Annotated in this window: 95 protein-coding genes and 2 pseudogenes (1 of these 97 only partly in view); 55 read left to right on the forward strand and 42 right to left on the reverse strand. The window is 39.3% G+C overall.

Going from position 1 to position 115,343, the window contains the following annotated elements; translation table 11 throughout:
• From IAR63_RS07680 to IAR63_RS07690, 3 genes are all read left to right on the forward strand, one after another.
• On the forward strand, window positions 1–72 hold the 3' end of the coding sequence (locus IAR63_RS07680; protein ID WP_187707165.1) for an acylphosphatase. 240 nt of this gene lie to the left of the window's left edge; the window shows 72 of its 312 coding nt (coding positions 241–312); its start codon lies off the left edge, out of view; it ends in the stop codon at window positions 70–72.
• Window positions 73–430: 358 nt separating this feature from the next.
• Window positions 431–2,536: a M3 family metallopeptidase gene (locus tag IAR63_RS07685; protein ID WP_187707166.1), complete on the forward strand. Its 2,106-nt coding sequence runs from the start codon at window positions 431–433 to the stop codon at window positions 2,534–2,536.
• Window positions 2,537–2,712: 176 nt separating this feature from the next.
• Window positions 2,713–3,564, forward strand: a complete 852-nt coding sequence (locus IAR63_RS07690) for a universal stress protein (protein WP_187707167.1) — start codon at window positions 2,713–2,715, stop codon at window positions 3,562–3,564.
• Between the two features lie 117 nt (window positions 3,565–3,681).
• Here the strand turns inward: IAR63_RS07690 and psbM are convergent, their stop codons facing one another.
• The 3 genes from psbM to IAR63_RS07705 form a co-directional block, all read right to left on the reverse strand.
• Window positions 3,682–3,795, reverse strand: coding sequence for a photosystem II reaction center protein PsbM (gene psbM / locus IAR63_RS07695; protein ID WP_071985120.1), 114 nt, complete (start codon window positions 3,793–3,795; stop codon window positions 3,682–3,684).
• 606 nt (window positions 3,796–4,401) lie between these two features.
• Window positions 4,402–4,698, reverse strand: coding sequence for a 2Fe-2S iron-sulfur cluster-binding protein (locus tag IAR63_RS07700; RefSeq protein ID WP_187707168.1), 297 nt, complete (start codon window positions 4,696–4,698; stop codon window positions 4,402–4,404).
• Window positions 4,699–4,804: 106 nt separating this feature from the next.
• The gene (locus IAR63_RS07705) at window positions 4,805–4,942 is read right to left on the reverse strand and encodes a photosystem II reaction center protein K (RefSeq protein ID WP_187707169.1); all 138 of its coding nucleotides are present in this window, start codon (window positions 4,940–4,942) and stop codon (window positions 4,805–4,807) included.
• Window positions 4,943–5,145: 203 nt separating this feature from the next.
• Here IAR63_RS07705 and moeB point away from each other — a divergent pair, with 203 nt between their 5' ends.
• A complete protein-coding gene (moeB, locus tag IAR63_RS07710; protein WP_187707170.1) occupies window positions 5,146–6,318 on the forward strand; it encodes a molybdopterin-synthase adenylyltransferase MoeB in 1,173 nt (390 codons plus the stop codon).
• A gap of 312 nt (window positions 6,319–6,630) precedes the next feature.
• The gene (gene recA / locus IAR63_RS07715; RefSeq protein WP_187707171.1) at window positions 6,631–7,704 is read left to right on the forward strand and encodes a recombinase RecA; all 1,074 of its coding nucleotides are present in this window, start codon (window positions 6,631–6,633) and stop codon (window positions 7,702–7,704) included.
• Between the two features lie 25 nt (window positions 7,705–7,729).
• On the opposite strand, the gene IAR63_RS07720 is transcribed toward recA, so the two are convergent.
• A complete protein-coding gene (locus IAR63_RS07720; RefSeq protein ID WP_187707172.1) occupies window positions 7,730–8,269 on the reverse strand; it encodes a hypothetical protein in 540 nt (179 codons plus the stop codon).
• Window positions 8,270–8,416: 147 nt separating this feature from the next.
• On the opposite strand from IAR63_RS07720, the gene IAR63_RS07725 reads away from it, so the two are divergent.
• Window positions 8,417–9,355, forward strand: coding sequence for a serine hydrolase (locus IAR63_RS07725; protein ID WP_187707173.1), 939 nt, complete (start codon window positions 8,417–8,419; stop codon window positions 9,353–9,355).
• 50 nt (window positions 9,356–9,405) lie between these two features.
• Here the strand turns inward: IAR63_RS07725 and IAR63_RS07730 are convergent, their stop codons facing one another.
• The 3 genes from IAR63_RS07730 to IAR63_RS07740 all read right to left on the reverse strand — a co-directional run bounded on the left by IAR63_RS07730 (window position 9,406) and on the right by IAR63_RS07740 (window position 13,770).
• Entirely contained in the window at window positions 9,406–9,558 is a 153-nt protein-coding gene (locus tag IAR63_RS07730; RefSeq protein WP_187707174.1) for a hypothetical protein, read from the reverse strand.
• Window positions 9,559–9,567: 9 nt separating this feature from the next.
• A complete protein-coding gene (gene dmeF / locus IAR63_RS07735) occupies window positions 9,568–10,497 on the reverse strand; it encodes a CDF family Co(II)/Ni(II) efflux transporter DmeF (protein ID WP_187707175.1) in 930 nt (309 codons plus the stop codon).
• Window positions 10,498–10,560: 63 nt separating this feature from the next.
• Window positions 10,561–13,770, reverse strand: a complete 3,210-nt coding sequence (locus tag IAR63_RS07740) for a glycoside hydrolase family 15 protein (protein ID WP_187707176.1) — start codon at window positions 13,768–13,770, stop codon at window positions 10,561–10,563.
• A 154-nt stretch (window positions 13,771–13,924) separates the two neighbouring features.
• Between IAR63_RS07740 and IAR63_RS07745 the strand changes: the two genes are divergently transcribed.
• The 6 genes from IAR63_RS07745 (at window position 13,925) to IAR63_RS07770 (ending at window position 19,927) form a co-directional block, all read left to right on the forward strand.
• A complete protein-coding gene (locus tag IAR63_RS07745) occupies window positions 13,925–14,200 on the forward strand; it encodes a ribbon-helix-helix domain-containing protein (protein ID WP_057178316.1) in 276 nt (91 codons plus the stop codon).
• Window positions 14,197–14,553, forward strand: a complete 357-nt coding sequence (locus IAR63_RS07750; RefSeq protein ID WP_006277017.1) for a type II toxin-antitoxin system PemK/MazF family toxin — start codon at window positions 14,197–14,199, stop codon at window positions 14,551–14,553. Before IAR63_RS07745 ends, IAR63_RS07750 begins: the two co-directional genes overlap by 4 nt.
• A 93-nt stretch (window positions 14,554–14,646) precedes the next feature.
• Window positions 14,647–15,960 (forward strand): DUF3326 domain-containing protein, encoded by a 1,314-nt coding sequence (locus IAR63_RS07755; RefSeq protein ID WP_141303048.1) that lies wholly within the window; start codon window positions 14,647–14,649, stop codon window positions 15,958–15,960.
• 8 nt (window positions 15,961–15,968) lie between these two features.
• Complete coding sequence (locus IAR63_RS07760) at window positions 15,969–17,291, forward strand: Orn/Lys/Arg family decarboxylase (protein WP_141303046.1); 1,323 nt, start codon at window positions 15,969–15,971, stop codon at window positions 17,289–17,291.
• Window positions 17,292–17,295: 4 nt separating this feature from the next.
• Window positions 17,296–18,291: a DMT family transporter gene (locus tag IAR63_RS07765; protein WP_141303044.1), complete on the forward strand. Its 996-nt coding sequence runs from the start codon at window positions 17,296–17,298 to the stop codon at window positions 18,289–18,291.
• A 52-nt stretch (window positions 18,292–18,343) separates the two neighbouring features.
• The gene (locus IAR63_RS07770) at window positions 18,344–19,927 is read left to right on the forward strand and encodes a phytoene desaturase family protein (RefSeq protein ID WP_057178320.1); all 1,584 of its coding nucleotides are present in this window, start codon (window positions 18,344–18,346) and stop codon (window positions 19,925–19,927) included.
• A gap of 141 nt (window positions 19,928–20,068) precedes the next feature.
• On the opposite strand, the gene IAR63_RS07775 is transcribed toward IAR63_RS07770, so the two are convergent.
• Window positions 20,069–20,230, reverse strand: a complete 162-nt coding sequence (locus IAR63_RS07775; RefSeq protein WP_096543396.1) for a hypothetical protein — start codon at window positions 20,228–20,230, stop codon at window positions 20,069–20,071.
• A 7-nt stretch (window positions 20,231–20,237) separates the two neighbouring features.
• Entirely contained in the window at window positions 20,238–20,324 is an 87-nt protein-coding gene (gene petN, locus IAR63_RS07780) for a cytochrome b6-f complex subunit PetN (RefSeq protein ID WP_071985122.1), read from the reverse strand.
• Window positions 20,325–20,471: 147 nt separating this feature from the next.
• On the opposite strand from petN, the gene IAR63_RS07785 reads away from it, so the two are divergent.
• The gene (locus tag IAR63_RS07785) at window positions 20,472–21,332 is read left to right on the forward strand and encodes a biotin--[acetyl-CoA-carboxylase] ligase (RefSeq protein ID WP_187707177.1); all 861 of its coding nucleotides are present in this window, start codon (window positions 20,472–20,474) and stop codon (window positions 21,330–21,332) included.
• 53 nt (window positions 21,333–21,385) lie between these two features.
• Entirely contained in the window at window positions 21,386–23,044 is a 1,659-nt protein-coding gene (locus IAR63_RS07790) for a M23 family metallopeptidase (RefSeq protein ID WP_187707178.1), read from the forward strand.
• Window positions 23,045–23,068: 24 nt separating this feature from the next.
• Here IAR63_RS07790 and IAR63_RS07795 read toward each other — a convergent pair whose 3' ends face one another.
• Window positions 23,069–23,743 carry a riboflavin synthase gene (locus IAR63_RS07795; protein WP_187707179.1) on the reverse strand — a complete coding sequence of 225 codons (675 nt, stop codon included), beginning with the start codon at window positions 23,741–23,743 and terminating at the stop codon, window positions 23,069–23,071.
• Between the two features lie 400 nt (window positions 23,744–24,143).
• On the opposite strand from IAR63_RS07795, the gene IAR63_RS07800 reads away from it, so the two are divergent.
• From IAR63_RS07800 to IAR63_RS07810, 3 genes are all read left to right on the forward strand, one after another.
• Complete coding sequence (locus tag IAR63_RS07800) at window positions 24,144–24,641, forward strand: bifunctional nuclease family protein (protein WP_006277027.1); 498 nt, start codon at window positions 24,144–24,146, stop codon at window positions 24,639–24,641.
• A 76-nt stretch (window positions 24,642–24,717) separates the two neighbouring features.
• Window positions 24,718–25,848: an aldo/keto reductase gene (locus tag IAR63_RS07805; protein WP_187707180.1), complete on the forward strand. Its 1,131-nt coding sequence runs from the start codon at window positions 24,718–24,720 to the stop codon at window positions 25,846–25,848.
• 210 nt (window positions 25,849–26,058) lie between these two features.
• Window positions 26,059–26,442 carry a hypothetical protein gene (locus IAR63_RS07810; protein WP_187707181.1) on the forward strand — a complete coding sequence of 128 codons (384 nt, stop codon included), beginning with the start codon at window positions 26,059–26,061 and terminating at the stop codon, window positions 26,440–26,442.
• A gap of 121 nt (window positions 26,443–26,563) precedes the next feature.
• On the opposite strand, the gene IAR63_RS07815 is transcribed toward IAR63_RS07810, so the two are convergent.
• The 5 genes from IAR63_RS07815 to psbA (IAR63_RS07835) all read right to left on the reverse strand — a co-directional run bounded on the left by IAR63_RS07815 (window position 26,564) and on the right by psbA (IAR63_RS07835) (window position 31,615).
• Window positions 26,564–26,995 carry a bile acid:sodium symporter family protein gene (locus IAR63_RS07815; RefSeq protein ID WP_187707182.1) on the reverse strand — a complete coding sequence of 144 codons (432 nt, stop codon included), beginning with the start codon at window positions 26,993–26,995 and terminating at the stop codon, window positions 26,564–26,566.
• A 12-nt stretch (window positions 26,996–27,007) separates the two neighbouring features.
• Window positions 27,008–27,211, reverse strand: a complete 204-nt coding sequence (locus IAR63_RS07820; protein ID WP_187707183.1) for a 3'-nucleotidase — start codon at window positions 27,209–27,211, stop codon at window positions 27,008–27,010.
• Between the two features lie 207 nt (window positions 27,212–27,418).
• Window positions 27,419–28,501: a photosystem II q(b) protein gene (gene psbA / locus IAR63_RS07825; protein WP_006277031.1), complete on the reverse strand. Its 1,083-nt coding sequence runs from the start codon at window positions 28,499–28,501 to the stop codon at window positions 27,419–27,421.
• Between the two features lie 290 nt (window positions 28,502–28,791).
• A complete protein-coding gene (locus tag IAR63_RS07830) occupies window positions 28,792–30,339 on the reverse strand; it encodes a P-loop NTPase family protein (RefSeq protein WP_187707184.1) in 1,548 nt (515 codons plus the stop codon).
• A 193-nt stretch (window positions 30,340–30,532) separates the two neighbouring features.
• The gene (gene psbA / locus IAR63_RS07835; protein ID WP_187707185.1) at window positions 30,533–31,615 is read right to left on the reverse strand and encodes a photosystem II q(b) protein; all 1,083 of its coding nucleotides are present in this window, start codon (window positions 31,613–31,615) and stop codon (window positions 30,533–30,535) included.
• A gap of 950 nt (window positions 31,616–32,565) precedes the next feature.
• On the opposite strand from psbA (IAR63_RS07835), the gene IAR63_RS07840 reads away from it, so the two are divergent.
• From IAR63_RS07840 to IAR63_RS07875, 9 genes are all read left to right on the forward strand, one after another.
• Complete coding sequence (locus IAR63_RS07840; RefSeq protein ID WP_187707186.1) at window positions 32,566–35,460, forward strand: helicase-related protein; 2,895 nt, start codon at window positions 32,566–32,568, stop codon at window positions 35,458–35,460.
• 155 nt (window positions 35,461–35,615) lie between these two features.
• The gene (locus IAR63_RS07845) at window positions 35,616–36,014 is read left to right on the forward strand and encodes a four helix bundle protein (protein WP_006277079.1); all 399 of its coding nucleotides are present in this window, start codon (window positions 35,616–35,618) and stop codon (window positions 36,012–36,014) included.
• An 85-nt stretch (window positions 36,015–36,099) separates the two neighbouring features.
• Window positions 36,100–36,609: a hypothetical protein gene (locus IAR63_RS18395; RefSeq protein WP_235678382.1), complete on the forward strand. Its 510-nt coding sequence runs from the start codon at window positions 36,100–36,102 to the stop codon at window positions 36,607–36,609.
• An 86-nt stretch (window positions 36,610–36,695) separates the two neighbouring features.
• Entirely contained in the window at window positions 36,696–40,223 is a 3,528-nt protein-coding gene (locus IAR63_RS07850) for an Eco57I restriction-modification methylase domain-containing protein (protein ID WP_235678383.1), read from the forward strand.
• A 315-nt stretch (window positions 40,224–40,538) separates the two neighbouring features.
• Window positions 40,539–40,763 carry a hypothetical protein gene (locus IAR63_RS07855; protein ID WP_071242329.1) on the forward strand — a complete coding sequence of 75 codons (225 nt, stop codon included), beginning with the start codon at window positions 40,539–40,541 and terminating at the stop codon, window positions 40,761–40,763.
• A 36-nt stretch (window positions 40,764–40,799) separates the two neighbouring features.
• Complete coding sequence (locus IAR63_RS07860; RefSeq protein WP_006278641.1) at window positions 40,800–41,090, forward strand: nucleotidyltransferase family protein; 291 nt, start codon at window positions 40,800–40,802, stop codon at window positions 41,088–41,090.
• A complete protein-coding gene (locus tag IAR63_RS07865) occupies window positions 41,080–41,421 on the forward strand; it encodes a HepT-like ribonuclease domain-containing protein (protein WP_071242330.1) in 342 nt (113 codons plus the stop codon). The genes IAR63_RS07860 and IAR63_RS07865 overlap by 11 nt, the downstream gene beginning before the upstream one ends.
• A 24-nt stretch (window positions 41,422–41,445) precedes the next feature.
• Window positions 41,446–46,806, forward strand: a complete 5,361-nt coding sequence (locus IAR63_RS07870) for a DEAD/DEAH box helicase (RefSeq protein WP_187707187.1) — start codon at window positions 41,446–41,448, stop codon at window positions 46,804–46,806.
• Between the two features lie 346 nt (window positions 46,807–47,152).
• Complete coding sequence (locus IAR63_RS07875) at window positions 47,153–47,887, forward strand: hypothetical protein (protein ID WP_057178074.1); 735 nt, start codon at window positions 47,153–47,155, stop codon at window positions 47,885–47,887.
• Here IAR63_RS07875 and IAR63_RS07880 read toward each other — a convergent pair.
• From IAR63_RS07880 to IAR63_RS07910, 7 genes are all read right to left on the reverse strand, one after another.
• On the reverse strand, window positions 47,867–48,736 hold the full coding sequence (locus tag IAR63_RS07880) for a DNA-methyltransferase (RefSeq protein WP_187707188.1): 870 nt from the start codon (window positions 48,734–48,736) through the stop codon (window positions 47,867–47,869). The two genes, IAR63_RS07875 and IAR63_RS07880, sit on opposite strands and share 21 nt — an antisense overlap.
• A gap of 287 nt (window positions 48,737–49,023) precedes the next feature.
• Window positions 49,024–49,188: a hypothetical protein gene (locus tag IAR63_RS07885; protein WP_177169549.1), complete on the reverse strand. Its 165-nt coding sequence runs from the start codon at window positions 49,186–49,188 to the stop codon at window positions 49,024–49,026.
• Between the two features lie 239 nt (window positions 49,189–49,427).
• The gene (locus IAR63_RS07890) at window positions 49,428–52,055 is read right to left on the reverse strand and encodes a hypothetical protein (RefSeq protein ID WP_187707189.1); all 2,628 of its coding nucleotides are present in this window, start codon (window positions 52,053–52,055) and stop codon (window positions 49,428–49,430) included.
• Window positions 52,056–52,254: 199 nt separating this feature from the next.
• Entirely contained in the window at window positions 52,255–54,687 is a 2,433-nt protein-coding gene (locus tag IAR63_RS07895) for a hypothetical protein (RefSeq protein ID WP_187707190.1), read from the reverse strand.
• 4 nt (window positions 54,688–54,691) lie between these two features.
• Entirely contained in the window at window positions 54,692–55,555 is an 864-nt protein-coding gene (locus tag IAR63_RS07900) for a TRAFAC clade GTPase domain-containing protein (protein WP_187707191.1), read from the reverse strand.
• Entirely contained in the window at window positions 55,548–56,378 is an 831-nt protein-coding gene (locus tag IAR63_RS07905) for a hypothetical protein (RefSeq protein ID WP_187707192.1), read from the reverse strand. The genes IAR63_RS07900 and IAR63_RS07905 overlap by 8 nt, the downstream gene beginning before the upstream one ends.
• A gap of 74 nt (window positions 56,379–56,452) precedes the next feature.
• On the reverse strand, window positions 56,453–57,199 hold the full coding sequence (locus tag IAR63_RS07910; protein WP_096543484.1) for a TRAFAC clade GTPase domain-containing protein: 747 nt from the start codon (window positions 57,197–57,199) through the stop codon (window positions 56,453–56,455).
• Window positions 57,200–57,735: 536 nt separating this feature from the next.
• Here IAR63_RS07910 and IAR63_RS07915 point away from each other — a divergent pair.
• From IAR63_RS07915 to rpsD, 12 genes are all read left to right on the forward strand, one after another.
• Window positions 57,736–59,322 carry a hypothetical protein gene (locus IAR63_RS07915; RefSeq protein ID WP_187707193.1) on the forward strand — a complete coding sequence of 529 codons (1,587 nt, stop codon included), beginning with the start codon at window positions 57,736–57,738 and terminating at the stop codon, window positions 59,320–59,322.
• Window positions 59,323–59,353: 31 nt separating this feature from the next.
• Entirely contained in the window at window positions 59,354–59,983 is a 630-nt protein-coding gene (locus tag IAR63_RS07920) for a precorrin-8X methylmutase (protein ID WP_115538548.1), read from the forward strand.
• Window positions 59,980–60,684, forward strand: coding sequence for a precorrin-2 C(20)-methyltransferase (locus IAR63_RS07925; RefSeq protein ID WP_187707194.1), 705 nt, complete (start codon window positions 59,980–59,982; stop codon window positions 60,682–60,684). Before IAR63_RS07920 ends, IAR63_RS07925 begins: the two co-directional genes overlap by 4 nt.
• Window positions 60,685–60,753: 69 nt before the next feature.
• Complete coding sequence (cobJ, locus tag IAR63_RS07930) at window positions 60,754–62,505, forward strand: precorrin-3B C(17)-methyltransferase (protein WP_187707195.1); 1,752 nt, start codon at window positions 60,754–60,756, stop codon at window positions 62,503–62,505.
• A 758-nt stretch (window positions 62,506–63,263) separates the two neighbouring features.
• Window positions 63,264–66,152, forward strand: a complete 2,889-nt coding sequence (locus tag IAR63_RS07935; RefSeq protein ID WP_187707196.1) for a glycerol-3-phosphate acyltransferase — start codon at window positions 63,264–63,266, stop codon at window positions 66,150–66,152.
• A gap of 161 nt (window positions 66,153–66,313) precedes the next feature.
• Entirely contained in the window at window positions 66,314–66,835 is a 522-nt protein-coding gene (gene labA, locus IAR63_RS07940) for a low amplitude/bright protein LabA (RefSeq protein WP_006278855.1), read from the forward strand.
• Between the two features lie 276 nt (window positions 66,836–67,111).
• Window positions 67,112–68,704 (forward strand): 2-isopropylmalate synthase, encoded by a 1,593-nt coding sequence (locus tag IAR63_RS07945; protein WP_187707197.1) that lies wholly within the window; start codon window positions 67,112–67,114, stop codon window positions 68,702–68,704.
• A gap of 74 nt (window positions 68,705–68,778) precedes the next feature.
• Window positions 68,779–69,825, forward strand: coding sequence for a zinc-dependent dehydrogenase (locus IAR63_RS07950; RefSeq protein WP_187707198.1), 1,047 nt, complete (start codon window positions 68,779–68,781; stop codon window positions 69,823–69,825).
• A gap of 10 nt (window positions 69,826–69,835) precedes the next feature.
• Complete coding sequence (locus IAR63_RS07955; RefSeq protein ID WP_187707406.1) at window positions 69,836–71,083, forward strand: inorganic phosphate transporter; 1,248 nt, start codon at window positions 69,836–69,838, stop codon at window positions 71,081–71,083.
• Window positions 71,084–71,248: 165 nt separating this feature from the next.
• Entirely contained in the window at window positions 71,249–73,345 is a 2,097-nt protein-coding gene (locus tag IAR63_RS07960) for a DMT family transporter (RefSeq protein WP_187707199.1), read from the forward strand.
• 250 nt (window positions 73,346–73,595) lie between these two features.
• Window positions 73,596–74,495, forward strand: a complete 900-nt coding sequence (gene hetR / locus IAR63_RS07965; RefSeq protein ID WP_187707200.1) for a heterocyst differentiation master regulator HetR — start codon at window positions 73,596–73,598, stop codon at window positions 74,493–74,495.
• Between the two features lie 217 nt (window positions 74,496–74,712).
• Window positions 74,713–75,321 (forward strand): 30S ribosomal protein S4, encoded by a 609-nt coding sequence (rpsD, locus tag IAR63_RS07970; protein ID WP_096543502.1) that lies wholly within the window; start codon window positions 74,713–74,715, stop codon window positions 75,319–75,321.
• A 62-nt stretch (window positions 75,322–75,383) separates the two neighbouring features.
• On the opposite strand, the gene moaA is transcribed toward rpsD, so the two are convergent.
• Window positions 75,384–76,370: a GTP 3',8-cyclase MoaA gene (gene moaA / locus IAR63_RS07975; protein ID WP_187707201.1), complete on the reverse strand. Its 987-nt coding sequence runs from the start codon at window positions 76,368–76,370 to the stop codon at window positions 75,384–75,386.
• Between the two features lie 130 nt (window positions 76,371–76,500).
• Between moaA and IAR63_RS07980 the strand changes: the two genes are divergently transcribed.
• Window positions 76,501–77,514 (forward strand): hypothetical protein, encoded by a 1,014-nt coding sequence (locus IAR63_RS07980; protein ID WP_187707202.1) that lies wholly within the window; start codon window positions 76,501–76,503, stop codon window positions 77,512–77,514.
• A 116-nt stretch (window positions 77,515–77,630) separates the two neighbouring features.
• Window positions 77,631–77,918, forward strand: coding sequence for a 4a-hydroxytetrahydrobiopterin dehydratase (locus IAR63_RS07985; protein WP_057178755.1), 288 nt, complete (start codon window positions 77,631–77,633; stop codon window positions 77,916–77,918).
• A 4-nt stretch (window positions 77,919–77,922) separates the two neighbouring features.
• Here the strand turns inward: IAR63_RS07985 and IAR63_RS07990 are convergent, their stop codons facing one another.
• Window positions 77,923–78,171 (reverse strand): transporter suffix domain-containing protein, encoded by a 249-nt coding sequence (locus tag IAR63_RS07990; RefSeq protein ID WP_141303014.1) that lies wholly within the window; start codon window positions 78,169–78,171, stop codon window positions 77,923–77,925.
• Window positions 78,172–78,321: 150 nt separating this feature from the next.
• Here IAR63_RS07990 and nadA point away from each other — a divergent pair, with 150 nt between their 5' ends.
• The 3 genes from nadA (at window position 78,322) to IAR63_RS08005 (ending at window position 82,166) form a co-directional block, all read left to right on the forward strand.
• Window positions 78,322–79,284: a quinolinate synthase NadA gene (nadA, locus tag IAR63_RS07995; protein ID WP_057178754.1), complete on the forward strand. Its 963-nt coding sequence runs from the start codon at window positions 78,322–78,324 to the stop codon at window positions 79,282–79,284.
• Between the two features lie 60 nt (window positions 79,285–79,344).
• Window positions 79,345–80,850 carry a phenylacetate--CoA ligase family protein gene (locus IAR63_RS08000; protein ID WP_187707203.1) on the forward strand — a complete coding sequence of 502 codons (1,506 nt, stop codon included), beginning with the start codon at window positions 79,345–79,347 and terminating at the stop codon, window positions 80,848–80,850.
• 89 nt (window positions 80,851–80,939) lie between these two features.
• Window positions 80,940–82,166 carry a M20 family metallopeptidase gene (locus tag IAR63_RS08005; RefSeq protein ID WP_141303010.1) on the forward strand — a complete coding sequence of 409 codons (1,227 nt, stop codon included), beginning with the start codon at window positions 80,940–80,942 and terminating at the stop codon, window positions 82,164–82,166.
• Here the strand turns inward: IAR63_RS08005 and IAR63_RS08010 are convergent.
• Window positions 82,163–83,881 (reverse strand): serine/threonine-protein kinase, encoded by a 1,719-nt coding sequence (locus IAR63_RS08010; protein ID WP_181407004.1) that lies wholly within the window; start codon window positions 83,879–83,881, stop codon window positions 82,163–82,165. The two genes, IAR63_RS08005 and IAR63_RS08010, sit on opposite strands and share 4 nt — an antisense overlap.
• 201 nt (window positions 83,882–84,082) lie before the next feature.
• On the opposite strand from IAR63_RS08010, the gene ychF reads away from it, so the two are divergent.
• Window positions 84,083–85,174, forward strand: coding sequence for a redox-regulated ATPase YchF (gene ychF / locus IAR63_RS08015; protein ID WP_096547749.1), 1,092 nt, complete (start codon window positions 84,083–84,085; stop codon window positions 85,172–85,174).
• A gap of 30 nt (window positions 85,175–85,204) precedes the next feature.
• Here ychF and IAR63_RS08020 read toward each other — a convergent pair whose 3' ends face one another.
• Together IAR63_RS08020 and IAR63_RS08025 are read right to left on the reverse strand one after the other, a co-directional pair.
• Complete coding sequence (locus IAR63_RS08020) at window positions 85,205–86,380, reverse strand: DNA double-strand break repair nuclease NurA (protein ID WP_187707204.1); 1,176 nt, start codon at window positions 86,378–86,380, stop codon at window positions 85,205–85,207.
• Between the two features lie 24 nt (window positions 86,381–86,404).
• Complete coding sequence (locus IAR63_RS08025) at window positions 86,405–87,202, reverse strand: HAD family hydrolase (protein ID WP_040010123.1); 798 nt, start codon at window positions 87,200–87,202, stop codon at window positions 86,405–86,407.
• Window positions 87,203–87,339: 137 nt separating this feature from the next.
• On the opposite strand from IAR63_RS08025, the gene lipA reads away from it, so the two are divergent.
• Complete coding sequence (gene lipA / locus IAR63_RS08030; protein ID WP_187707205.1) at window positions 87,340–88,239, forward strand: lipoyl synthase; 900 nt, start codon at window positions 87,340–87,342, stop codon at window positions 88,237–88,239.
• A 15-nt stretch (window positions 88,240–88,254) separates the two neighbouring features.
• Here the strand turns inward: lipA and IAR63_RS08035 are convergent, their stop codons facing one another.
• Entirely contained in the window at window positions 88,255–89,271 is a 1,017-nt protein-coding gene (locus IAR63_RS08035; protein WP_187707206.1) for a sulfate/molybdate ABC transporter ATP-binding protein, read from the reverse strand.
• A 221-nt stretch (window positions 89,272–89,492) separates the two neighbouring features.
• On the opposite strand from IAR63_RS08035, the gene chlP reads away from it, so the two are divergent.
• A complete protein-coding gene (gene chlP / locus IAR63_RS08040) occupies window positions 89,493–90,713 on the forward strand; it encodes a geranylgeranyl reductase (protein ID WP_187707207.1) in 1,221 nt (406 codons plus the stop codon).
• 47 nt (window positions 90,714–90,760) lie between these two features.
• Here the strand turns inward: chlP and cobS are convergent, their stop codons facing one another.
• Entirely contained in the window at window positions 90,761–91,546 is a 786-nt protein-coding gene (gene cobS, locus IAR63_RS08045) for an adenosylcobinamide-GDP ribazoletransferase (RefSeq protein WP_187707208.1), read from the reverse strand.
• Window positions 91,547–91,756: 210 nt separating this feature from the next.
• Here cobS and IAR63_RS08050 point away from each other — a divergent pair, with 210 nt between their 5' ends.
• Together IAR63_RS08050 and tgt are read left to right on the forward strand one after the other, a co-directional pair.
• A complete protein-coding gene (locus IAR63_RS08050; RefSeq protein ID WP_168729121.1) occupies window positions 91,757–92,209 on the forward strand; it encodes a hypothetical protein in 453 nt (150 codons plus the stop codon).
• 11 nt (window positions 92,210–92,220) lie between these two features.
• The gene (tgt, locus tag IAR63_RS08055; protein WP_187707209.1) at window positions 92,221–93,342 is read left to right on the forward strand and encodes a tRNA guanosine(34) transglycosylase Tgt; all 1,122 of its coding nucleotides are present in this window, start codon (window positions 92,221–92,223) and stop codon (window positions 93,340–93,342) included.
• A 21-nt stretch (window positions 93,343–93,363) separates the two neighbouring features.
• Here tgt and pgsA read toward each other — a convergent pair whose 3' ends face one another.
• Complete coding sequence (gene pgsA, locus IAR63_RS08060) at window positions 93,364–93,885, reverse strand: CDP-diacylglycerol--glycerol-3-phosphate 3-phosphatidyltransferase (RefSeq protein ID WP_187707407.1); 522 nt, start codon at window positions 93,883–93,885, stop codon at window positions 93,364–93,366.
• A 41-nt stretch (window positions 93,886–93,926) separates the two neighbouring features.
• Between pgsA and IAR63_RS08065 the strand changes: the two genes are divergently transcribed.
• The 7 genes and pseudogenes from IAR63_RS08065 (at window position 93,927) to IAR63_RS08095 (ending at window position 98,926) form a co-directional block, all read left to right on the forward strand.
• Window positions 93,927–94,313: a VOC family protein gene (locus IAR63_RS08065; RefSeq protein WP_006278830.1), complete on the forward strand. Its 387-nt coding sequence runs from the start codon at window positions 93,927–93,929 to the stop codon at window positions 94,311–94,313.
• Window positions 94,304–95,194, forward strand: coding sequence for a ribosome biogenesis GTPase YlqF (gene ylqF, locus IAR63_RS08070; protein ID WP_006278829.1), 891 nt, complete (start codon window positions 94,304–94,306; stop codon window positions 95,192–95,194). The genes IAR63_RS08065 and ylqF overlap by 10 nt, the downstream gene beginning before the upstream one ends.
• A gap of 15 nt (window positions 95,195–95,209) precedes the next feature.
• On the forward strand, window positions 95,210–96,103 hold the full coding sequence (locus IAR63_RS08075) for a M48 family metallopeptidase (RefSeq protein WP_057178744.1): 894 nt from the start codon (window positions 95,210–95,212) through the stop codon (window positions 96,101–96,103).
• Window positions 96,104–96,367: 264 nt separating this feature from the next.
• Window positions 96,368–96,808 (forward strand): annotated as a pseudogene (locus IAR63_RS08080) (RNA-guided endonuclease InsQ/TnpB family protein); the annotation flags it as partial.
• 40 nt (window positions 96,809–96,848) lie between these two features.
• Window positions 96,849–97,994, forward strand: a complete 1,146-nt coding sequence (locus IAR63_RS08085; RefSeq protein ID WP_057178743.1) for a DUF262 domain-containing protein — start codon at window positions 96,849–96,851, stop codon at window positions 97,992–97,994.
• A pseudogene (locus IAR63_RS08090) lies at window positions 97,988–98,128 on the forward strand (AAA family ATPase); the annotation flags it as partial. The gene IAR63_RS08085 and the pseudogene IAR63_RS08090, both read left to right, overlap by 7 nt.
• 165 nt (window positions 98,129–98,293) lie before the next feature.
• On the forward strand, window positions 98,294–98,926 hold the full coding sequence (locus tag IAR63_RS08095; RefSeq protein WP_057178741.1) for an alpha/beta hydrolase: 633 nt from the start codon (window positions 98,294–98,296) through the stop codon (window positions 98,924–98,926).
• Window positions 98,927–98,971: 45 nt separating this feature from the next.
• On the opposite strand, the gene IAR63_RS08100 is transcribed toward IAR63_RS08095, so the two are convergent.
• The 12 genes from IAR63_RS08100 to cas10 all read right to left on the reverse strand — a co-directional run bounded on the left by IAR63_RS08100 (window position 98,972) and on the right by cas10 (window position 115,110).
• Window positions 98,972–99,190, reverse strand: coding sequence for a hypothetical protein (locus tag IAR63_RS08100; protein ID WP_057178740.1), 219 nt, complete (start codon window positions 99,188–99,190; stop codon window positions 98,972–98,974).
• A gap of 681 nt (window positions 99,191–99,871) precedes the next feature.
• Complete coding sequence (locus IAR63_RS08105) at window positions 99,872–100,702, reverse strand: DUF3800 domain-containing protein (RefSeq protein WP_096543858.1); 831 nt, start codon at window positions 100,700–100,702, stop codon at window positions 99,872–99,874.
• Window positions 100,703–100,983: 281 nt separating this feature from the next.
• Entirely contained in the window at window positions 100,984–102,099 is a 1,116-nt protein-coding gene (locus tag IAR63_RS08110; protein ID WP_115539010.1) for a putative CRISPR-associated protein, read from the reverse strand.
• A gap of 158 nt (window positions 102,100–102,257) precedes the next feature.
• Window positions 102,258–102,380, reverse strand: a complete 123-nt coding sequence (locus IAR63_RS18640; RefSeq protein WP_258316306.1) for a hypothetical protein — start codon at window positions 102,378–102,380, stop codon at window positions 102,258–102,260.
• A gap of 257 nt (window positions 102,381–102,637) precedes the next feature.
• Window positions 102,638–103,333, reverse strand: a complete 696-nt coding sequence (fabG, locus tag IAR63_RS08115) for a 3-oxoacyl-ACP reductase FabG (RefSeq protein WP_187707210.1) — start codon at window positions 103,331–103,333, stop codon at window positions 102,638–102,640.
• Window positions 103,334–103,632: 299 nt separating this feature from the next.
• Window positions 103,633–103,800, reverse strand: coding sequence for a hypothetical protein (locus IAR63_RS08120; protein WP_187707517.1), 168 nt, complete (start codon window positions 103,798–103,800; stop codon window positions 103,633–103,635).
• Window positions 103,801–104,737: 937 nt separating this feature from the next.
• Window positions 104,738–106,825 (reverse strand): S1 RNA-binding domain-containing protein, encoded by a 2,088-nt coding sequence (locus IAR63_RS08125; RefSeq protein WP_187707211.1) that lies wholly within the window; start codon window positions 106,823–106,825, stop codon window positions 104,738–104,740.
• A gap of 234 nt (window positions 106,826–107,059) precedes the next feature.
• Window positions 107,060–108,970 (reverse strand): RAMP superfamily CRISPR-associated protein, encoded by a 1,911-nt coding sequence (locus IAR63_RS08130; RefSeq protein WP_187707212.1) that lies wholly within the window; start codon window positions 108,968–108,970, stop codon window positions 107,060–107,062.
• A gap of 15 nt (window positions 108,971–108,985) precedes the next feature.
• The gene (locus IAR63_RS08135) at window positions 108,986–109,369 is read right to left on the reverse strand and encodes a hypothetical protein (RefSeq protein ID WP_006278815.1); all 384 of its coding nucleotides are present in this window, start codon (window positions 109,367–109,369) and stop codon (window positions 108,986–108,988) included.
• A 168-nt stretch (window positions 109,370–109,537) separates the two neighbouring features.
• Window positions 109,538–110,461 carry a type III-B CRISPR module RAMP protein Cmr4 gene (gene cmr4, locus IAR63_RS08140; protein ID WP_141302978.1) on the reverse strand — a complete coding sequence of 308 codons (924 nt, stop codon included), beginning with the start codon at window positions 110,459–110,461 and terminating at the stop codon, window positions 109,538–109,540.
• Window positions 110,462–110,467: 6 nt separating this feature from the next.
• On the reverse strand, window positions 110,468–111,715 hold the full coding sequence (locus IAR63_RS08145) for a type III-B CRISPR module-associated Cmr3 family protein (protein ID WP_187707213.1): 1,248 nt from the start codon (window positions 111,713–111,715) through the stop codon (window positions 110,468–110,470).
• Between the two features lie 197 nt (window positions 111,716–111,912).
• Window positions 111,913–115,110 carry a type III-B CRISPR-associated protein Cas10/Cmr2 gene (cas10, locus tag IAR63_RS08150; RefSeq protein ID WP_187707214.1) on the reverse strand — a complete coding sequence of 1,066 codons (3,198 nt, stop codon included), beginning with the start codon at window positions 115,108–115,110 and terminating at the stop codon, window positions 111,913–111,915.
• Window positions 115,111–115,343 lie beyond the last annotated feature (233 nt).

The raw sequence follows: 115,343 nt of genomic DNA on the forward strand, positions 1-115,343 counted from the left end.
GTTGTTCTTAATTATGAACAAGCGGAGGGATTGAGAACTTTTGAACTGTGCCTTAGTCACAACGTCGGATAGGCGTTTTGTCTCCGACCGTTTGCACATCATGGCTAAAATAACCATACAGTAAGCCAAAACCAAATATGAAGAAAAATTTACGGCTTTTTGTATTTCGTGTTAGTATTTCCTAGGAGATAAATTCTAGATAACTCTTATTAAATACCAAAACCATTATGGAATAAACTGCCTGACCAAATAAATAAAGAATTCTAAAGATTTGTTAACTAATACTTAGTTGTTAAAGCCTGTTTACTTAATAACAAAACTCCCCAAAAAAAATTGAACTGACCAACCTTCTACTAGACCTATTGAGTAACATTAGTACACCATAGGCAAAACCCCTTTTTTATACATTGATTAGCTCCCAGACAAAACCATGCGTGCAACTGCCACTGTTTATCAAAATCCTCTTCTTCAAGGCTCTGGTCTACCTCCATTTACAGATATTACTCCAGATCAGGTAGAGCCTGCATTTACTCAGCTATTAACAGAACTATGGAAACAACTGACCATCTTAGAATCTAGTGTGGAACCAACTTGGAGTGCTTTAGTGGAGCCGCTAGAGCAGTTAACAGAAAGATTATCTTGGAGTTGGCGAGTATTAAACCACCTAATGGCTGTAAAGAACAGTCCTGATTTACGAATAGCTTATCAAAAGGTACAACCACAAGTGGTAGAGTTTACTAATGCACTTAGTCAAAGTAAACCTATTTATCAAGCATTCAAGGATCTGCGTCATGGGGATTTTTGGGAGAACCTCAAACCAGCTCAAAAACGCATTGTAGAGGCTGCTATTAGAGATGCTCAACTGTCTGGTGTCGCTTTAGCAGGGGAGTCAAGGGAGCGTTTTAATGAGATTCAAATGGAGTTGGCCAAACTAACCACACAGTTTGCTAACCATCTTTTGGATGCAACTACGGCGTACAGTCTAGTTTTAACTACTAAAGAAGAAATTGAGGGATTACCAAGCAGTTTACTTAGTTTAGCTGCTCAAGCTGCTCGCGGTGCGGGAGAGGAACAAGCTAACCCACAGACTGGTCCTTGGCACATTACCCTAGATTTTCCCAGCTATTTCCCCTTCATGCAGCATAGCACTCGTCGAGACCTGCGGGAAAAGTTATATAAAGCTTACATTAGTCGTGCTGCTAGTGGAGATTTGGACAATAATCCTCTAATTCAGGAGATTTTGGGATTAAGGCAAGAAATGGCAGGATTGCTGGGCTTTGAAAACTATGCCCAGTTAAGTGTAGCTAGTAAGATGGCCCAAAAGGTTAGTGCAGTAGAAAAACTACTAGAAGAGTTACGTCAAGTCAGTTATGATGCAGCTACCCAAGAAATAGCAGATCTGAAAACCTTTGCCAAAAACCATGGATTCCCCCAAACAGAGGATCTACAACATTGGGATGTCAGTTTTTGGGCTGAGCGTCAGCGAGAGGCGAAATTCACTTTCACCCAGGAGGAATTACGTCCCTATTTTCCCCTACCTCAAGTTCTCAATGGCCTATTTGAGCTAGTTAAACGTCTGTTTGGTGTAATCGTTAGTCCAGCAGATGGTCAAGCTCCCATTTGGCATGAAGATGTTCGCTATTTTAAAATTTCCGACTCCTCCGGTAAGACCATTGCTTACTTTTATCTAGACCTCTACAGTAGACCAGTAGAAAAACGTGGTGGAGCTTGGATGGATGCTTGTATTCACCGCCGTAGGGCTACCCAAAATGGTGTAGATGTGGTCTGCTTACCGGTGGCCTATCTCATTTGTAATCAAACTCCCCCTGTGGATGATAAGCCCAGTTTGATGACCTTTGATGAGGTAGAAACTCTCTTTCATGAGTTTGGTCATGGTCTCCACCACATGCTCACCCAGGTTGATTATGCTGGAGCAGCAGGTATTAATAATGTAGAATGGGATGCAGTGGAGTTGCCTAGTCAATTTATGGAAAATTGGTGTTATGACCGTCCCACCCTGTTTGGTATGGCTAAACACTATCAAACGGGTGAACCGCTGCCAGAGGAATACTATCACAAACTGTTAGATGCCCGCAACTACATGAGTGGTTCCGCAATGTTACGACAAATTCACCTGAGTATGGTAGATTTAGAATTACATCATCGCTATTTTCCTACAGGTCAAGAAACTCCAGTAGATATACGCAATCGTATTGCTAAAACTACTACTATTTTGTCTCCTCTACCGGAGGATCAATTTCTCTGTGCTTTCGGTCATATTTTTGAAGGTGGTTATGCGGCCGGATATTACAGTTACAAATGGGCAGAGGTTCTAAGTGCTGACGCTTTTGCTGCTTTTGAAGAAGCTGGACTAGATAACGAAGAAGCAGTCCAAATTATTGGTCGTCGCTATCGGGATACAATTCTATCTATGGGTGGTAGCAAACATCCCATGGAGATTTTTGAAGCCTTTCGAGGTCGAAAACCCAGCACTAAAGCTCTACTTAGGCATAACGGTCTTTTACCAGCTCGTTAGAGGATTCGGGGGGAAACCAGGTTTTCAGCTTTTGGCCCCCTTATTGTCCAATTATCAGATTCGTTAAAAATCATCAATAACATCAAATTTGCCTCAGTCTATTGGGCTAAATTGGGAGTGGGTTTGTCTGTAGTTTCGAGGGAAACCCTAATCAACCTTCAGAAAAATTGTCAGAAATGATCCAAAAAATTTTGCTGGCTGTGTCCGGACTGGGACACGCAGAGGAAATGATGAAAAACTTAAAGGAACTACCTTCAATCCAATCTGCTAAGGTTACAGTTCTGCACGTTGTACCTTCCCAAAGTACCGCAGCAGCTATGACGGAAAAATGGGAAGAGGGTGGTAAAATCCTTGCCAATGCCATTCAATCCCTCAATTTTGACCCTAGCCAAGTCTCTTCTATTTTGCGTCAGGGCGACCCTAAAGATGTAGTTTGTCAAGTAGCTGATGAAATCGGCGTAGACCTGATTGTCATGGGGTCTCGGGGACTTAAACGTCTAGAATCTATTCTGTCTAATTCTGTTAGTCAGTATGTATTCCAATTATCTTCCCGTCCTATGTTGCTGGTCAAGGATGATATCTATGTTAAACGCATCAAACGAGTGATGGTGGCCGTGGATGGATCCTCTTCCTCATCCCAGTGTTTACAACTAGCTTTGTTTTTGCTAGGTGGCGTTGATTCTGGACAGTTAATACTAGCCAACGTTAACACAGATTTGGGAGGAAAAGTATCAGGTATCACTGACATTAAACCGGAAAGAAACTCGGTTTTAGGCAATGCGGTAGCTACTGCTGAAAGTCGTGGTATTCCCGTACGTTGTGTCACCAGCAGTGGTAAACCGGGAGAGGAAATTTGCCGTCTAGCACAGGAACTAAACGCTGACCTTTTATTGCTTGGTTCCCCAGACCGTCGTCCATCCATAGCCAAGAGTTTTGTAGATCTTGACCGACTATTAGGTTCCTCCCTATCTGACTATGTACGGGTAAATGCTACTTGTCCCGTACTGTTGGCAAGAACTGTTTCTTAAATTCCCAGTTTCTTGTAACAACCTGAACAGGTGTTAGCTTGTTCAGAATGACACCGTATCAGCGTGATATTCATAATTGACACCTCCCCGCTTTCACAAGACGGGGAAGTATCAAAGTTAGTTTTTTCCACCTTCGCGACTGGCAGTTTGGATGTAAAGAATTATTAAAAACACGGCAGGGACAAGCACAAACAGGATGCTTGCTACAAACCCTAGGTCATTCACTTGCATGGCAAGATAGCCTCTCTCTAAATTGATTTTTGTTGACATACTCACTAACCTGGAAGGCTAGCGATTGTTGAGGGTTCACCGCAACTTGCCATCTAAGCAGTCTTGCGATCGCTCCCCATCCTTGACATTTCTGCTCTATAGGATCTATCCAAAGCTACCCAGACCTTTACAGTTCTGGACTTTAGAACCTACTTCCTGTTTCATCGTAGTCTCAAGATGATTCTCGAGAGGTTTGTCTACTCCACAAGCTATCTCGGTAGAGCTTACCGTTTGATCCGAACGAATTGGAATATGAATTCCTTCAAACCATCGTTCTAGATTTTTTGCCCTGCTTGAAAAAGCCGGGGACTTTAATCGATGAGAAAAGGCATGGTTTTAACCGCTCATTTTGTCGATTAGGATATACTTTAGAAAGTCTATCTAAACTTATATTGTTTTGGCACTGTCAAAGATGCCACACCACTCTCACCGGAGAAATTCCAGGTTTGTGTGGTCACGCCCTACAATAATAACAGAAACCATGAAAAAAATACATTGAAAATCAAATTAACACAAGTTAACACCATCCTTGCCATCCTTTTCCAAGGATGGCTAACGGCGAGAATTTTATGGTTTGGTAATCACACTCACCGGTCCATTAACTAGGGTTTGACAAGCAAGACGGTAAGTATCTGGGGAGTTCTTAAATTTTCGCTTTTCCACATCTGTGCGCGGTGAAAGATTATCCATTCCTTCAGTAACTTCTACAATGCAGGTGGCACATTGTCCGTAACCGCCACAATTAGTCACTTTTCCCCAAAACTTATAGATGTCAATTCCATTTTCCAGTGCTTTGAGTCGGAGGTTGGCTCCATTCGCTGCTATTACTTCCTTGTTTTCTTTGATAAATCTAATATTGCCCATGGCTTTTAGCTGTTAATTGTGACTCGTCCCTGGTTTTTGGTTGAGCTGATTACTCACGAAAAAATTTAGGACAGGCATTACCTGTCCATATTGAAACCCGATTAATTTACCTGAAGCCTACAGCAGCTTGCCAAACAAAAGCAAGCAGCAAGAAGAATACAGGAATAACCGGGAGTACATCTACCAAAGGTCCGAAGGTTTGGTAAGCTTCGGGCAGTTTTGCCAATAAAATTGCTGCTTCCATGTTTGTTTAAATCCAATTAGTCCGACACAGCTTTTATACTTGAAGAGTATCTTACCATGGTTTGGTTCTGGTTTAAAAATCTTCTGGTTGATCCTTAAGAAATTGAAGCTCCAGTTTAATCTTAAAGGTATGGGATACATTCAGGAGAAACTTCCTGCAATTTGAGTTATTATTGGTATTCTGAGATTCTGCATCTTCCTACTATGCTAAATCCTAATCTGGATGAAATCCAGTTAACGAAAGACGACTACGAAAGATACTCTCGCCATTTAATCTTGCCAGAAGTAGGCTTAGAAGGACAAAAACGCCTAAAAGCTGCCAGCGTATTATGTATTGGCACAGGTGGACTTGGTTCACCACTGCTATTATACTTGGCAGCAGCAGGGGTGGGACGTATCGGTATTGTTGATTTTGATGTGGTTGATTTCTCTAACTTACAACGTCAAGTCATCCACGGCACATCTTGGGTGGGTAAACCCAAAATTGCATCGGCAAAAGACCGCATTCATGAAATTAACCCCTATTGTCAAGTTGACCTATATGAAACTCGGTTAAGTTCAGAAAATGCTATTGACATACTCAGTCCCTACGACATCATTGTGGATGGCACTGATAACTTTCCCACCCGGTATCTAGTTAATGATGCCTGTGTATTGCTAAACAAACCCAATGTTTACGGATCAATTTTCCGTTTTGAAGGACAAGCAACAGTATTTAACTACCAGGGTGGTCCTAACTATCGGGATCTATATCCTGAACCCCCACCACCGGGTATGGTTCCTTCCTGTGCAGAAGGTGGTGTATTGGGGATTTTACCGGGAATTATCGGTGTAATTCAGGCTACGGAAACAGTAAAGATTATTATTGGTAAGGGGACTACCCTCAGTGGGCGTTTAGTGCTCTATAACGCTTTGGATATGAAGTTCCGAGAGTTGAAGTTGCGTCCTAACCCTGTCCGTCCAGTGATTGACAAACTCGTTGATTACGAAGAATTTTGTGGTATTCCCCAAGCTAGAGCAGCGGAAGCGCAACAGCAAATGGAAACCCAGGAAATGACTGTCAAGGAGTTGAAGACTCTCATAGATAGTGGTTCCCAGGATTTTATCCTATTAGATGTGCGTAATCCTCATGAATATGAAATTGCCAGGATTCCTGGTTCTGTGTTAATACCCCTACCAGAAATTGAAAATGGTGATGGTGTAGCAAGGGTCAAAGAATTACTTAATGGACACAGTTTAATCGCCCATTGTAAGATGGGTGGACGCTCTGCCAAAGCTCTGGCTATTCTCAAAGCAGCAGGTATATCAGGAACTAATGTCAAGGGTGGTATTAATGCTTGGAGTCAGGAGGTAGACCCTTCCGTACCACAGTATTAGTCTTACTGTATTTATTATCGAGGTGGCGATCGCTCGTTTACAAAAAGGGGAATTTATGTGCGGGCGATCGCCTCTTTGGAGATTTCTTAGGTCACTTTCCATTTTGGAATATCAAGACTTTATGAGTATATACAAATCAAGGTGAAAGTGCCAACATTGCCACCATGTTCAGATAGCGCTAAAATTTTCTCGAGGTTTTTTGTCAAAAATTACTAATCGCGTCTTTCCTGGTTATAATAGTATAACTGTTCTGATCAAAAAAACAAAGCGACCTTAACGCATCTTTGTTAAATCCTATATTTAGACACTCTAATGGCAACTAACACAGCGGATAATGGCAAACAAAAAGCACTGAGTATGGTGCTAAACCAAATTGAGCGCAGCTTTGGTAAAGGAGCAATTATGCGTTTGGGTGATGCTACCCGAATGCGAGTAGAAACCATTTCCACCGGAGCGCTAACCCTGGATTTAGCCTTAGGTGGTGGTTTACCCAAAGGAAGAGTCATAGAAATCTATGGACCAGAAAGTTCCGGTAAAACCACCGTGGCCCTCCATGCAATTGCGGAAGTACAAAGAAATGGCGGTATAGCAGCTTTCGTGGATGCAGAACACGCTCTCGATCCTACCTATGCAGGTGCATTGGGTGTGGATATTGAAAACCTGCTGGTTTCCCAACCGGATACTGGTGAAGCTGGTTTGGAAATAGTTGATCAGTTAGTACGCTCCGCTGCAGTTGATATAGTAGTAATTGACTCTGTAGCTGCCCTAGTACCCCGCGCTGAAATAGAAGGGGATATGGGTGATGCCCACGTGGGTTTACAAGCTCGATTGATGAGTCAGGCTTTACGTAAAATTACTGGTAACATTGGTAAATCCGGTTGCACAGTTATTTTTATTAACCAATTACGCCAAAAAATAGGAGTTACCTATGGTAGTCCGGAAACTACCACGGGTGGTAACGCCCTGAAATTTTATGCTTCTGTAAGGTTAGATATCCGCCGAATTCAAACACTCAAAAAAGGTTCCGATGAATTTGGTAATCGGGTTAAAGTTAAGGTAGCAAAAAATAAAGTTGCACCACCCTTTAGAGTAGCTGAATTTGACATTATCTTTGGTAAGGGGGTTTCAACCCTGGGTTGCTTGGTAGACCTAGCAGAAGAAACAGGTGTGCTAATTAGAAAAGGTGCATGGTATAGTCATAACGGAGAAAATATTTCCCAAGGTAGAGATAATGCCATCAAATACCTGGAAGAGAAATCTGATTTTGCCGAAAAAATTAAAGAGCAGGTACGTGCTAAACTAGATCAAGGGGCGGTAGTTTCCGCCAATTCTGTGGCTAAGTCCACTGAAGAGGAAGTAGAGGAGGAAATGGAAGAAGAGGAATAAACGTGGCCCGGGAGATGGCTCAATGTTAGAATTGTACTGTTTCAAATTCAAAGGTGGTAATCAGACTGTCGTCAACATAAACTTCTATCTTGTGTTGACCAAGAGGATCGCCAGGAGATATTTGCCAGTAGTTTTCAATCACACCATCTTTAGCCATTTGGGTGCGTCTTGTAATTGCTGTGGTACCATCCGCTCCCAAGGAGAAGTTATGTTTTTTATCCTGTGTAATCCATGTTTCCGGAGCTTTTGGTAAACGTAATACCTCCCGCCATTTTACCTGACCTCGATAATTTTCCAGTGTAATTCGCCAACCATAAACATCACCCCTCTTTAGGGGTACCCTGGTTGTAGGAAAAAAATTAACCTTACCCTGACCATCAACTATTCTCACTCCGAACTCTGATTTTAAGACGGGAATTGATTGGTTGTTAGGTAAGGGAAAAATTTCCGGAGGTTCTGGAGGTAATTGTGCCACAACTCTATTATTCAATTCCAAACCCCCTAAACCAACTCCTAGGGTGAACCACAGAAAAGCTAGGCAAAACTTGACTGGTGTAAACTTCATAAACTTTTCTTGCTAGATAATTGTATTTGTAGAACTAGCCAATAATTCTATAATTATCAGCCATAATCCGGTTTCTGTCTGTCAGCACATAACCCAAAACCCTAATTTTTAAACCAATAAAAACTTATTACCGGAAACCCATTAACAATGTCTTTTTTTCATGAAGATGAATTCCTGAACAATTTGGGCAATCAAGTTCTAACAGCTACCAGGTCGAAATTCCCTCAATTGTCTGATGACCAAATAGCTTTAACCTGGGTTGTTTACGACCCTCCTGTTATTGTCAACACGGGTGGCGCTTTGACCCCCGATGCTTTTTGGCATCATCCAGTCCGAGGTTTTAGTTATCGTGGTGGAGACCGGATCTATCCCGCTAGTGTAGTAAAATTGTTCTATATGGTGGCAGCCTATGAGTGGTTGGAAAGGGGAATGACTACCACCTCTAAGGAGTTGGAACGAGCCCTGAATGATATGATTGTGGATTCTAGTAATGATGCTACTAGCTTGATAGTTGACATTCTTACTGGAACCACCTCCGGTCCAGAATTGCCCACTGAGCCTTTTGCTACTTGGAAGTATCAAAGACAAATTATTAACCGTTATTATCAGTCCCTGGGTTGGCAAGAAATGATGAGTATTAACGTTTGCCAAAAAACCTGGGGTGATGGTCCCTATGGGAGAGAAAGAGCTTTTTACGGGGAAATGTTTGAAAATAGAAATATGTTAACCACTAATGCTACTGCTCAGTTGTTACACAGTATTGTGGGCGGTGTGGCGGTTTCTAGTCAGCGTTCTCAGCAAATGCTGACCCTACTCAAGCGAGAAATTAGTACTGATGAATTACTAAAAGATTTAGAAGAAGATCAAGTTACAGGTTTCTTAGGAGGTGGCTTGCCTCAAAATAGCCAAATCTGGTCAAAAGCGGGTTGGACTTCTTCTGTACGCCATGATGCTGCCTATATTGAGTTGCCCAATCACCATCCTTATCTGTTGGTAGTTTTTACGGAAGGGAAGGAAAACGCTAAAAATCGGGAAATTCTGCCTTTTATCTCCGCTGAAATTGTTCATACCATGACCAAGTTTTAAGCTTCTCCGGTCTAAAGACACGGAGATTTCTTTCATGGGAATTTCCACGTTTATACTGTGGAAGATAACTGACTGCTCAATTTGGTCATAAATTTCCAGTTGCCAAAGATTGTTTTTTTCTCCATGTTGTTTAAGGGAATTTCAACATCATTCCTAGGAATTGCGATCGCTCGATTATTAGGACTATCAGTGTAAATAACCATTAATCCACCTCAGCAACTTCTAGTTTCTTGACAAGACTCACCATGACAAGGATTTACCTCTATAGAAACATGAGAAATAGTAGGAATATCTCTGAGTAACATTTTATAGTATTCTGGCGTTTTTGGATCATGGGTAACTAGGGAAATCATAGCTGCTAAATGATGCTGTCCAACATACCAAATATGTATATCTGTCACACGATTGTCCGAATTTTCCTCAATGGCGTTGACAATGGCCAACCTTATTTGTTTATCACCAGACCCATCCAATAAAATCAAACCGGTATCTTGTAGCAAACCGTAAGACCATTGACTAATTACTCCTGCGCCCACCAGTCCCATTGCTGCATCCATCCATACCCAACCTAAAAATTTACCAGCAAATAAGGCAATAATAGCAAATATAGAGGTCAAAGCATCAGCTAAAACGTGAAAATAGGCAGCACGTAAATTATGATCCTGCTGATGTTCGTGATCATGTTCATGGTGATCTTGCAATAAAAAGGCGCTGACTATATTGACAAATAGGCCAATAACAGCTGTTGTTATAGCCTCATTGAACTGAATTCCCGTGGGTGTGAAAAATCGCTGCAACGATTCAATCCCCATGAAAAGGGCAATAATTCCCAACACCACAGCACTAGTAAATCCAGCTAGGACGCTAACCTTGCCAGTGCCAAAGGTGTATTTAGGATTTTTAGCGTTATTGCGTGCATATTGATAGGCAAAGACAGTAATACCAAAAGCTGCAACGTGGGTAGCCATGTGCCAACCATCAGCTAGCAAGGCCATGGAGCCAAAAATCGTCCCTGCTGCAATTTCCGCTATCATAGTTAATGCGGTTAGCACCATAACAATTTTGGTACTTTTCTCAGCTTGATGCTGGTTACCAGAAAAATCGTGGGAATGTTGCCATTCTTCTAAAGTATGAATATGCACAGGTTTTTGACACTCCTTTTATATTTAATTCCACCCACCCACTTAGGCTTTCTAAACTATAGTTTAAAAATCTCTAGCAAATTCTGTCAAGAACTTCACTGCTTTGACTATATAATTAGCACAATCCCTAGGGGAAGTGTTGTAAAATTGTGGCCATGCTAAACCCTTGTCTTCGTCATAGCGATCGCACCTTTGGGGATTTTTTTCTAACCAAGCTAATCTGACTGCATGACCAATTAAAACATCTAAGACTATATAGTCTTGAATTTGTAAGTTGGGATTATTAGATGCGATCGCGGCTAGTTCCATTAAAGCTTCCACATTTACTTGACGATATTCTGGAGCTTCAATTTTATTGAGTAAATGTTCAATTCTCAGGGCAAAATTGCGTTCACCAGCTGTCATTTCTGCAATAATTAACTCACTATCTAAACGATTTCTCCTTTCTAGTTTATCACCAATTACCAGACCTTTACAATGGTGCATTAACAACCAAACCTGTTTAAAGAATTCCTTGGGAACTCGATTTAGCCCTCCTTCCATTTGACGAAATCTTCGCCAATTTTCTGGAGAAACTTTAGCTTCTTCTTCGTTGATGATAGGTTGTACCACCCAAGCGATATCAGTTTCTTTTTGTTGAATATGCAGGGATTCTTGTTTGCGCAACAAACCAGTTACTCCACTATAGCTGGTTAACACTTTTTGTAAGCGTGTTTTCACCTCAAAGGGTGGAAGTTGCATCAAGCGATCATAGGACTCATCCTGGGTCACACCCTGTTCTTGTGCTAATTCGCTAGTAATTAACAAGATTAAATAACCTACTCTCAAGGTCAAAAAACCCTTAAATAGTTCTGGTTCTGTTTTAATCAACACACCCAAATAAATGAGAATCTCCTGGGTCAGAACCCTGTCTCGAATATCTTCACGACAGAAATGATTAATCTTTTCAGCAATCTCATAATGTGATTTAGGCACGACTATTAAAGATGCTTCACTGTAGGACCTACCAACTGCAATTTGCTTACCCCTGACTAAAATACTAGTTACCGCATCGGATAAAGCAATATCCACCATTTGTCTTAAAGCAGCAGCTCTTCGTACTACTGCCCATAAGCCTAAGTAACTGGCCTTACTGTATAATTCATCTAGTAAATTACCCACAGTCACATAATTGATATCTCCACCATAACCTGTATCAAAATCCAAACCCTTTAATCGAGTTAGGGTTTGCAATAGTTCAATCTGTTCATAAATATTTTCTGCTTTCCTTAAATAATCTAGCAACAGATGCAAATCAGTTTCACACTCCATTTGAAATTCTTGAGTATTTCCCAAAGGCGAATTTTTCTCCGGTCGAGAAATCAAATAATCTGGGCGTAATTTTGCTTTTTTAGCTAGGGGATCAAGTAACTCTATGTTATCGATATAATCAATTCTTTGAATAGCCGCAGTGAGCATCAATTGATTTAATTTTCCCACCCTGACTTTTACACCACCACAAATCCCATTCTTGATCTCCTGCATTAATTCCAACAGTGCTTCCGCTCCCGTTTCTAACATGGTGCGGGTAATCATCAAAGTTAATGTGGGACGACCCAAATCACTCCAATATTTCTCAATGTATGCCAATTCGCCACGAATTTGGTCAACTAAAAAATGGTAATCTAGAGTCAAATAAAATTGTTGTGCATCTAAAAAAGCAGGCAAAAATACAACTATCTGACTTTGAATTTTGAAGATCCTAGATGTGGTCAAACTTCTTAATCTTCTTACAGGACGACCCGTTAATCCCAATTGATTATTGCGTCCAATTTGAGTATAGATTTGTGATAGTTCCCCAACGGGTCTAACCTGAATGGGTTCTACCTGATTAATTGTTTGACTTTCAATACCATAAATTTCTAGTTGTGCTTGTACTTCTTCATTTTCTGCCAATAGGGCAATTTGAACCATTGCTGTTCGGTTTTTCCCCACACATAAATGTCTACCCAAAGGGTCAATATCACCTACTGCTATTAAACCGTCACTCAACATTTGTCCCAAGAAATATAAACTCTGGGCCCACACCAGCGGAATATTTTCATTGGGTAATCTGGTTTGGGAATGGGGATTTAATTTTTCAGCTTCTACATTTTCTACAGCTACATAATATAGTTCTGGTAATAACTTATAACCTTCCCTTTCCACCAACAATTCTGATATTAGTTGTTGATATTTTTCCGTTTGCTCTTGATCCTGACGAAAAATACCATCTAACACTAAATAAGTGAAAAATAATGGCCATTCACATTCAATATTTTCAAATTGTTTCAGTTCCCAAGGTTCATAATGTAACCTCTGAGAATCTTCTAAGACCGTTTGGTGTCCATCCCTTAAAAAACGCTTGCAACCATAGTTGCCAGCTAGTTTGTTAATAATTTCTTTAAAGGTGCGATCGCGCAGACCTGGATCTTCCACAGCAAAAGCAGGATAGCTGATTATACTTAACAATGCGGCATCTACCTCTTTAGAAGCAGATTCTCTTGGCAATAAAGACTCTAAAGTAATTCTCCCCCTGGCAATTTCATCTGGTAGGACGTGAATAACCGATGCTTGACTGCCATAAACACCAAACAAGTTCAGCCCATTTATAGCCTCTAGTGCAGCTTTAGCCATTCCTAAAGAGCTGGCATTTAATTCTGCATTACCATGATTAATTTTATTGCCCCGTTCCCAGATACCATAATCAGGAGTGCGATAGGCCCTACCCACATAGTAAACTAGATTTTGAACAAAGTTCACTTCATCCAAAGTGAAAATAATTGACAGACCAGATGCAGTCATCTGTGCCAGAATCAATAAATATATGGATGTGGCATCCAGTTGTAAATGTCCCCATTCATCATCACCAACTACGATATCACCAGTGGTTGTGTTGTATTTGGCGTGTAGACCATCTAATAAGGATTGTGTATGTTTGAATTTTTCCACTTTATGAGCTTGACGCATCATGGCAAAAAGTAAACCACGCATCAACTTAACCACACTATGCTCAAGTTCATAAGTGCGTCCCTCATCATGGTCAATTTTACGATACGCCAATGCCAAACCCCAAACTGCTAAAATACTATACACATTGTCCCGTACCCAAGCATCAGTATAATCACCATGAGCAGTGATAGCAGTACTCGCAGGTAGCAACCCAGTAATGGGATTTTGACGGGCGAGAATAATTGTCTTAATTTGGTGGTAGTAGTGATCTAAGTGGTTGGGTAGTTGTTTGGGTGTTTTCATGACTATATCAAAGTTGATGGTTGACCGATGACAGATCTTGTAATGGTTATTGGTTAGTCTCCTAATCTAAAATCTGAAATCTTTTGTTTCTTAATGTATGCTGAAAACGATATCATATAAGGCATCACTTCAGACATCACAAATTGAACGCGCCATGAAAGTAGAAACTATTCGCACAACGTTAACCATACCTAAAGAATTGCTAGAAGCAACTGATAAAGCAGTGTTAGAAGGCAAAGCTAAAAATCGCAATGACTTTGTGGTGCGAGCTCTGAAAAGAGAACTAGCAGCACAAAAACGAGCTGAAATTGATGCCGCTTTAGCGGAAATGACTAGAGACCCAGATTATCAAACGGAAGTTTTAAGGATGGAGGTGGAATTTGCTACGGCGCAATGGGAAGCGTTGCGGCTAGGGGAATCTCCACGATGAGAAGGGGTGAAGTTTATGATGCGCGTCTTGAAATGACTGAAGGTTCTGAACAGGGAGGAACCCGTCCAGTAATTATTGTGAGTCGTGACGTGATTAATCTATCTAGTCCGGTTGTTTTAGCAGTACCATGTACTACCTATCAAACGGGCAAGCGGGTTTATCCCACCCAGGTTTTGATTTTAGCACCAGATGGTGGTCTCAGGAAAGATTCGGTCGCAATGGCAGATCAGGTGCGGGTTTTATCGAAAACGCGCTTTTTGCGATTACGTGGTGTGCTTTCTGAGGTGGTTATGGCCCATCTGGCCCAGGCTTTATTAATTGCTTTGGATTTACCAGGAGAAAATAGTAGTTAATATAGTTAATAACCGGGATTTCTCAAAAAGAAAAAAGGGGAGAAATTTCAGTAATGTCCTGCTAGTATATTGCTGATCTATTGGAAAAAAATAATGACTAAGATTTACACTAAGGACTTCAAAATTAATTGTGTCCCAAAACGACGGACATGGCAGAATATAGCCCAAGAAATCATGAAACTTCCCTTACCGGGAATTCCCATTCGAGTCATTTTAACATCAGCTCAGGATGACACGCTTTCGTTTGAATGCAGTTTTATTGCCATAGAAAAAAAATTAACTTGGCCATCTCTATTAGAAATTAACGTTCGTAAACGGGTTTCAAATCGTCCCTTTGTTGCTGTTAGTATTGTTCCCACAGGAGTTAGGGCAGAAATTGGAGGCTTTGCGGGAGATGCTACTCCTAGCACTAATTTATTAGCTGCTGCTTGTGACTATGTTGTAACAAATCCTAATGCGGTAACCGCTTCCGATGTGTATTTTGCTAAGGATAATGTTCTTTACTTAGAAGGTAATTTGATTTGCCAGCTACTTCTAGGGAATATTGGTATTATTCCAGAAAAGCGCACCAATATAGCGGCGATTATTGAAAAACCTACAGACGAAAGATTTTTAAATAATGTTTTGAATGCTCTCAATGGTTTACGTGCTGTTGGTGGCATTAACATTGACCCGGTGATAGTAACGGGGGGAGCCATTGAAACCAAATGTACTTACTCTCAGTACGGTAATGCTTCAGGAGAGTTCAAAGGAATTGAAGAGTTAATAAAAGCTTTAGATGTAATAGAAAATTCATCCGCTAGAGCAGTAGCTTTAGTAAGCACTTTATTAGTAGATGATCGAGTTCGTCAAGCCTACTATAAAGGAGAATCCATCCCCAATCCCTGGGGTGGTGCAGAAGCAATTCTTACCCATACAATTACTAATTTTTATCCTTTTACCGCCGCCCATGCTCCTCTTCTATTAGAGTTGGAACATACAGGATTTGGCAAATTAGTAGACCCCAGAGATGGAGCGGAATTAATTTCCAGTGCTTACGTGTGTTCGCCCTTAAGTGGATTAACAAATTCTCCACGTCCAGTTAGCTTTGACACCCCAATAGCGCCCGGTGAAACCAGAATATCCGTAGAAAATATTTCAGCATTAGTTATGCCTGAAACAACTGTAGGGAATATTCCTTTCTTTGCTGGTTTAGATCAAGGTGTTCCAATTATTCTAGTCAAAGATAATACAACTCAATATAAAATTACCCCAGAACTATTGCAAATCCCCGAAACTGAAAACAGAAAGATTTATCGTGTCCGTAGCTATATGGAAGCAGCAGGATTATTGCTGGCTTTACGAAATGGTATTTTACCGGAGAGTACAACTCGTCCAATTCCACAACTTAAGCCAATTTTCATCTAAAACTACCTATGGATCGGAATCAATCACCTTCTACCTATGAGTTTATCTCCTCTCATAATTGTGATGTCAGAGTAAATCTTTATACTCCTGCTCATCAAGGAATTGGTAAAAATATGGATCATCTGTCAGAAATTTACCAGTACGATGTTACTTTTCTAACGAGATCTCGCACGGAAAACATAGAAAAATATTTTTCCGAGTTGTATGGGACAAAGCATACTTTCTGGCTAACTGGAGGAGGTACTCAAGGAGTATTAACAGCCTGCGCCTTGTTGGGTACTTTTAATAAAAGGGTGGCAATTGCTATTAATAGCCATATTTCCACTATTAGTGGCATTGTTTTAGCCGGGCTAGATCCCCATTTTATTGCGTCTAAATCCCTTATGCCAACAGCTAGCGAAGTGATTGCTTTCTTAGAAGTTAGTGGCGTATCGGCCTTATTGTTAACCAACCCGAGCTATGAGGGGGTAACAATTGACTTAGCTGAAATTGCTCATTATTGTCGCCAAAATGATATTGCTTTAGTGGTAGATGAATCCCATGGAAGTCATTTCCCCTTTCTGGGAAAACAATGGCAATCGGCGATAACTTTTGGTGCGGATATAGTTACCCATAGTCTACACAAATATGTAGGAGGTTTAGTCCAAACAGCTTTATTGCATTTACCTAAATGTTCCCGGTTTAGTGTAGAACAAATGATGGGGAGTTTGGCATTATTTGAAACCACAACCCGGAGTAATTTGTTAATGTTAAGTATTGAGGATGCGATTAATCATGGTTATTCAGAATCTGGACAGGCGTTATTTAAACAAGTAATCTATGAGTGCAATCAAGTCCGGCATCAACTTGATAATTATGGTCGAGTTTTAACCTATGATCCTCAAGTTAGGGATCCTTTTAAAATTTATTTACAAAGTGATCGTGCCACGGGAGAAGAGTTGGCAAAACTGTTGTATGAAGAGGGTATAGATGGAGAGTTTGCTAATGGAGAAGGATTACTATTAATTTTCTCCTTTCGTCACACTTCAAAAGACTTTGAACTCGTTAAAGAGTCCTTTGCCAAACTCGTACCAATTCTTAAAAAGAAGGAAGTTAGGAATGTTTTACCACCTAATTACTCCAGTCGTCATCCTCAGATCAAAATTTTACCCAAGGATGCTTTCTTTAGTCCAAAAGAAAAGTTGCCAATTGAGCAAGCATTGGGTAGGATTAGTAGCTGCTCTATTCTCAAAGTTCCGCCGGGAATTGCTGTTTTAATACCGGGTGAAGAAATTACAAACTGGCATCTGCAACATTTAACATCTGATCATTGCGTGGAAGTTATTCACTAGTTTTATGATACAATTGCAAGAACAACAAAAAAAATCACCTTGGCTACCAATAGGTAGTATATCATTAGCTGTTTTGACTTTTGCTTTTACACCAATACTGATTCGGACATGCCAGGAAGAAATAGGACCAGTTTCCACCATATTCAACCGCTATTGGATAGCAGCAATGATTTTGCTATTATGGAATATTTTGAAAAATCCACGACAACTTCTGATGAAAAATCAAAATCTATTCAGTCAGATGAGTCAGCAAAAGTTATGCTCCATTTGTAATAAAACGGTATTTCTATTGTTATTGTCAGGTTTTTTTCTAGCAACCACCACAGTTTTGTGGTCTTGGTCGCTTGTGCATACTGGTGTGGCCAACTCAGCATTACTGCATAATTTATCCGTATTTTTTACCGGAATAGTCGAATGGTTTTTCTTCAAAAAATACTTCAATAAGCACTTCATCATAGGTGGTTTGATAGCTGGGGGGGGAATAATTATATTAGGGTTAAATGACCTCAAGTTTGAGGTGGGACAAATCCAAGGAGATCTGGTCAGTTTATTTTCCAGTCTCGCATTTTGCGGATTTTTAATGACTGTGGAAAGAGTCAGAATTAAGGTTAGTAGTGTAACTACAATGTTGTGGTGTTATGGGCTAGGAATTATCCTGACACTACCCATAGCCTTAATCAATGGTGAGCAATTATTTCCCCTATCATGGCATGGGTGGTATGGTCCTGTGGTTTTAGGAATTAATGCTGTTGTCGTTAACTTTTTAGAAATCTATAGTCTCCAGCAGTTATCTGCATCTTTCGTTACCCTAGTTTTCTTAATAGATCCAATTTTGACAGGGATCCTTTCCTGGTGGATATTTGGAGAAACATTGTCTTGGCTCAATTTTGTTGCATTTACCGTGATTTTGTTCGGTCTGTATTTGGCAATATCATTCGATATTGGACAATTAACCATTTCCGAACATGCGGTCATGGCTAACGAAATCTCTGATGCTTAATTTAGACTCATTAAGTGAGAAACACAGGTGAAAATATAGGAGTAGAAACACTGTGCAATCTTTAAATATACGAAAAAGTTATGATGTAGTAGTTGCTGGCGGCGGACATAATGGACTCATTGCCGCTTGTTATATTGCCAAAGCAGGTCGCTCTGTTTTGGTGTTAGAACAGCAAGATAAAGTAGGGGGGACAGCTGTTTCAGAACAACTATTTCCTGGTATTGAAGCTCAACTTTCAGTTTATGCTTATCTTGTGGGAATGTTACCCCAAAAAATAGTCTCTGATCTCAACTTAGATTTTCAATTCAGACAAAGAGATCCAGCTTCCTTTAGTCCCTTTGAAAAAAATGGAAAACATCAAGGTTTGTTGATTAGTAATAGTTCGCAGAGCATCACGAAAAATTCCTTTGAGCAACTGACGGGAAATTTGAATGAATATGATAGTTATTGCAAATTTCATCGACTGCAAAAATATTTGGGCAAGCATATTTGGCCATCTTTGCTAGAACCAATGCAGACCAGAGAAGAAATTAAAAATCGCTTTCAGACGGAAGAGGAAAAATTAGCTTGGAAATTATTTATCGAGCAACCTTTAGGAGTGGCAATCGAAGAGTTCTTTGACAGTGATTTGGTTAGAGGTTTAGTATTAACTGATGGAGTAATTGGTACCTTTGCCCATCCCCACGATCCCTCATTGCAACAAAATCGGACATTTCTTTATCATCTCATTGCCAACGGTTCGGGAGATTGGTGTGTCCCAGTTGGAGGGATGGGAAAATTAACACAACAACTTGTTACCCAATGCCAAAAATTTGGTGTGGATATCTTAAACTGTGCTGAAGTTATTAAAATCAACCCAGATCCTGAGCAAGCAATCGTTCAATTTCAATACAATAATCAGGAAAGCTATGTCAGGGGAAACTATATTTTAGCCAACATCGCACCAAAAAAACTCTCACAATTATTGCCTGGCTATGAGGTTGTTAACGACCCTAAAGATGTAGGTTCTTTTGTCAAAATTAACATGGTTCTAAGCAAACTACCTCGACCGAGGGCAAATTACGATTCTGTGCAAGCATTTACTGGAACCTTTCATATCAATGAAGGCTATCAAAACATTATCCACAGCTACAACATGGCAATTCAAGGAGTAATCCCAGAACAACCACCTGGAGAGTTTTATTGTCATAGCCTAACAGATAATTCTATTCTATCCCCACTCCTGAAGGCAAAAGGCTATCAAACCTTAACTTTATTTGGTTTAGAAATGCCTTACACGTTATTTATTCCAGATAATGAAACAAATAAAAAGAAAGTGTTGGCACTTTATCTAAAAGCGGTTAATCAATATTTATTAGACCCGATAGAAGATTGTATTGCCCGGGATGAAAATGGCGATTTTTGTGTTGATATTACCACTCCAGTAGATGTGGAAAGGAAAATGGGTATTCCCACAGGTCACGTATTTCATCAAGCTCTCTCATGGCCTTTTGTAGAAAGTGAAGAAGAACGTGGAATGTGGGGTGTAGAAATTGGTTTCGATAACATATTTTTATGCGGTTCCGGCGCTAAACGGGGAGGATGCGTAAGTGGAATACCCGGTCACAATGCAGCTATGAAAATACTCGGGTACTGAATAGCTCTCAATTTATTGCCCATATACCCACATTTTTCAACATTTATAAGACCTTTATCATGTAAAGGTCTTATAGCTTTAAACTGTAACCGTTTTCAACCCTGTCGGATGTAGCTGTAGCCAAGAAAGCCTATCTAGTAATCAACGTCGTTTGGCTGTACTGCGGTTCATTTCTCGGTTTTCTTCCTCTCGACGACGGCGATCGCGCCAATCAGCTAAGGTTAAATAAACTACACCGCCTGTAACCCCTACTAGTAACATTAGGGCAACTACAGCTAAAATATTCAGTAATGAACTCTCCACAGTTACCCTACAGTCCGTTACGTCCCCAAACGACCATGGCAATGGACCATGTAAAGACGACCATTAGCGATACCCAACCTAGTGTCAAAATCATAGTTCTACTTTTTAAAAACAAACCACACTTTCTTATTTTATCAGAAATTCGGTGGCAAAACTCTTTGCTGTTGGCAAAGCTTTCTGCTATACCGGAAATGTCAGCGTTATGGCAAGTGGTAGAAAATTGCCATTTAGGAAAGTTAAAGTGGAATTTAATCAACAACTTTTGAAACACTACTGGAAACGTCACTTAGAATCAGAACAACAACAGCCACATTTACTCAGTTCTGTGCACGTTTTTGAAAGTTTACCATCAACAAATCAAACGGCGTGGCAATTGTTGAGTCAAGGGGAAAAACGGGGATGTGTAGTGATTGCCCAACAGCAAACTGCGGGAAAGGGACAGTGGGGAAGACAATGGTTATCTCCCCAAGGCGGATTATATATTTCCCTGGGCATACCTTTACAACTGGAAGTTGCCAATGGGTATCAACTAACTTTAGCCAGTGCTTGGGGAATTGCATCCCAGTTAAAAAATTGTGGCGTGGAAGCAAGAATAAAGTGGCCAAATGATTTAGTATTAAATCGTCGTAAACTGGGAGGCATTTTAACAGAAACTAAAGTTCAACGAGGACAAATTACCCAGGTGGTCATTGGCGTAGGTGTCAACTGGAAAAATCCCGTGCCAGAAACCGGTATTAACCTACATTCTTGGCAAAACGAGAATTTGTGGCCAATTTCTGGACTGGAAATGCTTGCTGCTCAGGTTTTACTGGGAATACAGTCCGGTCTGGATTGTTTACAAGACGAAGGAATAAGCATTGTTGTGTCCCGTTATCTGGATTTACTTGTCAATTTGGGTGATCAAGTATGTGTCAATATCCCATTTTCAGGTGAAAATGAGAATAATTTAGTTGAAACTGGTGTTTTAGCTACCGTGGTCGGGGTTACACCCCAAGGTCATTTGCGCCTACAAACATCCGGTAATAGAGAGGAACTCATCCAAGGAGAAATTTCTCTTGAACCAGGTACAATCAGTTTGGGTTACACTCAATTCTCTGTTTAGTTGTTTTTAATCTGTCCATACTATTTTTAAACTTACCCACAAATAAGGAAAAAATGCCCTATTCCCATAGATCTACTAAAAAGCAAAAACAGTATAATCAAGACTTAACAGCCAAACGCTTTGCTTCTACAGTACCAGCTCAAACTTTATCCTGGTTGAGCAGTATTAGCCTACTAAGTGGGGGTTTTGTATTTGCCCAAACCGAATCGCCAGTAGATAATATTGTCTCTACAGTGGAAGTTTCTCAACCAACCACATTGGGAGATAAGGGGCAAAATGATCAGGGATCCCTACCCGTGGAATCAAAGGTGACGGAATTGAAAACTGGTGTGCAAACCCAGGGGAAGAGTTCAGAAGTTAACTCAAATCTTGAAAGTGTTCCAACAGAGGGGAATTCTGAATCTAGGTCAGAAAGTTCTCCAACTTCAGTAATCCTGAAAGTTCCCGTACTTCCCGCCCTAAAGTCCCAACCTGAAACATTACCTAGTACTCAACCTATCCCAGAAACATCCACACTAGTAATTCCAGTGACTAGTCAACCCAATAATAGTGACAACGGGAATACAGGTAAGGACTATAATAGCACTCAAATTGATCCCACGGAATATAACGGAAATAGTACTGTTAAATATGATGCACCTAGTTCCGTGGAAATTACGGGAAGAACTCAAGATTGTAAAGCGGTAATCTCTCAGTCAGGGAAATCTGTTGGCACTTGTGGTGGCAAAAATCCCACTAATTCATCAGTAGCGAACTCTACCCGAAAGTCAGCACCTACTTGGCTAAAGAAAAGTGCACCTGTGAACTTAGGTAAAAGCCCACTTAAAACAGTACCCGGTGAAAATGCACTGAGCACTAATAATAGCAGTCCCAGACCCCAAAGTCAGAAGTCTGAGGAAGTTGTCAATTCCTTAGCTGCTACTGTGAATAATTCCCAAAATTGGCATAGTCTAGGATCCAATTCCAGTAGTCGTCATACCAGCGGGGGGAAACAGGGTTATATGGGAAGAATTTCCACAAAGACTAGCTATAATCGACCTCGCATACCTGACCCCAGAGAATTTTCCTCTGGCACAACGGTGACTCCAATTACTCCCAGTTTTGGCACTCTACCACCACCAATGATAGAAGGAAAGGTGGCACCCCGTCCCAGTAAGGTTGCCTATGATTTTGACCTGGCATCGGTTTTACCACAAGTCCCTTATATTACTTCCTTTGCTGATAGTACTAATTCCGGTAGTATTTCCGGTGTTACATTTCCCTTATCCTTTGCAGCGCCTATTACCTCCCTATTTGGTTGGAGAACACATCCTATCACAGGCGATCGCCGTTTCCATGCTGGGATGGACATTGCCGCACCCACAGGAACACCAATTTTAGCAGCAGAGAAGGGACAAGTAGAAATGGCTGATTGGATGGGTGGTTATGGTTTAGCAGTAACCATTAATCATAACCACAGACAACAAACCCTTTACGGTCACATGTCAGAAATTTTAGTCCGTCCTGGACAATGGGTAGAGCCAGGAATGATCATCGGTCGTGTGGGTAGCACGGGCAACTCCACAGGTCCCCACCTTCATTTTGAGGTTCGTCACCTGACTGCCAATGGCTGGGTTGCTGTGGATCCTAGCATGCAGTTACAGGCCGGAATGAATAGTCTTTATAGTAGAGTTGCCTACAACTACAAATCCCAAAGCAAACAACTACGATAAAGCTGTTTCCATAATGGCATAAGCCTAGACGTAACCATTTTCCATTAAAAACGCTGGTGTGATTTCCTCTGGAGCTTGATGTTCTTGGTATGACATAGAAAGGAATTTTTCTACGTATTTACCGAGAATATCTGCTTCCAGATTCACCCAACTGCCAGGGACTAAACAGTTAAGATTAGTTTCTGAGTATGTGACTGGAATTACGGCCACAGTGAACTGGTAGTGTTCAGGTTGATATCTGGCCACCGTGAGACTAATGCCATTAATGGCGATGCTACCTTTGGGAACAATATAGCGAGCTATGTCAGGTGGTGCAATAAAGGTCATTTCCCAAGAGCTGGCCGTTTGTGCTGAGGAAACTAACTCACCAATTCCATCCACATGACCCATAACAAAGTGACCCCCTACTTTACCCCCCACGCGCAGGGAGGTTTCTAAATTCACATATCTACTCTGAACCTCCTTCGTGCCTAAAGTTGTTCGCTGTAGGGTTTCTGGTGAAGCAGTAGCGATAAAGCCTTCTTGGAGAAGTTCTTCTACTGTTAGACATACACCATCTACGGATACACTATCACCATAACTTAAATCTTTGATAATTGTACTTGTAGGACTTGTTAACGGATGAATAAGTGTAATCTGCCATAAATTTCCTGATAAAGGTTTAATCCTACCTAATCCTTGAATCAAGCCTGTAAACATAATTAACCTGCCAAATTAACTCTAATTGTGTCACAATCTGCGGCTTTGAGGAAAAAAAAGCAATAATTGCCCATAAAAATCTTCAAAACTTCTCCAATCTTCCACACACTTCCAGACAATTGATAAAATTTTCCCAACCGATTAAAATTCACACATTCCCATCAATCTCAAGGCATACTTGATTAAGATAATAATTGTGGAGGAGCATAATTTGGCCTAGGTCATTAGGAACAATAAAGTCTAGATAAAGTCCAGATGGTCTGGGTTTTATCCAGCAGTCTAATACAAGTCATTATAGAGAAGAAAAACCTTATGTTTGCTTCTGTCTCACATAACTGGCTCAAGGGCAATTTCTACCACGTAGCACTCACGCTAGACAAGGATTTTAGAGGGTTAGCCAATGATTGAAATGAGAGTCGCTGGTATAGCATTAGATGCCATAACCCGCAGCCCGATCGTACTCCTGAAAGATAGTTCAGATCGTCGAGCTTTACCAATCTACATTGGTCAAGAGCAAGCTAGAGCTATCATGGGTGCTATGGAGCATCAAAAACCACCCAGACCTTTAACTCATGACCTCATGGTCAATATTTTGGAAGTGTGGGATATGACCCTAGAAAAGGTCATTATTCATTCTTTACAAAAGGATACTTTCTATGCAGCTTTAATTGTTCAGCAAGGTGATGTGAAAAAGGAGATTGATTCTCGTCCTAGTGATGCGATCGCCATTGCTTTACGTACCAATTCGCCTATTTGGGTGATGGAAGAAGTGGTGGCGGATGCTTCTATTCCTGTAAACCGTGATGCTGATGAAGCTGAACAACAAGCGTTTCGGGAATTTGTTTCCAATCTTCGTCCGGAGGATTTAATTAAACGATTTGGCAACAGTGATGGTTAAGGTGCTCACTGACCATTTTTGATCATGCTTCTTCTACAGCCATTTCTATAGTGGAACTACTCTCTAAATTTAGGTCATGAAATACCGTCGTTTTGGTAAAACTAATTTAGAATTATCCGTGTTTTCCCTGGGGACAATGCGGTGTATAACTGATGTGGAAATTTTCCATCACACTATAGAAAAGGCTTTAGAATGGGGAATAAATCATTTAGAGACTGCTAGGGGTTACGGTAAAAGTGAGGAGTATTTAGGTACGGCTATTAAAACAGGTTTATCAGTACCCCGAGGTCAATTTTATATTACGACTAAAATCCCTCCTTGTGCAGATAACAGCACTATGGAGCGACATATTGATGAGTCTTTACAGAAACTAAATGTTGATTATTTAGATGCTTTGGGTATTCATGGCTTGAATACAGAGCAGCATTGGCAATGGGTAAAGTCTAATAATGGCTGTATGAAAGCTATACAAAGAGCAATAGACGATGGTAGAATTAAACATGTTGGTTTTTCTACCCATGGTAGTTTAAAGATTATTTTGGATGCCATTAATACAGATTATTTTGAGTTTGTGAATTTGCATTATTATTATTTTTTCCAGCGCAATAATTTAGCAGTTGCAGCAGCAAAAGAAAAAGATATGGGTGTATTTATTATTTCTCCTGCAGATAAGGGTGGGAGACTGTATACACCATCGGATAAATTAAAGGAACTGTGTCAACCCTTCACCCCTCTGGAATTGAATTATCGGTTTTTGTTGAGTGATTCGCGAATTACCACCCTAAGTGTAGGTGCTGCAAATCCAGAGGAATTAACTGTACCCTTAGCAGTTTCTGATAATATTAGTAATTTAACACCAGCAGAAGTCAAAGTTTTTAAAAACTTAGAAAATTACCAGACTCAAATTTTGGGAACTGATAAATGCAGTCAGTGTTATGATTGTTTACCCTGTCCGGAAAATATCAACATCCCCGAGATTTTAAGGTTACGAAATCTAACAGTTGCCTACAATATGATTGATTATGGCAAATATCGTTATGGAATGCTAGAAAATGCTGGTCATTGGTTTCCTGGTATGAAGGGAAACCGATGTACAGACTGTGGTGATTGCTTACCCAAATGTCCCGAGAATTTAGATATTCCCCATTTATTGCAGAATGCCCATGAAACATTAAATGGCAAAGCTAGCAGAAGATTATGGGATTAAACCATCCACATGTTACACTCCACATGTCCTAACAGGAAGGTGCAAATCTTGTACTAAGTTTATTAATACAATATAGCACTTCTTGCTCAATGTACCTAAAAACTCACTACAGCAGCCATGTATTAAGATATGATTACGAAATATTATTTTAACCTTAAAGTAAGATATGGTTAAGAATTATTATTTTAAGCCAAAGAGGTTATAAAAACTATGAAACTAAGAGCGCTTTTCACAGCTTTGACTGTAGCAGGTTTGGTTATTCCTAGCGTACTAAGTGACACATCAAAAGTTTTAGCTGAAAAAATTTCTCAGGTATCAGAAAATACTGGGGACATTACTTTTTCGTTGCAAAATAAAACACGTGTAAACATGACAGAATTTTATGCTTCTCCTAGTGGGGTGAAAAATTGGGAAAACGATATCTTGGGTGATGATGTTTTGCAATCTGGAAAGGCAATAGAAATTAATATCAATGATGAGCGCACAACTTGTATCTATGACTTTCAAGCCAAATTTGCTGATGGTGATGTTGTGAAAAAATATGATATCAATATTTGCAAATTGTCAGGTGGTAGTTACGAATTCTATGATTAGGTTTAGGTTGAACGCCAAACCCACGGATGCTCCATCTAAAACTATACGGCAAATTAAACTTAGACCAGTATAGCTACGGTGATCGCACTCTCAAATTACACAATCCAATAAATGCGATCGCTTAACACGCGTACTTGATTTTCTGTATTGGCAACTCCACCACTGCACCTTGCCCAAAAAAATGTTGACTGGCCAAATTTGCAAAAATGGGAATGGTAAATACGGTAATTAAACTACTTAAAGCTGTCAGTGTGACGCTTAAAGCTACATCACCCATTGCCAAAAATGTCACCAAATTTGAGGAAACTCCCCCCGGACATAAGGCCAAAATCATCAAACCTGTAGCGATCGCAGGTTGCATGGGTACAAGCTTTGCGATCGCCAATCCAATGAGGGGCAGTATGAACAACTGACTGATTAACCCAATTGCCACGGCCTTTGGGTATTTACCCACTCGCTGAAAGTCCTCTGGCACAAGGGACAACCCCATACCAAGCATCATTGTGCCTAAGGCGATAGGTAAGATCAGGGATGTAAAGATATTGGATTCCATTGATTAAGGTTTTTAAAAACTGTTAACTGCTAGCAACCTCTCCACAATGCTATTAGTATCATCATCTTGACGCACTTTATTAATATAACCAGAAAGTAATGACAACCCACCAACCAAATTACCTTCTCCGCTTTTAGCCTCCGCTAAAAAGTCGCCGTGCATATCATTGGAATGCAAAATCGTAAACTTTTTGAGTTTTTCTGTAATTTGAGTCATTATTTCCCTCAGTATTTTTCCTCAATGAACGGTATTATTGTAATCAAAAATATTTATCTGAAGAAATAAAGTTGACAAAAATTAACCTAACCTGACCCGATTCCTCATTCCGCACCCTCAACTTCTTCGTTGACAAGTTCTCCTGATCTTACCCATAAAAAAAGCCCCTCACCAGGTGAGGAGCTTTTCATTTACCAGTATTGGTTATTAACCGTTGATTGCGGGGGCGGTTAATGCTACAGGAGCTACTTCACCAGCAGCTAGGTCTAAGGGGAAGTTGTGCGCATTGCGCTCGTGCATTACTTCCATACCTAGGTTAGCGCGGTTGATTACGTCAGCCCATGTACCGATTACACGACCTTGAGAATCAATGATGGATTGGTTGAAGTTAAATCCATTCAGGTTGAATGCCATGGTGCTTACACCCAGTGCTGTAAACCAGATTCCTACTACTGGCCATGCTGCCAAGAAGAAGTGTAGTGAACGGCTGTTGTTGAATGAAGCATATTGGAATATTAAGCGACCGAAGTAACCGTGTGCTGCTACGATGTTGTAGGTTTCTTCCTCTTGTCCAAACTTGTAACCGTAGTTCTGAGATTCGGTTTCAGTTGTTTCTCTTACTAAGGAGGATGTTACCAAGGAACCGTGCATAGCGCTGAACAAGCTACCACCGAATACACCTGCTACTCCTAGCATGTGGAAGGGGTGCATGAGAATGTTATGCTCTGCTTGGAACACAATCATGAAGTTGAAGGTTCCAGAGATACCTAAAGGCATACCATCAGAGAATGAACCTTGTCCGATGGGGTAGATTAAGAATACTGCGGTAGCTGCTGCCAAAGGAGCAGAGAATGCTACGCAAATCCAAGGGCGCATGCCTAAACGGAAGGACAATTCCCATTCACGACCTAGGTAGCAAGCTACACCAATCAAGAAGTGGAAAATTACTAGTTGGTAAGGACCACCGTTGTATAACCATTCGTCTAAGGATGCAGCTTCCCAAATGGGGTAGAAGTGCAAACCAATAGCGTTGGAGGAGGGAACCACAGCACCGGAGATGATGTTGTTACCGTACATCAAGGAACCAGCTACGGGTTCGCGAATACCGTCGATGTCCACGGGAGGAGCAGCAATAAAAGCAATGATGAAGCAAGTGGTAGCTGCGAGAAGGGTGGGGATCATTAACACGCCGAACCAACCAATATAAAGGCGGTTGTTGGTGCTGGTGATAAATTCACAGAAGCGATCCCATACGTTAGCGCTTTGGCGCTGTTGAATGGCAGTGGTCATGGTTTTATAATTGCGGTTTTACGAGAGATTTATGTATGTTCCGGTAGGTGTTTCTACCTTATGAACTTATATTAAGACAGATGTTTAGTTTTGTAAAGGGGTTTTTACAAAATTTTTAATAATTTTGCCAATTAGGGATTTTGCCATAAATGGTGGGGGTTTTCGCCTCCTGGAGGTATTTTATATGTATATAGACGAGTTTTTAAGTTTGTAGGTTGGGTTGACGCTAGGAAACCCAACATTAATGATTTAAACAACAATGGCGATCTCGCATACCCAGTGCTTCGCGACTAACTGCGAATGACGGTAATAGTGCGTCCCCCCGGACTAATAGCTTCCTCCGTACTAATTCTCTCTCCCATGGGTGGTAATCCGGGACGGCGATCGAAAATCACTAACCAACCTGTATCCAATCCTAAACCATTCAGATATTTATCCAATTGGATCAAACCCTGGGTTAGCGGATCTAACTTTTCTTTCCGCACCTTTAACTCTATGCCCATCACCACTTTGCCATAGCGTAAACAAATATCCATCCTTCCAGAACCAATGGCATATTCTCGTTCTAACGTACCACCACTATTCACTACCCGATGTAAAAATGCCATTAAAACTAAATGGGGAGCAATCTCATGATAGGGCGCACTTTTGAGTAGTGGTTCCCCATGTTGTCGCCAAAACTCTAGGAAAGCATTTAATAGTTTGTTAGGATTTAGAGTATTGTCAGTATTTAACCAAGTGGGTTGAATTTGGGGTAAGCTATCCTGACTACCCTGGGACAAAACACGAGGAATCACTTCCTGGTAAATGGGATTGGCAATGGTTAGTCCGCCCAAAGGGCTACGCTTTACCAAGCCTAAATCTAGTAAAAAACGGCGATCATCCTCCGGGGTATCCGGTAAGTCGGATCCAGATAACATAGGTTGAATAATGGTTTTGACCCTATCTTCCCGTAATCGCTCTGCCAAACTATCTAAATGGGTATCCTGGCGCTGAATGAGAATCTCCTTGGCTCGGTTAATCACTTCAGCGGTAATGGGTTGGGTGATATCTTTCACCAAAACCTGGGTAGCTTGACGAGCTAGGGCGTTTACTAACCACGGTTGTCCATCGGTTAAATAAAATGACTGTTGAATTGCTTCTATGGTAAACACCTGTCCCGTAGCCTGCGTATGTTGTAAGTAAAGTTCTTCTACTTCTGATAAAGTAAAATTACTGAGGGTTAAAGACTCAGCCTTGATATTGAAAGGACTGGAGGTATTGAGTCTTTCACTTCCACCGGATTTAACCTTATAGTCCCGCACATCCCGCATACCAATCAACCCCACCGAATGGGGAAACGCCCGGGGACGACGATTGTAACCTGAGCGTAATTGTCTGAGAACAGAAATCAATGTTTCATCTGCTAAAGCATCAATTTCATCCAGGAAAACCACTAGGGGACGAGTAGCAACCTTAGCCCAGCTGGCTAATGCGGCTCCAATTTGCCGCCCGGGTTGAGATGGTGGCCAACGGGGTGGGTGAAGATTAGTTGGTAGGTAAACACAAGCGGATTCTTGCCATTCATCCAAAATTGCACGTTCAGCCATACCCGGATCCTGAGAGAAGGGTGCCCCTACTTCTAAAGAAAGCATGATGGCGGTGTATTCCCCACTATCAGTCAATTCTTGAGCTAGGGCTATCATAGCGGTGGTTTTGCCTACTTGTCGCGGTGCATGAATGATAAAGTAATTGCGACCATCAATTAGTGCTTTCAAGTCCGGTAGTCGAACCGTGGGGGAGAGCATATAGTGGATGTCAGATTGGCAAGGACCAGCAGTGTTAAAGTGTTTAGGCATGGTGAGAAGGAGTTTTTAAAAAATAACCTTACCGATTTTATTCTAAGTGGGTCAGTGGAATTAAATATAAGATTAACGTAGGTTGAGTTTAATACGAAACCCAACACCCTCAACTCATGGCATTACTCAAATAATATGCCATAAAAAAAGCCCCCCACTAGGTGAGGAGCTTTTCATTTACCAGTATTGGTTATTAACCGTTGATTGCGGGAGCGGTTAATGCTACAGGTGCTACTTCACCAGCAGCTAGGTCTAAGGGGAAGTTGTGCGCATTACGCTCGTGCATTACTTCCATACCTAGGTTAGCGCGGTTGATTACGTCAGCCCATGTACCGATTACACGACCTTGAGAATCAATGATGGATTGGTTGAAGTTAAATCCATTCAGGTTGAATGCCATGGTGCTTACACCCAGTGCTGTAAACCAGATTCCTACTACTGGCCATGCTGCCAAGAAGAAGTGTAGTGAACGGCTGTTGTTGAATGAAGCATATTGGAATATCAAGCGACCGAAGTAACCGTGTGCTGCTACAATGTTGTAGGTTTCTTCCTCTTGTCCGAACTTGTAACCATAGTTCTGAGACTCGGTTTCAGTTGTTTCTCTTACTAGGGAAGATGTTACCAAGGAACCGTGCATAGCGCTGAACAAGCTACCACCGAATACACCTGCTACTCCTAACATGTGGAAGGGGTGCATGAGGATGTTATGCTCTGCTTGGAACACAATCATGAAGTTGAAGGTTCCAGAGATACCTAAAGGCATACCATCAGAGAATGAACCTTGTCCGATGGGGTAGATTAAAAATACTGCGGTAGCAGCTGCCAAAGGAGCGGAGAAAGCTACGCAAATCCAAGGGCGCATGCCTAGACGGAAGGATAATTCCCATTCACGACCTAGGTAGCAAGCTACACCAATCAAGAAGTGGAAAATTACTAGTTGGTAAGGACCACCGTTGTATAACCATTCATCTAAGGATGCAGCTTCCCAAATGGGGTAGAAGTGCAAACCAATAGCGTTGGAGGAGGGAACCACAGCACCGGAGATGATGTTGTTACCGTACATCAAGGAACCAGCTACGGGTTCGCGAATACCGTCGATGTCCACGGGAGGAGCAGCAATAAAAGCAATGATGAAGCAAGTGGTAGCTGCGAGAAGGGTGGGGATCATTAACACGCCGAACCAGCCAATGTAAAGGCGGTTGTTGGTGCTGGTGATGAATTCACAAAAGCGATCCCATACGTTAGCGGTTTGGCGCTGTTGAATGGCAGTGGTCATGGTTTTATAAATGCGGTTTAACCGGAGGTTTATGTATGTTCAGGTAGGTGTTTCTACCTTATGAACTTATATTAAGACAGATGTTTAGTTTTGTAAAGGGGTTTCTACAAAATTTTTCATAATTTTGCCAATTAGGGATTTTCCTATATGTGGTAGGGGTTTCCGGGTATTAAGTTACTAGTCCTAACGCTCAAGTTAGCTTTTTACTGATTGTTTGTATTAGGTAGAATATTGAATAGACTTTGATTTGATTATTTTTGTATATACACTATTATAGGAATTATGATAAAAAATGCGATCGCTCCTTTTGTTAGTATAAACTCCAGTCAAAGTACCCAGGATGGGATATGATATAGTTAAGTTGTGTATAGATAAAAAAGTGACAGGAATTTTAGGACGATTGCGAAGCACTCCTTAGGGGAGATCGCCTTCTTGAGATTAATACTGAGGAACTGTTGGGAGAGTTTGGGTTTCAAGTCTTTCAATTTTAGGATTTGTTTTGTCTGTACTAAGTTCTAATCATTGGTCCGTGTTGGAATTACCTTTCTTGTTTAATATCTGCCAAACTAGAGGGAATTCCTTGTTGGGTTTTCTCAATCCAACCTAAACTCTAGCCCTTGACTTTTTTAAAAAACCTGATACCATGTTATGTTGATACAGAATAGTCAATGCCGATCACATCTAAATGAGACACAAACTGAACAATAAGGTTCTGAGCTTTGACGGTCTATATGATCTCAGTTCGTGCCAATTCAGACTCACCCAACCAAGTAGCTGCAGCTAAGAGTCGAGTGGTAGGGTAAGTCTGTGCAAATTTAAACCTATGACCATTTACATTCCCCCTAATACCCTCAAAGGTCTCCTAGATAAGGTAACTGGATGAACAGGGAATCCCTCGCTTTTAGCGATGGTAGCGTCAATACTGTTAACATTGGTAACACGGGAAAACAATGACAGATACATTAAATTATAGCCCTGGTTTCATTGTCAGCTGTCGTAGTCGGCAATGGGTAGTATTACCAGATGAAAACCCAGACTTAATCCGCCTTTGTCCCCTGAGTGGCAACGAAGAGGAAATTATTGGTATTTTTCGGCACTTAAACCTAGAAACCCTAGAACCAGCTACCTTTCCTAAACCTACTGCTGACAGTATAAAAGACCACAGTGCAGCTTTATTATTGATGGATGCTGCAAGGCATTTATTACGGAGTGGGGCGGGTCCTTTTCGCTGTTTGGGTAGGTTGTCCTTGCGTCCTCGTCCCTATCAATTAGTACCATTGTTAATGGCTTTAAGGTTAGAAACAGTCAGATTATTAATTGCTGATGATGTGGGCATTGGTAAAACTATTGAAGCTGGTTTAATTGTCAGAGAATTATTAGACAGGGGAGAAATTGCCAGAATTGCTGTATTGTGTCCTCCCCATTTATGTGATCAATGGCAACAAGAATTAAGAGAAAAATTCCATATTGATGCTGTGGTAGTTCGTTCTGGTACAGCTTCTAAATTAGAAAGGGCAATACCTAATGGTTCTCATATTTTTAGTTATTATCGTCATATAATTGTTAGTTTAGACTATGCCAAATCAGAACGGCGAAAAGCCAGTTTTATTGAACATTGCCCAGATTTTGTGATTGTAGATGAAGCTCATACTTGTACCCGTGCTAGTAATAAGACTACATCCCAACAACAACGACATCAATTAATTACCGAAATAGCTGAAAAAAGATCCCGTCATTTATTATTACTCACTGCTACTCCCCATAGTGGAATTGAGGAATCTTTTTTATCTTTATTGGGTTTATTAAAAGCAGAGTTTGCTGATTTGACTTTGGATAAACTCACAGAAACAGAACGAGATAATTTAGCTGGTCATTTTATCCAACGACGACGTGCAGATGTAAAATTGTGGTTGGGTAATCAAACACCTTTTCCAGAACGTCAATCTGATGAAGAACCCTATAAATTATCTAAGGAATATAAAGAACTATTTGAGGAAGTTTATAATTTTGCACGGGGGTTAGTAAGAACTACTACGGTAGATATGACTTATGGCCAACGTCAGGGGCGTTATTGGTCAGCTTTGGCTTTAATTCGGTGTGTGATGTCTTCCCCTGCTGCTGCGATCTCTACTTTAAATCGTAGTTTAAATCGGGAGTTGGGAGTTGGGAGTCGGGAGTTGGGGGAAATGTGGGAGTCGGAAAATAATAATTACGAATTATTCAGTTCTTATGTTTATGATCCTACGGACTTGGAACAAGCGGTAGATGCTGCACCCACTGTAGTCGTAGAACAGGGACAGCGGAGTTATAAAGATATTGATAAACGCAAACTGCGGGGTTTTATTCAAGCTGCGGAAAAATTACAGGGTAATAAAGACCAAAAATTACAAGCTTGTGCTATTTATGTGCAGAATCTTTTAGCAAATAATCATCATCCAATTATCTGGTGTCGTTATGTTGATACAGCTAATTATGTGGCTGAAAATTTAAAGCAGAAGTTAGAAAAGAAAGGTTCTCAAATTCGGGTAATTGCCATTCATGGGGAACAGTCAGAAGATGAGAGAGAAGTAAAATTAAACGAGTTAAAATCCTATCCTCAAAGGATATTAGTGGCAACTGATTGTTTGAGTGAAGGGATAAATTTACAATCTCATTTTAGTGCGGTTATTCATTATGATTTACCTTGGAATCCCAACCGTTTAGAACAAAGAGAAGGGAGAATTGACCGTTATGGACAAATAGCAGAAAAGGTGAAAAGTTGTTTACTTTATGGTCAAGATAATCCTGTAGATGGGGCGGTTTTAGAGGTTTTAATTCGCAAAGCAGTACAAATACATAAAACTCTGGGAATTACTGTTCCAGTGCCAGTGGATAGTATCACTGTTTCGGAAGCGGTGTTTAAGTCTTTATTTGATAAAAGTACGGATGCACAACAGTTATCTTTATTGGATTTGTTAGATGATGGATCTGCTGTTGAACAGGTGCATAAACAATGGGATAAGGCCGTAGAAAGGGAGAAGATCAGTCGGACTCGTTTTGCCCAAAAGGCAATTAAACCTACAGAAGTTGAACAGGAGTTATTAGAATCTGATGAAATTTTAGGTAATGAAAAAGATGTAGAAAGGTTTGTTAAAAATGCTTGTGAAAAGTTAAATTGTGGTTTGATTGAAAAAAAGCGAGCATGGTTATTACCGTCAATTCCCAGTTTTTTACAACCCGTTTTAGGTAATGAAAAACGTCTAATTACTTTCACTACTCCTGCACCGGAGGGGGTGGAATATGTAGGGCGAAATCATCTTTTGGTTGAAGGTTTAGCACGGCACATTTTAGAGGTAGCTTTACTGAATAATCAGAATGATTTAGTTGCTAGATGTGGTTTTACAATTACGAATACTGTGAGTAAACGGACTACCTTATTGTTATTTAGATTGCGACATTTATTAAAACAGAAAGTTAGTAATCGTAAGTTAAGTGAAAGTGGAAATTCTGAGAAGCGAAATTATGAACTATTAGGAGAAGAATGTGTAGTAGTTGGGTTTACGGGTCCACCATCTAACCCGGTTTGGTTAGCACCACTGGAAGCAAAAGCTTTTTTGGAACAAGCTAACCCTGTGGGGAATGCTGTTAATCCTAAACAGGAAATTGAGGATTTTTTAAATTCTTTTGATGAGTTAAAAGCAGATTTAGAAGTGTTTGCCAAAGAGCGATCGTTTTCTTTATATGAATCGCATCAACGAGTGAGGAAAATTACTAAAGAGGTGGATGTTAAGGTTACACCACAATTACCGATGGATTTATTAGGTGTGTACATTTTACAACCAGGGAAACGTAAAAATAGTTTATAATTTTTGTCGGAATTAGGATGTACAGAATTATTAATTACCCGTTACCAAAATTGTCATGAAAACTGAATTGGTAATTTGTAATTCGTAATTCGTAATTGGTAATTCGTAATTCGTAATTCGTAATTCGTAATTTAAGAAAGAAGAAGCAAGGGAGGATGTTAAAGGTGACAAACACAAATGCAAATGTAAATATCAAAACCAACAATCATATCACGATTACAGATAGAACAAAACAATTTGCTATTAGAATTATTAAGGCTTGTTACTTTCTTGATGAAAAATCAGGAGTTTATCGGACAATATCTAAACAATTACTTCGTTCTGGTACTTCCATTGGTGCAAATGTTAGAGAATCTCAATCTGCTCAATCTGATAAAGACTTTATTCATAAATTAGAAATAGCTCTTAAAGAAGCTAGAGAAACTCAATATTGGTTAGAAATATTAATAGAATCAGAGTTGGTGAGTAAACCAAAATTTACTTCTCTTCTCCAAGAAGCTAACGAAATTGGGAAAATCTTGGTCGCTTCTACCAAAAAACTCAAAGAAAAATAATTACGAATTACGAATTACGAATTACGAATTACGAATTACGAATTACGAATTACGAATTACGAATTACGAATTACGAATTAAAACTATGATTGGTATTCAATTTGAAGGCAACCTATTAACACCTGATATTACCACTGAACTATTAACAGGTAATATCAAAGGACAAACACCATCAGATTTTGGGTTATCTAAAACTGATAAGCTTGAAGATGAAATTGCGATCGCTTGGGGTGATGTTAAGTCTTATTGGGTCGCATTTCAACGTCAATTAGAAAGGTTAAACGCTGAAGATACTGCTACTAGCGTTACCCGTGAAATGTGGGCTGTTCCTTTGTTACGTAGTCTTGGTTATATCCCCGTATATACCCCGAAAGCTGAGGTAGTGGAAGAACAAACCTATGCTATCTCCCATCGTGCAGTATTACCATCCGACTCTTCAATTACGAATTACGAATTACGAATTACGTTAGCGAAGCTCTCCCGAAGGGAGCATTACGAATTACGAATTATCCCCCGATCCACATTATTGGTTGTCGTCTGGATATTGATAAACGTCCTCCTAGTGGTACACCTCGATTATCAGCACACGCTTTAGTACAGGAATATCTCAACAAGACTGAGCATCTTTGGGCTATCACCACTAATGGTTTACGTTGGCGGTTATTACGCGATTCTTCTTTGATGACTCGTCTTACTTATATCGAATTTGACCTAGAGCAGATTCTTAATGGTGAGAACTTTGCCGAATTTAGTTTATTTTATCGGCTTTTCCACCGTTCCCGTTTACCGGAAACTGCGGATGATGCGGATAAATGCTGGTTAGAATATTACCATCAAGAGAGTTTACAGCAAGGGGGAAGGGTACGCGACAGACTGCGGGATGGGGTAGAAAAAGCCTTGGTGCATCTAGGTAATGGTTTTTTACAACATCGTGATAGTGAAAATCTCCGCCAAAAACTATCTAATAATTACGAATTACGTTCGCGTAGGGTTTCCGAAGGAAATATTACGAATTATGAATTAATTTATTATCGTCAATTATTAAGATTAATTTATCGTCTCTTATTCTTAATGGTGGCAGAATCCCGTAATTTATTATTGGTAGGAGAAGACGCAGAAAAAGCGAGAATCTATCTTAAATATTACAGCATTGAAAGATTAAGAGAATTAGCGGAACATCCCCGCTATCGTCGGGAAGGTTTTCAAGATATTTGGCAAGGTTTACGAGTCACTTTTAAATTATTTGATGAAGATTGGCGCGGTAGAATTTTAGGTTTATCGCCTTTAAATGGTGGTTTGTTTGGTTCACAAACATTGACAGATTTAGATGATTGTGGTATTGATAATTATGATTTATTAACTGCCATTCGTTGTTTATCTTTGTATGAAGATAAGGGACAATTACGACGGGTAAATTATGCTGCTTTAGATGTGGAAGAGTTGGGTAGTGTGTATGAAAGTTTATTAGATTTTCACCCACAAGTTAATAACAGCCAAGGAATTTATGAATTTAACTTAATTTTTGGAACTGATAGAAAAACCACAGGTTCTTATTACACACCTCCCCAACTTGTCCAACAGTTAATAAAAACCGCATTAGAACCAGTAATAGAAGAAAAATTACGGGAGTCGAATAATAGGGAGTTGGGAGTCGGGAGTCGAGAGTCGGGTAATAATACGGAGTCTGAAATTACGAATTACGTTAGCGAAGCTCTCCCGAAGGGAGCATTACGAATTACGAATTACGAATTACGAATTACGTTAGCGAAGCTCTCCCGAAGGGAGCATTACGAATTATCTCTATTAAGTATTAAAGTCATAGATCCCGCTTGTGGTTCTGGACATTTTTTATTAGCAGCAGCACGACGCATAGGTAAGGAATTAGCGAAAATTAGAACTGGGGAAGCAGAACCAGCACCAGAATATTTAAGAATTGCCATTAGAGATGTAATTCAAAATTGTATTTATGGCGTAGATTTAAACCCTTTGGCGGTAGATTTGTGTAAGGTGGCTTTATGGATAGAAGGGTTTTCTACTGATAAACCATTGAATTTTTTAGACCATAGAATTAAATGCGGTAATTCTTTGGTGGGGGTATTAGATTTAGATTGTTTAAATGATGGCATTCCAGATAATGCTTTTACACCTGTCACAGGAGATGATAAGAAATTATCTACAAATTTGAAAAAGCGGAATAAAAAAGAAAAAGACAGTCAAGGACAATTATCTATTTTTGAAACTTCTGCTGATCATAATTACATCTTTGCTAAATTATGGCAAGAATTAGCGAACTTTTCTGAAAATACACCTGAGGAAGTTAAAGAAAAAGAGAAAAAATATCAGGATAATCTTTTAGATGATCATTGGTGGTTGAAAAAAGCAGCTTGTAATTTATGGACTGCGGCTTTTTTCATGTATCTAACTGAACATAATTTACAACTTTTACCAACTACAGCAACCCTAGACAGATTAAAACGCGAAACTGTCCAAAAAATCCTCAATTCTCAATCTAATTACGAATTACGAATTACGAATTATGAATTACAAGGGTTAATTGATGCTGCGAATAATTTAGCTAGTAAATATAATTTCTTTCACTGGCCTTTAGAGTTTCCAGAAGTGTTTGAAGATGGCGGTTTTAGTTGTGTTTTGGGTAATCCTCCTTGGGAGAGAATTAAGTTACAAGAAAAGGAGTTTTTCGCCTCTCGCAGTTTAGAAATTGCTAATGCACAAAATAAAGCAGCACGGGAAAAGTTGATTAAGGAATTACCTAAGAAAAATCCAGCATTGGCGCAAGCTTTTGAGGATGCTAAACATGATGCGGAAGCACAAAGTAGGTTTATTCGAGAGTCGGGGAGATTTCCGTTAACTGCTGTGGGTGATATTAATACTTATGCTGTGTTTGCAGAAACTATGAGAAGGTTAATTAATAGTAATGGTAGGGTTGGGGTAATTGTTCCCACTGGTATTGCTACTGATGATACTTGTAAACGGTTTTTTGGTGATTTAATTCAAAAGCAGAATTTAGCAAGTTTGTATGATTTTGAAAATAGAGAAAAATTATTTACTGCTGTAGATAGCAGAATGAAATTTTCTTTACTTGCTATGACTAGTCAAGCAATAAAACGGGGTAATTTTGCTTTTTTCTTAACTCAACCTAAACAATTAGAAAATCAAACGCGGTTGTTTCAACTTGCACCGCAAGATATAGCATTAATTAATCCTAATACTCTCACTTGTCCAGTTTTTAGAACTAGCAAAGATGCGGAATTAACTAAAAAGATATATCAAAATGTGCCAGTTTTGGAAAATGAGAAAACGGGAATTAACCCTTGGAATTTTTCGTTTATGAGTATGTTTCATATGGCTAATGATAGCGGGTTATTTCACACCCAAGATCCCGGACTTATTGAAGAAGTCCCGGATCTGAAAGTCCCATTATATGAAGCGAAAATGTTTCATCAATTTGATCACCGTTGGGCGAATTATACAGATAATGGTGATACTCGTGATTTAACAGATGATGAAAAAAGCGATTTATCTTTTACTATTAAACCTCGTTATTGGGTAGATAAAAAGGAAGTTGAAAATAAGTTAAGTGGGAGATGGGATAAAAATTGGTTGTTAGGTTTTAGAGATATTTGTCGTTCAACTGATGAACGTACTGCAATTTTTAGCTTATTACCTAAAGTTGCTGTAAATAATAAAGCACCATTGGTTTTGTTAAAACAAAATAAACCTCAATTTTATTGTTTATTTCTAGCTAATGTTAATAGTTTAGTTTTTGATTTTGTCACTCGTCAAAAATTGGGAGGAACTAGCTTTAGTTTTTTCATAGTCAAACAACTTCCAGTTATTCCCCCAGAAAGATACACAGAAAAAGACATAGAATATATTGCCCCCCGCGTATTAGAATTAGTGTACACATCCTGGGATATGCAACCCTTCGCATTAGACATGGGATATGAGGGTGAACCCTTCGTTTGGAATCCTAACAGACGTGCATTAATCAGAGCAGAATTAGACGCATATTACGCTAAACTTTATGGTTTAACCCGTGATGAACTGAGATATATATTAGATCCTGCGGATGTATATGGTGTAGATTTTCCTAGTGAAACATTTAGAGTTTTAAAGAACAATGAAATCAAACAATATGGAGAATATAGAACCCAAAGATTAGTATTAGAAGCGTGGGGTAATTCGTAATTCGTAATTCGTAATTCGTAATTCGTAATTCGTAATTCGTAATTATTTTGTCTGAATCAGGATATCCAGGATTAGAGGATGTACAGGATGTAAGTGTTTTATTGTCTATGAAAAATAGAGATTTGGGGATGATATTTAATAAATGAGATGTAAAGTTTTATATTATCTGCTTTTATGAGTTGACCATAATGATAATTGTATTTTATAATCTTAGATATTCACCAATAAATTATCAATAACATCCTGAAAATCCTCAAATCCTGGACATCCTGATTCAGACAATTTTTAAGTTTAGTAAAACTAGGAGAAACAAAAATGACATTTAAAGAAGAACTCGTTGCAGAAATTGAAACCATGACAGAAGCAGAAATAGCAGAATTGCTAAAGATGGTAAAAAACATGAAAATGAAAAAAGCAAAACCTCCTCAACGTCTAGGTTCAGGTAAATCAATTTTACGCCATGTTGGTAAATGGCAAGGTGATGATCTTCAAGATTGTTTACAAGCAGTTTATGATTCCCGTGGAATAGCAGAAGATTAATAAATTTAGGAGAAACTTATAACAAAATTAAAAACTATGAACAGAGAATATTTAATTAACTTTCTCAAACAGAACTTAACCACCATAAAAAGTTATGGTGTAACTTCCTTAGCTTTATTTGGTTCTTATGCAAGAGATGAAGCAAAAACTACTAGCGACATTGATTTATTAGTAGAATTTCAAGGTAAAGTTACCTTTGATGAATATATGGACTTAAAATTTTTCTTAGAAGATAACTTATCTTTATCCGTTGATTTAGTCACGAAAAAAATGTTGAAACCTCAAATTATTGATGCTGTAGAAAAGGATGCTATTTATGTCGCGTAGCTTAAAACTTTATTGTGATGATATTTTAATTAGTTGTGATAAAATTCTCCGTTATACTCAAGGATTAGATGAACGGAGTTTTTTTGCTGATGAATTAAGATTTGATGCGGTAATTAGAAATTTACAGGTTATTGGAGAATCAGTTAAACAAATTCCCCCAGAAATAAGAAATAAATATCCAGATATTGAATGGCGCAAAATTGCCGGATTACGAGATATTTTAGTTCATGCGTACTTCTCTTTAGAAGATGAGATTATTTGGGATATCATTCACACTAAAATTAGTCCTGTAAAATCAGCGATTTTAATTATTATTGCTCAAGAATTTTAAGTTATTAATTAAAAATTATACATTATGAAAATACCAGTCAAACTACAAGAACTCATCCAACAACCAGAAGCAGCAATATTATCAATTAGTACCCTCATGGGACAAAAATTAGCATTAGTTGACTGTACAAATATTGCTGAACTCACCCCAGAACAACTTGATTTAATTTTCACCCATATTCCCCAAGAGTGGGATGATAAAGACATCACAGAAATCTTTAACTCTGACACCTGTACACAAACCTTTACTAATCAATTATTAGCATATATAGATCAACGTTTAGGACGCACACCCCAACCTTCCACAATTACGAATTATGAATTACGAATTACGAATTATCTCGATATATTCAATTTCCGTAATCAAATTATAGGCGATTATCGTCGATATATAGAAAGTTTCTTAAAAATTCGTGATCCTAGAGTACAACAATTTGTCAATCAAGAACTAGAAAAAGGACAACTCTGGACAAATCCCTTAGTACAATTAAATCCTAAATATCGTCCTGGTGCAACAGTTAATGAATTAGTTAAAAACGGTATTCTCCATCCTGACTGTACACAATACTTCTCTAAAAATGGTCATCCTTTTAATTTCCATTATCACCAAAAACAAGCTTTTGAAACTGCTAAAAAACAAGAACCTTATGTATTAACAACAGGTACAGGTTCAGGCAAAAGCATGACTTATGTTGTCCCCATTTTTGATGACTTACTGCGTCATCCAGAAATTCAAGGAGTTAGGGCAATTTTAGTATATCCCATGAACGCCCTGATTAACTCCCAGGAAGAAGAATTAAATAAATTTCTTAACAACGTTCCTAATAGTCATATTCGGGTTGCTAAATATACTGGACAAGAAAATTTAAGCACAAAAATAGAAATTCAAAATAACCCACCTCACATACTATTAACTAACTACGTGATGCTGGAATTAATGCTTTCCCGCACCCAGGAAGAAAAACTCGTTGCTTCTCCAGAATTAAAATTTCTCGTATTAGATGAACTGCATACCTATAGAGGTAGACAAGGTGCAGATGTGGCAATATTAATTAGAAAATTACGTCAACGCTGTGGAAAAATTGCAGCATGGGGAAATAATTACCAATTATTATGTATTGGAACAAGCGCTACCATGTCCACAGAAGGAACACGCGCACAACGTCGTCAAGTAGTTGCAGATGTGGCAAGTAAATTATTTGGTGTTAAAATTAAACCTGATAACGTCATTGACGAAACTTTAGAACGTTCCATTAAAAGTCCTCAACCTACCATTACAGAACTGGGAGAAAGTATAGATCAAGGTTTACCACCAGAACCAGAACAAACATTAGAAAACTTCCAAAACCATCCTCTAAGTCATTGGATAGAAATGACCTTTGGTTTAGAAGATAAACAAGGTCATCTTGTCAGGAGAACACCTATAAGTTTAGAAAATGCTGCAGAAAAATTAGCTGATGAAACTCAACTTTCTCACCACACTTGTTTAGACTTCCTTAAACAGATGTTTTTATGGGGAAGTAAAGTTAAAGGTTTAGCATTTCGACTTCATCAATTTATCTCCCAAGGTGGTAGCGTTTACTCTACTATTGAAACTCCCGAAAAACGCTTCCTCACCCTGGAAGGACAATATACCACCACAGAAGAACGTTTACTTTATCCCCTCGTCTTTTGTCGGGAATGCGGACATGATTATTATGTTATTCATTACAATGAGGATAAACAAGTAGTCCTTCCCCAACTCCCCACATCATTGGATATGAATCCTGAATATGCTGATACAAAAGCTGGTTATCTTACCTTAGATGAACCAGGACTTTGGGATCCTTATAAAGACGAAGAAAGACTTCCTGACTCCTGGTTTACCGAAACCAAAAAGAACGGACGAGTTCCTGGAAAAGATTATGCTAAATTCATTCCCCAAAAATTACAAATTCTCCCCAACGGAAAAGTTACAACTTCCCTATTACAAGGAACAACTTGTTGGTTTGTTCCTAGACCATTTCGCGTGTGTTTAAATTGTGGTGTAGTTCATGATGGAAATAAAAACGAATTTACTAAACTTTCGCGCTTGAGTAGTGAAGGTAGAAGTACCGCTACCACCCTCCTCTGTTTATCCACTGTAAGCCGTCTCAAACAAGTTTTCACAGGTGAAAAAGCACAAGCTGCCAAAATTCTCAGTTTTACCGATAATCGCCAGGATGCCTCATTACAAGCCGGGCATTTTAATGATTTTGTGCAAACCAGTTTTTTACGTGCTGCTTTGTTAGGTGCATTGCAAAGTAAAGGAAAACTTACTCATAGTGAATTAGTGGGTGAAGTTATTAAACAAATGGGAATATCTCAAAAAGATTATGCTAAAGAAAAGGCAGAATTTGGGAAAGGTAAAACACGCAATGAAAAGGCTTTTCAAGACTTAATTGAATATCGTCTTTATGAAGACTTACGCAGAGGATGGCGTATTGTTCAACCTAATTTAGAACAGTGTGGACTTTTGGTAATTGAATATGATGGATTAGAGGAAATTTGTACAAATAAAGATATTTGGAATAAACACCGTCATCCAGTTTTATTACAAGCAACTCCTCAAGAGAGATTGACTGCTGCTTTAGCTTTATTAAATCATCTCCGTCGAGAATTAGCAATAGACGCTAGATTACTTCAATCTGATAATAAGGATTCTTTACTTAGAGATGTTTTTCAAACAATTAAAGAACCTTGGGTATTTGATGAAAATGAGAAATGGCATTTTGCCAAATTTGCCACTATTGATGGTAATTATAAAGCAAAATCTCAACACAAAGCTCCGGTAAAATTAACAACTAAAAGTAAAATTGGAAGGTTTTTACGTTCTCCTAAAGCTTGGTCACTACGCAGTGAATTGTTAACAGAAACAGAGTACAATACTTTAATTAGTACCTTCATTACTGCATTAGCTGATGCTGGTTTTTTAATTACTAAAAATGGTATTCAATTACAAATTAGTTCCTTGGTATGGAAATTTACAATATTAACTGAAATTCCCCCTGATCCTCTCTCATCTAAGCGCTTACAGGGTCAAGAAGATGTAAAAATACCTGTTAACAGATTCTTTCAAGAGTTTTATCAAACTAGCGCCCAAAAAATTCAAGCAATGGAAGGGCGAGAACACACAGGACAAGTTAAAACTCAGGCTCGTCAAGAACGGGAAGAAAGATTTAGAAAAGGAGAATTAGCGAGTTTATTCTGTTCTCCCACAATGGAATTAGGTATAGATATTTCTGACTTAAGCGTGGTTCACTTACGTAATGTTCCCCCCAGTCCTGCAAATTATGCCCAACGTAGCGGACGTGCGGGGAGGAGTGGTCAGGAGGCTTTAGTAATAACTTATGCTGCAATTGGTAGTGGACATGATCAATATTTTTTCCAACGTCAACAGCAAATGGTAGCTGGTGCTGTTGCTCCCCCTAAATTAGAATTAGCAAATCAAGATTTAGTTGAATCTCATGTGTATTCAATTTGGTTAGCACATACAGGAGTTTATTTAGACGACTCAATGAACAAAATTCTTGATTTAGATGTTGCTGGTTATCCCCTAAAAGATAGTGTACGTGAACAATTAACACTTAGTCGTGCAAAATTAGCTGAATGTCTAAAAGCTACTCAGTCAATACTTGCAGATCCTTTCTGTCAAAGTGATCTACAAAAAGCCTCTTGGTATTCTGTACATGGGCTAGAATTTACCCTAGAAAATGCATTGAATACCTTTGATAGAAAATGCGATCGCTGGCGTAAACTTTATGATAGTGCAGTCAAACAAAAAGATCAGGCTAACATCATAATCAGTCGTTATGCTGCTGGTCATGTTACAGAGGAAGAACTAAAAAACGCTAAAGCTCAAAGAGTAGAAGCAGAACGGCAAATAGATTTACTGGTAGGACACAACCAAGGTAAAAGTAATAGCGAATTTGAATTTTATCCCTATCGCTACTTTGCTGCTGAAGGATTTTTACCAGGATTTAACTTTCCCCGCTTACCTGTACGAGCATTCGTACCCACCAATGATGGGGGGGAATTTATCTCTCGTCCTCGTGTTGTGGCCTTACGGGAATTTGCACCCAGTAATATTATTTACTATGAAGGTAGTAAATTTATGGTGTCAAAAACCAAAGTACCTGTGGGGGGAATTGAAAGTCAATATCAACGAGTAAGCTGTTGTTTTAACTGTGGTTATTTCCATCTAGATACAGCACTGAATAACTGTGAAAATTGCGGTGTAGAAATTAAACCTGATAGTTCTCAAAACCTAGCTAAATTAAATCGTGTGTTGTCAATGGAGACAGTATTTAGTCACAGAAGAGAACGTATTACCTGCGATGAAGAAGAAAGATTGAAATATGGTTATAATACTACCACCCATTTCCGTTATGCGCTTCAAAAACAAGAATCAGCTACAGTTTTAGCAGCAGATAATACACCACTATTCAAATTAACCTATGGAGCTACAGCAACTATTTGGCGTATTAACAGAGGACTGAAGAGAAACACCGAGGAACGGGGATTTAAATTAGATGTGAAAACAGGTATGTGGGGAGACACAAAAACAAATTTACCTCCAGAAAGGTTACATAGGGAAGTAAATTTAATGGTAGAAGACACTTGCAATATTCTTGTCATCGAACCCTTGAATGTTCCCCAAGATAACAAAGAAGGTTTTATTGGCACACTCCAATATACCCTAGAAACAGCAATTCAAGCAGTTTATAAATTAGAACCAGATGAACTGGACTCAGAAAGATTAGGTGAAGGAAAATATTTACTATTTTGGGAAGCATCAGAAGGTGGTGCAGGAGTTTTATCTCAGCTACTACAGCAAGCAAATGCTTTTGAGAAAATCGCCAATGCTGCTTTAGATATCTGTCATTTCTTAGAACCCAAGGATACCTGTGTGCAAGCTTGTTATGAGTGTTTACTTTCCTATAGGAATCAATTTGACCATGCGTTAATTAATCGTCATCTGATTAAATCTTTGCTAGATGAACTGCAAGCAAGTACAGTAGAAATATCAGATATAGACCGCAGTGCAAAATATCAAAAGTTGCTTTCTCAAACAGATCCAAACTCTGATTTTGAACGAGTAGTGTTACAGGAGATTTATCAACGGGGGTATAAACTACCTGATGCTGCACAGGAATTTATTCCTGAAGCCAATTGTAAACCAGATTTTGTGTATAAGGAAGATGCGATCGCTCTCTTTTGTGATGGTTCAGTTCATGATAGTCCTGAGCAGAAAAAGCAAGATAAAATTGAGCGGGATAATCTCAGGTACAATGCTAGTTATCAAGTTTTAACTCTACGGTATAATGAGAATTGGGGTGAGGAGTTGGAGGTTTTAGGGAGTTTGTAAACTGATCATTTTTGGGAATCTCCCCCATGGTGCTGTTCATATATTTTATGGGATAAAATAATTCGTAATTCGTAATTCGTAATTTGTAATTCGTAATTCGTAATTCGTAATTCGTAATTCGTAATTATACAGAACTACAGCTAAATCCAGAAATAAAAGAAATCTTTGATAAAATAGACGGTTTCACATATAATTTAACCAGAGGGTTTTTACAATGGGAGTATTTCGACGGACTAAATGCAGGAACATTACCTTACAGTATCGAAACAGCAAGGTTTCAAAAATTTCAGGAACTTATTAAAAAAAATCGCCCTACTTCCTTTGAAGATTTGGAGGTGTTCTTGATATGACTAGGTTATATACAGATATTTGCAACCAAGACGTTCGGAAATTACTGGAAACATTAGCCAATAAGGGTGTCAATCCAGACCAGTACAAAGAAACTATGACCAAGATAGGTGATAATCTTGGTAATTTCTTGCTGACTAAAATTAATGATAAAACTTCTGATATATACCTTGCTTGTACAGTAGAAGATGCTGATTTTTTAGCTAAAGGCATACTTTCAGAATTAGAAAATCATTATCACAATATTGGCTTTGCTTGTTTTTGGAACAAGCGATTTTCTCCATTTGAAATAGAAGATTTAAAAGTAGCTCCCATCCTCAAAAAATATCAAGAACCTTCCCATGGGAAGGTTCAGTATTTGATTGTAATTAAATCTATTATTTCTGGTGCTTGTGTAGTCAGAACTAACTTAGTGAACTTGATTCAAAAAATAGAACCAGAGAAGATATTTATAGTTGCACCTGTCATTTATAAAAATGCAGAGCAAAAACTCAAAGATGAATTTGACGAAAATATTTATAGTAAATTTGAATTTCTTTATTTTGCTAAAGACGATGAACGCACCAACGAAGGTGAAGTAATACCAGGAATAGGAGGTAATGTCTATTTAAGATTAGGATTTGATGGACAAGATAATAAAAATGAATATATCCCCGAAATCGTGAAAAAGAGACGTTCCCAATTTATGCGTCAAAAACAGGAAATTCATCTCTCAAAAAATATCAGTAACTAAATCAAATAAACTACCTTGTTTCACTTGATTTTCTTCCTCATATCTGATATTTTTAACTTTTTGTACTGCAATGTTTACATAATTTGGATTGATTTCAATACCTATTGCTTTACGTCCTGTTTTTATAGCTGCTTCTGCTATTGAACCAGAACCAAAAAAAGGATCAAATATAATATCTCCAGGATGACTACTGGCTAAAATGATTCCACTAATTAACTCAACTGGAAATTGTGCTGGATGAGGAGTTCTTTCTTTAGAACTACGATTTTGACCAGATGTAATTTTGGGTATTTGCCAAACATCAGTAGGATTTTTTCCGTTAACATTACATTTTAATTTGCCATTTTTCTTTTGATTAGGGTATTTAACATTAGGATCACGGATATCATCTAAATTAAATAAATAGTTTTGAGAGTCTTTTACATACCATAAAAATTTCTCATTACGAGGAGAAAAAAACAATTTACCTGCTACTCCCGCACCATAATTCCAAACAATTTCTTGGATTAAATAAAAAGGAATTTTATCCCAAATTAAATAGGGGATTGGAATTGCTTTAGCTGTATTAGGAATAGAAAGATAACCAAGATTTATCCAAAACGCACCAGAAGATGATGTGCAATAATAAACTTGATTAATCCATTTAGATGTCCATTGAATATAATCTTCTAATGATAATATAGATTCATATTCTTTGCCGATATTATAGGGAGGAGATGTAACGGTTAAGGGTAAACATCCTGCTGGTAATTTATTCATGATTGTTAATGAGTCACCTTGGTAAATCAATACATCTTTATCTTCATAAACAGGATTACCTAAAAAAGATTTAAAATCATTTAGTTTCATATATTTTAACTCAGAATTATTGAATGTTAAGATTTTGATGATACTAAATTTTAGCAGTTAATCACTCTATTCTCAATAGACAAGGGATTTTACCCACAAGGATGAAAAAGGTTGTAAGGTAATTGCATTTTTCTTGACCCCGGACATAATAACTTATAATATGAGAGTTTGTCAACTCATGGGAACACATTGTTGTAACTTGGGATATGTAAGCATTTCTTCTGATTAAAGGTGCGATTGCCTCCAGGGTAAGAGCATATCAACCAGATTTGACACAACAGGAGAACCTAATGTGTTGACCTCTCTACCACTTTGGGAATCTCCTCCCCCATGGTGCTGTTCATATATTTTATGCTAAACCCTATCCAAATCCAACTATTACCTCGCTGCTCAAATTGAATACCTGTACTAAATTCATGGATTTCGTGGATTTTATTGTTAGATGAGTTCATGTTTTTAGTTGACTTTGCCCATAGTTGTCAATGTTTTTAAAAACTAGTTCCCAATTCATGGGTTTGTTTATTTTTTCCTACCTGGATGGGTTGGTGTTTGAGTGCGATCGCATTTTTTTGTTCAGGTGAACCCTCTCATCTATAGTAATTGGAGTGCGATCGCAAGATGCTCCCATGTTTTTAAATATTCTTTCCTCCTCTAACTCTTCACTTTTGAACCGGTTTTGGTAGTTTTATCTTTAGGATCGCGGCTTAATTTTTTCATTTATATCGTTTGTTAATTTAGCTTCTAAAATATATGTTTCCTCTGTTTTTATATTTTTCTGCAGACAGAAACCGAATATTTGTAGAACGCACTCTTCTTTACCACTTTTTTGTGTACTTATTTTCTGTTCTATTTTGCTTTTAAGTTGATAATTATACACTGCTATTACCCATTGTGTCTTGACTGCTTCTTCTATTTTATCCGTAGAGTTTAAATCCTGATATTTAAGGTTTTTATCACCTAAAATTTGGATAAGGTTTTCAATAACTTTTTCTTTAATATCCTGTTGTCCATAATTTTGTCCTGATCTGTTTAACCCCGGAGATTGTGTTGGTTCTGGGGTCAGTATTTTTTTTTGTTGCTCAACAACTTGCTTAACAACTTTGGGAATTACTTGTTTAATCTCATTAAAAGAATAGTGGGTTTTCCCATTCAAGACTATAACGGGACAATTTTCACCACCACCTGATTTTTCACACAAGAATTTCTCAGCTTCATTAGCATATACATACTGCCAAGTTTTCGATCCAATGAACCAACCACTCCCTAAGATTAACAGTGAAACGGGAATAACAAATACAAGTTTCATATCTACATCCTGATTAAAAAAGTTGACAATGCTATTAACCAAATCAATAAGAATATCCTCTAAAGTTACTTCTCTTTCAATTCCTAAACCATAAATAACCGGTGAAGGACGATTTTGCGCCTTGGGTATTTCATCAAATAAATCCTTTTTAACAACTCCATCACTAACTTGGTAAAAATATCCAGCTAAATCATACTCTTTGAATTGTTCAAATAATTGAGCTAATGGTAGATACTTTTCACATTTCTTATATCCCCCTCGGATACCTTGCCACCTGTTAATTAAACTTCTCCAAACTTCTGCTTTACATTTAAGGGTGCTTTCATCAAAAAGTCCCACTATTGGTTTGGAATAATAATTGTAAATCAATTGTAGATCATATTTGATGTTGTTTATAAACTGATTTCGACCATAAGCCCAAATGGTATCACCACCACTCTTGGCTAGTAACCAACATAACCCATCTACCGATATTTTACCACCTAATAAACTAGGTAACAAATAGGTAATACCCGCCGCTATCTGCTCTTTGGGAAATAGTGGCTGAATCTTTTTCTGTAATTCCAATGATACTCTCTGATTACCATCAACATTACTACCCTTTTGGATGTTCAACCATTGCAAAAATTCTGGTAATGTTTCTGGAATAACTAATGCTCTCAAGGTCATTAATCTGACAATTTGTGGACTATAAATCTTTTCTTTAATAGCTCTATCTATCCCTTGAGCATTAAATAAACTGTGCCAATATTCACGGGTGACATCTTTATTATTTAGCCCATTTACAATGGTCTCTACCGACTCAGGTTTCACTTGAGAACTATTTGCTAAACTCCTCAGAGCAGATTTTAATGCTGCTTCATCAATGTTTACTGCATTTCTGACCACTCTACTCCCAGCTGCGATCGCTCTGTTTATTCCATCTCTTGCTTTTTGGGATGCTGGTTTAATCACCTGAAATCTTTCTGGTTTGACTAGTGCTTCTACGTCAAATGCCCAACATACTGGTAGTCCATTTTTACAGGAGTTCCATTTGTTAATTGCTAATACGTTGATGGTATATAAATCATACTGGACATTTGGCTCTAAAACTATGGGACTTAATTGCTGAAATAGGGAGTATTCCTCCACTTGTGGTTCAGAGGGTTGTTGGTATCCCCATGTAGATACAGGTTGCTGAGCAGGAGATGGGAATCTTTGCTGTCCCTGTAGTTCAGTTTGTACATCTGACGGTTGTGAAAGTTCCTGTGTAAATTCAGATTGTTGTGCGGGGGATGATAATCTTTGCTGTCCTGATGGCTTTCCTATCTCGAATGATAATGGTTGAACTCTCTGTGTAGATTGGTGTCCACCCACCTGTGGTTCAGATGATTGTTGGGATCCCCATGTAGATACAGGTTGTTGATCACGGGATGACAATCTTTGCTCTCCGTGCGGTTCAGTTTGTACATGTGATGGTTGTGAGAGTTCCTGTGTAAATTCAGATTGTTGTGCGGGGGATGATAATCTTTGCTCTTCCTCTGGTTTAGTTTGTACCTTGAATAATGGCAATATTTGCTCTAAATCTGGTGGTTGTGGTATCTTCCCTTCAAATATATGGGGACTACCCTCATCTTGTTGATCCAGAGGGTTAAATGTTGGTCGGTTATTTTGTTCCCACCAGGCTAATATTACCCTCAATTTATGATCTCCCCTACATAAAAAATAACGGTGAAAAGCTGCACTCCTCCCTACTTCATCTCTCCCCCTGGTAACCACTGCTATTACTGACCAAATATCATTCCCACTCCCTAATATTCTGGCAATTATTGCTGGTTTCTCTGTGGATGATCCTTCCGCTAGGGCAAATTCTTCATTGGCAATTGACCTCTCTACCACTTTGGGAATCTCCTCCCCCATGGTGCTGTTCATATATTTTATGGTAAACCCTGTCCAAATCCAACTATTACCTTGCTGCTCAAAGTGAATACCTGTACTAAATTCGTGGATTTCCTGCTTGTTAGATGAGTTCATGTTTTTAGTTGACTTTGCCCATAGTTGTCAATGTTTTTAAAAACTAGTTCCCAATTCATGGGTTTGTTTATTTTTTCCTACCTGGATGGGTTGGTGTTTGAGTGCGATCGCATTTTTTTGTTCAGGTGAACCCTCTCATCTATAGTAATTGGAGTGCGATCGCAAGATGCTCCCATGTTTTTAAATATTCTTTCCTCCTCTAACTCTTCACTTTTGAACCGGTTTTGGTAGTTTTATCTTTGGATTCCGGCTTAATTTTTTCATTTATATCGTTTGTTAATTTAGCTTCTAAACTATATGTTTCCTCTGTTTTTATATTTTTCTGCAGACAGAAACCGAATATTTGTAAAAAGCACTCTTCTTTATTACTTTTTTGTGTACTTATTTTCTGTTCTATTTTGCTTTTAAGTTGATAATTATACACTGCTATTACCCATTGTGTCTTGACTGCTTCTTCTATTTTATCCGTAGAGTTTAAATCCTCATACTTAAGGGTTTTATCACCTAAAATTTGGATAAGTTCTCCGATAACTTTTCCTTCAATATCCTGTTGCTCAGAACTTTGTCCTGATCTGTTTAACCCCGGAGATTGTGTTGGTTCTGGGGTCAGTATTTTTTTTTGTTGCTCAACAACTTGGTTAACAACTTTGGGAATTACTTGTTTAATCTCATTAAAAGAATAGTGGGTTTTCCCATTCAAGACTATAACGGGACAATTTTCACCACCACCTGATTTTTCACACAAGAATTTCTCAGCTTCATTAGCATATACATACTGCCAAGTTTTCGATCCAATGAACCAACCACTCCCTAAGATTAACAGTGAAACGGGAATAACAAATACAAGTTTCATATCTACATCCTGATTAAAAAAGTTGACAATGCTATTAACCAAATCAATAAGAATATCCTCTAAAGTTACTTCTCTTTCAATTCCTAAACCATAAATAACCGGTGAAGGACGATTTTGCGCCTTGGGTATTTCATCAAATAAATCCTTTTTAACAACTCCATCACTAACTTGGTAAAAATATCCAGCTAAATCATACTCTTTGAATCGTTCAAATAATTGAGCTAAGGGTCGATACTTTTCACATTTCTTATATCCCCCTCGGATACCTTGCCACCTGTTAATTAAACTTCTCCAAACTTCTGCTTTACATTTAAGGGTGCTTTCATCAAAAAGTCCCACTATTGGTTTGGAATAATAATTGTAAATCAATTGTAGATCATATTTGATGTTGTTTATAAACTGATTTCGACCATAAGCCCAAATGGTATCACCACCACTCTTGGCTAGTAACCAACATAACCCATCTACCGATATTTTACCACCTAATAAACTAGGTAACAAATAGGTAATACCCGCCCCTATCTGCTCTTTGGGAAATAGTGGCTGAATCTTTTTCTGTAATTCCAATGATACTCTCTGATTACCATCAACATTACTACCCTTTTGGATGTTCAACCATTGCAAAAATTCTGGTAATGTTTCTGGAATAACTAATGCTCTCAAGGTCATTAATCTGACAATTTGTGGACTATAAATCTTTTCTTTAATAGCTCTATCTATCCCTTGAGCATTAAATAAACTGTGCCAATATTCACGGGTGACATCTTTATTATTTAACCCATTTACAATGGTCTCTACCGACTCAGGTTTCACTTGAGAACTATTTGCTAAACTCCTGAGAGCAGATTTTAATGCTGCTTCATCAATGTTTACTGCATTTCTGACCACTCTACTCCCAGCTGCGATCGCTCTGTTTATTCCATCTCTTGCTTTTTGGGATGCTGGTTTAATCACCTGAAATCTTTCTGGTTTGACTAGTGCTTCTACGTCAAATGCCCAACATACTGGTAGTCCATTTTTGCAGGAGTTCCGTTTGCTAATTGCCAATACGTTAATGGTATATAAATCATACTGGACATTTGACTCTAAAACTATAGGACTTAATTGCTGAAATAGAGAGTATTCCTCCACATTTTGCGATTCAGGCGTGGATAAAGGTTCTTCAGACAACGGGAATATTCCCTCTTTAATCACCCGTGTTTCACCTGACTGTCCTGGTACTCCCCATGTAAGTACAGCTTCTTGAGCAGATTGAGAGGAGGACGACAATCTTTGCTCTTCCTGTGGTTTAGTTTGTACCTTGAATAATGGCAATATTTGCTCTAAATCTGGTAATTTTGGAACCTCTCCTTCAAATATATGGGGACTACCTTCATCTTGTTTATCCAGAGGGTTAAATGTTGGTCGGTTATTTTGTTCCCACCAGGCTAATATCACCCTCAGTTTATGATCTCCCCGACATAAAAAATAACGGTGAAAAGCTGCACTCCTCCCTACTTCATCTCTCCCCCTGGTAACCACTGCTATTACTGACCAAATATCATCCCCGCTCCCTAATATTCTGGCAATTATTGCTGGTTTCTCTGTGGATGATCCTTCCACTAGGGCAAATTCTTCATTGGCAATTGACCTCTCCACCACTTTGGGAATCTCCCCCATGGTGCTGTTCATATATCGCCCAGTAAACCCTGTAGAAACCCAACTATTACCTCGCTGCTCAAATTCAATACCTGTACTAAATTCGTGGATTTCGTGGATTTTATTGTCGGATGAGTTCATATTTTTAACCGTTATCTAGTTGTGGATGACGAGAACCTTTACATAGCCAATAAATGGGAGCAATTAAACCAAAGGGTCTCCATAATTTGGGATTTCTAATCACTGCTGTCACTCCTGATCTCCCTCTGGTCAATAAGTTTACATTGGGTTCCGGGTATTTAGTACCCAACATACCAAATGCTGATGCTGTAAAAAACTCTATGTTCCCCCCTCCCATTTTTTGCCAGGCCTTTAATCTACTACACACTTGGGGAAATCTCGCAGATGCTAGGTATTCTGGTTTGTTTCGGTTTACCCATAGGTCCGGTTGTTCACATTTATTTAATACCAGAGCAATCCTCTTTTTACTCCCCGTTATATCGTTCCGATCTAATAGTAACAAAAACTTATCTAGCCCATTCACATACTCTGAGTCCTTACGTCTACTACTACCATCAACTAAAAATATAATACCATTGGCCTGGACGCAATCTTCTAAATATTCCTCTAGTTGGGAATTGTTTTGGTGCAATAGGTCTCTAAAAAATTCCCCTGAGTAGTCTTTACAACTGACGTTTAAATTCAGTAGTTGATTTTTCTCTTTTAGGGTGATTTGCAGGGTGCAATCTCTAACGTCTGATACGTTGGAGGATAGTTGGGTACTTTCTAGTTCTAGTCCCTGCTCTAGTATGTTTTGTGCTTTGCTGATTAGATCCTGTCCCCCTTCGTCTATGGCTGTTACTGCTTGCACTAAACTTTCAGGGTTGGCATTTGGCCACCTCGCTAAGGATGCCATATAGGTGGTCTTCCCCGCAGTGCGATCGCCTATTAGTCTCACTGAGGCACTATCCTGTGATGTTTTATCTTTCTTTTTGAAGAAGTTAAACATATCCTTGGATCCTCTTACCTGTACTTAACCAATAAAGGGGGGATACTAAACAGTATGGTGACCATCTGTCGGGATCTCTTAAAACAGAATATCTGTCTTTTTTTCCTAGTTCTTCTTTACGGTTGGGTCGAGGATCTTTGTTACCTAAAACTCCAAAGGCGGATATGGCATAAAATTCTAGGTTTTTCTGGGGAATATTGTCTCTTAAAAAGCGTAGTGTGTCTGGAAAGTGAATGGCAAATAGGTCGCTTTCAGGATCTAATCTACCAGGCCATAATTCCCCTCTCTCACATTTACTCATGGCTATGGCTAATCGCAAATTTTGCAATCTTTGTTGTTCATCCATCAGGGCTATAAATCTTCTGAATACTCGTTTATAAAATTTGTCCATCCCTTGTTCCCACTCGGTTAGCAGGATTAAACAACCCTGGGTGTCTGCGCTCAAACACTCGTTTATAAATTCTTCATGTATCGGATCCCTAGAACCAGATTCTAACTCTTTAAAAACTTCTCCTGGGTAGTCTCTTACTGTTAGTTGTAGTCTCTCTAGGTTCCGCCATTTTCTCTTGATTTCAATTAAAAATGAGTAAACTTTTAAATCATCAATGGTTTTGACATATTTCTGGGTGGGTTCTAAAGAAGCTCCCTGTAAAATTATGTTTTCTGCTTTGTCTACTAGTTCTCTGGTTTCTTCATTTAATGTCTTTATCTTAATATTTGCCTTTCTCACGGGTGATCTTGATGTCTCTGGTTGGTAGGCTAAAGCTGCTAAATATGTGGTTTTACCTGCGGCCTGGGGCCCAATTATATGGATATTACTCATACTCTTCCCCTTTTTAGTTCTTTTTTACTTGGGTAAACTTTTTTAAAATGTTTTTTGCCTAGTGTAAAGTTATCTTATTGACCTAAATAACTGCCTAAGTAAATCCAAGGTAGTTCTAATAGACCTCGATGGTAAATTGATGTGATAAAACATTTTACGGATGGACTGCTCATACCTTCACCTAATCTCAGGATTTGGGAATACACGGGACGAAAATATTTTTTTATTACATGTTCATGTCTTTGTTGCCAATTACAGGGACTATTATAAGGTCTATAGGCCAGTTTCTGTCCCTCTTGGGATAGATCACAAAATAAATCGGCTTTGTTAAGACAAATGGCTAAATGTCTAATTTGGGGACACTGGTCACAGAAAAATGTCACCCAGGTTTCAAAACGATTACACCATTGTTGCTCTGTGGGAAATTCTTGGATGTCTACACCAGGTTGAAAGGTCATTCCCCTATGGGGTGGAAGAATGAGTAATATCCCCTCACTCTGACGAATGGGTTCTAAGTAGTCTTTCCACTTGTCAGAATTATCCCTTTGCCAATTTCCCCGCCATACTTCCCCTCCGGTGTCAATCCAGTCTAACTCAACCCTTTTATTGCCAGATGGCAGTTGAACATTCATTTCTAAATACCTTTGATAGGGCTTTAGTGTGTCCGTAGGTTTAGACATGGAGTTTTCATCTAGTAATAATAACTTAAGTTGGTCATAGTCTGGACTGGTAACTTTCACATGTTCATGTCTCGGGTTGGTCAACTCTAGGGCTAAGTGTGTTTTACCCGTTGCGCGATCGCCTATGTATACTACTCCCACAGAGGTAATTGTTGTTAAAGTTGTTAAGGTATGTACATTTAGGTATGATCATACTATAACTCAGGGTATTTGGCGAGGCATATTTTTTTCATAGCTGTGGCTATTCGCAAGGCAAGATACAGCAGTTACGCTTGTATGGAGTTTTGTCCTTTGATAGTGTTGAGTCTCGTTCCTGAGCCCAACCTACATTCAAATTTAGAATTGCTGTAAAATCCTAGAAGGTCTTGCAAAACTAAAATAATTGCGTTAGAAGACGGTTGAACGGTGATATGTGATATACTAAGGAATCTGCTTCTCACTACCTGATGTAATGAGAAATTTTAAACTGCTATTTTAAATTGCCAGTTCGCACAAGTTCTTAGACGTGGGAAACTCCGGTGAAATTCCGGGACTGTGCCGCAGCTGTTGAGCAACCAACGATTCTAGACGCCTTACCTATTGGGTCTCAAGGTCTAAAATCTAAAAATTGTACAAGTCAGAATGCCACCTCTAAGAACCTCCACCTATTCTGTCCCCGCGTCGCACGGAGATTTGTTTTGTTAAGTCCATTTACAGCTTGTCCCGGTCTATTTTATAACACTTTTGCCCAAGATGGCATTCTCTGTCGCATCCGCACCCCTGGTGGCATTTTAAATAGCCAACAATTTCATCTGATCGCTAATATGGCTGACGATTATGGGGGTGGTTATGTTGATATTACTAATCGCGCTAACTTACAAATCCGAGAAATTCAGCGGGAAATAAGTACGGATGACCTGCACACCCTACAAACTTCTGGTATGGCTGCTGTTAATCCCGCTATAGACCATCTCCGCAATATCATGACTAGCCCTACTGCTGGTATAGACCCAGGAGAGTTAATAGATGTTCGCCCGCTCATTCAAGATTGGGAGCAATATATTAATAATCAACCCCAACTAGGGGAGCTTTCAGCTAAGTTTAGTGTGGGTTTTGATGGTGGTGGTAAAGTATCTATCGCCAGTTTTCCCAATGACATATCTCTTACTGCTCTGGATGCTATCTCTTTACTTGTTGAGGGGGGTAGGAAAGAACCTAAGTTCTTTCCTACGGGGAAATGGGGACATCAACTAATATATCCCATTTTTTATTTTTGTGCCACTGGAAAGGAAAATTTTTCCCCAAATTTCTCTCTTTGGTTGACTCCTGAACAATGTATACCCGTGTTGGGATCTGTGGCACAAGTCTATCTGGAATACACTTTGCTCTCTAAAGAATGCTTTGCTAAACGCAAACCCCGATTACGAGAGGTAATTGATAATTTGGGATGGCAATGTTTCTTACATAAAATGTTGGTACTTTTACATAAAAATAGGTTACTTGATTTAGAAGAGATAAGGGCTCTGGAATTTCAAGTCTCCCATGCTCCCTCTCCAAACCTTTTGCCCAACCACAAATTTAACCCTCAAAAACATAACCAGGTTTTCCATCTGGGTATTCATCCCCAAAAACAATCAGGAATGTTTTATATTGGTCTAGTTTTACCTCTGGGGCGATTACAAGCTTGGCAAGTTCGCCGATTGGCTAATATGGCAACCCAATATGGCTCCGGTGAACTAAGACTAACCCCTTGGCAAAATTTACTGATCACTGATATTCCTCAACAACACCTTTCTTGGGTAACTTCGGAAATTAATGATTTGGAACTTGACTACTCACCTACAAACATAAAAAGTGGGTTAGTCTCCTGCTCCGGAAGCAGTGGTTGCTCCGCTTCTGCTACGGACACAAAAACTCATGCTTTAATATTAAGCGAATATTTACAAACCCATATAAATCTAGATTCCCATATTAATATTCATTTCACTGGCTGTCCTAAGTCTTGCGCCCAACACACTGAAAGTGATATTACATTGCTTGGGGTCAACATTGAGCAAGAAAATCAATCTGTCCCAGCATATCAAGTGTATATTGGTAATAATATTCACCGCCCAATTTATGAAAATTTCCCCTTTGCCCAATTACCTCAACTCATGGAAAATATATTCAAAGTATATATACTTAATCGTCTGAGTCCTCAAGAGTCCTTTACCGAGTTTGCCAATCGTTATGATATATCTCAACTCAAGGAGTTTTTCACTCAACTCTCAGTTGAGTGTTTTTAGTCTTGCAATTTTTCTATTTTATGTGTAGTTTATGTATAATTATATACGAGATGCTGGAGAAATATACAAAAAATCTTTTGACATTATCCGCTCGGAAGCACAATTAGATAGTCTCCCGGAGGATGTAGCAAAGATAGCTGTGCGTTTAATTCATGCCTGTGGCATGACGGATATAGTAAAAGACTTAGCATACTCACTAGATGCTGTAAATTTAGGCAAAAACGCTTTGGCTGCGGGTGCACCCATTTTATGTGATTGTCAGATGGTTGCACAGGGAATCACTAAAAAAAGATTACCTACTACGAATGCTATTATTTGTTCTTTGAATGATCCAGAAGTGCCCACAATAGCTAAACGGTTAGGCAATACCCGTTCAGCAGCAGCTCTGGAACTATGGCGATTTCATCTTGATGGTGCGGTTGTGGCTATTGGTAATGCTCCTACGGCATTATTTAGATTGCTAGAAATGTTGGATGAAGGAGTGCCACGTCCAGCTCTGATTCTAGGCTTTCCTGTGGGTTTTGTCGGCGCTGCTGAATCTAAGGCCGCCCTGGCGGAGAATAGTCGTGGTGTGCCATTTTTAACTTTACATGGTAGACGGGGTGGAAGTGCGATCGCCGCTTCTGCTATTAATGCGCTAGCATGCGAGGAAGAAACATGAATTTAAAAGGTCGTTTGTATGGAGTAGGTGTTGGTCCTGGAGATCCGGAACTGTTAACATTAAAAGCATTGCGTTTAATACGTTCTGCTTCTGTTATTGCCTATCAGTCAGCCATAGATAGAGAAAGTATTGCTAGAAAAATTGTCTCTCCCTACTTACCTGGGAATCAAATAGAAGTTTTATATCATCTTCCCCGTGCTCTGGAACCGGAAAAGGCTCAAGATATCTATGATCGGGAGGTTGAACCTATTGGGTCACATTTGGCAGCTGGTCGGGATGTGGTGGTATTATGCGAAGGAGACCCGTTTTTTTATGGATCTTTTATGTATATATTTACTCGGCTTTCAGACAAGTATCAGACGGAGGTGGTGCCCGGGATTTCTTCTTTAATGGCTTGTCCTATTTCTCTGGGTGTACCTTTTACTTATTACAATGATATTTTGAAAGTTTTACCGGGTACCCTGCCCAGAGAAATGTTAATTAGTCAACTTCTTTCCGCTGATGCTGCTGCTATTATGAAGATCGGTCGTCATTTTGTCAAAATCCGGGATGTGCTGCATCAATTAGGACTAAGTTCCCGAGCAAAGTATATTGAACGCGCAACTACTACACAACAGAGAATTGTGCCACTGGATGAGGTAGACCCTGAAGAAGTACCTTATTTTTCCATGATTGTCATACCTACTAAACAAAGACTGTAGGTTACAGATTTAATATGATTAAATCTAATTTAGTATAACTACAGCAAATTAAATCGTGACAATAATATTATGAATGGATTGGAAAAAAACAAAACAAAACCGGTGGTTATAATTCTCAGTCAGAATAGTCTCATAGTGGCAAAACAAATTGTTGGTGTTATACCGGGTGCCAAAATATATGGTTTAGCCAATCGTACCTGTGATGTGGATGTGAGCTTTACTGATTTTGGACATACCCTGGGACAATTATTTGTGACGGGAACCCCCATAATTGGTATATGTGCTGCTGGTATTTTAATTAGAATGCTCGCACCATTAATTACTAATAAAAATCAAGAACCACCTCTATTAGCTGTAGCAGAAGATGGTAGTGCTGTTGTTCCTCTCTTGGGTGGACTAACTGGAGTAAATGAGTTAGCACGGCAAATAGGAGCCGGTTTAAATATAAAACCTGCCATTACAACTACGGGAGATTTAAGATTTCGCACCGCTTTATTATCTCCACCCAGGGGTTATTATTTAGTTAATCCAGACAACGGAAAAAAATTTATAGCTGATTTATTAGCAGGAGCAAAAGTTAAATTACAGGGTATAGCTCCTTGGTTGAGTGGGAGTAATTTGCCCATTGATGACAGGGGAGAATTAACTATTCAAGTTACGGAAAAAAACCTAATTCCCCCATCTAATTGTTTAGTTTATCATCCCCAAACAGTGGCAGTTGTTTTATCAGCGCTTCACTCACAAACACTCAACCACATTCATGAATTATTGGCAAAATCAGAAATTTCCCCTCACGCATTAGCAGTGATAATTGCTCCTCTTACTTTAGCTAATAACTCTATTTTGCAGGATATTAGTGAAACTTTTTCCTTACCGGTGAGATTTCTGAACACAAATCAGATCCGGGAACTAACTGATAAAGGATGCAGTTTTCATGAGGCGGTGGTTGGTGCTAGTATGATCATAAATAATGCCTATCATACATACTTTCATTCACCATTTTCTCCAATTACCCTCAGCATTGCTCACGAAATTATTTCCCCAGAAACTATTGGACAACCAAGAGGAAAACTGGCCATCATCGGTACAGGTCCTGGGGGAATACAATGGATGTCCCCCCAAGTGCAGGAAATTCTCCACAATGCTACTGATTTAGTAGGCTATAAAACTTATATCAATCTCATTGGTTCCTTAGCTGATGGTAAAAACATACATGAATCAGACAACCGAGAAGAAGAATCCCGCGCCAAAAAAGCCCTAGATTTAGCAGCTCAAGGACGATATGTGGCAGTGGTTTCTTCAGGAGATCCAGGTATTTATGCCATGGCTACAGCAGTTTTTGATGTGCTGAGCCAATATGACCAACCAGAATGGCAAACAATTGATATTCAAGTTGCTCCAGGTATTTCTGCTATGCAGGCCACTGCTGCTGCGGTTGGCGCCCCCCTAGGTCATGATTTTTGTGTAATTTCTCTCTCGGATATTTTAAAGCCTTGGGAAATCATAGCTAGGCGAATTACTAATGCTGCTCAGGGGGATTTTGTCATCGCATTTTATAATCCAATTTCCCAAACCAGAACTTGGCAATTGACAGCAGCTAGGGATATATTATTAAAATATAGGAAACCCCATACTCCTGTAATATTAGGACGTAATATTGGTAGACCAGGAGAAATTTTAAAAGTCATAAGTTTACAAGACTTAGAACCTACGGATGCGGATATGCGAACTTTAATTATTGTTGGCTCTTCCCATACTAAAAAAATAGAGTCTCCCCTGGAGAAAATCTGGGTTTACACATCAAGGCGCTACTCAGTATAGTTTAAGTATTTCTTAGGTTACACAATTCTCATAATTACTGTAATTATGTCTAATTAAATGCTGCCAAACCCTTGATTTTTTCCTCATAATCGTCAAACATAAAAGCATCATGTTCCATCCATGATTGTAGCCAACAAAAGTAACAACAAGCCCTGATGTATGTCCGCATTCGCGGACATTTTATTGACCACTTTAATAAAAATAACCTAAAGTTAACCCCAATTAGTCAAAGGAAGGATTACAATCGATTCGGACAGACTCTAACTCTAATAAAGGAGGGCCATAAAAGTATGTCCGACTTGAATCGCGGAATTATGAAGTTTGAGGGTGCAGACTCTCCTAAGCTAGTAATGGTATCTACTGTATTGGTATTAGGTTCTATAGCAGTACTCATTATCTGGGCTTTGGGATCAGCATACGCATTAGGCTAAGTCTATTAAGATTTCGATTAAGCCTGTAGCTTTCCCATACTTTTTAGGCACGGATGGTGGGAGCTACAGGTACTCCCAAATGTGTTGCTGGACTTATCAGGTAAGATTGTAATCTAAGTGCTATGATAAGTCCTATGAGAAAAACATCGGTTTTATGGAAAATTCCCATTGATCCTATTAAATAATCATATTTGAGATTTTGGAGTGGATAATTTCAGTTGTCATACTACTATAATTATTACATTAGTCTACAAGAACTTACCTTGCCAAAACCTAACCTAGTTTTCAAGTAAGAATACATTACACACAACAATAAATATTTATATAATGTCTCAGCTTTGGGGTTTATTAGTTATTTTAATTACTTGTCCACTCTTGGGCGCAATGCCAATAATTGCTTGGATAACCCAAATCATCCAGGGTAGGCGATTAGAACAGGTGGGTACTGGTAATCTTAGTGTGGCAGCAGCATTTTATCACGGAGGAAGAGTAGTAGGTGTTTTAGCAGTGCTCTCGGAAGCTTTGAAGGGAATTGCTGCTGTGTTAATTACTCGCATCTTCTTCCCCCAAGGGTCCTTCTGGGAATTAATTGCTCTCATTGCCTTAGTCATAGGTAGATACACTTTCACCAGGGGTGCAGGAACTACCAATGTGGCCTGGGGATTTTTGCTCCATGACCCATTAATAGCAGGATGTGTCACTTTGTCAGCAGCTATTGGCTTTCTCCTTCTCCGTTCTAGACAGGTAATCCAATTTGGGGTGCTGATTTTATTTCCTGTGCTGGTGGCCTTCCTCCATGGTCAAGACCTCAGTAAAATTATTGCCGCCTTTACTTTGGCTGGTTTAATGGGGTGGATTTATCAACAAATCCCTGATGACCTGGAATTACCACCCCAGGGAGCACAGCTGCCAGTTAAACCAATAATGGAATATTTAAGTGGTAGTAAACCAAATATTATTACCTTAGATGATGTGTTAGATCCCGACGTATTTGGTGCTAAATCCGCTACATTATCACAGATTAAGCGCCGGGGTTACTCCGTACCTAAAGGTTGGGTTTTAGCTCCTTTTGACGATCCTAGTCAGTTGATTAATTTCCTCCAACCATCTCCATTGTCACCCCTGGTAGTTCGCTCTTCTGCTATTGGTGAGGACTCCCAACAGGCATCCGCAGCTGGACAATATACAACAGTGTTAAATGTTACTAGCAAGCAAGGTTTAAGTCTGGCGATCGCAGAGGTTAAGAGATCCTACAATAGTGAGAATGCGGTAAAGTATAGACAGGATTTAGGAGTAAAGGATGTGGGCATGGCTGTACTAATCCAACCTCAGATACAAAGTGTTTATTCGGGGGTAGCATTTAGTCGTGATCCCATTTCTCAACAGGGGGATGCAGTAGTAATTGAGGCTGTGGTAGGAACTCCAGAGCAAGTAGTTTCTGGGAAGGTAACACCCGAACAATATCGTCTGTTTGTGTTGGGGGAAGATAAATTATCTACGGTGCAATTTGAGGGAGAGGGAAAAATTCCTCAGTCATTAATCAAACAAGTAGCCTATCTGGCCAGAAGGGTAGAAAACAATTATTATGGCATTCCCCAGGATATAGAGTGGAGTTATGATGGGCAAACCCTGTGGATCTTGCAAGCTCGACCAATTACCACCCTAGTGCCCATCTGGACAAGGAAAATAGCTGCTGAGGTGATTCCCGGTGTGATCCGTCCCCTAACTTGGTCGATTAATTTACCTTTAACCTGTGGAGTATGGGGAAAACTATTCACTATAGTTTTAGGAGAGCGTGGTTCTGGTCTAGACTTTACCAAAATGGCTACGCTTCACTACTCCAGGGCCTACTTTAATGCTTCCTTGTTGGGTGAAGTCTTCCTGGCCATGGGGTTACCGCCAGAAAGTTTAGAGTTTTTAACCAGGGGTGGGAAAATAAGTCGTCCCCCCCTAGCTTCGACTTTCAAGAACTTACCGGGATTACTCAAACTATTGCAACGGGAAATTGGTTTAGAAAAGCAGTTTAAATTGGATTACTCCCGACTCTTTCTTCCTGGAATGACACAATTAGCTAATGAGTCTTTGGGGGAATTATCACCATCTCAACTCTTGAATAGGGTAGACCAAATTCTGGATTTATTGGAAAAGGCCACCTACTATAGTATTTTATCCCCTTTAAGTGCTGCTATCCGCCAGAAATTATTCCGTGTCAAAGATGAAGAAATTGATCACAGTAGCGCTCCTGAAATATCATCATTGCAATCGTTACAACGTCTAGCCATAGCGGCGAAAGATCTATTACCTGATTTAAAACCTGAAAGAGTTTTTGATCAGTTGGCAGAAACCACTTCAGGTCAAAGCATTTTAGAAGAATTCCAGGAGGTGTTAGAAGAGTATGGTTATTTAAGTCAAGTAGCAACTGATATTGCTGTGCCCAGGTGGAAGGAACAACCGGACTTATTTAAGCAAATGTTCATACAGATCTTAGAAACCGATGAAGTTATCAGTAACCAGGGATCCGCAAAACGCCAACAGGGCAATGTTCAAAATCGTGTCAACTTAAAAGGAACAGTCACTGAAGTTTATTCTCGACTTCTGGCCGAATTACGCTGGACATTCTTGGCTTTGGAAAAGACCTGGTTAGCATCTAATCTATTAACAACACCGGGAGACATTTTCTATTTAAACCTAGGCGAGATTAGACGTTTAGTTGCTGATGCAGATCCACAACTAACGGAACAACTAGTAAAATTGTTAGCCAGCAGGCGATCGCAGTTTGGGCAAGATGGTGAAATTGGCCAAATTCCGGCGGTGGTTTATGGTAACAATCCCCCCTACCCCATGGCTAACAGTAGACCAGTGAATGTTTCTGACCGAGTTTTGGTAGGAATTCCAGCCAGTCGGGGACAAGCCATAGGAAAAGTGAAGATAGTGCGCAATTTCCAAGAAGCAGGGGAAATTAATAAACAGACAATTCTAGTGGTACCTTATACAGATTCTGGGTGGGCGACCATTTTAGTTCGTGCTGGTGGGGTGATTGCTGAAACTGGTGGCAAACTTTCCCATGGTGCAATCGTGGCCAGAGAATATGGTATTCCTGCGGTTATGGATATACATGGAGCTACTGATTTATTACGAGATGGTCAAAAAGTACGCATTGATGGTTCCCGGGGGACCGTAGAAATGGGAAGACTTCCTGAACCAGGATCCAATTGACTTAATTAGCCTTTTGTGTTCCCCCTTCTGACCCTTGGAAGTCCTAAAGCGCTACATTCAGGAACAAGAAAAGCCATCAAGGACGGGGTTTTTAGACCCAAATTTTTGATAATCTATTGTTTAAACTTACATTATTATTTATTATTTAGGTGTAAATTTCTATGGTTTTGCCCATGAGTCGTCTGTCTATTTTCGTAGACGGAAACAACATGTTCTATGCTCAACAAAAAAATGGCTGGTTTTTTGACCCGCGACGAGTGTTAGAATATTTCAAGAACGAACAACCTGAAACAACATTAATCAATGCTTTTTGGTACACTGGTTTAAAAGATCCTCAAGACCAACGTGGTTTCCGGGATGCACTCATTAGTCTGGGATATACGGTACGCACGAAAATCCTCAAGGAATACTATGATGATGTTTCTGGCCGTTATTCACAAAAAGCAAATTTGGATATTGAAATTGTTGTGGATATGTTCAATACCGTCGATCAGTATGACCGAGTAGTTTTATTTAGTGGAGATGGTGACTTTGAAAGGGCAATTGAGCTCTTACGCTCTAAAAATACCCATATTACCGTTGTGTCTACAGAGGGCATGATTGCCCGAGAGTTACGTAATGCTACTGATAGATATATAGACCTGAACGATATTAGAGATCAAATAGAAAAAACCGAAGCTTAGTAGAATTACACCTAATCTAGGCAGTGTCAAAAAGCAACAGTTAGATATGAATAAGGAGTCAGTAACTATGAGTGGGAATCAATGGATCGGTCGAACCGGGCCGAGTCCCTAACCGCCAATTGATAAATTTGCTGGTTATTTAAAATTTAATTATACATCAGCTAGTTTTAAACTATTAATTCTACATTCTTTAAACTGACTCTTACATTCCTTTTAATAAAGTTCAAGGTATTTTAACCTTTACCAATTAGTTAACTTAAAACCAGATCGAAACCAATGAACAATCAAGCGGATAGAATTATCATCTTTGATACCACCCTGCGAGATGGAGAGCAGTGTCCAGGAGCTACCTTAAACATTGAAGAAAAGCTGGTTATAGCCAAACAGTTGTCACGTTTGGGGGTAGATGTGATTGAAGCTGGTTTTGCCTTTGCCAGTCCGGGGGATTTTGCCGCAGTGAGCAAAATTGCTGAGACTGTAGGCTTGCCAGAGGGTCCGATTATTTGTAGTTTGGCTAGAGCTAAACAGGATGATATTAAAACAGCAGCAGCAGCTATTAAACCAGCAGCTAAGGGTCGAATTCATACTTTTATAGCTACTTCTGATATTCACCTGCAGTACAAGTTGAAGAAGACTCGCCCAGAAGTTGTATCTATAGCTCGAGACATGGTAGCATATGCCAGGAGCTTCACTAATGATGTGGAATTTTCCCCTGAAGACGCTGGTAGATCGGACCCAGAATTTTTGTATGAGGTTTTAACCGAGGTGATAGCTGCTGGTGCAACCACGGTTAATATTCCTGATACGGTGGGTTATACCACTCCTGGAGAGTTTGGCAATTTGATTAGGGGGATTAAAGAAAATGTTCCCAATATAAACCAGGCTATCATTTCTGTGCACGGACATAATGACCTAGGTCTGGCGGTTGCTAACTTCTTAGAAGCAGTAAAGAATGGTGCTAGACAGCTGGAATGTACTATCAATGGCATTGGTGAAAGAGCTGGTAATGCTGCTTTAGAAGAATTGGTCATGGGTCTTCATGTCAGACGACAATATTTTAATCCGTTCTTTGGTAGACCTGCTGATTCGGAAGCGCCTTTAACCAATATTGACACCAGACAAATATATAAGACTTCTCGATTGGTTTCCAATTTAACGGGAATGTTGGTACAACCCAACAAAGCCATAGTCGGTGCTAATGCTTTTGCCCATGAATCTGGTATTCACCAAGATGGGGTACTCAAGAATAAACTCACTTATGAGATTATGGATGCCCAGTTGATTGGATTAACCGACAACCAAATAGTATTGGGTAAACATTCGGGCAGAAATGCCTTTAGATCCCGATTAAAAGAATTGGGCTTTGAATTGTCGGAAAATGATCTCAATAGGGCATTTATTCGTTTTAAGGATGTAGCAGACAAAAAGAAGGAAATCTCAGATTGGGATTTGGAAGCTATTGTTAATGATGAAATTAAACAAGTTCCCGATTTGTTTAAAGTTGAATTGGTGCAGGTTTCCTGTGGTAGCAATGCTAAACCCACTGCTACCGTAACTCTTCGCACTCCGGATGGTCAAGAACTGACTGATGCGGCCATCGGTACGGGACCAGTGGACGCAGTTTATAAGGCTATCAATCGAGTGGTGAATGTGCCTAATGATCTGATAGAATTTTCTGTGCAATCGGTGACAGCTGGAATTGATGCTTTGGGAGAGGTAACCATTCGTCTGCGTTACGAGTCCCGCGTATTTTCTGGTCATGCAGCTAATACAGATATAATTGTAGCTTCAGCTCAGGCTTATGTGAATGCTTTAAATAGGCTATATGCAGCTATAAATCAAAAAACAACTCAAGAGGTTACGGCTTAAACGAGAATGGTTAGGGAGTGGTGATTGCTCACTAACTCCTGACTTAAACCTAGCTAAACTAACTAAAAATAGCGATGAAAGCACAAGTATTTAGAGGCGTAAATCAGTTATCCTACGAAGAAGTTCCAGTCCCTAATTTAGCACCAGAGGAAGTACTAGTGCAAGTAAGAGTGGTGGGTTTATGTCAGTCGGATATTAAAAAGATCCGTTATCCTCTGTATGAACCCCCACGGATTTTTGGACACGAAACCGCTGGCACTATTGCCGCAGTGGGTTCTCATGTCAAAGGTTGGAAAGTGGGAGACCGGGTAGCAGTGATGCATCATATACCCTGTATGCGCTGTGCCTATTGCCTGAATGACAATTTTTCCATGTGCGATGTCTATAAAAATATTTCTACCACAGCAGGTTTTAACCCCAGTGGAGGGGGTTTTGCCGAATATGTGAAGGTACCAGGTCATATTGTGGAAAACGGGGGTTTAATCCCCATTCCCGACCATATTAGTTTTGAGGAGGCCAGTTTTGTAGAACCTACTAATTGCTGTCTAAAAGCTGTAAAAAAAGCTCAAATAGCACCAGGACAAACAGTGTTAATTACTGGAGCAGGTCCCATTGGGTTAATGTTTATTATGTTGGTGCAATATTTTGGTGCTAGGGCGATCGCCACGGATCTTTTACCATCCAGAATTGAAAAAGCTATGGAGATAGGAGCAGAAGCAGCATTTGATGCTCGTGATCCAGACTTGGCTAGAAAAGTCCAAGAGCTGACGGGAGGAATGGGTGCTGATGTGGCATTGTTGGCAGTTCCCAGTGATAAAGCCTTTTTTCAAGCCTTGAACTGTACCCGCAAGGGTGGCAAAATACTCTTTTTTGCCGAATTCCCCGACGAGGTGGAAATACCCATTAACCCCAATATTCTCTATCGTCGAGAAATAGACTTAATAGGAAGTTACAGTTCCTCCTATAGGTTACAAAGTCTAGCAGCAGATATAGTTTTTAGTCGCCGCATTAACGTTCAGGCATTAATTAGCGATCGCTATCCTTTAGAAAACTTACATCAAGCAGTGGAGCAGGCGATCGCACCCACAGCAGAAACCTATAAGATCTTAATTTACCCATGAAATGAACCAATTGATTATTGCCAGCTTGTTATCATTCTATCTTGCATTTAACCTAGGTGCCAATGATATAGCTAACGCTATGGGAACATCCGTAGGGTCAAAAGCAGTTACACTCAAACAGGCCATGATCATAGCGGGGGTTTTAGAGTTTGCGGGTGCTGTATTATTTGGGGGAGGTGTGACAGAAACCCTGGGTACGAAAATTGCCCATCCGGAATTGTTTATCACCACACCCAGAACCCTATTGTTAGGGATGATGGCAGTGCTTATATCATCAGGACTATGGCTTCAACTAGCCACCGCCCTATCTCTACCTGTATCATCATCCCATGCAGTAGTTGGTGCTATTGCTGGCTTTACCTGGGTAGCAACGGGTGTAGACAACTTAGACTGGCAAGCCATAAGAGCCATAACCCTTATTTGGGTATTTACACCCATAATGAGCGCCACCATAGCTGGTATTTTTTACAGTATCATCCAGAATTACATATTATCCCCAACCAACTCCCAGCAAAGATTACAGGAATGGATTCCCTGGCTAAGTGTGATTGTTCTGAGTATATTTGGAGCCATAGTGTTAGTTCCCTTAGCGGAACCAATAGCCAGGTTTTTCAATCAACAAGTGGGCCTACAGATCCCTCCACACAGTATTGCCATTTTTACCATTGTACTTGGCATTATTGTTCTGACAATATATAGTTGGAAACAAGTGGAAAACACCACCGGGCAAATTTCAGCATCCCCCATCCACAACTGTATAGAAGGATTATTTGCCAAGTTTCAACTTTTAAGTGCTTGCTTTGTTGCTTTTGCCCATGGTGCTAACGACATTGGCAATGCAATTGCCCCTTTGGCAGTAATTTCCTACATTGACCAAACCCAGACAGTTCCCATTCATGGAATCACCATTCCTGGGTGGGTAATAATTTTAGGAGGTGTAGGAATAGTCAGCGGATTAGGGATTTGGGGTAGAAAAGTGATCACCACCATTGGTCAACATATTATCCCTCTGCAACCAAGTGCAGGATTTTGCGCTGAATTAGCCACTGCTACCACTGTTTTGTTAGCATCTCGCCTAGGTTTACCCGTATCCACATCCCATGGGATCGTAGGTAGTATAATAGGGGTTGGATTAGTGCAAAGTCCTAGTTTAATTAACTTTTCCACCATTCGAGGAATCACCGCAGCTTGGCTAATTACAGTTCCCGTTAGTGCCTTTATCAGTGCTCTAATCTTCATTATTATCCGGATTATCTGAAATCTCACGAGAAATCTTGGGATATATTTTGAGTATATTGGGCGAGTTTTGCAATATTTGTTAGTAAAAAATAGAACCCCGACTTACAAATATGACAAATAATAGGTGATAAGTGATAATGACAAAAAACTAATAACTCTTCAAGGTGTTAGAGGTGAGAAACTAATGGGGCGACTTGAAAAGCGACCAGAAAACCAACGCAGTAGAAATGACCTATCTAGGTCAGCAGAAAACGCCCTTTGGGACATGGTGGAGGATTTAGAAAATCTCCAACAGAATGTTCTACGAGCTTTACAGGATGATGTGAAGCGGTTAGAAGGTGAGAAAAGTCGTTTAGCTAAGGATATTGAAAGATTAACAGAAGAAAAGGAAAAATTACAACAAACACGACAAATTAGCGAACAACAAGTTTTAATTCGCCAACTAGCGGAAGTTTTGTCCAAGCACATATCTTCTCAATTGCAGTCTTCGTTAAAGATTTTGGTTAGTCAAGCACAGTTAGTAGGGACAGAATCTTCTGACCAAGTAGCCATGAAATGGGCAGAAGTTAATGCCAAAATAGCTGGTCAGATAAGTGAGAATATTACGGAGATAGTTAACAATTTAGATAATAATTTGACAATCGCTTTCAGTTCCCTACAGGAAGAATTAAAGAATTATCAAAGTCATCTTTCCCAACAGTTTTTAAAAATCTATGATCAACAACGACAAGGAGAACAAATTCTAACAGCTTATGTTAGTCGGTTACAAACCGAGTTAGACAAAGCTAAGCAAATAAATTCTCAGGTGTTTGTGACGGGAGGATCGCCAACCGTACTACAGCTGGGACAGACTCAGCACAGGAATGGATTTTTGCCCAAATCTCCAGAGCAAACAGAGCAAATTGTTACCGAGCCAATTGCTTTGGCAACGGAATCGCCACAGGAGCAAGATTCCATTCTAGAATCAGTGCTAGAAAGTTCAATTGTGCTTGCACCACAATCACCACCTCAAGAATTATCGAAGGATGTGTCAGCTCCCCAAAGCTCCCATTCTTCAACTCCAGAGTTAATACTTGACAGCACAGTTAACATAGAATCACCCCCTGAACAAGTCGAGGAAGTAACCGCTTCAATTCCTGATAGTTTAGTAAACAAAACCACTACCCATTTCTCTGTAGATACCATCATAAGTACGCCATATACGCCCATAAACACTCCCATAAATACAGCATATCAAGAACCCACTTTTGAACGAAAATTGCCCAAAAATAATAGACATGTCTCATCATTACAAATAGGGTTTCTGTGGTTAGGTTTATACACAATTGTCTGCTCCCTTTATAACGTAATCATCCGGGCATTTTTCTGGGAGGGTTCTCAACTTTTGGGAGAGTTCCAGAGAGAAGGTCTACTATTACCAACCTTGGGTAATATTTTCCTTTTATTAATGCTGAGATTGCTAGTAGTTCTACCCTTAATGTTGCTTTTGGGTCCTACTTTGCATCCACCAATTTGGCAAGAACTTAAAAATCTGTTTCGGAAAACTAACAGGAATAATAGCAAACATACCACAGGAAAACAATTATTAATCCTATCAGTTTTAAGTGGTGGGTGTCTATTCTTATCTGAGTTGTTTATTTACGTTGCTATTAGTCAGCTAACCGTAGGGGTAGCCATGAGTTTATTTTTTGTCTATCCCCTGGTGACCGGAATATTGGCTTGGTTCCTCTTGAGCGAACGTCCTAGTCCAGTGAAGATTGGTGCTATTTTCGGTATCCTAGGCGGTCAATTGTTCATCCTCAGTACCACTATCAACACCCTGGCAAGTATTTCCGCAATTCTTTCCGGAATAGCCTTTGGCAGCTACGTAATTATTTCTAGGTTGTCTGCATCTGCAATACATCCTATTTCTTTTGGTTTTCTTAACTTCGCTACTATGTTACTACTAAGCTTTCTTTGCCTATTAGTACCATTACCAGCTGACTGGAATATCGTACTGAAATCATCTGGGTTCTTAGAATTATTACTGGGCGCTTTTATGTTAGCTGTTCTCACCCTTAGTGCCTGGTTGTTAAAAAGTTTAGGCACTAACAAGCTGGGATCACATTTTTATACTCTGTTTAGATCTTTTATTCCCATTTCTACTGTGGTCTTGGCCGGACTAATGATTCGAGAAAATTTGGATTTATCCCAGATGATAGGAGTTATACTGGTTACAGGTGGAACAGCGGTTATTAGCTGGGAGAAAATGCACAATCGACCCAAAATCACTGAGCCCTAAGATTTAATCTTGTAAACACGTAAGATCATTGACCGAACGAGGTTTTAAAGTTATTTTAAGGCTCCTATTCCCAGACATAGAACCCAAAAACTAGAAACAACAAAATTTTGTCTAAAATTTTGGTAAAATCATGGAAGTTTAGCAAATCTTTCATCTGGTTGAAGACAAAAATTTAATTTTGTTGTACAATCGCTAGGTTGAATTCAATCACCAACTGTTTTGTAAACGTGTCACTCACTTGTCTGTAAATATGAATAACGACATAGATCTGATCAAACGTCTTGGTCCAAGTGCAATGGATCAGATCATGCTTTATCTGGCTTTCAGTGCCATGCGCACGAGTGGACATAGGCATGGGGCGTTTTTGGATGCAGCAGCAACGGCGGCAAAGTGTGCAATTTACATGACCTATTTAGAGCAGGGGCAAAACCTGCGCATGACTGGTCATTTGCACCATTTGGAGCCTAAACGAGTCAAAATCATTGTGGAAGAAATCAGGGAGGCCCTGACAGAAGGTAAGTTGCTGAAAATGCTAGGTTCTCAAGAACCTCGTTATTTGATTCAATTACCCCATGTGTGGATGGAAAAATACTCCTGGCAACCTGGAAAATCTCGCATTCCCGGTTCAAGTCTCACAACTGAAGAGAAAAAACAGATTGAGCGCAAATTACCCGCAAATCTGCCTGATGCTCAGTTGGTAACTTCCTTTGAATTTTTAGAGCTAATTGAATTCCTCCACAAACGCTCTCAAGAAGAGTTGCCACAGCACCACCAAATGCCTTTAAGCGAAGCTCTTGCAGAACACATCAAGCGCCGACTAATCTACTCGGGTACGGTTACCCGAATTGACTCTCCCTGGGGGATGCCATTTTATGTCCTGACTCGTCACTTTTATGCTCCAGCGGATGACCAGGAGCGTACTTATACGATGATTGAAGATACTGCTCGTTATTTTCGCATGATGAAAGACTGGGCAGAAAGAAAAAGTCATGCTATGCGTGCTGTAGAAGAGTTAGACATAGCTCCGGAAAAAATTCAAGCTGCCATGGATGAGTTGGATGAAATTATCCGGGTGTGGGCAGATAGATACCATCAGGAGGGTGGTAAACCCGTAGTTTTACAAATGGCTTTTGGTCAACAAGATGATTAGATTGTCAATAGCCATGGTTGTGAAAGTCTCCGACCCAGAAGGTCGGAGATCTTTGTTTTTGTAGTACAACTTGCTACCTAGCTAGTATCAAGACTATAATATCAAAAAAATAAGTCATCATGTGACTCGATTTTCTCTAGTTCTTGGCTAATTGCTAGAATTTATGTGATAATGGATTGTTTAGGTAAAGTTTAAACAGGATTAGATAAGGAAACTCATGTCTCGATATAGAGGTCCGCGCCTCAGAATTGTGCGCCGTCTGGGGGAATTACCAGGATTAACTCGCAAAAGTGCCAGACGTGCTTACGCACCCGGGCAACACGGTCAAAATCGTAAGAAAAGATCTGAGTATGCTATCCGTCTGGAGGAAAAGCAAAAACTCCGATTGAATTACGGTTTGACAGAAAAGCAAATGTTACGCTATGTTCGCAAGGCCAGACGAGTAACTGGATCTACTGGACAAGTGTTACTTCAGTTATTGGAGATGCGCTTGGACAACACGGTTTTTCGATTGGGAATGGCCCCCACCATCTCAGCAGCAAGACAATTAGTCAGTCACGGTCATGTGACGATAAATGGAAGGGTGGTCAACATTGCCAGTTATCAATGTCGTCCGGGAGAGGAAATTGGTGTTAGAGATAAGGAAGCATCCAGAAAACTGGTAGAAAATAATTTGCAGTATCCTGGATTGGCTAATCTTCCTAATCATCTGGAATTCGATAAGAACAAGTTGACTGGCAAGGTCAATAGTGTGATTGAGCGGGAATGGGTGGCACTGCAGGTGAATGAACTGCTGGTTGTGGAATACTATTCACGTCAGGCATAATTTGCCTTTTGGCTTTTGAGGCTATCCAAAACTACTTAGGATAAGTAGTTTTGGTGCTTGCTCTATCCCCCAATTTGGGACATGGTACGACTGTAAGTGCCAAGTGTACCCGGATTCCTCTCTTTAAAGTTAATTTCTGACTTCAGGTGTAATAACTCCCTTACTTGTTGTTGTAATTGCTCTATGGTCTGACCCGATCGCAGGGCTGTTTTTAGGTCTATTTGTCCAGATTCATTCAATAAACAAGGACGCAACCAACCATCAGCGGAAAGACGCACCCGGTTACAGCGATCGCAAAAGCATTCAGACATCTGACTGATAAAACCTAGGGTTCCCTTGGCTCCGGGAATTTGAAATACATCCGCAGGTCCGTTACCATGAACCTGTGATTCTGTCAAACCCCAGCGCTGACGAATCTGATCTCGTAACTGTGCGGAAGATATCCAACCGCGATCGCTAAATAGAGTGTTGTTACCAATGGGCATAAACTCAATGAATCTAACATGCCAGTTATTGTCCAGGGTTAGAGCAGCTAGGCTGGGAATTTCATGGTCATTGACACCTGGAATGACCACTACGTTTAACTTTAAGGGATTAAATCCAACCTTGTCAGCGGATTGAATACCATGCCAAACTTGTTCCCAACCCTGAGGACGATGATGTCCGATAATTAAATTAAAGGTATTGGGGTTCAGGGAATCTAAACTAATATTAATTCTGGTTAGTCCTGCATTATAGAGATCCTGTGCTAGGGGGGCTAATAAAAAACCATTGGTGGTCATGGATAAATCTTGGGTTTGGGGGAGATGGGCAATTTTATTTACCAAGTCCACCACTCCGGGACGGAGTAGGGGTTCACCGCCAGTTAAACGAAACCGGTTGAATCCCACAGGAATAAATACATCTTTAATTAGGGTTAATAGTTCATCATTGGTTAACAGTTGTTTTTTGAGAATATAGTTTAGTTCCGTATCATCTGGCATACAGTAGACACAACGAAAATTACAGCGATCTATTAAACTAATACGTAAATAGTTGATATGGTTCATTTTTGTTTAGTCGAGTTTTGATACTTTTTATTTTCCCAGGCTCGAGAATTTTGACAACATAGTCAGCTATAATTTCCAAATATACGTAAATTTTTATCCATATTTATTGATTGTGCAAGATACCGACCCTATGAATAACCTTGCAGCTGTACTGCAACAACCTGTAGATTTAGACTTTGAAATACCAGATCCAGAAGATGAAGAAATTGACGAAACTGACTTTTTAGAGAGGTTAGAGGTAGTTTGGCAGGTATGTGACCGTTTTGACCTCCAGACAGAAATCTGGCGGGGTCGGATTTTACGTGCCATCCGTGACCGAGAAAAAAAAGGTGGAGACAGTAGGGGAACTGGGTTTCTCCAATGGTTAAAAGAAAGGGAAATTAGCAAAAGTCAAGCATATAACTGGATTCAACTGGCTAATAGTGCTGATACTTTAATACAAAATGGTAAGCTCGAGCCCAGTAAAGTCAATAATTTTAGCAAACGGGCTTTTGTGGAAACTGCTAAAGCAACCCCAGAGGTACAGCAAATGGTCAGTGAAGCAGCTCAAAAAGGCGATCGCATTACTCGTCGAGAAGTTCGTCAATTGACTGATGAATGGACTGCCATGTCCTCGGAATTATTACCTACACCAGTGAGGGAGAAAGCTGCGGATAATAGCCTTCCTGCTAGGTATATAGCTCCCCTAGTTAAGGAAATGGAGAAACTACCAGAATCACATCAGAAGGTCTTACAAAGAGAAATAGAGGTGAGTCCTGATGTGGACACTTTAAAGCAGGCAACAACAGAGGCTAGACAGTTAGCTAGATATCTCAAATCAGCAGCTCAAGTTCAAGCGTTAGCAGAGGAGAATGTGGATATCGAAATTGCTTTGGAAGAAGCGCAAAGAGTTGGGTGTTTAAGTGTTGCTGCTGACCTGGTGAATCAAGCGTCCCAAATGGAGCAAAATATAGCTAAGTTGTATTTGGTCTGGAAACGGATTAGTAATTTGGCTGATAGATTATATGTTGATACGGGGGCAAGTACACCTAACTTACGTTCTCTGCTTGGTTGTATTGAACCCCTAGGTGGTGAAATGATGGAAATCAAACTTAATGGCGCTACTGAGCATACCATTAGACTACAGATTCAGGAAACAGATTAGAGGAAAAAATGGGGATTAAGGCGATTAAAACGCTATAGTTTTAGAGAAGAGTCGTTGAGAAGCCCACACTCACGTATAAGCCTTAATTTCTAGTAAATTTATAGTAGATTCACACCATGACAGCACACAAACTTAACGAAATGGAAATAGCCCAAGCTCTTAAAAGTTTGCCCGGATGGCAAGTTCAAGGGGGTAAGTTATCCAAGGAATATCAGTTTAGAGACTTTGCTACTGCTTTGGGTTGGATGGTCAAGGTGGGTGTTTATGCTGACACTCTAGGACACCATCCAGAATGGTTTAATGTTTATAACAAAGTAGTGGTTAATCTCGCTACTCATGATCTCGGTAATGTTATCAGTAATTTAGATGTGGAACTGGCACGAAAAATGGAAGAGAGTTTTTAGTAGGTTAATCCTTTTTGATTTTTCTCCACCATATAAATCTCATAAACCTCTTCAGGTACTTTCCATATCGTTGAACCACTTGCTTACCCAGCAATACGGTTCCTAGCCAAAACAAAAGTTCGCCTAAAACTAATAGTGCAGTTACTAACAGTCCTTTTTGCCCAACCGACAATGCTAAAAATGGCACAACTGTGGCGATCGCCACCCAGGGAAAAAAGGAAGCAACGATTAGGAATAAGCCGAACTTTTGCATATCTAAGGTTGGTGATAATGGTAGTAAATTCCGTCATGTTATTGTATCATTATATTTTAACTGAAAATTTCCCTGACCATTCACCATTTTTGGTAAAAACTACTATAATTAACTAAGTTAATAATTTGTAATCAAAAGTAGTTCCTAATTGTGTTTACAACCACACTAACTCGAACCCAGAGCAAACCACCCTTGGACTTATTTACTGCCATTGAGAATTTAAAAACTGAATTAAATGCAGTAATACTAGCTCACTACTATCAAGAACCAGATATACAGGATATAGCAGATTTTATTGGAGATTCTCTGCAACTAGCGAAAGCAGCAGCAAAAACCAGCGCGGATGTGATTGTATTTGCTGGTGTTCATTTTATGGCGGAAACGGCAAAAATCCTTAATCCTGATAAATTAGTGTTGTTACCAGACTTAAACGCTGGTTGTTCCCTCGCTGACAGTTGTCCTCCGGAAAAGTTTGCAGCATTTAAAGCCGCTCATCCAGATCATATAGTTATCTCCTATATTAACTGCTCCGCTGAAATAAAAGCTATGAGCGATATTATCTGTACCAGTTCCAACGCGGTCAAAATTGTTCAGCAAATACCTAAAGACCAAGGGATAATTTTTGCTCCTGATCGCAATCTGGGAAAATACGTAAGCCAACAAACAGGAAGGGATATGCTTTTATGGCGGGGTAGCTGTATTGTACATGAAACCTTCTCTGAAAAGAAAATAGTTGAGTTAAAAATTGCACATCCTCACGCCCAGGCGATCGCCCATCCAGAATGTGAGAGCAGTGTTTTGCGTCATGCTGATTATATTGGCTCTACTGCTGCGCTCCTCAATTATTGTCAAAAAAGCCCTGCTGTGGAGTTTATAGTTGCTACGGAGCCAGGAATTATCCATCAGATGCAAAAATTAGCACCGGGCAAACACTTTATCCCTGCTCCTGCTGAGAATAACTGTAATTGCAACGAGTGCCCATTTATGAGATTAAACACCTTAGAGAAGCTATATTTAGCTATGAACAACCGGACTCCAGAAATTACCATGTCAGAGAAAATTCGTGTTCAAGCATTAAAACCCATACAAAGGATGTTGGAAATGAGTAATTAAGGAAATTTCAATCATGGAAATCCGCGATCGCATTAAACCGTTCAATATTTACTCTCCTAGATGATTATGAACCTAAAAACGAAAAAAGCTATTGAACAACTAGAAAAATTCGTTTCTACTCCCCTAGAAGAAACACTGAGACAGCATGAAAAGACTACACATCAAGAAATAGCAACTAACCTATTTAAGACCGTAGCCAGCACCGTACCAGCTTATCAATCGTTTTTAGCGACACATAAGATCAACGGGGAAACAATTCAAACTTTGGCGGACTTCCAAAAATTACCGGTGATTTGTAAAGAAAATTATATTTCTGTTTACAGTTTGCCAGAACTATGTGAGGATGGCATGTTAGGAGGCTGTGATATGATCGCGGCCTCCTCTGGCTCAACGGGAAAACCCACATTTTGGCCCCGGTTCTTCACTGATGAATTGCAAATAGCCACCCGGTTTGAGCAGATTTTTCATGACAGTTTTAGTGCGGACAATAAAAGTACCTTAGCAATAGTTTGCTTTACCTTGGGAACATGGGTAGGGGGAATGTTCACAACTAATTGTTGTAGATATTTAGCAACTAAAGGTTATCCCATTACAGTAATCACACCTGGAAATAACAAAACCGAAATATTGCGAGTTGTAGAAGAATTAGGCAGTAATTTTGAACAAGTTGTATTATTGGGATATCCGCCATTTTTAAAAGATGTCATTGATACAGGAATCGCCAATGGGTTGCAGTGGAAACAATATAAAATTAAATTGGTAATGGCGGGGGAAGTATTTAGCGAAGAATGGCGAAGTTTAGTAGGTGAAAGGATAGGAACGGAAAAGTTATGCTATGATTTCGCCTCAATGTATGGAACAGCAGATGCAGGAGTTTTAGGAAACGAAACACCTTTAAGTATTTGTATTAGAAGATTTTTAGCAGCCAACCCAGCAGCAGCAAAAGCATTATTTGGTGAATCTCGGTTACCGACGTTGGTACAGTACGATCCTTGTAGTCGGTTTTTTGAGGTCGAAGATAGTCAACTCATATTTTCCGGTAACAATGGTATTCCCCTAATTAGATATAATATTTTAGATCATGGGGGTTTAATTACTTATGAAGGAATGGTTAAATTTTTAGCTGAGTGGGGTTTTGATCCGGTTGCTGAGTTAGGTAAAAATAGAGGAATACACCAATTACCATTCGTTTATGTTTTTGGACGTTCCAATTTTGCTGTTTCTTATTTTGGTGCAAATATTTATCCTGAAAATGTGAGTGTGGGATTAGAACAACCAATTATTAGAGAATGGGTAACGGGTAAGTTTGTGCTACAAGTAAAAGAAGATCAAGATCAAAATCGCTTTTTATCCGTGGTCGTGGAGTTAGCACCAGGGTTAGAGGGAAGTGAGGAGAAAATTATAGAGATCACTAATTCTATTCTTGCTCAATTGTTACGTTTAAATAGTGAGTTTGCAAATTATGTTCCTAGGGAATATCAAAGACCACAAGTAGAATTAAAAGCTACAGGTGATATGGAATATTTTCCCACGGGGGTAAAACATAAATATACTCGTAATTTATAATTGGAAATGGTAGAGATTCCCCAGGTATCATTGACCTATACTAAAATTTGTGCTAATATTTTCCCGTACTCCTAATTTTGACTATAACCATGATTTCTACTCTCCCTAATTCTGGTACTCAAAATCTACCTAAGGTACGCTTACAAATCCGTGCACTGTTACCACAACTGATAGAATGGAGACGTAAAATACATCAAAAACCAGAATTAGGGTTTCAAGAAAAACTAACCGCTCAGTTTATTTCTCATCAGTTACAATCCTGGGGAATAGAGCATCAAACCGGTATTGCCCAAACTGGTATTGTGGCTACAATCACAGGAGCAAAATCCGCCACTGGTAAGGTTTTAGCCATTCGTGCTGACATGGACGCTTTGCCAGTTCAAGAAGAGAATAAGGTATCCTACTGTTCCCAACGGGATGGAATAATGCACGCCTGTGGACATGATGGACATACTGCGATCGCATTGGGAACAGCATATTACCTACAAAAACACCGTCAAGACTTTAGTGGTCAGGTAAAAATCATCTTTCAACCAGCAGAAGAAGGACCTGGTGGAGCTAAACCAATGATTGATGCGGGAGTATTAAAAAATCCCGATGTGGATGCTATTATTGGTCTCCACTTATGGAATGATCTGTTGGTGGGCACTGTGGGAGTGCGTCCAGGTCCTTTTATGGCGGCGGTGGACTTTTTTAACTGTACAATTTTAGGTAGGGGTGGACATGGAGCTTTACCTCATCAGACCATTGATTCGGTTGTGGTTGGAGCTCAGATTGTGAGTGCTTTACAAACTATTGTAGCTCGGAATGTCAACCCCCTGGATTCAGCAGTGGTGACCATTGGTGAACTTCATGCTGGTACAAGGATGAACGTAATTGCTGATACTGCGAGAATGAGCGGGTCAGTGAGGTATTTTAATGGTCAATTGGCAGAATTTTTCAAGCAGAGAATCACGGAAATTATCCGGGGGATTTGTGAAAGTCATGGGGCTAATTACGAGTTAGAATATACACATCTTTATCCCCCGGTAATCAATGATGGGGGGATGGCACAATTGGTGAGAAAAGTAGCAGAACAAGTGGTAGAAACACCTGGGAATATTATCCCTGAATGTCAAATTATGGGTAGTGAGGATATGTCATTTTTCTTGCAAGAAGTTCCAGGTTGTTATTTCTTTTTAGGTTCTGCTAATCCTGAAAAACAGTTAAACTATCCCCATCACCATCCGCGCTTTGACTTTGATGAAGTAGCTTTAGCAATGGGGGTAGAAATCTTTGTGAGATGCGTGGAAAACTTCTTAATACCGCAAAATTAAACTCTATCCTCACTAATAGTTGGCACAATTGTTGGTTCTTCTGTGGGAATGGGAGTTTCCGTAGGAATAGGTGTGGTTGTAGGGGTGGGAATAGGATCTTCCAAGGGAGCGGGGGTTAGGGTAGGAACGGGAGTTTCCGTAGGAATAGGTGTGGTTGTAGGGGTGGGAATAGGAGTTTCCAGGGGGGTAGGAATGGTAGTTCTGGGAGGAATGGTATTTCTAGGAGGAATAGGAGCTCGTTTAATGGGATTTTCTAAAGCGACAGATAAACTATAGTTACTTTCAGAGACTGTTGTAGACAAATTCAGTTGAATAGTTAATCTACCCCTACTTGTCAAGACTCCTTCATAGCTAGTCACTTGTTGAGCATCGGTGCTAAGGGGTTCACCGTCAGCAGTAAGAATAGTTAATAAAACGCCACTTTCCTCATTAACTGCTACGGTGAGCTTTTGTCCTGGACTACCTCTAAAACTGTATTCAATTACTTCCCCAAATTTGATTATTCCTTCTTCATTAGCATTATTAGATGAATCCCATGCTAAATTCCGTGGTTCCGTTTTGCTAGGTGTGGGTGTAAATGTGGAATTGGGGGTAGATCTGGGAATTACAGGAGAATCAAAATTCTGGGGTGCGGTGGATAACGGGGGAGATAACCTTTGACCACGAAGGTAATTAACTAGGGACCAGGAACTAAATCCCGCCAAAATAACTACAAAACCACCAATGGCCACCATGGACAAAGTATTGTCTAAAATAGAACTATTAGTATGAGGTGATATTACTGGTTCAGGTGAGTTAGTTGGGGTGGGAGATGGATGACTAATAGCAACGGTGGGTAAATAGGATAGATTAGGATCCCGAGGGTTTAAGGGACTTGAGACTTCTAAATTAGTTAAATCAAGAAGAACTTCCTTAGCAGTTTGATAGCGATCGCCTGGCATACGACTTAGCATGCGATTTACCACCTGAGCGAACTTGGGACTAACTTGTACCCAGTGCTGCCATTTCCAAATAAAAGTAGTTTCATCAAATAGATCTGCTGGTTCTTTTCCGGTGAGGAGAACTATAGCTGTAACAGCTAGTGCATACAAATCACTATTAGGATAAGCCTTTCCAGTTTGGATTTGTTCCATGGGGGAATATCCGGGTTTACCCACTGTAGTAGCCTGATGAACTGAGGAAGCTGATAACCTGGTTGCTACTTCTTTAACAACACCAAAATCAATCAATACAGGTTTTTGGTCTGTGCTGCGCAAGATTAAATTATCGGGGGAAATATCCCGGTGAATAATATTGGCTTTGTGAATATACTCTAAAACCGGTAATAAAGATTGTAATAAATATAGTACCTCTGCTTGAGTAAAACTTTGACCTTGAGTACGACGTTCATTTAAGATGGTATGGTAGGTTTTCCCTCCCACGAAATCCTGTACTAGGAACAACCGTTGGTCTTGGGCAAATTTTTCTCGGAACTTAGGAATTTGGGGGTGATCAATTTGATATAGTATGGATGCTTCCCGATCAAACAATTCTTGAGCTTTTTTACCCTCGTATGAATCTGGTTCTAAAATAACCAATTCCTTGATAGCGCAAAGTTCGTTAAAACGTCCTTGGTCTTCTGCTAGATAGGTTCTACCAAATCCCCCCTGTCCCAAAAGACGAATAATATGGTAGCGATTTTGGAGAATAGTTCCAAGGTTAATGGGTGATGGCATAATCATAGTAGTTGAAATTAAAATTAAAAGCAAAATATTTAGAGGGTTAAATAAAGCATAAACTAGATCACAGGAATATCAAGCCCAAAAATGCTTGCTGGGGATATAGTTACAAAAGGAACTCATAAAAGTTCCCGGGAAGCAAAAATCCTCCAGCTTCCAGTTGTGGGAATTTTTACATTAATTATCTACAAATTTACAATGCTAAAAGCTGGAATAGTTGGACTTCCCAACGTCGGAAAATCAACTCTATTTAACGCTGTAGTCGCTAACGCTAAAGCGGAAGCTGCTAACTTTCCATTTTGCACCATAGAACCGAATGTAGGCGTTGTTGCAGTACCGGATGATCGGTTAAACGTCCTGGCCAAACTGGCCAGCTCTGAACAAATTATACCTGCACGGGTTGAATTTGTGGATATTGCTGGTCTGGTGAAGGGTGCTAGTCAGGGTGAAGGGTTGGGAAATCAATTTTTGTCTCACATCCGGGAAGTGGATGCTATAGTGCATGTGGTCCGTTGTTTTGAAAATGATGATATTATTCACGTTAGTGGTTCGGTGGATCCAGTACGGGATATTGACATTATTAATTTGGAACTAGGTTTGTCAGATCTAGCTCAAATTGAAAGACGCATAGAAAGATCACGCAAGCTGGCACGGACTAGTAAAGATGCACAATTTGAAATTACGGTTTTAGACAAATTAGTAGCAGCTCTCAACGAAGGTAAATTGGTTCGTCAAGTCAGTTTAACTCCAGAAGAAGCTGGGGTGATTAAAAACCTAGGACTGCTGACTAGTAAACCGATTATCTATGCTGCTAATGTAGCTGAGGATGACTTAGCTACAGGTAATGACTTTGTGGAGAAGGTACGAGCAGTTGCAGCACAGGAAAATGCTCAAGTGGTAATAGTCTCCGCTCAGGTGGAAGCTGAGTTAGTGGAATTACCTGATGCAGATAAGTTTGACTTTTTAGCATCTTTAGGTGTGCAAGAGGGTGGTCTCAAATCTTTGATTCGTGCTACCTATGCTCTTTTAGGTCTACGGACATATTTCACCTCTGGACCCAAGGAGACCCGCGCTTGGACTATTCATGCAGGAATGTCCGCACCTCAAGCAGCGGGTGTCATTCACTCTGATTTTGAGCGGGGATTTATTCGCGCAGAAACCGTTGCTTATGATGATCTGGTTACCCATGGATCTATAAATGCTGCTAAGGAAAAGGGTCTGGTCAGAAGTGAGGGTAAGGAATACATTGTGCAAGAGGGAGATGTGATGTTATTCCGATTTAATGTTTAGATAGGGAACAAGGTGGAAATGGGGACAATGTTAAGCAATACTCCCCCTCTTCCTGGCTTCTTTATAGGAAATACTAACATTTTTAATTCCCGCTTTAATCATCTCCCTTTCTAAAAGGGCGAAGAAGTGATTTCTATCCCCACTTCTAACTACTGCTTGATTATGTGCTTCCGCGATCGCTACTGGATAGCCATACCCCTTTTGTATTTGTGCCAATACGAGTCCCAGAGCTTGATCTATCATCCGAGGGTCATTGACTACCCATGCTGGAAACTCAATTCTGGCGATTTCTGTGCCTACATGCAAATAACAAAAGTAAATGACTTGATCATCATATAATTGTAGAATCCGGGAATTGCTTCGCCACAATGCGCTCCTTTGACCAGGTTGGAGTTGGGTGGCCCATAATGTGGTGTCTCGCAAACCTTCAAATTTTTTACAGGGAACGTAATCTAGTTGGTCTGGACAATAGTTAATACAGTCAGGAACGGGATAGGGACAGTTTAATAAACGCAATAGATTTTTCGCTTCGTTGTTACGAGCTGCACTTAGATATCCAACTATGGGGATTCCTGCTTGACGTAACTTTCCCCAAGCTTCTAAGATAGGTGGTAAAATTTGATCTCTGGCTTCTAGTGGTAGCTGTTCTAAAAACCAATATATTAGAGAGCCATCTACCATCGCTAGAGAGGGATGCTCGTTTTTTATGCTACAGGCTAGGTCAGATAGTACCGTAATTTCCGAAGCAGTTCGGCAATGACTCATCCATTCTTCGGTTTTTAAACCCCATTGACGAGCAATATATAGGTCTTCTTCTCGGTAAAATATCTCTGGTAAACTGTCTAGCAGGGGATGACGATTTTGTCCATAATATAAAACCACTCTCCCTATATTTAGTAAGTAGCAATAGGCAATTTCATGATGGTTAGGAGCAATTTGAGAACCATCCGTGGCAATTATAGTATGTACTTTGGGGGGAGTAGAAATTTGAATACAGGTGTCTAGAGGTTCTATGGGTGTAGCATTGGCAAAAGTAATGCGATCGCGCCATTTTTCCTGACGCTTGACTATTTCTTCTTGACACTCGCAAGCCTTTTTTAAATTTTCCTTTGCTAATTCCAACTTACGGTTACTTTCAGCTACTTCAGAGCAAAGGTGCTGGCTTAAACCCTGCATTTGCCCAGCTAGTTTTGTTAAATCTAACATTATTCACATCAAGAGGTGGTGGGATCAGGAACTGGATATTAACCACTTAGAAAAATCTTGCACAAAGCGAGAAAGTGGGAGCAACTGAATGCGCGGGTCATTTTGTCCAGCTTCTCTTTCTGATTGGGTATTATAACCCCAATCTGCTAAAAAAAGCCCCACCTTGTCTAAATCCGATTGTTGTTGAACCAGTTGTAGAGTTTTCAATCTATCTTCCACAAACCATAATCTTGCTGGTTGATGTTCTGTTGCAGGAATTAATTTTCGTAAAATTTCGTATTTAGGAAGTTTTACTTCTTTACCAAAAATTGCCTTTTCTGGTAAATTAACCCCCTCTTGTTCTAACAATTGCTTGACAAAACGTCCCTCTTTAGTGGTAACAATGAATAATTCCACTTCACTATCAATGGTAACCTTTAATCGTTCTATCACTCCTGGATAAAATCTATGTAATCCCAACCACCCGTCTAAATCTGTGGATATCCACTGGTCACGCAAACCATCCAGTTTCTTACCAACTTCCTGAGATGATAAATGGGATGTTTTTAAGATCTCTAGGACAATTTTTGGCCAGTCTTGTAGGATCTGATCATCAGAAAAACCATCAATTATAGCTTTAATCAAAATGGGCATTTCCCAACCGGTTTCAATCACAGGACGGAGACGATAAAATCTCAAAGCTAAATCATCCGGTATTATTTCTTCCTGGGATGGACAAAATTGGCAGTAGGTGCGCCAGGCCACCTCAAAGTATTCAAGGAGTCCGTCACAAATGACTCCATCAAAGTCCAGGGCTAAAATTGTAGGATGATTTACTGTCATGGTTTGGTCTGAATATCAAAAACTGATGATTTCAACTTAAGTGGGTGGGTTACTCCCAGGTAGTTTAGTCTGGGGAACAGGAAATAGGTTTAAAATGGCCGTGAACTATTAAACTACTATTATAGAGGATTTTCAATATGAGTAGTGCAGGTTGTAGTCAACCAAAATCAGAAATTATCCCCCTACCTAGCTGGTTACGTCGTCCTCTGGGTAAAGCCAGTGAAATCTCCACGGTACAGCGTATTATTAAACAGCGTCAAATTCATACTATTTGTGAAGAAGGACGCTGTCCTAATCGGGGAGAATGCTACTCTCAAAAAACAGCTACTTTTTTACTCATGGGACCTACCTGCACTAGAGCTTGTGCTTTTTGTCAAGTAGATAAAGGCCATTCACCTATGCCCATAGATACAGAAGAACCCCAAAAGGTGGCTGAAGCAGTACAATTGTTGGGTCTGAAGTATGTTGTACTCACCTCTGTAGCTCGTGATGACTTAGCGGACGCAGGATCAGGGCATTTTGTCAAGACTATGGAGGCTATTCGTCTAGTTAATCCAGAAACCCAAATCGAGGTTTTAACACCGGATTTTTGGGGTGGTGCAGGTGTGGGTGAAATAGGTCAAAAGCAAAGAATAGCCACTGTTGTTCACGCTAAACCTGTTTGTTACAACCATAATGTGGAAACAGTACGTAGACTAACAGGATCCGTGCGTCGAGGCGCTAAATATGACCGTTCTCTAAATGTATTAGCAACTGTTAAAGAAATTGATGCTGCTGTCCCTACTAAATCCGGTTTAATGTTGGGCCATGGAGAAACCCAAGAGGAAATAGTTGAAACTATGCTAGACCTACGAGCGGTAGGATGTGATAGAATTACCTTGGGTCAGTATATGCGTCCTTCTTGGGAACATTTACCAGTCCAAAAGTATTGGACTCCAGCAGAATTTGCACAATTGGGTCAGTTAGCAACAAGTATGGGGTTTAACCACGTGCGATCTGGTCCTCTAGTACGTAGTTCCTATCATGCTGGAGAATAAACATTCTAAAACGTGTCAAATTGAATAATAGAGAGGAAAAGACTTAGCATCTTTGGGTTTTACATACACTCGTTCTTTTGGTTCTAAGTTTAATTCATCAAATCGTTCACGACTTAAGTAGGCAGTAAAAGTTTGTCCATCATCTAAAGTCAATTCCACTTGCACTTCCCAACCCAGGTGAATGATACGGTGAACTATCGCAGGTGTATTGGCTCCATTACCAGCTTTTTCTATAATCACATCTTGGGGACGCAAAAACACTTCCGGGTTGGGTGAGTCGAAACCACTACCTTGAAATATTTTAGCAGAGCTGGGCAAAACGTTAACAGGACCAATAAAACTCATAACAAAAGCTGATGCGGGATGATCATAAATTTCTGCGGGGGTTCCCATTTGTTCCAGTCTACCCCGATTGATAATCACAATTTTATTGGCAACTTCCATAGCTTCTTCTTGGTCGTGGGTGACAAAAACAGTGGTAACACTAACTTCTTCATGGAGACGACGCAACCAAGCACGCAGGTCTTTACGCACTTTAGCATCCAGGGCTCCAAATGGTTCATCTAGCAGTAGCACTTTAGGTTCTACCGCTAATGCTCTTGCTAAAGCTACTCTTTGTCTTTGTCCACCAGAAAGTTGGGAGGGATAGCGCTCTCCTAGTCCACTCAATTGAACTAGATCTAGTAATTGCTCTACCCTACCCTGAATTTTCTTTTTTGCCAACTTGCGGATTTCTAACCCAAATGCTATATTTTGCCTGACAGTTAAATGTTTAAATAGTGCATAGTGCTGAAAGACAAAGCCAATATTTCTTTCCTGCACACTTTGATAAGTAGCATCCTTACCTGTTAAAAAAATTTTACCCCGATCCGGTGTTTCCAGTCCTGCTATTAGTCGCAATAATGTGGACTTACCAGACCCAGAGGGTCCAAGTAAAGCTACTAGTGATCCGCTGGCAATTTCTAAGCTCACATCCTCAACAGCATGAAAACTCCCGAAGTATTTAGACACGTTCTCTACTACTATACCCACTAGCTTGATACCTCTCTTACTAATCTACGGTTTGCAACTAGGATTAATGTAATTTTATTTATATCACATATCCATTCAATTTTGCTGGGAGTGGGGTTAGGTATTTATGACGAAGTATGAAGGAATGTTGCAATTATGTGAAAACCTAGGAGCGAAAAGGTCGAACCCGGGAAGGTGTGTGCTAGGATTCTCTGGTAAATTGAAGGATTAGGAGTAAACCTTTGACATTACGAGTTGCTGTTGTGGGTTCTGGCCCAGCTGGTTCATCTGCTGCTGAAACTCTGGCTAAAGCAGGGATTGAAACTTATTTATTTGAGCGTAAGTTGGATAATGCTAAACCTTGTGGTGGTGCTATCCCCCTTTGTATGGTTAGTGAGTTTGATCTACCAGCGGATATTATTGACCGTCGGGTACGCAATATGAAGATGATCTCTCCCTCTAACCGAGAGGTTGATATCAATCTGACCAACCAAGAAGAATATATAGGAATGTGTCGCAGAGAGGTCCTAGATGGTTTTTTAAGAAACCGGGCCGCTAAATTGGGTGCTAACTTAATTAATGCCACTGTGCATAAATTAGATATACCTAATAACAATTCTGACCCCTATACAATTCATTATGTTGATCACAATGAGGGTGGATCCGTTGGTGTGGCCAAAACTCTCAAGGTGGATTTAATTATTGGTGCGGATGGTGCCAACTCCCGTATTGCGAAAGAAATGGATGCTGGGGACTATAATTATGCGATCGCCTTTCAGGAGCGAATTCGTCTTCCTGAAGATAAAATGGCATACTATAACAACCTAGCGGAAATGTATGTAGGAGATGATGTTTCCACAGATTTTTACGCTTGGATCTTTCCCAAGTATGACCACGTAGCTGTGGGTACTGGAACCATGCATGTGAATAAAGCCAGTATTAAACAGTTACAGGCTGGTATTCGCGCCCGTGCAGCGGAAAAATTGGCTGGGGGTACAATCATTAAGGTAGAAGCCCATCCCATACCAGAACATCCCCGTCCACGTCGGGTAGTAGGTCGAATTGCATTGGTAGGTGATGCTGCTGGTTATGTGACCAAATCCTCAGGCGAAGGTATTTACTTTGCTGCTAAGTCTGGAAGAATGTGTGCGGAAACTATTGTGGAAGTATCTAATAGTGGAGCGCGCATCCCTAATGAAAGGGAATTAAAACTTTATATTAAGCGTTGGGATAAAAAATACGGACTTACCTATAAAGTATTGGACCTGTTACAAACCGTGTTCTACCGCTCGGATGCTACCAGGGAAGCATTTGTAGAAATGTGTGATGACATGGATGTTCAAAAGCTGACTTTTGACAGCTATTTATATAAAACCGTAGTTCCAGCTAATCCAATCACCCAGTTAAAAATTACGGCTAAGACCATTGGCAGTTTATTACGTGGTAATGCACTTGCACCATAGTATATGTGGTTTAGGGTTGGGGAATGTCTAATAATCCCCTACCTTACCTATGTTAAACTACTCATGCAGCATAGGAAGAGAGCTTCAGTCCATTCAACCACTGCACCATAGGTGTCCCCGGTATGTCCACCCAGTTTATGGTTAAACCATGCGGGAACAATAAAGGAGATAATATTGCCAATAATTAGGGTAAATAGAACCAAAACAAAGTTACCTTGGTTAAAAGCCAAAATGAGTAAGGTAAAACCCAAAAGCAAAACCCAACTAGGTAATAAATCCATGTGATAACGAATGGCCTGTTTATGAAATGCTCCCTTACCAGTAGATTTAAGATAGGGATATTGGAAAATAGCCAATTGCTGTCCCCATCTTCCCCAACCACAAGCAACCATTAGAAGAAAAAAGCGATTTTGGGAAATATCCGTCAAAGCAGCCATTTTCATCAGTAAAATAGCCAGAGCTGCCATGACACCAAAAGCACCCGTAGCACTGTCGGCCATGACTTCTAATCTTCTTTGGGGATCAGTCACTGCTAAACCATCAGCAGTATCCATAGCACCATCTAAATGTAGACCTCCTGTAATCCCTATCCAAATGATGACTATCAAAACACTTTGTGTTAATGCTGATATTCCTAAGTAATCAAACAGCATATCCAAAAGACCCAAAATAGCGCCAATTAGCAAACCTATAGCAGGAGCAAAAAGGGCTACCCTTTGGAATTTCAGGTCTGGAAGATGGGGAAGCGGGATGGAAGTGTAAAACACAACAGATGCAATTACACATAACAATTGTCGATGACAAAATTGCCAAACTTGCTCAAGAATTGCCATTTTAAAAAGAAATCTTTAGATAAGGCATTAAAACTTAACAAAAAACAGGGGAGAGAATCAAGAGATATAGATGGACGATTAGCATATAAAGTTGATATTTTGGAGGTATAGGTTGTTGTCTGGTAAAAAGGTCAGACATGCAACCAAAGAATCACATTTTGTGTGATTGCCAATTGCTAATTCTTACCCTTCCTCAATCCCTATTTCCCTATGAATAATCATCTACCCGAAATCCGGACACCCGCCCCTTGTATTGTAAACAACGGGATTATTGTGAATAAACTCGATATTCACAAACTTTTAAGCGATTTGGGTCGAGTTCATTACATCTACACCCAAGGAGATAAATTACTCAGTGAGGGTGATGGAGATGTCATGGAGGTATTTGCCCACCCCCAAAGATCCACATTAGTTGCCAACAACACGCTATATCTCAACATATATAGTTTTGACTATTTGGAATTGAAGCAGTCCGATGCACAAGAAACCTACCTTGACCTAATTCAGGAAGAATATTGTCTACGTCTGATTCCTTTATTCATTCCTCCAGAAGAAAGGTGTGATGACCAGTTCAACAACGGGGTGATAGAAGCTATGATGGACCAAGTGCTTTCGACCAGATGGGATGTGGAAATCGATGATGATTGTTCTGATTGTTTGTAACCCCAATATTCATGTCTAATTTTTCTTTTCGACTGGTGGCTAACTGTAGTCAAACCCAAGCTAGAGCAGGGGTGTTTTCCACCCCCCATGGAATTGTGGAAACTCCCAGATTTATGCCCGTGGGAACATTGGCTAATGTTAAAACTGTTACCCCGGCTCAATTGGAAGATACGGGAGCGCAAATGATTTTATCTAATACCTATCATTTGCACTTGCAACCGGGAGAGAAAATAGTTGCTGGTGGTGGTGGACTGCATAAATTCATGGCCTGGAATGGTCCTATGCTAACTGATTCCGGCGGATTTCAGGTATTTAGTCTCAGTGAAATGCGGAAAATTACTGAGGAAGGAGTAGTATTTCGTTCGCCTCATGATGGACAAATGATCAAGTTAACCCCTGAAAAATCCATAGAAATTCAAAATATTTTGGGGGCGGATGTAATTATGGCATTTGATGAATGTCCCCCCTATCCTGCTACTTATCAGGAAGTCACAGCAGCTACGGATAGAACTTATCGGTGGTTAGAACGTTGTATTATGTCCCATCAACGTCTAGACCAAGCATTGTTTCCTATTGTACAGGGAGGAGTGTATTTAGACCTACGCACCCGTGCAGCAACAGATTTAGCCAAATTAGATATGCCAGGATATGCTATTGGCGGTGTGAGTGTAGGTGAACCACCAGAATTAATGGCCCAGATAGTTAGGACTACAGCTCCCCTATTACCCAGGAACAAACCCAGATATTTGATGGGTGTGGGTACTTATCGGGAAATGGTGATTGCCATTGCAGCAGGTGTGGATCTATTTGACTGTGTTATTCCTACTAGATGGGCGCGACATGGCACTGCTATGGTTCAAGGGGAAAGATGGAACCTGAAAAATGCCAAGTTTAGAGAGGACTTTGCACCCATAGATGAGACTTGTCACTGCTACACCTGTTCTAATTTCAGTCGTGCTTATGTGTCTCACTTAGTCCGTTCCCAGGAAATTCTGGCATACACTTTACTAAGTATTCATAATATTACCGAATTAATTCGCTTTACTCAAGCAATTCGAGAATCTATTTTACAGAATCGCTTTTTAACGGACTTTGGTCATTGGATGAACGATCCCGAAAAGGATCTGGAATAGGAAGTTGCGCCTCAAAAATATTCAGTTTCCATCCTTGGGTGTTAACACTGGTAACAAATAAATTAGTCCAGAAATCACCGTTAAAAGTACAGATAGCCAGAAGGCAGATTTAGCATAGATTTGCCAAGTTATGGGTAATGGTGCAATCAGTAGAGCTATGGATAGAATTTGGGTGATGGTTTTTAATTTTCCCCAAATATTAGCTCCGCTAATTGTGGTTTGATTAACTCGCCAACCTGCTATAGCTAATTCTCTTGCTAAGATGATGAATACTCCCCAACCGGGAATTTTACCCAGTTCTACAAATACTAAGAACGGTGCTAGAACTAATAACTTATCCACCAATGGATCCAGGAATTTGCCCAAATCCGTAACTTGGTTCAGTTTTCTGGCCAGATATCCATCTAACCAATCTGTTAGTGCTGCTATTAAAAATATAATTAAGCATATCCATCTAGCACCCTGGGTGGGAATATATAGCCCATACAGTAAAAACGGTATGCCCAATAGTCTAGACAAGGTAATAGTATTTGGCCAGTTCATCCAGTTCATATATAGTAGAAAAACGACAACATTCAACATAGATGAAATATAACTATATACTAGTGACGATAGGTACGGTAAATTTTGATCAGTTAGTCAACTTTTATATGCAGTTACTAGAAAGCCCGCCAACCAAATTTATACCTAGTGTTTATGTTGAGTGGCAAGTTGACCATCTGAGATTAGGTATTTTCAGACCGCAAAAAGATCATGAATCAGAATTTGTAGTTCACGGCAAAAATCCGCTAAGTTTATGTATAGAGGTGAGCAACCTAGAAAATGCCATTTCTGATCTGAAATCTCTAGGTTATCCTCCCACGGGAGAGATTTCCATAACTTCCCATGGTCAGGAGATTTATGCCCAGGATCCAGATGGTAATCGTTTAATTTTGTACAGCAGTAGCAATATTGATAAACAATGTCCATAACACAAAACTACAAATTAAATATCATCCAATGGTATCCTGGTCATATTGCTAAGGCGGAAAAAAATCTTAAAGAGCAATTAAAAAGGGTAGATGTGATATTAGAAGTTAGGGATGCACGTATTCCCCTATCTACACACCATCCCCAAGTTAAAGAATGGATAGGTAATAAATCACGGGTGCTAGTGATTAACCGACTAGACATGATTTTGCCCCAAGTGAAATCAATATGGTCAGAATGGCTTAAAAAACAAGGAGAAGTGCCCTATTTTGCCAATGCTCAACAAGGTCAAGGAATTACAGCCATAGCTAAAGCAGCACAAATAGCAGGAACAGAACTGAATGAAAGGAGAAAACAAAGGGGGATGTTACCTCGTCCCGTGCGTGCAGTAGTGATTGGTTTTCCCAATGTGGGAAAATCCGCACTGATTAATCGGTTGTTAGGGAAAAGAGTTGTGGAAAGTGCTGCTCGTCCGGGTGTCACCCGTCAATTGCGCTGGGTGAAAATTTCTGAACATTTAGAGTTGTTAGACGCACCGGGAATTATTCCTTCTCGATTAGAAGATCAACAAGCAGCAGTGAAATTAGCCATCTGTGATGATATTGGAGAAGCATCCTACGATAATCAATTAATAGCAGCTGCTTTTGTGGATATGGTCAATCAGTTTCAAGAAACTTCCCCCCATTTATTACCACCCCATCCACTACTTTCTCGCTATGGTGTTGATTCTATTATTCATACAGGAGAAGCATATTTAGAGGTGTTAGCAGCAAGTCGTTATCAAGGAGATGTGGAACGTACTGCTAGGACTATCATTAGTGATTTTCGCAAGGGACTTCTGGGTGCTATAGTTTTAGAAGTACCTAAAATTAATAATAGTTAATTTTCTTTTCTATCTATGTCTTTAGTTAAAACACCAGTACAAGCAATAGCAAAAAAACCACTTATTGGTTTAAAAGCAGACTCTTTCCGTCACCCTTTAGACTTGGAAGCAACAAAAACTCTTCGGCAAATTCCAGGAATAGATATTATGGTCAGAAATTTGCTTGGCCCAGTTGCTGAACAGGTATTTTATGCAGAAAATATAGCCTCCAGTATTTTGGTGAGCGAAAAACAACTACCTGATTTACATTATCTATTAATAGATGCTTGTAAGAATTTGGATATTGAGCTACCACAATTATATATCCGTCAGCATCCTAGTCCCAATGCTTATACTTTTGCCATGCGGGGTAAAAAACCTTTTATAGTATTACACACTTCCCTGGTTGATATGCTCACACCAGAGGAAATACAAGCCGTAATTGGTCACGAACTCGGACACCTTAAATGTGACCACAGTGTTTATCTAACACCAGCTAACCTGTTAATATTAGCCACTTCTATTTTACCCAACATTGGCGTTGTTTTAGCTCAGTCACTACAAAACCAGTTATTAGAATGGGTGCGCTGTGCTGAATTCACTTGCGATCGCGCTGCATTATTAGCGACTCAAAATCCGAAAGTGGTAATGTCAGTATTAATGAAACTAGCTGGTGGTTCACCAACCCTAGCACCCCGATTAAATCTGGATGCTTTTGTTGCCCAAGCTCGTGCTTATGATGCAATAAGCAAAACTGAATTGGGTATGATGGTTAAAGATGCTCACACAGCTCAGTTAAGTCATCCTGTACCTGTTCTGCGGGCCAGGGAAATTGATCGATGGTCTAGCAGTGTTGAGTACCATAATCTCCTGGGAAATAAGGGTTTGGAAAATCGAGATCAAACCCAGGGTGGGTGGAGAAATTGGTAAATTGGAATTCTTTTTACCTAAAATGTCTGCTTGAAGGCTCTCGGTTTTACCGATGAGATGATATAATTATAATGTAACACATTGAGAGGTCGGTTCAATGCGAGTCATAGAGTTTAAAATCAAAGCGACACAAAGGCAACAAGTAGCTATCCTGGAAGCTATTAGAACAGGGCAGTTTATTCGGAATAAATGCCTTAGACTTTAAAGAAAAAGGGGAGCAACAAGCGTCAAAAACAAAAGTCAAAAGTAGCCCGTCTTCATTTAAAAGTCTCCAGACAACGTAAAGATTTTGTTGTAAAGACAGCAAAAGCGTTAATCCAATCTAACGATTTGGTAGTTTATGAAGACTTGAAGGTTTTTAATATGGTGAAAAATAGAAAACTTGCTAAGTCTATTAATGACGCAAGTTGGTCAATGTTCACCGATTGGTTAGACTACTTTGGGAAAATACACGGGAAGTTTGTAATAGCGGTAAACCCACAATATACTAGCCAGCAATGTTCTATTTGTGGCAATATTGTTAAGAAAACGTTGTCTGTAAGAACACATATTTGTTCTTGTGGTTGTGTTTTGGATAGGGATGAAAACGCCGCTAAAAACATACTTCAAAAAGCAAATACTGTCGGGCGGACAGAAATTCAAGCCCTCGGACAGACTACCCACTGTCTATTAGGTGAAAGCCTCCTAGATAAGGTAACTGGATGAACAAGGAATCCCTCGCTTTTAGCGATGGGAGCGTCAATTTATGACAATTACTAAGGGTATTAACACTCAACAAATGGAACTGCCAATTAGGGAGATATATGATGACAGTGATGAAGATGTTGAAGAGGATGAGATTGAAAACCTAGAACCGTTTGATCCTACAAAAATTAGGATCAAGACTAAGATGATGTCAATAGATATATTGCTAAAAAGAATTCAGCATGACGAAATTGATTTAGCCCCTGATTTTCAACGTCATGCCGACATTTGGAATGACAAAAATAAGAGTCGTTTAATTGAATCTGTTTTAATTGGGATTCCACTTCCAGCATTTTATGTGGATGCAACTACTGATGATAAGTGGTTAGTGATAGATGGTATTCAAAGAATTAATACATTTAAAAAATTCATTCTTGACCAGGAACTGAGATTAACTGATTTACAATTTCTGAGGGATTTAGAACACAAAAAATATGATGAATTGTCTCGTCATCACCAAAGAAGGATAGAAGAAACAGAGTTAATAGTCTGCTTAGTTGAGTCCGGAACTCCCCCGGAAGTAAAATATAATATTTTTCAAAGAATTAATACTGGTGGTGTATCACTGAATAACCAGGAGCTGCGTCAAGCTATGTACCCTGGAAAGTCCTTGAGGATTCTGAAGGAGTTTTCAGAATTAGCAGAGTTTAAGAAGTTGATAAACATCAGTGAAAAAAGAAGGAAAAGAATGGACGATCATGAATATATTATAGGTTTTATTGCATTTTGGTTGATAGATTATCATGATTATACTCAAGGAAGAAATGAGTTTTTAAATAGTGCCATGTCGAAGTTAAATAATTTAGAGGATACTAGGCTCAAGGATATGAAACGAGACTTCATTAAATCCATGAGAGCAGCAGATAGCATTTTTAGCAGTAACGCTTTCCGTAAACCTCCCAAAAATGGCAAAACAAGGTTCCCTGTTAATAAATCTCTGTTTGAAGCATGGTCAGTTATTTTGAGTAGGTTAACACCGGGGCAAATTGATAAATTGATAAATTATAAAGACTTGTTAAATAAAACATTTATGAAAAAAATTGAAACAGATGCCAACTTTGAGAAATCCATTTCTCAAGCCAGTGATCAGGTTATATATAGGTTTGAGCAAATTAACCAAATAGTTCGGGAGATTTTATCATGTTAAATAGCTTAAACTTAGAAAATTTTAAGCCATTTGAAAATCAATCTTTTGTCCTGAGACCACTAACATTACTTTCTGGATTAAACAGCACCGGTAAATCCTCTTTGCTTCAATCCTTGTTATTACTGCGCCAATCATAATTCCCTGGTCTCTGGATCGGGTTCAAGTATGACTCGCCACTTCATAGTTTTAGACATCCATAGAACTATCCTAAAATTATAGCAGAACAGATAAAAAAAAGTCTTGCTATGGGAGACAAAACTACGTAAAATTAATAACAGTTAATTTTTCTGATTGTCTATATGACCTTAGATTTTATTAAAATTTCCGCCCAAACCACAAAAACTCCATTGGGACTAATTGTCACCTTACACGGTTGGGGTGCCAATGCTGAGGACGTAGCATCCTTATTACCGCATGTTAACTTACATGATTATGAGTTTTTACTTCCTAATGCTCCCTATCCCTATCCCTATAGCGATAATGGTAGAGCATGGTATGATCTACGAGACGACAAAATGTATGAAGGACTAGTAGTAAGCCGTCAATTGTTAATAGACTGGTTGCAATCCCTACCAACCACCACAGGAATTCCCCTGTCTAAAACTATTTTGACCGGATTTTCCCAGGGTGGAGCCATGACCTTAGATGTGGGTCTCAACTTACCCTTAGCCGGTTTAGCAGTCATGAGTGGCTATTTACATCCTCAAGTCTCCACTATAGAAAAACGCCAGTTCCCCCCAACTCTGATTATGCACGGAACCCAAGACCAGATTGTTCCCCTCTCAGCTGCAATTAAAAGCCAACAGGTTGCACAATCCTTGGGAGTTCCTGTTGAGTACCATCACTTTGATGCGGGACATGAAGTTAATTTGGCTATGTTGAAAGTATTGAGAAATTTTGTTATTAAACTAACCAATCCGGAGAAAGGATAGTTCAACAAAATGTTTTTGGCTGTGCGATCGCTATTTCTAGAGGAATTAAAGCCCAATTTCCACATCTTCTAGGATACCCAGGGCGTGGGGAATTAAAACTACAGCGGATTGCTGAGCAGGTTTAAACAAGAATTGATATATCCAAGGTTGTTGTTTTTCTCGGAAGTTTTGACTGGAACTTCCAAGATTTAATAATGGAAAAATACTATCTTGATCAAGAGAATAAATCATTTTTCCTAGCCATTGTGCTTCTTGCTTCAACATAACTTAGCGTTGTATATTTGCGCGATGAATCAACTAAATGTGGATACTAATTTTACTTCAAGTAGTGAAAAAATAATTTAGTTAACTACTTAATCATATCTGTAAATTTAAAGATGTAAAGAATAACAATCATTAGGTCGGGCATCTAAATATGTGTTAAGAAATGCGATCGCCTGGATTAGATACTCCACTCAACATTGCTTCGAGAGGATTGGGGGGTTTTTAAAAAATATCCCCAAACCATGCGATCGCTCCCCTTAAATATTGCCATAAACGGGAATAGTAGCACCCCGGATATCCCCACCACGGGAGATTGCAAGGCACTCCCTACGGGAGATCGGCGGTTTTGTGTGCAGTTTGAGTCAACCCACGCCTGGAGACTGTCTGTGGGGGAGACAGGGAATTTATTCCCTGTCTCAAAGCTCAAGTCAGTTGAAAACTGACTGGTTTTGCCGTGGGTGGATGGAATTGAACACACAACATGTGTTTTACTAGTTATGTTACAATGTGAAATTGTCTTAAATTAAAAGAGCGATTGCGAAGCACTCGCACTAGGGAGATCGCATTTGGAGATTATCCCCCAGTTCCTTTACCAATTGGTCTAAAAATGATATACTATAATGAACCAGGGACAAAATTCGGCTTCATGCCGTGTGATTGTCAAGCAAAGCCTTAACAATCCTATATCCCTGGTATTTTTGTGGCTGTTAGAGGGTTTTTACGAGTATAGTACACGCCGTACCTAGCAAATTTTGTGTCATCAATATCATGCACGAGTGCAAATTTTGACCAAAGAAACTCAACATATCTACCCTCACCTCTCTCATATAGGCGTTGTAAAGCCCACAGAAAGTAATCTACCGCTTGTAAACTTGGAGAATTGGGAGGTATATTAGCAGTTATATTAATAGTTGCTGTACTGGTAATACCCCATTGTTCAGCGAATTTTGCTCTAGCTGATTCTAAAGCAACTTTGAAGGCTTCGGTTCTATCAGAAGTACCTCGTCTAGCAAAGCAAATATTATATTCATCATCCTTGTGTAAACGATTCTTAAATAAACGCCGCGTCAAATAATCGTATAATTCATTTTGTTGATAACGATAACCAGGGTCATTTTGATTACGTTGTCTAACATACTCAAGTAACTTATCTTTACTTCTCACCACAGCAAAAAATTTGAGTTCATGTCGCTGCAACAAATTAAAAACTTCTCTTCTCACTTCAGGAATATCGTCTTTAGCATGAAAATATAAAGCAGTTTTTTTATTTTCAGGTTGCATTGAAGGAACTTTCTTAAAATATGGATCAGCTAATAAATTAGCTCTTAAATTTTCCAAATCTTGAGATAAAGATTCAGTATTAGCAACGTCTAATAGACCAAGTATAAAAAAATGAGAACATCCATCTGATCCAATTAAAATCTTACCTTTACCATTAAAAATTACAGGATCTCCTGCTTCATCCACAAAATAATGACGCACCGAAGATATTTTTTCAGTTAATTCACTCATTTATCACCATTCAAAACTGACTTAGATTTAATATATCTTGAATTTCTGCCATAATCTCAGCAACATGCCTATCCTTTTCTAATATGAATGGGATGAAAAAATGTTAGATAAGTTCCGTTATCTTCCAGCTTGTATGTGTCAATAAATCAGTTATGTTCATTGGATGGAAGATATTATGAGATGTTGACATTTTCACCTTTGATAGAGGTACTATATCTAACTATATAAAGTTTTGCAACGACATTCAACATTTCTGTTTCTAATTAATTGTGTTAAGTTGCTTATTCTCTCACAAATTCCATCCTGAGAAAGGGATAATGGGCGCGTTTATTTTTAGAGTTAACTTCTACTTTATGAGCGTAATTTGAACCCACTTTATCCTCACGAATTGCCCGCCAGACTAATAATCGCCAACGATCTTTAGAAACTAGATAGCGATCAGTTGTTCGCCCTGGTTTTAGCCAGCGTAAACCATCGCCAACATTGATATGTTCTGCTTGTTGAATAGTTTCATCATAATGAGTAGCAACCCTTTCTAAATAACGGAAGGGATCACAGTTATCTAATTGGGATAAATCATCGAAACAATCATTGATCGCTTTTCTGGATAAAAAAGGTACTAAAACCCCTGGAGAACGAATCTCATCAAGAAATAAAAAACCCACCGCAGAAAGGGTTATTTCGTTGTTGACTAATTCCGTCAAAGGTTCTAAGAATTTTCTTTCTTGCCTGGAAATTTTTTCCTCCCATTTTTGGAGGGAAATGCTGCTTTCTCGTTCGATTTCCTCAAATAATTCTTTGTAGATTTCAAATTGCGATCGCTTGAATTCTACGGGTAAAGGTGGCAATTCTAGGAGAGTAGTGGACTGCTCAAAAATATAATCGCACTTTACCCCTTTTAACATCCCCAGTAGCACGGTATAAGGAACTAAAGCTTTATAACCACCAGTAGGATTAAGGATAATATTTTCCGAACCATATTGATAAATTTCTCGAATAATATGGCGAACAAATTCCACTACCCCCTGACTGCGAAAAAGGTCAGCATTATTAACTTGTAATCCCGTCACCTGGTGAACTTTAGTAACAATACTAGTCCAATAATATTTAAGATATTTCTCGATAGCGCTGGCGCAGCAGTAACCATCTTCGGTCTGGGAAGCCAGGAGAATAATTCTATATCCATTATCGATGCCAATTCTAACTAGGGAGTGAATTTCTGCTGATAAATCCCTAAGATTTGCTTCTATTGGTTCCTTATCTCTAAAGGTGAGAAATATATTTTCGGCGGCGATTTCTCGGCTTTCTTGTTGATTAACCCAATTCAGGAGATCTCCCGGTTTTCCGATCGCTTTTGCCGCACTGGTTCCTACGGAACATATTACTGTCTTAACCATAGTTTTTGCTTTTGCAAGTGTTCAAGCATCATTGTAGCATTTTTATCGTTTTTTTTGTTACAACTTACAAAAGTTAACAATACTATAGAGGATGGTTTCTGGTGGGAGATTGCAAGGCACTCCCTACGGGAGATCGGCGGTAAAGCATTACCACTATATTAAGGTTGTTGTTTTTCTCGGAAGTTTTGACTGGAACTTCCAAGATTTAATAATGGAAAAATACTATCTTGATCAAGAGAATAAATCATTTTTCCTAGCCATTGTGCTTCTTGCTTCAACATAACTTAGCGTTGTATATTTGCGCGATGAATCAACTAAATGTGGATACTAATTTTACTTCAAGTAGTGAAAAAATAATTTAGTTAACTACTTAATCATATCTGTAAATTTAAAGATGTAAAGAATAACAATCATTAGGTCGGGCATCTAAATATGTGTTAAGAAATGCGATCGCTTGGATTAGATACTCCACTCAACATTGCTTCGAGAGGATTGGGGGGTTTTTAAAAAATATCCCCAAACCATGCGATCGCTCTCCTTAAATATTGCCATAAACGGGAATAGTAGCACCCCGGATATCCCCAGCAGCTTCCGAAGCCAAAAAACAAATTACCTGGCCAATGGATTCGGGTTTGACCCATTCGCCAGCTTTTTCCACACCCATTGCCTCCCTATTAGTGGGTGTATCAATAACACTAGGTAAAACCGTATTTGCGGTGATATTAGTGCCCCTAGTTTCATCAGCTATGGCCTTAGTTAGAGCTATCACAGCGGCTTTAGATGCAGAATATGCTGCTAAATTGGCAGCAGGCTCTAAACCAGCACGAGAACTAACGGTAACAATGCGCCCATAACCATTCTCTAGCATTCTTTTTAAACTATATTTGCAGGTTAAGAAAGTTGTGTAAACATTTAATTCAAATTGATGTTTCCAATCGTCAAAACTGCATTCATGGGTTTTGCCATAATAAAAACCACCGACTAAATGAATTAAGACGTCGACTTTGGTCATGCTATTAACCAGTTCTTCCACGGAAGAATCGCTTTCAAGATGTACGGGAATAAATTGAATCCTGGCCATATCCGCAGGGGGTAAGATTGTTTTTAATCTTTCGACATAAGTAAGATTGCGGTATGGAATGGTGAGATATGCACCTTGAGCCAAAATAGTGGGTGTGACGCCTAAGCCCAGTCCACCTGTTCCACCTGTTAGTAAAACTTGTTTCCCTTTCATGGAAAATTTGCCCCTCCGAGTTTGTTTTAAGGTTTGTAAAAGCCTTTTCTAGTTTCCATTAATTCCAGTCCCTACAGGGAAGCGGTCTATAGGTTAAACATTCGGCTTTAGTTCCTATTTTAGCCCCATTAGCAATAACAGAACCGCGATCGCACTTTTTCCTATAGTAGAATAACGTAGGATATGTTAGCGTCGCATAATGCATCCCAATTTAGATTTAAGTGTTTTTAAAAGTGAATGGTGCACGGGAGGCACCCTACAATATCTACAAGATCGGCGATCACACTATAGATCAGCGATCATACTAATCTAAAATAATAGTAGTTCCTGTCGGTACTAATCCTCTCCCCCATGGGTGGTAATGGCAATCCGGGACGGCGATCAAAAATTACCAGCCAACCTGTATCCAATCCTAAACGATCCAGATATTTATCCAGTTGGGTCAAACCCTTGGTTGAGGTTGTCACCAACCCCCACCTCGACCTAGTTTTGACCCGCCATAGCGGACATATTAGCTACTACAGCAGCTTGACCGGCCAGCGCCGCAGCCAGGACCCCGATCCCTGGTGGGACTGGAACCGTGTGCTGGACTGGGTAGAACGGCGATCGCCAGGGCATCTTGTTGATTCTTAAGCTTCTCCGGTCTAAAGACACAGAGATTTCTGAAGAGTCCATAAACGAACTTTCTGAGGCTGGCTTAAACACCCTCTACTGATTCTGCTAAAATTAATTCTTAGCATTACCACTACTTCAAGTTAATTTCGAAAGTATAGCTCAGATAAGACTTACTTGTCAATAGCAGCCACAAAATAACATAAAGACAACACTGGAATATTGAAGATCCGCATCACGGTTAAATATCAAGGCGAATAAAATCGCCGTTGGCACTTCCTGTCTAAAGCCAAGTGGCTTCCGTGCCTTTCGGCGATTTTCTTGTGAAATTGAGGCAATTCCTAAGAATTACTGGGCACACCTTTTGGGTATCTTGCGTCAGTTTCGACAGAAAGTTGTAACAATATCTCCTTACTCTGAGGAAAAACGAGCAACTAGCAAATATGTAGCTGGTATTGACCTTGGTTTAACTAATTTGATAGCGTTAACTTCAAAACCCATCAAACAAGCAATGTATTCTCGCACCTGTAACTCAATACAGCGATAATATATAACCTTATAACCCGTGTGGGCATGGGTGACTTCAGTTTATAACTTTTCTTGTCAATGCTTGAGAAAATTCTTCAAAGCATCTAGATGTAAGTATACACCACCATGCTCATCAGGGGGAGTAAGTAAGTGTGAAAGAACAGAGGTATGTAACAAAATGTAAATTTGATAGAAGTCTCTTCCCTCTGGCCTTGCCATAATGACAATTTTCAACGCCAACCTACTTATACCCAATTCCAAAAATCACTGCACACCATCACTAATGAGTGTTTCCACTACCCAGTTTCGCACTGACGTGTAGATATAATAATCTACATCATCACCAATAAAATTATTACGATAAATAGTTTTTAGCCCAATCAACTCATTTTTGGTAATTTCTGCCATCACAGTTAAAATTTCATCAGCCGCACAAGGTTGTGGTTGATTTTTTTCAGGAATGTAGTTATCACTTATTTCACGCATTAATTCTTTTGATAATCCTTTAGCCGTATGAATTAATTCGTTTCTTTTCGTAGCCCAATAGTCTAGTTTTTTTAACCTATCGCATAGACTTTGCCAATATTGTTGTTCATCTTTATTGTTGCGAATCTTCACTAAAGCTTCAATTAAATTACGTTTACTGTAACGACTCACTAACTGAAAATTTTGTCTGCGTGACCTTTCCCAGTCTGTAAATCTAGGATTGCCAGTCCGTTCTAAACTGACAAATATATCCCAAGTTTTTTGATCAATTTTTCGCACATCTATTTCCCATTTTTCATTTAAATAATTATCTTTACCTACTATTTTACGAATTAATCCATGTAGCACTTCTTCATAGAATGAAGAAATATAGGCAAGAAAAATGGCAATTTGGTCAAGTTGCCAATAAATTCTGTTCAAGGAGTATAAATGCAGTAGTCTATTTGGAAAATTTTTATACTCTGTTACCCCATCATGAAATTTATTGAAAATAGTAGCATGAGGATATTTAGCTATTGCTTGTATTCCTCGTTGCGCAAATTTTGGGGCTGTTTGAAAATCTAGGTTCAAACAAGCACGGGCAAATTTCAAAGCTGTTAAAATTAATTCGCTAGTGTCGCTACTTTGTTCCAGTTTATTAATAACTTGATCATCTGCTGTATTCTCTTGGTCTACAATACCTTGATTAATTAAATAACTAAGATATTCTTGCCAGTCAGTGAGAATTTGAATTGCACCATCAAAATCCCAGCGTTCTAACAATAATCTAATGGTTTGGTACTTATGAGTACGCATATAACGCCAATAAGATTCTAATTCACAGCTAGATGGTTGACCTGCAAAAACACTAGGAATGGAAAGTAGAGGATTAATAAATAATAGGCGTTTAAATGCGGATACAGAAATACCTTGAAGTTGAAGTGCGGTTTTCATTTGGTTAGTGCCACCTTTGACGCTAATCAACATTAATTCTTTTTCTTCCAATTCAGATTCAGATTGTAAATTTATTGTTTGTTGCACTGGCACTCTATTAAAAAATGCTTGTGGATTATTGATGATTTCTCCTGGTGTTTCCTCCAATTCTTTTGTAGATAATTTATATTTGCCGTTATCAATTTTAATGACTAGCCCATAAACTAAAGAATTAATTGTTAAAATACTTCTGATATCATGGAAATCAACCTGAGTCTGTGAAATATTGTCAATGTGAATAAAACCCTTAACACCTTCTATGGTTTCTACAAATATTCCTTGACCTTGATTTTCAAAGCTAATCACTTTAGCGAGAACTGTTTCACCAACTTTAAGTAATTTTTTCTGTCTTTGATTTTTTTCTTCTGCTGTTCTGAGTCTGGTAAAAAAATCAAAGTAAAATTTAAACAATAAATCCGAATCTATTAACGGTATATCTTCGGGTATGTATTCGGGAATCAGTGTAAAGTTAGGTAGTTTAGTAGCAAACCATTTTTCAATTATTGGATATAGATGTGCAGTATCTTTATTGCGGGCTGTTGGGTTTTTCTGCTCAACTTTTTGGTTACTGACAATTATATATGCTTGGTTAATCCCCATTGTTATAGCTTTTTCAATAACACCCCAAATTCGAGGCGGAAAAATCCGCTCAGTCCAGTATTCAGGATTATCTTGATAAGACGCTAATAATCTTTCCGTAAGTTCGCGACTGCTCGGTACATTCGCAGTAAAACCTAATTCAGAGTATAATCCGCTAGATTGGAAATATAAATAAGGTTTTTCCCACATATTTATTTCTTCAGGAGTTAATCCTGATTTATCTTGATTAGGTTCAGAAAGTGGGTCAATTGGTAAATAACGTTCTTGATCATTAACGTTGATTTTAATGGCCAAATCAGATGTACCAATGTTAGCGATGAGGATACTCATATTTTTCTCCAAGATGTGAAGTTGATACGGAAATGGTAAGGAGTTACAGGAGCAACAAAAGTTCAGCTAGAGCTAAGTACAAGGTTTGTATTTCTGTCTCCTGTGTTATATCTCCTACCTTGTATGAAGTCGTTTGATGAGTGTATCTTAGGAGACGCACATGGATGCGTCTAGCTATTTGGCGCGAACAACAAAAAGCTAGGGGAGGGGGAAAATTTGAGCAAATTCTTGTGTGGATGTACCATCACGCAATGTTTGTACAAATTTATGTCTTGGGTTGTTGTTTACAGTAACACCAAACACTGTTACTACTTGATAATTATCTAAATCCGCTATCCAGACAGGAGAGGGTTTTTCAGCTTTCCCACAAACGTTAACGTCTTGTTTGAATTCCTTTTGGTGCAGTACAGTCAGTGCGTAGGGTTTTTCATAGTTAGCATCTCCAGTACAGACAATGATACGGCAGTTACTATCCACTGCTTGACTCCATTTATCCAGTCTTACCTGACCAACTGTACGTAGTTGTTGATAATTAATATTATGACCTGTTAGTTCTTTAAGTGCATCATAAAATTCCTGTAATCGTTGTCTAAATAGTTTCTGAAATTCTCGTATTGTCTCTGGTAATTCCCAAAACTTATCCTCACTTTCTGGGATAAGTGTTGAACCACGCCAAGGAGGTTTAGGATTAGCCCGGTTTTGACGAGAATAACATGGTCTTCTTGCTCCTTGTCCTACTCCTCCTAGGTGAAACATCATCCACGTTAAATTGGTGAATAATTTCTTAATGGCATTCTGTTTGTCTAAAGGTGCTTCTGATGAATAACTGAGTATTAATTTTCCCGATTGTTCCCCACAAGTATAATTATTACCTTGTTTTTGAGATGGAATAATTTCGCTATTGGTGATTTGAAATTTTACCCAGCCTCTAGTTTGTGGTGTAATTGCACCGAATAAAATAGCTTCTAATGTTTTTACATCGGTAGTAGATAATACACCTGATGCCAAGGCACGAAACCAATAACGTAACATGGATTTAAAAGCTATACTTCTAACTTCATTTACCGGAGAAGTATAAGGTTTTAAATTGTTTTCAGTATCTTTTTTTAAACCTCCTCTGTCATTTTTCTCATAAGGGTTATTGAGTTTTTTGAATTTTTGTATACCATGTATAAGTTGTCCTTTTAGAGTGAATGGAATTTGCCAAAAATACTGATTGATCTCTTGATTTTGGTCAGTAACTAATGTTCCGTATCCTGTATTAACTTGAGAGCCAATGCCATTTTGTAATCCCGAAATTAACCATACTTTAATCTTGTTAAATTCGTTTGGTTGGCAATAATTAGTAGGACGAATACCAATCAAAAATTTAGCTTTTTGAAGAGATAAAAACGCTTGAGGATTTGGTTTATAATTCAGTTGATTATTATCACCCCATTCCCAAATATTATTGGTGATGTCAACAGATAAGCCTCCGGTTTTATTTGTAGGAGTAGGGTAAGCATCTAAAAAAGGGTAAGCATCTAAAAAAATGACTTTACCTGTATGGTCTCTTTCTATTGCATCTAGTCCACCAAAATATTTCATCACTTCTGTTTCAGCTTCTTGGAGGCTTTTACCTTGTTTAATAAAGTCCTCTATGGCTTGATTTCTGGCGACTCCGCGTAGGGTGCTGGAAGGAATAAAAGGCATACCTAAAGCATCAAAAGCAGGTAACAAGGTACTTTCAGGTCCTCTATGTCCACCAACTCGTATTCGCCAAGGACAAGTTACAGGAAAGCAATTATTTTCACCAGCAATGAGTTCTGTACGTTTGTTGAGTTGACCGAGGCGATCGCTATAATTCGCGTTTTCCTCTATCATCTGCAATATTCTTAATTTAGAAATATTGGCAGTATCTTTATCTGGATATTCTGCTGCACGCATCCACCGCAGGTATTCCACAAAACCAGCCGCCTGATCAGGTTCAGGAAGAGTATTATCAGGACGTTCTAACCAGGGAGAAGGAATTTCTTCATCAATGTTTTTTTGCTGATTTTGCTGACGCTTAGGAGCTTGATTTTTATTGGGCTGATTATTTCCCGGTTTTGGACCTCTATCAAATACCATTATCTACCGCCTTTATTAAACATTATGATAAACTGCTGCTGCCCAAAAACTAAATTCTTGAGCTAAAGATAAACCCAAACCAGTTAAACCAAGATATTTTTCAGGACTGAGATTTGTTAGGCTTGTTAAACCTGCGTCTCTGGCTAAATTTGGTTCACCAGATAAGCTTTCTAAACATTCAAAAAATTTCTGAACTACATGCCTTTTATCATCTTGGCTGAGGGCTTTTTCCTCTGCTTTTAATCGCATTAACCCCCATGTCGCTAAATATGTATATAGTTCTATCGCCTGATTTTTCTGTTCTTGTAATCGTTCTGTATTATTATTAGCATTACTACTTAATTCTGTTAATGCTTGATAAACAGGTTTAGCAAAAGCACGTGGTTCAAATATGGTCATTTTCACTAACTCCACATAATTACAGTCAACTTGAGATTAAATCAGTCATTAAAGGTTCCATCCACAAAAGCAAGGCGCGTAAAAACTTATTTGCGAGAAGACCACCTGTGTCCGGTTGAAGTTTTAAACCCTTGATTATTAATTAGTCCGTGCAGGTGGATTTTGTTTTTATAACCGCGATTTCCAGTTGTCAGGACTATCGATCCACATTTGTACAAACCCCCTACCTAAACCCTCCTGTCCTCCGATTTGTAAAACTGGATTTGCATTAATTAAATTTTGAAAATTTTGCCTTGATGTTTCCGCAGTTCCATTAGCCTGAAATGTCGTTCCCCAAGGAAAATACATTAACGTATCTGGAGGAATAGCTTCTTCATAACGGAAACCACGATCTACTGTTTTATGCTGGTCTAATTTTATTTTCACTTGTCGCCACAAACTCATTTGTATGACTGTAGTGCAATATTGATCTGGTAAAACCAGTACCCGCTTAATACTATTAACTTCAGAATATTTGGGGACAAATTTGTCTTTTTCTTCCCATTTTTGTAAATTATCTTTAATGATTGCATCTTTGAGATAGATAGGATTATTCACTCCCACATTAGTTTTATATTCCAATCCTTTCAAATCTGAGAGAGTAATGTTACTATGAGGATTAAACCTTACCCATCTTTCTATTAACATAGGGCAACTAATCCAAATTACGCCATGACTTAAAGAAGGAACTGGAAGCCACAGAATAGAAGCATCACCAATCCAAATATCTCCTTGTTCCAGTTGATTGAATTCGGCAATTTCTTCCTGATCTTTAATCTTTACTTTTCTCCTATCTGGTTGTTGTTCGTATTCAGCAACAAAATCTGTATCCTTTAAATCCTCCAGTCGTGGTCCAAATAGTCGCACTTTTTTCACGCGATTGTTTTCAGTTGCTCTTAATCTACCTCTAATTGTGCTAGAAGGTACATAAGGTAAATTAGTATGAGATTCTCGCGCAATTCCTAGCAAATTTCCCTCTTGGGTTACACCACCTGTATGTAAAGGGGAAATCGAGTACAAAGAGACTAAATTAAAGTTATTTTGTTCACTCATGATTATTCACCGATTCCAAAGTAAAGTACCGTAATTTAAGCTACATAAAGTCTGCAACCATTTTTCTTTTACTTCCGCTTGGGGTAGGGGTAATAGTTGCTGCAAAGATTTTTTGTCAGTTTCACTCAACTTTTCATAATTATCTTTAAATCTGTACACTGCGCCCGGTGCGACATAAGCCCGTTGAGGTGACATTGGTGTTTTCACATAACGTGATTTACCACCCCACAATAATGGTCTATCACTCACACAACCTGCTAAAATTTCTTGCCAGTAATACGGATATACACCATAAATCATTTTTTCGGGTTGGGTTTGTGCCAGTCCAGGGGTGAGTAAATAGGCTTTGTTGCTTGTATTTGTAGGCTTTCTCAAAGATTCTAGTTCTTGTAAAACAGACTCTTGGAAATCATCAAAGTTGTGCTTTTTATTGTTGTCCTTCTTATTGTTCTTATCGGCATTATTAAATAAATCCTTTAGAGGATAAACTAAAGCCTGGTGTCCTTCTCCTCCTAACCGCACTATTGATGATGGTAATTTTGTATTGACAGCCGCAATCAATTTCCAATGTTTGTGTAATCTAACAGCTACTTCTGTAAAGTAACCATTTTCTGATTTAACTTGGCGTTGATTTGCTGCCATTTGAATGTGGGATAATACTTGTTTCTGCCAAGGGTCTGAGTGAAAGTCTTTTCCGTTGCATTTATAAGTTAAATTCGCACCTTTGAGATATTTAATCAGAGCTTGGGCTTTTATCCAAGGGTTTGGATATCCACTAATATATTCTTCTGTTGGCGAATTTTGTGATTTGGGATTATTTGCTGTGGCTGAAAGTACAGGTGTCACCATTGGCGAAATACCACCATCTGGAAAATGTTCAGGGTCAAATCCCAGATGTTGCCATTTTGGGTCTTGGCGGTTTAAGGGTTCTAAATAGGTGAGACGCTCCCATTTTTTTGCCGTTTTATTTTTGCTGACAGTTTCTTCTTCATATATTTGTTTAGTGCTGACACTGAGTAAGTCTTTAGGTGTGGGTAGGAAAATTTCTGGTGTTCCCCCTAGCTCATGATGCAGTAAAAATGCACCAAAAAATTCTAGTTTTTGGGCTTTATCTACCAGGGAACGCAAGGCTTGAAAAACCGTGATTGGTACGGGAGGAAAGATACTTTTAGCCCAAGCACCTTCTCCGGGTGAAAAGGGTTTGGTTTCTCGAAATAAGAGGATATCGATGGGTTCAATTACATACCATTCCATATTTTTTGTATTTTGATAATTTCAGTTTTTTGTAGGGGTTTAGCAATGCTAAACGTCTTCTATTTTTATTCGACTTCAAAGAAGCTAAAGGCTACAGCTTGAAAACTTCACCCTGGAACAATCTTACAACACTTTTTCGTGATATGCAAATTTTTCCCCGAATAATTGAGAATATATATCAATCCGTGCAAAAATCCCTAAACTTTCTTTCCTCCTACATCCTGCCAAGAAACTTCCTGTTGTCGCCGTGACACCAAAAAAGCACTAAAACGTAACAAATTCGCCAAATCTTCCGATTTTGTACCTAAAACTTCCCCCTCTCCTGACTCTCTAGCTGTTTCCTTCGCCCCCCAAGCCCATTGTTCCCAAGCGTCCAACCACCCAAGTAAAGCAGTTTCCACTTCCTCAGCAAGTTGTTGATCCCGACTTACAAGTATTGCTTGTGCGGCTTTACGAAACATAAAACTATCTTTAGTCACCTCTGCATGACGTGGCAACTCTTCACTTAAACGATACAACACTGGACTAAAATCTACCTCTTGATATGCTTGCAAAAAATTCCACCATAATGGCAATAAATGACCTTTCATTAAAGCTTCTAAGGTATTGCCAGAACCGTAAATTACCCGAAAACACAAACCATCTTTATTGGGATAAATAATTTCATCTCCTAGAGAGTCCTGCCTTTTTTCTTTGACACCCGACAATTTTTTCGCCCGTTCTTTTTCTGCATCCCAAATACTTTCTAACACCGTTGGTAAAGGTACACTTTTATGGGCAATAACAACACCTAAACTCATAGTCGCATCTTTACCCATTGTAAATAAAGGTCGTCCCGGAATTTCTAAAGGTCGTGTTTCTTCATTTTCCCAAAACCAATATCCCCCTTTACTAGTAAACTTATTTTCTGGGTCATCTTCACCACGCCAAGCTGCACGCAACGACCGTAAAAACCCCGGTAAATCTGCTAAAGGTAAGGCAGCCATGACATCATCACCACCACTATAAATGACTTTACCACAATGTCTTTGCTCGGCAAGATAGGGTACTAATCGGTTAGAAAAATCTAATAAAGCCCGATTTAAACCAACGTGGGTAGCTGGTCCCATGCGTTTTTTAGTATTTAGTAAATTATCCCATTTTTCCCATTCTATATTTTGAGTATCTACCAAATTAGCAACAATATAATCACTATAATTTTTCAAACTGCTGCCATCTACATACCCTCCCATACCATCGCCATCACCTAATACTAACACCCACCAGTCAGCCGGACTACCATCACCAAAATGCTTTCTTTGTACGGTATCAACAACTGTTGACAAAGCAGATATTTCTGTGGCTTTGAGATTCATGTCATCTGCTAACCATTTACTAGAAAACATCACCGCATTTAAACCTTTTTTATAATTGGGTAGTGCTTGTTTTAAAGCTGCATCAGCACAACGGACTTGAAATGGACGATTAGTACGAGAACAAAAATCATCATGTTTTGATTGTAATTCTGAATTTTGCTCTATTTGTTGTCGCAAGTCAGACCAAAAAGATTGTATAATTCTTGGATGAGAAGTAGCAAAATTAGCCGCAGCAATGGAACAGAGATTGGGAAAACGAATTAACCCTTCATAATCATCATCTGAGTTTAATTCAATTCCTAAATTTTCTGCCACTCCTCCATGTCTCCAAGCTAAACGCTTTGTTAATTCAATAGCATTGAGTTTTTCAGAACCATTGAATACACCAGGATAAACAAAAGCCATAACTTTCCAAAATAACCCCAATGACTCAAGCGGTAAACCCAGTCCGTTGTGAAAGTTTTGATAGAGAAATCGGGGATGTAAGGCTGTATATTGACCAGATAGAGTAGAACGTTCACCAGATGCAATAGGTATTTGCCAAGAACGAGTATTTTTAATAGCTTGAATGGCTTTAGCTAATCTGCGTTGAAAACTACCCCACCAAGTACCAACATTCAGGGAATCATAAGCATTTAATTCTGCTGCTGTAGGTATGCTTTTTTGATGGTTGGGATTTTCAGTGTCATTATTTTGCTGAGTTATGCGAATATCTGCTATTTGATTTTGTCCTTCTATCCATTTTTTTTGAATATTAGAATTGATTTGGATTTGTAAATCTTCTTCAGGATTTCCTAAAGGTACAGCTACAAAGTAAGTTTCCCAGGTATGATTAATTTGGGCATCCCATAAACCATTCCATTCCCAACATCCCGGTTGACGCAGTTTTGTTAATTCTGTTTCGAGTTCTTCTCTGGGTGTTTTTTTCGCTTTTTCTACGGGTTCTTTCTTGTTTTTATCCTTAACTTTTGCTTCGGAATTTTCTCCTAACAAATCTTTGGCGATTGCGTTCACAACTTCTTTTAACTTATCATTATCTGCTATTTTATCTCGAAACTTACTTTTTACATCTTCTCGCACTTTTCGCGCCATTTCTTGCCAATGATTTTTTAATGTTGCTTCTAAATGTTTACCGAGTTTAATTGCTTCATTTTTACTTCCTACCAAAACAGTAATGACGTTAGGAAAACCCGCAGTACATAAACTTTGGGGTGGGTTATTCTGATTCCAAAACTTGCTGATGGGATCTGTTCCTTCATATTTATGAAAATCAGCTTGAAAATCAGGATAACGTTTTAACAACAAAGCATCAATAATTTCTTGACTCCAAAGAGAAGGAGTAATGACTGCATCGGGTCCATAAAGTTTAGCAACTTCCCAACAAATAATTGCACTCAGGTAATGTAAGAGATATGAACCACCCCAAAAGTCAAGAAACTTACGTGAGGCTTTAATAAATTCCTGCACGGGGGAAAAGGTAAAGATTAATAAATAAGGATGGGTTTCTGCTTTACCTTGTTGCCAAGTTTGGGGATACATTGCCCCAACTAAAGCTGCAACCGTAGTCTTGTAACTATGGTGAGAACAGTCTGGTAAAATAGAATGGGCAGGAGTTAAAAGTGCTACATCATATGATGCTAATAATTGAGGATAAAACCGCCAACACCACCAATACAGTTTAGCTATTTTATCATCTTGGTCTATATCTGTTTGCGGGGAAATACGTTGCCACACAGTTTGAATTTCTGCTGCTATGGCCTCTAATGACAAGTTTTGAGGATAATTAATTATTTGTTCTTGTCCACTGAGAGGATGTCTTAATTCTATTGTATCCCCATTATTTTCAACTGTCTTTAAATTCACCCGGTCAGAAGAACTGCTAATAGCTGCGGCTATATGTCCTTGAGTTTCCCACCATTGAGATAATGCGTCAATATCTGCTTGAAAAACCTCGAGATGTTGACACATAAATTCTGTATTGGGAGAATTTTCGGTAATAGTAGATAACAAAGCGTAAAGTTTGCGTTGATGAAAGTTCATATTTAACCTGGTATTTTTTGCTTGTGGTGGGTAATAGGGCAATACTTTTTGATTAAGCGCAAAAACATAATTATGTGAGCCGAGTTGACGTAATTGAGCCTGACATAGATAGGCTTTTGTTAGATTGCGCTGTTGCTTAACCTAACCTACGAAAACTCTTAACCGAACAGTATTGGGGAATAGAGGGCTTTATCTGCCGATTTTGATGATTTTTGCACTCTGGTTAGTCTTGA

Source organism: Cylindrospermopsis curvispora GIHE-G1, assembly GCF_014489415.1.
GTDB lineage: Bacteria > Cyanobacteriota > Cyanobacteriia > Cyanobacteriales > Nostocaceae > Raphidiopsis > Raphidiopsis curvispora_A.

What these genes read in the sequence shown, in the direction of transcription:
- IAR63_RS07685 (WP_187707166.1), top strand. Translation starts at nt 431, where the DNA reads ATGCGTGCAACTGCCACTGTTTATCAAAATCCTCTTCTTCAAGGCTCT.
- IAR63_RS07690 (WP_187707167.1), top strand. Translation starts at nt 2,713, where the DNA reads ATGATCCAAAAAATTTTGCTGGCTGTGTCCGGACTGGGACACGCAGAG.
- psbM (WP_071985120.1), bottom strand. Translation starts at nt 3,795, where the DNA reads ATGCAAGTGAATGACCTAGGGTTTGTAGCAAGCATCCTGTTTGTGCTT.
- IAR63_RS07700 (WP_187707168.1), bottom strand. Translation starts at nt 4,698, where the DNA reads ATGGGCAATATTAGATTTATCAAAGAAAACAAGGAAGTAATAGCAGCG.
- IAR63_RS07705 (WP_187707169.1), bottom strand. Translation starts at nt 4,942, where the DNA reads ATGGAAGCAGCAATTTTATTGGCAAAACTGCCCGAAGCTTACCAAACC.
- moeB (WP_187707170.1), top strand. Translation starts at nt 5,146, where the DNA reads ATGCTAAATCCTAATCTGGATGAAATCCAGTTAACGAAAGACGACTAC.
- recA (WP_187707171.1), top strand. Translation starts at nt 6,631, where the DNA reads ATGGCAACTAACACAGCGGATAATGGCAAACAAAAAGCACTGAGTATG.
- IAR63_RS07720 (WP_187707172.1), bottom strand. Translation starts at nt 8,269, where the DNA reads ATGAAGTTTACACCAGTCAAGTTTTGCCTAGCTTTTCTGTGGTTCACC.
- IAR63_RS07725 (WP_187707173.1), top strand. Translation starts at nt 8,417, where the DNA reads ATGTCTTTTTTTCATGAAGATGAATTCCTGAACAATTTGGGCAATCAA.
- IAR63_RS07730 (WP_187707174.1), bottom strand. Translation starts at nt 9,558, where the DNA reads ATGGTTATTTACACTGATAGTCCTAATAATCGAGCGATCGCAATTCCT.
- IAR63_RS07740 (WP_187707176.1), bottom strand. Translation starts at nt 13,770, where the DNA reads ATGAAAACACCCAAACAACTACCCAACCACTTAGATCACTACTACCAC.
- IAR63_RS07745 (WP_057178316.1), top strand. Translation starts at nt 13,925, where the DNA reads ATGAAAGTAGAAACTATTCGCACAACGTTAACCATACCTAAAGAATTG.
- IAR63_RS07750 (WP_006277017.1), top strand. Translation starts at nt 14,197, where the DNA reads ATGAGAAGGGGTGAAGTTTATGATGCGCGTCTTGAAATGACTGAAGGT.
- IAR63_RS07755 (WP_141303048.1), top strand. Translation starts at nt 14,647, where the DNA reads ATGACTAAGATTTACACTAAGGACTTCAAAATTAATTGTGTCCCAAAA.
- IAR63_RS07760 (WP_141303046.1), top strand. Translation starts at nt 15,969, where the DNA reads ATGGATCGGAATCAATCACCTTCTACCTATGAGTTTATCTCCTCTCAT.
- IAR63_RS07765 (WP_141303044.1), top strand. Translation starts at nt 17,296, where the DNA reads ATGATACAATTGCAAGAACAACAAAAAAAATCACCTTGGCTACCAATA.
- petN (WP_071985122.1), bottom strand. Translation starts at nt 20,324, where the DNA reads ATGATTTTGACACTAGGTTGGGTATCGCTAATGGTCGTCTTTACATGG.
- IAR63_RS07790 (WP_187707178.1), top strand. Translation starts at nt 21,386, where the DNA reads ATGCCCTATTCCCATAGATCTACTAAAAAGCAAAAACAGTATAATCAA.
- IAR63_RS07795 (WP_187707179.1), bottom strand. Translation starts at nt 23,743, where the DNA reads ATGTTTACAGGCTTGATTCAAGGATTAGGTAGGATTAAACCTTTATCA.
- IAR63_RS07800 (WP_006277027.1), top strand. Translation starts at nt 24,144, where the DNA reads ATGATTGAAATGAGAGTCGCTGGTATAGCATTAGATGCCATAACCCGC.
- IAR63_RS07805 (WP_187707180.1), top strand. Translation starts at nt 24,718, where the DNA reads ATGAAATACCGTCGTTTTGGTAAAACTAATTTAGAATTATCCGTGTTT.
- IAR63_RS07810 (WP_187707181.1), top strand. Translation starts at nt 26,059, where the DNA reads ATGAAACTAAGAGCGCTTTTCACAGCTTTGACTGTAGCAGGTTTGGTT.
- IAR63_RS07815 (WP_187707182.1), bottom strand. Translation starts at nt 26,995, where the DNA reads ATGGAATCCAATATCTTTACATCCCTGATCTTACCTATCGCCTTAGGC.
- IAR63_RS07820 (WP_187707183.1), bottom strand. Translation starts at nt 27,211, where the DNA reads ATGACTCAAATTACAGAAAAACTCAAAAAGTTTACGATTTTGCATTCC.
- psbA (WP_006277031.1), bottom strand. Translation starts at nt 28,501, where the DNA reads ATGACCACTGCCATTCAACAGCGCCAAAGCGCTAACGTATGGGATCGC.
- IAR63_RS07830 (WP_187707184.1), bottom strand. Translation starts at nt 30,339, where the DNA reads ATGCCTAAACACTTTAACACTGCTGGTCCTTGCCAATCTGACATCCAC.
- psbA (WP_187707185.1), bottom strand. Translation starts at nt 31,615, where the DNA reads ATGACCACTGCCATTCAACAGCGCCAAACCGCTAACGTATGGGATCGC.
- IAR63_RS07840 (WP_187707186.1), top strand. Translation starts at nt 32,566, where the DNA reads ATGACAGATACATTAAATTATAGCCCTGGTTTCATTGTCAGCTGTCGT.
- IAR63_RS07845 (WP_006277079.1), top strand. Translation starts at nt 35,616, where the DNA reads ATGTTAAAGGTGACAAACACAAATGCAAATGTAAATATCAAAACCAAC.
- IAR63_RS18395 (WP_235678382.1), top strand. Translation starts at nt 36,100, where the DNA reads ATGATTGGTATTCAATTTGAAGGCAACCTATTAACACCTGATATTACC.
- IAR63_RS07850 (WP_235678383.1), top strand. Translation starts at nt 36,696, where the DNA reads ATGACTCGTCTTACTTATATCGAATTTGACCTAGAGCAGATTCTTAAT.
- IAR63_RS07855 (WP_071242329.1), top strand. Translation starts at nt 40,539, where the DNA reads ATGACATTTAAAGAAGAACTCGTTGCAGAAATTGAAACCATGACAGAA.
- IAR63_RS07860 (WP_006278641.1), top strand. Translation starts at nt 40,800, where the DNA reads ATGAACAGAGAATATTTAATTAACTTTCTCAAACAGAACTTAACCACC.
- IAR63_RS07865 (WP_071242330.1), top strand. Translation starts at nt 41,080, where the DNA reads ATGTCGCGTAGCTTAAAACTTTATTGTGATGATATTTTAATTAGTTGT.
- IAR63_RS07870 (WP_187707187.1), top strand. Translation starts at nt 41,446, where the DNA reads ATGAAAATACCAGTCAAACTACAAGAACTCATCCAACAACCAGAAGCA.
- IAR63_RS07875 (WP_057178074.1), top strand. Translation starts at nt 47,153, where the DNA reads ATGACTAGGTTATATACAGATATTTGCAACCAAGACGTTCGGAAATTA.
- IAR63_RS07880 (WP_187707188.1), bottom strand. Translation starts at nt 48,736, where the DNA reads ATGAAACTAAATGATTTTAAATCTTTTTTAGGTAATCCTGTTTATGAA.
- IAR63_RS07885 (WP_177169549.1), bottom strand. Translation starts at nt 49,188, where the DNA reads ATGAACTCATCTAACAATAAAATCCACGAAATCCATGAATTTAGTACA.
- IAR63_RS07890 (WP_187707189.1), bottom strand. Translation starts at nt 52,055, where the DNA reads ATGAACTCATCTAACAAGCAGGAAATCCACGAATTTAGTACAGGTATT.
- IAR63_RS07895 (WP_187707190.1), bottom strand. Translation starts at nt 54,687, where the DNA reads ATGAACTCATCCGACAATAAAATCCACGAAATCCACGAATTTAGTACA.
- IAR63_RS07900 (WP_187707191.1), bottom strand. Translation starts at nt 55,555, where the DNA reads ATGTTTAACTTCTTCAAAAAGAAAGATAAAACATCACAGGATAGTGCC.
- IAR63_RS07905 (WP_187707192.1), bottom strand. Translation starts at nt 56,378, where the DNA reads ATGAGTAATATCCATATAATTGGGCCCCAGGCCGCAGGTAAAACCACA.
- IAR63_RS07920 (WP_115538548.1), top strand. Translation starts at nt 59,354, where the DNA reads ATGTATAATTATATACGAGATGCTGGAGAAATATACAAAAAATCTTTT.
- IAR63_RS07925 (WP_187707194.1), top strand. Translation starts at nt 59,980, where the DNA reads ATGAATTTAAAAGGTCGTTTGTATGGAGTAGGTGTTGGTCCTGGAGAT.
- cobJ (WP_187707195.1), top strand. Translation starts at nt 60,754, where the DNA reads ATGAATGGATTGGAAAAAAACAAAACAAAACCGGTGGTTATAATTCTC.
- IAR63_RS07935 (WP_187707196.1), top strand. Translation starts at nt 63,264, where the DNA reads ATGTCTCAGCTTTGGGGTTTATTAGTTATTTTAATTACTTGTCCACTC.
- labA (WP_006278855.1), top strand. Translation starts at nt 66,314, where the DNA reads ATGGTTTTGCCCATGAGTCGTCTGTCTATTTTCGTAGACGGAAACAAC.
- IAR63_RS07945 (WP_187707197.1), top strand. Translation starts at nt 67,112, where the DNA reads ATGAACAATCAAGCGGATAGAATTATCATCTTTGATACCACCCTGCGA.
- IAR63_RS07950 (WP_187707198.1), top strand. Translation starts at nt 68,779, where the DNA reads ATGAAAGCACAAGTATTTAGAGGCGTAAATCAGTTATCCTACGAAGAA.
- IAR63_RS07960 (WP_187707199.1), top strand. Translation starts at nt 71,249, where the DNA reads ATGGGGCGACTTGAAAAGCGACCAGAAAACCAACGCAGTAGAAATGAC.
- hetR (WP_187707200.1), top strand. Translation starts at nt 73,596, where the DNA reads ATGAATAACGACATAGATCTGATCAAACGTCTTGGTCCAAGTGCAATG.
- rpsD (WP_096543502.1), top strand. Translation starts at nt 74,713, where the DNA reads ATGTCTCGATATAGAGGTCCGCGCCTCAGAATTGTGCGCCGTCTGGGG.
- moaA (WP_187707201.1), bottom strand. Translation starts at nt 76,370, where the DNA reads ATGAACCATATCAACTATTTACGTATTAGTTTAATAGATCGCTGTAAT.
- IAR63_RS07980 (WP_187707202.1), top strand. Translation starts at nt 76,501, where the DNA reads ATGAATAACCTTGCAGCTGTACTGCAACAACCTGTAGATTTAGACTTT.
- IAR63_RS07985 (WP_057178755.1), top strand. Translation starts at nt 77,631, where the DNA reads ATGACAGCACACAAACTTAACGAAATGGAAATAGCCCAAGCTCTTAAA.
- IAR63_RS07990 (WP_141303014.1), bottom strand. Translation starts at nt 78,171, where the DNA reads ATGCAAAAGTTCGGCTTATTCCTAATCGTTGCTTCCTTTTTTCCCTGG.
- IAR63_RS08000 (WP_187707203.1), top strand. Translation starts at nt 79,345, where the DNA reads ATGATTATGAACCTAAAAACGAAAAAAGCTATTGAACAACTAGAAAAA.
- IAR63_RS08005 (WP_141303010.1), top strand. Translation starts at nt 80,940, where the DNA reads ATGATTTCTACTCTCCCTAATTCTGGTACTCAAAATCTACCTAAGGTA.
- IAR63_RS08010 (WP_181407004.1), bottom strand. Translation starts at nt 83,881, where the DNA reads ATGCCATCACCCATTAACCTTGGAACTATTCTCCAAAATCGCTACCAT.
- ychF (WP_096547749.1), top strand. Translation starts at nt 84,083, where the DNA reads ATGCTAAAAGCTGGAATAGTTGGACTTCCCAACGTCGGAAAATCAACT.
- IAR63_RS08020 (WP_187707204.1), bottom strand. Translation starts at nt 86,380, where the DNA reads ATGTTAGATTTAACAAAACTAGCTGGGCAAATGCAGGGTTTAAGCCAG.
- IAR63_RS08025 (WP_040010123.1), bottom strand. Translation starts at nt 87,202, where the DNA reads ATGACAGTAAATCATCCTACAATTTTAGCCCTGGACTTTGATGGAGTC.
- lipA (WP_187707205.1), top strand. Translation starts at nt 87,340, where the DNA reads ATGAGTAGTGCAGGTTGTAGTCAACCAAAATCAGAAATTATCCCCCTA.
- cobS (WP_187707208.1), bottom strand. Translation starts at nt 91,546, where the DNA reads ATGGCAATTCTTGAGCAAGTTTGGCAATTTTGTCATCGACAATTGTTA.
- IAR63_RS08050 (WP_168729121.1), top strand. Translation starts at nt 91,757, where the DNA reads ATGAATAATCATCTACCCGAAATCCGGACACCCGCCCCTTGTATTGTA.
- tgt (WP_187707209.1), top strand. Translation starts at nt 92,221, where the DNA reads ATGTCTAATTTTTCTTTTCGACTGGTGGCTAACTGTAGTCAAACCCAA.
- pgsA (WP_187707407.1), bottom strand. Translation starts at nt 93,885, where the DNA reads ATGAACTGGCCAAATACTATTACCTTGTCTAGACTATTGGGCATACCG.
- IAR63_RS08065 (WP_006278830.1), top strand. Translation starts at nt 93,927, where the DNA reads ATGAAATATAACTATATACTAGTGACGATAGGTACGGTAAATTTTGAT.
- ylqF (WP_006278829.1), top strand. Translation starts at nt 94,304, where the DNA reads ATGTCCATAACACAAAACTACAAATTAAATATCATCCAATGGTATCCT.
- IAR63_RS08075 (WP_057178744.1), top strand. Translation starts at nt 95,210, where the DNA reads ATGTCTTTAGTTAAAACACCAGTACAAGCAATAGCAAAAAAACCACTT.
- IAR63_RS08085 (WP_057178743.1), top strand. Translation starts at nt 96,849, where the DNA reads ATGACAATTACTAAGGGTATTAACACTCAACAAATGGAACTGCCAATT.
- IAR63_RS08095 (WP_057178741.1), top strand. Translation starts at nt 98,294, where the DNA reads ATGACCTTAGATTTTATTAAAATTTCCGCCCAAACCACAAAAACTCCA.
- IAR63_RS08100 (WP_057178740.1), bottom strand. Translation starts at nt 99,190, where the DNA reads ATGTTGAAGCAAGAAGCACAATGGCTAGGAAAAATGATTTATTCTCTT.
- IAR63_RS08105 (WP_096543858.1), bottom strand. Translation starts at nt 100,702, where the DNA reads ATGAGTGAATTAACTGAAAAAATATCTTCGGTGCGTCATTATTTTGTG.
- IAR63_RS08110 (WP_115539010.1), bottom strand. Translation starts at nt 102,099, where the DNA reads ATGGTTAAGACAGTAATATGTTCCGTAGGAACCAGTGCGGCAAAAGCG.
- IAR63_RS18640 (WP_258316306.1), bottom strand. Translation starts at nt 102,380, where the DNA reads ATGTTGAAGCAAGAAGCACAATGGCTAGGAAAAATGATTTATTCTCTT.
- fabG (WP_187707210.1), bottom strand. Translation starts at nt 103,333, where the DNA reads ATGAAAGGGAAACAAGTTTTACTAACAGGTGGAACAGGTGGACTGGGC.
- IAR63_RS08130 (WP_187707212.1), bottom strand. Translation starts at nt 108,970, where the DNA reads ATGGTATTTGATAGAGGTCCAAAACCGGGAAATAATCAGCCCAATAAA.
- IAR63_RS08135 (WP_006278815.1), bottom strand. Translation starts at nt 109,369, where the DNA reads ATGACCATATTTGAACCACGTGCTTTTGCTAAACCTGTTTATCAAGCA.
- cmr4 (WP_141302978.1), bottom strand. Translation starts at nt 110,461, where the DNA reads ATGAGTGAACAAAATAACTTTAATTTAGTCTCTTTGTACTCGATTTCC.
- IAR63_RS08145 (WP_187707213.1), bottom strand. Translation starts at nt 111,715, where the DNA reads ATGGAATGGTATGTAATTGAACCCATCGATATCCTCTTATTTCGAGAA.
- cas10 (WP_187707214.1), bottom strand. Translation starts at nt 115,110, where the DNA reads ATGAACTTTCATCAACGCAAACTTTACGCTTTGTTATCTACTATTACC.